General features: G+C 51.9%; 101 protein-coding genes, 3 tRNA genes, 3 rRNA genes and 2 pseudogenes (2 of these 109 cut by a window edge). 75 read left to right on the top strand and 34 right to left on the bottom strand.

Going from position 1 to position 115,343, the window contains the following annotated elements:
- On the bottom strand, window positions 1–176 hold the beginning of the coding sequence (gene thpR, locus M4I31_RS19435; RefSeq protein WP_038637344.1) for an RNA 2',3'-cyclic phosphodiesterase. It extends 355 nt beyond the left edge of the window; the window shows 176 of its 531 coding nt (coding positions 1–176); it begins with the start codon at window positions 174–176; its stop codon lies beyond the left edge, outside the window.
- 73 nt (window positions 177–249) lie between these two features.
- On the opposite strand from thpR, the gene hrpB reads away from it, so the two are divergent.
- From hrpB to fhuB, 10 genes are all read left to right on the top strand, one after another.
- The gene (gene hrpB / locus M4I31_RS19430; RefSeq protein ID WP_176281245.1) at window positions 250–2,679 is read left to right on the top strand and encodes an ATP-dependent helicase HrpB; all 2,430 of its coding nucleotides are present in this window, start codon (window positions 250–252) and stop codon (window positions 2,677–2,679) included.
- A 135-nt stretch (window positions 2,680–2,814) separates the two neighbouring features.
- Entirely contained in the window at window positions 2,815–5,355 is a 2,541-nt protein-coding gene (gene mrcB, locus M4I31_RS19425) for a bifunctional glycosyl transferase/transpeptidase (RefSeq protein WP_085048287.1), read from the top strand.
- A gap of 365 nt (window positions 5,356–5,720) precedes the next feature.
- Complete coding sequence (locus M4I31_RS19420; RefSeq protein ID WP_085048286.1) at window positions 5,721–6,263, top strand: fimbrial protein; 543 nt, start codon at window positions 5,721–5,723, stop codon at window positions 6,261–6,263.
- 43 nt (window positions 6,264–6,306) lie between these two features.
- Window positions 6,307–7,020, top strand: a complete 714-nt coding sequence (locus tag M4I31_RS19415) for a molecular chaperone (protein ID WP_223851235.1) — start codon at window positions 6,307–6,309, stop codon at window positions 7,018–7,020.
- A gap of 143 nt (window positions 7,021–7,163) precedes the next feature.
- Window positions 7,164–9,647: a fimbria/pilus outer membrane usher protein gene (locus tag M4I31_RS19410; RefSeq protein WP_085048484.1), complete on the top strand. Its 2,484-nt coding sequence runs from the start codon at window positions 7,164–7,166 to the stop codon at window positions 9,645–9,647.
- A gap of 29 nt (window positions 9,648–9,676) precedes the next feature.
- Complete coding sequence (locus M4I31_RS19405; RefSeq protein ID WP_139815564.1) at window positions 9,677–10,651, top strand: fimbrial protein; 975 nt, start codon at window positions 9,677–9,679, stop codon at window positions 10,649–10,651.
- A gap of 207 nt (window positions 10,652–10,858) precedes the next feature.
- A complete protein-coding gene (fhuA, locus tag M4I31_RS19400; protein ID WP_085048285.1) occupies window positions 10,859–13,108 on the top strand; it encodes a ferrichrome porin FhuA in 2,250 nt (749 codons plus the stop codon).
- 47 nt (window positions 13,109–13,155) lie between these two features.
- Window positions 13,156–13,953: a Fe3+-hydroxamate ABC transporter ATP-binding protein FhuC gene (gene fhuC, locus M4I31_RS19395; protein WP_038637358.1), complete on the top strand. Its 798-nt coding sequence runs from the start codon at window positions 13,156–13,158 to the stop codon at window positions 13,951–13,953.
- Window positions 13,953–14,843 (top strand): Fe(3+)-hydroxamate ABC transporter substrate-binding protein FhuD, encoded by an 891-nt coding sequence (fhuD, locus tag M4I31_RS19390; RefSeq protein WP_085048284.1) that lies wholly within the window; start codon window positions 13,953–13,955, stop codon window positions 14,841–14,843. The genes fhuC and fhuD overlap by 1 nt, the downstream gene beginning before the upstream one ends.
- A complete protein-coding gene (gene fhuB, locus M4I31_RS19385) occupies window positions 14,840–16,822 on the top strand; it encodes a Fe(3+)-hydroxamate ABC transporter permease FhuB (protein ID WP_085048283.1) in 1,983 nt (660 codons plus the stop codon). The genes fhuD and fhuB overlap by 4 nt, the downstream gene beginning before the upstream one ends.
- Before the next feature lie 114 nt (window positions 16,823–16,936).
- On the opposite strand, the gene hemL is transcribed toward fhuB, so the two are convergent.
- Window positions 16,937–18,217 (bottom strand): glutamate-1-semialdehyde 2,1-aminomutase, encoded by a 1,281-nt coding sequence (gene hemL, locus M4I31_RS19380; protein WP_085048282.1) that lies wholly within the window; start codon window positions 18,215–18,217, stop codon window positions 16,937–16,939.
- A gap of 168 nt (window positions 18,218–18,385) precedes the next feature.
- On the opposite strand from hemL, the gene clcA reads away from it, so the two are divergent.
- The 3 genes and pseudogenes from clcA to erpA all read left to right on the top strand — a co-directional run bounded on the left by clcA (window position 18,386) and on the right by erpA (window position 20,233).
- The gene (clcA, locus tag M4I31_RS19375; protein ID WP_038637374.1) at window positions 18,386–19,807 is read left to right on the top strand and encodes a H(+)/Cl(-) exchange transporter ClcA; all 1,422 of its coding nucleotides are present in this window, start codon (window positions 18,386–18,388) and stop codon (window positions 19,805–19,807) included.
- A gap of 23 nt (window positions 19,808–19,830) precedes the next feature.
- Window positions 19,831–19,896, top strand: a pseudogene (yadW, locus tag M4I31_RS19370) (small protein YadW).
- Window positions 19,889–20,233, top strand: a complete 345-nt coding sequence (gene erpA, locus M4I31_RS19365) for an iron-sulfur cluster insertion protein ErpA (RefSeq protein ID WP_006686771.1) — start codon at window positions 19,889–19,891, stop codon at window positions 20,231–20,233. Before yadW ends, erpA begins: the two are co-directional and overlap by 8 nt.
- Before the next feature lie 119 nt (window positions 20,234–20,352).
- Here the strand turns inward: erpA and M4I31_RS19360 are convergent, their stop codons facing one another.
- Genes M4I31_RS19360 through mtnN form a run of 3 tightly spaced genes read right to left on the bottom strand, consistent with a single transcriptional unit; the run spans window position 20,353 to window position 22,505 of the window.
- Complete coding sequence (locus tag M4I31_RS19360; RefSeq protein ID WP_085048281.1) at window positions 20,353–20,976, bottom strand: TRIC cation channel family protein; 624 nt, start codon at window positions 20,974–20,976, stop codon at window positions 20,353–20,355.
- 37 nt (window positions 20,977–21,013) lie between these two features.
- Window positions 21,014–21,814 (bottom strand): vitamin B12 ABC transporter substrate-binding protein BtuF, encoded by an 801-nt coding sequence (btuF, locus tag M4I31_RS19355; RefSeq protein ID WP_085048280.1) that lies wholly within the window; start codon window positions 21,812–21,814, stop codon window positions 21,014–21,016.
- Entirely contained in the window at window positions 21,807–22,505 is a 699-nt protein-coding gene (gene mtnN, locus M4I31_RS19350) for a 5'-methylthioadenosine/S-adenosylhomocysteine nucleosidase (protein ID WP_085048279.1), read from the bottom strand. The genes btuF and mtnN overlap by 8 nt, the downstream gene beginning before the upstream one ends.
- 83 nt (window positions 22,506–22,588) lie before the next feature.
- Here mtnN and dgt point away from each other — a divergent pair, with 83 nt between their 5' ends.
- From dgt to cdaR, 3 genes are all read left to right on the top strand, one after another.
- Window positions 22,589–24,106: a dGTPase gene (gene dgt, locus M4I31_RS19345; protein WP_069324023.1), complete on the top strand. Its 1,518-nt coding sequence runs from the start codon at window positions 22,589–22,591 to the stop codon at window positions 24,104–24,106.
- A 129-nt stretch (window positions 24,107–24,235) separates the two neighbouring features.
- On the top strand, window positions 24,236–25,669 hold the full coding sequence (degP, locus tag M4I31_RS19340; RefSeq protein ID WP_005132129.1) for a serine endoprotease DegP: 1,434 nt from the start codon (window positions 24,236–24,238) through the stop codon (window positions 25,667–25,669).
- A 147-nt stretch (window positions 25,670–25,816) separates the two neighbouring features.
- Window positions 25,817–26,974 carry a DNA-binding transcriptional regulator CdaR gene (gene cdaR / locus M4I31_RS19335; RefSeq protein ID WP_038637395.1) on the top strand — a complete coding sequence of 386 codons (1,158 nt, stop codon included), beginning with the start codon at window positions 25,817–25,819 and terminating at the stop codon, window positions 26,972–26,974.
- An 83-nt stretch (window positions 26,975–27,057) separates the two neighbouring features.
- Here the strand turns inward: cdaR and M4I31_RS19330 are convergent, their stop codons facing one another.
- The 4 genes from M4I31_RS19330 to map form a co-directional block, all read right to left on the bottom strand.
- Entirely contained in the window at window positions 27,058–27,444 is a 387-nt protein-coding gene (locus tag M4I31_RS19330) for a DUF3461 family protein (protein ID WP_003018562.1), read from the bottom strand.
- A gap of 109 nt (window positions 27,445–27,553) precedes the next feature.
- The gene (dapD, locus tag M4I31_RS19325) at window positions 27,554–28,378 is read right to left on the bottom strand and encodes a 2,3,4,5-tetrahydropyridine-2,6-dicarboxylate N-succinyltransferase (protein ID WP_085048278.1); all 825 of its coding nucleotides are present in this window, start codon (window positions 28,376–28,378) and stop codon (window positions 27,554–27,556) included.
- A 31-nt stretch (window positions 28,379–28,409) separates the two neighbouring features.
- Window positions 28,410–31,082 carry a bifunctional uridylyltransferase/uridylyl-removing protein GlnD gene (glnD, locus tag M4I31_RS19320; RefSeq protein WP_085048277.1) on the bottom strand — a complete coding sequence of 891 codons (2,673 nt, stop codon included), beginning with the start codon at window positions 31,080–31,082 and terminating at the stop codon, window positions 28,410–28,412.
- A gap of 113 nt (window positions 31,083–31,195) precedes the next feature.
- A complete protein-coding gene (gene map, locus M4I31_RS19315; protein ID WP_038637400.1) occupies window positions 31,196–31,990 on the bottom strand; it encodes a type I methionyl aminopeptidase in 795 nt (264 codons plus the stop codon).
- 451 nt (window positions 31,991–32,441) lie between these two features.
- On the opposite strand from map, the gene rpsB reads away from it, so the two are divergent.
- The 20 genes from rpsB (at window position 32,442) to tilS (ending at window position 55,896) form a co-directional block, all read left to right on the top strand.
- Entirely contained in the window at window positions 32,442–33,167 is a 726-nt protein-coding gene (gene rpsB, locus M4I31_RS19310) for a 30S ribosomal protein S2 (protein ID WP_003018553.1), read from the top strand.
- 134 nt (window positions 33,168–33,301) lie between these two features.
- The gene (gene tsf / locus M4I31_RS19305) at window positions 33,302–34,153 is read left to right on the top strand and encodes a translation elongation factor Ts (protein WP_003018551.1); all 852 of its coding nucleotides are present in this window, start codon (window positions 33,302–33,304) and stop codon (window positions 34,151–34,153) included.
- A gap of 145 nt (window positions 34,154–34,298) precedes the next feature.
- Window positions 34,299–35,024, top strand: coding sequence for a UMP kinase (pyrH, locus tag M4I31_RS19300; protein WP_003018549.1), 726 nt, complete (start codon window positions 34,299–34,301; stop codon window positions 35,022–35,024).
- Window positions 35,025–35,163: 139 nt separating this feature from the next.
- Window positions 35,164–35,721 (top strand): ribosome recycling factor, encoded by a 558-nt coding sequence (gene frr / locus M4I31_RS19295; protein WP_006686783.1) that lies wholly within the window; start codon window positions 35,164–35,166, stop codon window positions 35,719–35,721.
- Between the two features lie 98 nt (window positions 35,722–35,819).
- Complete coding sequence (gene ispC / locus M4I31_RS19290) at window positions 35,820–37,016, top strand: 1-deoxy-D-xylulose-5-phosphate reductoisomerase (RefSeq protein ID WP_085048276.1); 1,197 nt, start codon at window positions 35,820–35,822, stop codon at window positions 37,014–37,016.
- Between the two features lie 187 nt (window positions 37,017–37,203).
- Entirely contained in the window at window positions 37,204–37,962 is a 759-nt protein-coding gene (gene ispU, locus M4I31_RS19285; RefSeq protein ID WP_032940405.1) for a (2E,6E)-farnesyl-diphosphate-specific ditrans,polycis-undecaprenyl-diphosphate synthase, read from the top strand.
- Window positions 37,963–37,974: 12 nt separating this feature from the next.
- Window positions 37,975–38,832 carry a phosphatidate cytidylyltransferase gene (cdsA, locus tag M4I31_RS19280; protein WP_085048275.1) on the top strand — a complete coding sequence of 286 codons (858 nt, stop codon included), beginning with the start codon at window positions 37,975–37,977 and terminating at the stop codon, window positions 38,830–38,832.
- An 11-nt stretch (window positions 38,833–38,843) separates the two neighbouring features.
- Complete coding sequence (gene rseP / locus M4I31_RS19275) at window positions 38,844–40,196, top strand: sigma E protease regulator RseP (protein ID WP_038637407.1); 1,353 nt, start codon at window positions 38,844–38,846, stop codon at window positions 40,194–40,196.
- 29 nt (window positions 40,197–40,225) lie between these two features.
- Window positions 40,226–42,640 (top strand): outer membrane protein assembly factor BamA, encoded by a 2,415-nt coding sequence (gene bamA / locus M4I31_RS19270; RefSeq protein ID WP_038637411.1) that lies wholly within the window; start codon window positions 40,226–40,228, stop codon window positions 42,638–42,640.
- A gap of 122 nt (window positions 42,641–42,762) precedes the next feature.
- Window positions 42,763–43,248 carry a molecular chaperone Skp gene (gene skp / locus M4I31_RS19265; RefSeq protein WP_016151765.1) on the top strand — a complete coding sequence of 162 codons (486 nt, stop codon included), beginning with the start codon at window positions 42,763–42,765 and terminating at the stop codon, window positions 43,246–43,248.
- Window positions 43,249–43,251: 3 nt separating this feature from the next.
- A complete protein-coding gene (lpxD, locus tag M4I31_RS19260) occupies window positions 43,252–44,277 on the top strand; it encodes a UDP-3-O-(3-hydroxymyristoyl)glucosamine N-acyltransferase (RefSeq protein WP_038637414.1) in 1,026 nt (341 codons plus the stop codon).
- A gap of 103 nt (window positions 44,278–44,380) precedes the next feature.
- Window positions 44,381–44,836, top strand: coding sequence for a 3-hydroxyacyl-ACP dehydratase FabZ (fabZ, locus tag M4I31_RS19255; protein ID WP_003018528.1), 456 nt, complete (start codon window positions 44,381–44,383; stop codon window positions 44,834–44,836).
- Window positions 44,837–44,839: 3 nt separating this feature from the next.
- The gene (gene lpxA / locus M4I31_RS19250) at window positions 44,840–45,628 is read left to right on the top strand and encodes an acyl-ACP--UDP-N-acetylglucosamine O-acyltransferase (RefSeq protein ID WP_038637417.1); all 789 of its coding nucleotides are present in this window, start codon (window positions 44,840–44,842) and stop codon (window positions 45,626–45,628) included.
- On the top strand, window positions 45,628–46,776 hold the full coding sequence (lpxB, locus tag M4I31_RS19245; protein WP_038637418.1) for a lipid-A-disaccharide synthase: 1,149 nt from the start codon (window positions 45,628–45,630) through the stop codon (window positions 46,774–46,776). The genes lpxA and lpxB overlap by 1 nt, the downstream gene beginning before the upstream one ends.
- Window positions 46,773–47,369, top strand: coding sequence for a ribonuclease HII (gene rnhB, locus M4I31_RS19240; RefSeq protein WP_038637421.1), 597 nt, complete (start codon window positions 46,773–46,775; stop codon window positions 47,367–47,369). Before lpxB ends, rnhB begins: the two co-directional genes overlap by 4 nt.
- A 24-nt stretch (window positions 47,370–47,393) precedes the next feature.
- Window positions 47,394–50,876, top strand: coding sequence for a DNA polymerase III subunit alpha (dnaE, locus tag M4I31_RS19235; RefSeq protein ID WP_085048274.1), 3,483 nt, complete (start codon window positions 47,394–47,396; stop codon window positions 50,874–50,876).
- Between the two features lie 12 nt (window positions 50,877–50,888).
- Entirely contained in the window at window positions 50,889–51,848 is a 960-nt protein-coding gene (gene accA, locus M4I31_RS19230) for an acetyl-CoA carboxylase carboxyl transferase subunit alpha (protein WP_038637427.1), read from the top strand.
- Window positions 51,849–51,947: 99 nt separating this feature from the next.
- A complete protein-coding gene (gene ldcC, locus M4I31_RS19225; RefSeq protein ID WP_038637430.1) occupies window positions 51,948–54,086 on the top strand; it encodes a lysine decarboxylase LdcC in 2,139 nt (712 codons plus the stop codon).
- A gap of 66 nt (window positions 54,087–54,152) precedes the next feature.
- The gene (locus M4I31_RS19220; protein WP_069324020.1) at window positions 54,153–54,542 is read left to right on the top strand and encodes a VOC family protein; all 390 of its coding nucleotides are present in this window, start codon (window positions 54,153–54,155) and stop codon (window positions 54,540–54,542) included.
- A gap of 61 nt (window positions 54,543–54,603) precedes the next feature.
- Window positions 54,604–55,896 carry a tRNA lysidine(34) synthetase TilS gene (gene tilS / locus M4I31_RS19215; protein WP_085048273.1) on the top strand — a complete coding sequence of 431 codons (1,293 nt, stop codon included), beginning with the start codon at window positions 54,604–54,606 and terminating at the stop codon, window positions 55,894–55,896.
- 83 nt (window positions 55,897–55,979) lie between these two features.
- Here tilS and rof read toward each other — a convergent pair whose 3' ends face one another.
- Window positions 55,980–56,240 (bottom strand): Rho-binding antiterminator, encoded by a 261-nt coding sequence (gene rof, locus M4I31_RS19210; RefSeq protein WP_003018503.1) that lies wholly within the window; start codon window positions 56,238–56,240, stop codon window positions 55,980–55,982.
- The gene (locus M4I31_RS19205) at window positions 56,227–56,427 is read right to left on the bottom strand and encodes a YaeP family protein (RefSeq protein ID WP_024132476.1); all 201 of its coding nucleotides are present in this window, start codon (window positions 56,425–56,427) and stop codon (window positions 56,227–56,229) included. Before M4I31_RS19205 ends, rof begins: the two co-directional genes overlap by 14 nt.
- 189 nt (window positions 56,428–56,616) lie before the next feature.
- Here M4I31_RS19205 and M4I31_RS19200 point away from each other — a divergent pair, with 189 nt between their 5' ends.
- Genes M4I31_RS19200 through nlpE form a run of 3 tightly spaced genes read left to right on the top strand, consistent with a single transcriptional unit; the run spans window position 56,617 to window position 58,310 of the window.
- On the top strand, window positions 56,617–57,162 hold the full coding sequence (locus M4I31_RS19200) for a YaeQ family protein (RefSeq protein WP_085048272.1): 546 nt from the start codon (window positions 56,617–56,619) through the stop codon (window positions 57,160–57,162).
- The gene (arfB, locus tag M4I31_RS19195) at window positions 57,159–57,581 is read left to right on the top strand and encodes an alternative ribosome rescue aminoacyl-tRNA hydrolase ArfB (RefSeq protein WP_085048271.1); all 423 of its coding nucleotides are present in this window, start codon (window positions 57,159–57,161) and stop codon (window positions 57,579–57,581) included. Before M4I31_RS19200 ends, arfB begins: the two co-directional genes overlap by 4 nt.
- 30 nt (window positions 57,582–57,611) lie before the next feature.
- The gene (nlpE, locus tag M4I31_RS19190) at window positions 57,612–58,310 is read left to right on the top strand and encodes an envelope stress response activation lipoprotein NlpE (protein ID WP_087857695.1); all 699 of its coding nucleotides are present in this window, start codon (window positions 57,612–57,614) and stop codon (window positions 58,308–58,310) included.
- Between the two features lie 43 nt (window positions 58,311–58,353).
- Here nlpE and proS read toward each other — a convergent pair whose 3' ends face one another.
- The 6 genes from proS to metN all read right to left on the bottom strand — a co-directional run bounded on the left by proS (window position 58,354) and on the right by metN (window position 63,948).
- Entirely contained in the window at window positions 58,354–60,072 is a 1,719-nt protein-coding gene (gene proS, locus M4I31_RS19185; RefSeq protein ID WP_038637453.1) for a proline--tRNA ligase, read from the bottom strand.
- A gap of 113 nt (window positions 60,073–60,185) precedes the next feature.
- Window positions 60,186–60,893 carry a tRNA (N6-threonylcarbamoyladenosine(37)-N6)-methyltransferase TrmO gene (gene tsaA, locus M4I31_RS19180; protein ID WP_085048270.1) on the bottom strand — a complete coding sequence of 236 codons (708 nt, stop codon included), beginning with the start codon at window positions 60,891–60,893 and terminating at the stop codon, window positions 60,186–60,188.
- Window positions 60,890–61,294, bottom strand: coding sequence for an Rcs stress response system protein RcsF (gene rcsF / locus M4I31_RS19175; RefSeq protein ID WP_016151780.1), 405 nt, complete (start codon window positions 61,292–61,294; stop codon window positions 60,890–60,892). The genes tsaA and rcsF overlap by 4 nt, the downstream gene beginning before the upstream one ends.
- Window positions 61,295–61,410: 116 nt before the next feature.
- Complete coding sequence (gene metQ / locus M4I31_RS19170) at window positions 61,411–62,226, bottom strand: methionine ABC transporter substrate-binding lipoprotein MetQ (RefSeq protein ID WP_006686809.1); 816 nt, start codon at window positions 62,224–62,226, stop codon at window positions 61,411–61,413.
- 44 nt (window positions 62,227–62,270) lie between these two features.
- Window positions 62,271–62,924, bottom strand: a complete 654-nt coding sequence (locus M4I31_RS19165) for a methionine ABC transporter permease MetI (protein ID WP_006686810.1) — start codon at window positions 62,922–62,924, stop codon at window positions 62,271–62,273.
- A complete protein-coding gene (gene metN, locus M4I31_RS19160; RefSeq protein ID WP_038637459.1) occupies window positions 62,917–63,948 on the bottom strand; it encodes a methionine ABC transporter ATP-binding protein MetN in 1,032 nt (343 codons plus the stop codon). The genes M4I31_RS19165 and metN overlap by 8 nt, the downstream gene beginning before the upstream one ends.
- 189 nt (window positions 63,949–64,137) lie before the next feature.
- Between metN and gmhB the strand changes: the two genes are divergently transcribed.
- From gmhB to dkgB, 7 genes are all read left to right on the top strand, one after another.
- Entirely contained in the window at window positions 64,138–64,704 is a 567-nt protein-coding gene (gene gmhB / locus M4I31_RS19155; RefSeq protein WP_038637462.1) for a D-glycero-beta-D-manno-heptose 1,7-bisphosphate 7-phosphatase, read from the top strand.
- Between the two features lie 364 nt (window positions 64,705–65,068).
- Window positions 65,069–66,608: ribosomal RNA gene (locus M4I31_RS19150) — 16S ribosomal RNA — on the top strand.
- Between the two features lie 85 nt (window positions 66,609–66,693).
- Window positions 66,694–66,769, top strand: a tRNA-Glu gene (locus tag M4I31_RS19145).
- Window positions 66,770–66,978: 209 nt separating this feature from the next.
- Window positions 66,979–69,883, top strand: a 23S ribosomal RNA gene (locus tag M4I31_RS19140).
- Window positions 69,884–69,980: 97 nt separating this feature from the next.
- Window positions 69,981–70,096: ribosomal RNA gene (rrf, locus tag M4I31_RS19135) — 5S ribosomal RNA — on the top strand.
- The 16S, 23S and 5S rRNA genes sit together here with 2 tRNA genes alongside, the layout of an rRNA operon.
- A gap of 54 nt (window positions 70,097–70,150) precedes the next feature.
- A tRNA-Asp gene (locus M4I31_RS19130) sits at window positions 70,151–70,227 on the top strand.
- Between the two features lie 164 nt (window positions 70,228–70,391).
- On the top strand, window positions 70,392–71,195 hold the full coding sequence (gene dkgB / locus M4I31_RS19125) for a 2,5-didehydrogluconate reductase DkgB (protein ID WP_085047760.1): 804 nt from the start codon (window positions 70,392–70,394) through the stop codon (window positions 71,193–71,195).
- 30 nt (window positions 71,196–71,225) lie between these two features.
- Here dkgB and yafC read toward each other — a convergent pair whose 3' ends face one another.
- Window positions 71,226–72,140, bottom strand: coding sequence for a DNA-binding transcriptional regulator YafC (gene yafC, locus M4I31_RS19120; RefSeq protein ID WP_069323835.1), 915 nt, complete (start codon window positions 72,138–72,140; stop codon window positions 71,226–71,228).
- 104 nt (window positions 72,141–72,244) lie between these two features.
- Here yafC and M4I31_RS19115 point away from each other — a divergent pair, with 104 nt between their 5' ends.
- From M4I31_RS19115 to M4I31_RS19105, 3 genes are all read left to right on the top strand, one after another.
- Window positions 72,245–73,420: an MFS transporter gene (locus M4I31_RS19115; RefSeq protein ID WP_085047759.1), complete on the top strand. Its 1,176-nt coding sequence runs from the start codon at window positions 72,245–72,247 to the stop codon at window positions 73,418–73,420.
- Between the two features lie 131 nt (window positions 73,421–73,551).
- The gene (locus M4I31_RS19110) at window positions 73,552–74,352 is read left to right on the top strand and encodes an endonuclease/exonuclease/phosphatase family protein (RefSeq protein ID WP_038637479.1); all 801 of its coding nucleotides are present in this window, start codon (window positions 73,552–73,554) and stop codon (window positions 74,350–74,352) included.
- 78 nt (window positions 74,353–74,430) lie between these two features.
- Window positions 74,431–75,201 carry a class I SAM-dependent methyltransferase gene (locus M4I31_RS19105; RefSeq protein ID WP_085047758.1) on the top strand — a complete coding sequence of 257 codons (771 nt, stop codon included), beginning with the start codon at window positions 74,431–74,433 and terminating at the stop codon, window positions 75,199–75,201.
- Between the two features lie 49 nt (window positions 75,202–75,250).
- Here M4I31_RS19105 and mltD read toward each other — a convergent pair whose 3' ends face one another.
- Together mltD and gloB are read right to left on the bottom strand one after the other, a co-directional pair.
- Window positions 75,251–76,609 carry a murein transglycosylase D gene (mltD, locus tag M4I31_RS19100; protein ID WP_042310500.1) on the bottom strand — a complete coding sequence of 453 codons (1,359 nt, stop codon included), beginning with the start codon at window positions 76,607–76,609 and terminating at the stop codon, window positions 75,251–75,253.
- A gap of 71 nt (window positions 76,610–76,680) precedes the next feature.
- Window positions 76,681–77,436, bottom strand: coding sequence for a hydroxyacylglutathione hydrolase (gene gloB / locus M4I31_RS19095; protein ID WP_069323837.1), 756 nt, complete (start codon window positions 77,434–77,436; stop codon window positions 76,681–76,683).
- A 33-nt stretch (window positions 77,437–77,469) separates the two neighbouring features.
- On the opposite strand from gloB, the gene M4I31_RS19090 reads away from it, so the two are divergent.
- Window positions 77,470–78,192, top strand: coding sequence for a class I SAM-dependent methyltransferase (locus M4I31_RS19090; protein WP_038637488.1), 723 nt, complete (start codon window positions 77,470–77,472; stop codon window positions 78,190–78,192).
- Here M4I31_RS19090 and rnhA read toward each other — a convergent pair.
- Window positions 78,189–78,767, bottom strand: a pseudogene (rnhA, locus tag M4I31_RS19085) (ribonuclease HI). The gene M4I31_RS19090 and the pseudogene rnhA overlap by 4 nt on opposite strands.
- On the opposite strand from rnhA, the gene dnaQ reads away from it, so the two are divergent.
- Window positions 78,721–79,449, top strand: a complete 729-nt coding sequence (gene dnaQ / locus M4I31_RS19080) for a DNA polymerase III subunit epsilon (protein WP_038642996.1) — start codon at window positions 78,721–78,723, stop codon at window positions 79,447–79,449. The pseudogene rnhA and the gene dnaQ overlap by 47 nt on opposite strands.
- Window positions 79,450–79,582: 133 nt before the next feature.
- Window positions 79,583–79,659 (top strand) — tRNA-Asp (locus M4I31_RS19075).
- 155 nt (window positions 79,660–79,814) lie between these two features.
- On the opposite strand, the gene M4I31_RS19070 is transcribed toward M4I31_RS19075, so the two are convergent.
- Window positions 79,815–80,333: a hypothetical protein gene (locus M4I31_RS19070; protein WP_038637494.1), complete on the bottom strand. Its 519-nt coding sequence runs from the start codon at window positions 80,331–80,333 to the stop codon at window positions 79,815–79,817.
- A gap of 1 nt (window position 80,334) precedes the next feature.
- Complete coding sequence (locus M4I31_RS19065; protein ID WP_038637495.1) at window positions 80,335–81,123, bottom strand: winged helix-turn-helix domain-containing protein; 789 nt, start codon at window positions 81,121–81,123, stop codon at window positions 80,335–80,337.
- Window positions 81,124–81,767: 644 nt separating this feature from the next.
- On the opposite strand from M4I31_RS19065, the gene M4I31_RS19060 reads away from it, so the two are divergent.
- From M4I31_RS19060 to M4I31_RS19020, 9 genes are all read left to right on the top strand, one after another.
- On the top strand, window positions 81,768–82,316 hold the full coding sequence (locus M4I31_RS19060; protein ID WP_038637500.1) for a fimbrial protein: 549 nt from the start codon (window positions 81,768–81,770) through the stop codon (window positions 82,314–82,316).
- A 69-nt stretch (window positions 82,317–82,385) separates the two neighbouring features.
- The gene (locus M4I31_RS19055; protein WP_038637503.1) at window positions 82,386–82,934 is read left to right on the top strand and encodes a fimbrial protein; all 549 of its coding nucleotides are present in this window, start codon (window positions 82,386–82,388) and stop codon (window positions 82,932–82,934) included.
- Window positions 82,935–82,975: 41 nt separating this feature from the next.
- Window positions 82,976–85,447: a fimbria/pilus outer membrane usher protein gene (locus tag M4I31_RS19050; RefSeq protein WP_085047757.1), complete on the top strand. Its 2,472-nt coding sequence runs from the start codon at window positions 82,976–82,978 to the stop codon at window positions 85,445–85,447.
- 26 nt (window positions 85,448–85,473) lie between these two features.
- Window positions 85,474–86,250: a molecular chaperone gene (locus M4I31_RS19045; RefSeq protein ID WP_139815549.1), complete on the top strand. Its 777-nt coding sequence runs from the start codon at window positions 85,474–85,476 to the stop codon at window positions 86,248–86,250.
- Between the two features lie 11 nt (window positions 86,251–86,261).
- Window positions 86,262–86,867, top strand: a complete 606-nt coding sequence (locus M4I31_RS19040) for a fimbrial protein (RefSeq protein ID WP_085047755.1) — start codon at window positions 86,262–86,264, stop codon at window positions 86,865–86,867.
- On the top strand, window positions 86,864–87,928 hold the full coding sequence (locus tag M4I31_RS19035) for a fimbrial protein (RefSeq protein ID WP_085047754.1): 1,065 nt from the start codon (window positions 86,864–86,866) through the stop codon (window positions 87,926–87,928). The genes M4I31_RS19040 and M4I31_RS19035 overlap by 4 nt, the downstream gene beginning before the upstream one ends.
- 9 nt (window positions 87,929–87,937) lie before the next feature.
- Window positions 87,938–88,480, top strand: coding sequence for a fimbrial protein (locus M4I31_RS19030; protein WP_038637520.1), 543 nt, complete (start codon window positions 87,938–87,940; stop codon window positions 88,478–88,480).
- 1 nt (window position 88,481) lies between these two features.
- Window positions 88,482–90,149, top strand: a complete 1,668-nt coding sequence (locus M4I31_RS19025; protein WP_085047753.1) for an O-antigen ligase — start codon at window positions 88,482–88,484, stop codon at window positions 90,147–90,149.
- A 1-nt stretch (window position 90,150) separates the two neighbouring features.
- Window positions 90,151–90,870 (top strand): EAL domain-containing protein, encoded by a 720-nt coding sequence (locus M4I31_RS19020; protein WP_038637529.1) that lies wholly within the window; start codon window positions 90,151–90,153, stop codon window positions 90,868–90,870.
- A 15-nt stretch (window positions 90,871–90,885) separates the two neighbouring features.
- Here the strand turns inward: M4I31_RS19020 and M4I31_RS19015 are convergent, their stop codons facing one another.
- The 3 genes from M4I31_RS19015 to fadE all read right to left on the bottom strand — a co-directional run bounded on the left by M4I31_RS19015 (window position 90,886) and on the right by fadE (window position 94,799).
- Window positions 90,886–91,296, bottom strand: coding sequence for a Spy/CpxP family protein refolding chaperone (locus M4I31_RS19015; protein ID WP_038637532.1), 411 nt, complete (start codon window positions 91,294–91,296; stop codon window positions 90,886–90,888).
- A gap of 180 nt (window positions 91,297–91,476) precedes the next feature.
- Window positions 91,477–92,244: an amidohydrolase gene (locus M4I31_RS19010; protein WP_085047752.1), complete on the bottom strand. Its 768-nt coding sequence runs from the start codon at window positions 92,242–92,244 to the stop codon at window positions 91,477–91,479.
- A gap of 110 nt (window positions 92,245–92,354) precedes the next feature.
- On the bottom strand, window positions 92,355–94,799 hold the full coding sequence (fadE, locus tag M4I31_RS19005; RefSeq protein ID WP_038637538.1) for an acyl-CoA dehydrogenase FadE: 2,445 nt from the start codon (window positions 94,797–94,799) through the stop codon (window positions 92,355–92,357).
- Window positions 94,800–95,038: 239 nt separating this feature from the next.
- On the opposite strand from fadE, the gene lpcA reads away from it, so the two are divergent.
- A complete protein-coding gene (lpcA, locus tag M4I31_RS19000) occupies window positions 95,039–95,620 on the top strand; it encodes a D-sedoheptulose 7-phosphate isomerase (RefSeq protein ID WP_016149592.1) in 582 nt (193 codons plus the stop codon).
- Between the two features lie 111 nt (window positions 95,621–95,731).
- Window positions 95,732–96,499 (top strand): class II glutamine amidotransferase, encoded by a 768-nt coding sequence (locus tag M4I31_RS18995; RefSeq protein ID WP_069323846.1) that lies wholly within the window; start codon window positions 95,732–95,734, stop codon window positions 96,497–96,499.
- Here M4I31_RS18995 and dpaA read toward each other — a convergent pair.
- On the bottom strand, window positions 96,470–97,210 hold the full coding sequence (gene dpaA / locus M4I31_RS18990; protein WP_038637546.1) for a peptidoglycan meso-diaminopimelic acid protein amidase: 741 nt from the start codon (window positions 97,208–97,210) through the stop codon (window positions 96,470–96,472). The two genes, M4I31_RS18995 and dpaA, sit on opposite strands and share 30 nt — an antisense overlap.
- Before the next feature lie 349 nt (window positions 97,211–97,559).
- Here dpaA and M4I31_RS18985 point away from each other — a divergent pair, with 349 nt between their 5' ends.
- Window positions 97,560–98,321 (top strand): C40 family peptidase, encoded by a 762-nt coding sequence (locus M4I31_RS18985; protein WP_085047751.1) that lies wholly within the window; start codon window positions 97,560–97,562, stop codon window positions 98,319–98,321.
- A 36-nt stretch (window positions 98,322–98,357) separates the two neighbouring features.
- Here the strand turns inward: M4I31_RS18985 and flhA are convergent, their stop codons facing one another.
- From flhA to M4I31_RS18950, 7 genes are read right to left on the bottom strand one after another with little or no spacing between them, the layout of a single operon-like run.
- Window positions 98,358–100,451, bottom strand: a complete 2,094-nt coding sequence (flhA, locus tag M4I31_RS18980) for a flagellar biosynthesis protein FlhA (protein WP_038637552.1) — start codon at window positions 100,449–100,451, stop codon at window positions 98,358–98,360.
- Window positions 100,435–101,574 carry a flagellar biosynthesis protein FlhB gene (gene flhB, locus M4I31_RS18975; protein ID WP_085047750.1) on the bottom strand — a complete coding sequence of 380 codons (1,140 nt, stop codon included), beginning with the start codon at window positions 101,572–101,574 and terminating at the stop codon, window positions 100,435–100,437. Before flhB ends, flhA begins: the two co-directional genes overlap by 17 nt.
- Complete coding sequence (locus tag M4I31_RS18970) at window positions 101,564–102,346, bottom strand: flagellar biosynthetic protein FliR (protein ID WP_038637559.1); 783 nt, start codon at window positions 102,344–102,346, stop codon at window positions 101,564–101,566. The genes flhB and M4I31_RS18970 overlap by 11 nt, the downstream gene beginning before the upstream one ends.
- 1 nt (window position 102,347) lies before the next feature.
- Window positions 102,348–102,620, bottom strand: a complete 273-nt coding sequence (locus tag M4I31_RS18965) for a flagellar biosynthetic protein FliQ (protein ID WP_038637561.1) — start codon at window positions 102,618–102,620, stop codon at window positions 102,348–102,350.
- A 12-nt stretch (window positions 102,621–102,632) separates the two neighbouring features.
- Window positions 102,633–103,391, bottom strand: a complete 759-nt coding sequence (fliP, locus tag M4I31_RS18960; protein WP_038637565.1) for a flagellar type III secretion system pore protein FliP — start codon at window positions 103,389–103,391, stop codon at window positions 102,633–102,635.
- Window positions 103,388–103,759 carry a FliM/FliN family flagellar motor switch protein gene (locus tag M4I31_RS18955; RefSeq protein ID WP_003838856.1) on the bottom strand — a complete coding sequence of 124 codons (372 nt, stop codon included), beginning with the start codon at window positions 103,757–103,759 and terminating at the stop codon, window positions 103,388–103,390. The genes fliP and M4I31_RS18955 overlap by 4 nt, the downstream gene beginning before the upstream one ends.
- Window positions 103,752–104,615 carry a FliM/FliN family flagellar motor switch protein gene (locus M4I31_RS18950; RefSeq protein ID WP_038637570.1) on the bottom strand — a complete coding sequence of 288 codons (864 nt, stop codon included), beginning with the start codon at window positions 104,613–104,615 and terminating at the stop codon, window positions 103,752–103,754. Before M4I31_RS18950 ends, M4I31_RS18955 begins: the two co-directional genes overlap by 8 nt.
- A 593-nt stretch (window positions 104,616–105,208) precedes the next feature.
- Between M4I31_RS18950 and M4I31_RS18945 the strand changes: the two genes are divergently transcribed.
- From M4I31_RS18945 to M4I31_RS18895, 11 genes are all read left to right on the top strand, one after another.
- Complete coding sequence (locus tag M4I31_RS18945; protein ID WP_038637572.1) at window positions 105,209–106,195, top strand: sigma-54-dependent Fis family transcriptional regulator; 987 nt, start codon at window positions 105,209–105,211, stop codon at window positions 106,193–106,195.
- 47 nt (window positions 106,196–106,242) lie between these two features.
- Window positions 106,243–106,596 carry a flagellar hook-basal body complex protein FliE gene (locus tag M4I31_RS18940; RefSeq protein ID WP_038637576.1) on the top strand — a complete coding sequence of 118 codons (354 nt, stop codon included), beginning with the start codon at window positions 106,243–106,245 and terminating at the stop codon, window positions 106,594–106,596.
- Window positions 106,597–106,600: 4 nt separating this feature from the next.
- Window positions 106,601–108,280, top strand: coding sequence for a flagellar basal-body MS-ring/collar protein FliF (fliF, locus tag M4I31_RS18935; protein WP_085047749.1), 1,680 nt, complete (start codon window positions 106,601–106,603; stop codon window positions 108,278–108,280).
- The gene (locus M4I31_RS18930) at window positions 108,258–109,274 is read left to right on the top strand and encodes a flagellar motor switch protein FliG (protein ID WP_038637583.1); all 1,017 of its coding nucleotides are present in this window, start codon (window positions 108,258–108,260) and stop codon (window positions 109,272–109,274) included. Before fliF ends, M4I31_RS18930 begins: the two co-directional genes overlap by 23 nt.
- A 3-nt stretch (window positions 109,275–109,277) precedes the next feature.
- A complete protein-coding gene (gene fliH / locus M4I31_RS18925; RefSeq protein ID WP_038637585.1) occupies window positions 109,278–109,988 on the top strand; it encodes a flagellar assembly protein FliH in 711 nt (236 codons plus the stop codon).
- Entirely contained in the window at window positions 109,981–111,321 is a 1,341-nt protein-coding gene (gene fliI / locus M4I31_RS18920) for a flagellar protein export ATPase FliI (RefSeq protein ID WP_085047748.1), read from the top strand. Before fliH ends, fliI begins: the two co-directional genes overlap by 8 nt.
- 2 nt (window positions 111,322–111,323) lie before the next feature.
- A complete protein-coding gene (gene fliJ / locus M4I31_RS18915; RefSeq protein ID WP_085047747.1) occupies window positions 111,324–111,767 on the top strand; it encodes a flagellar export protein FliJ in 444 nt (147 codons plus the stop codon).
- 126 nt (window positions 111,768–111,893) lie between these two features.
- On the top strand, window positions 111,894–112,739 hold the full coding sequence (locus M4I31_RS18910; protein WP_233638876.1) for a class I SAM-dependent methyltransferase: 846 nt from the start codon (window positions 111,894–111,896) through the stop codon (window positions 112,737–112,739).
- 439 nt (window positions 112,740–113,178) lie between these two features.
- Window positions 113,179–114,342: a DegT/DnrJ/EryC1/StrS aminotransferase family protein gene (locus M4I31_RS18905; protein WP_085047746.1), complete on the top strand. Its 1,164-nt coding sequence runs from the start codon at window positions 113,179–113,181 to the stop codon at window positions 114,340–114,342.
- 75 nt (window positions 114,343–114,417) lie between these two features.
- Window positions 114,418–115,062, top strand: a complete 645-nt coding sequence (locus tag M4I31_RS18900; protein ID WP_085047745.1) for an acetyltransferase — start codon at window positions 114,418–114,420, stop codon at window positions 115,060–115,062.
- Between the two features lie 115 nt (window positions 115,063–115,177).
- Window positions 115,178–115,343, top strand: partial view of an acyl carrier protein gene (locus M4I31_RS18895; protein ID WP_137351157.1) — the 5' portion only. Its footprint extends 77 nt past the window's final position; 166 of the gene's 243 nt are visible here — the first part of the coding sequence; its start codon is at window positions 115,178–115,180; the stop codon falls past the right edge of the window.

The raw sequence follows: 115,343 nt of genomic DNA, 5'->3' as shown, positions 1-115,343 counted from the left end.
GCCTGTTGCTTCTCTGCGCTGACATCACCTAAAAAGGCCAACGTCAGATGCAGATTCTCGGCGGCGACGGGACGGCCTGCTTCAGGAGGGAACTGCGCGGCTCGCCAGTGGATTAACTGCTCCCGAACCTCGGCAGGCAATTCAATCGCAAAGAACAGCCTTTTTGGCTCAGACATGATGGATACTCGGTTATGAATTAACGCGATGCTACAATGCAGCGCGAAGAATGTTAACCCTCTGGAGCCATTTGTGACGTCGTTGCCCGTTGCCGCCGTAGTGCCTGCACTGCTTACCGCCCTTGATGCCTCGCCGCAGGTTCTGCTGACCGCGCCGACCGGTGCCGGGAAATCGACCTGGCTGCCGTTGCGACTGCTTGAGCATGGTGGCATCAAGGGGCGGATAATTTTGCTGGAGCCGCGCCGTCTGGCGGCACGCAATGTGGCGCAGCGGTTGGCGGAGTTGCTGAACGAAAAGCCCGGCGAGACCGTGGGGTATCGCATGCGCGCGCAAAGCTGCGTGGGGCCGCAGACCCGGCTGGAAGTGGTGACGGAAGGCGTCCTGACGCGCATGATCCAACGCGATCCCGAACTCACGGACGTCGGATTAGTGATCCTCGATGAATTTCACGAACGGAGTCTGCAGGCCGACCTGGCGCTGGCGCTGCTGCTGGATGTACAGCAAGGTCTGCGTGACGATCTGAAACTGTTGATCATGTCCGCAACGCTCGATAACGGGCGCTTGCAGCAGTTATTGCCCGATGCGCCCATGATTATCTCTGAAGGCCGCACATTTCCGGTCGAGCGACGGTATCAACCGCTGGCGGCACATCTGCGTTTTGACGAAGCGGTGGCGATAGCCACGGCGGAGCTACTGCGCTATGAAAGCGGGTCGCTGCTGCTGTTTTTACCGGGCGTTGGGGAAATCCAGCGCGTGCAGGAGCAACTGACAACGCGTGTGGGCAGCGATGTTGTGCTGTGCCCACTGTATGGCGCGCTGACGCTTGCCGAGCAGCGTCAGGCGATTTTGCCCGCGCCGCAAGGCCAGCGCAAAGTGGTGCTGGCCACCAACATTGCTGAAACCAGCTTAACGATTGAAGGTATTCGGCTGGTGGTAGACTGCGCTCAGGAGCGCGTGGCGCGCTATGACGCGCGCACTGGACTGACGCGACTGATTACCCAGCGCATTAGCCAAGCCTCGATGACGCAGCGAGCGGGACGCGCAGGGCGTCTGGAACCCGGAATTTGTCTGCATCTGCTGGCCAAAGAACAGGCGGAAAGAGCGGCCCCGCAAGGGGAGCCGGAGATATTACAGAGCGATCTGTCCGGGCTGCTAATTGAGTTGCTGCAATGGGGATGCACCGATCCCGCGCAACTAAACTGGCTGGATACGCCGCCCGCTATCAACCTGCAGGCGGCAAAACAACTGTTGCAGATGCTGGGTGCGCTTGCGGGTGACAGGCTCAGCGCTCGCGGGCAGAAAATGGCGATGTTGGGGAACGATCCTCGCCTGGCGGCGATGCTGGTCAGCGCCAGCAATGATACCGAAGCGGCAACGGCGGCAAAACTGGCAGCGATTCTGGAGGAGCCGCCGCGTGGTGGCTGTACCGATCTGGCTGCGGCGTTTTCACGCAATCACCCCGCCTGGCAGCAGCGCAGCCAGCAATTGCTGAAACGGCTCAATGTTCGCAGCGGACAGCCCGACAGTACGCTGCTTTCCCCGTTGCTGGCGCAGGCGTTTGCCGACCGGATCGCGCGTCGACGCGGGCAGGAAGGGCGTTATCAACTGGCTAATGGTATGGGCGCAATGTTGGATGCTGATGACGCTTCCGGACGCCATGAATGGCTGATAGCGCCGTTGTTGCTACAGGGCAGCGCTTCGCCGGATGCGCGTATTCTGCTGGCCCTGCCGCTGGAGATTGACGTGCTGATGCAGACGTGTCCTGAACTGCTCCAGCAGTCCGACACTATCGAGTGGGATGAAACCCAGGGCACATTAAAAGCCTTACGCCGCTCGCGCATTGGTCAGCTCACGGTAAAAGTCCAGCCGCTGGCTAAACCCTCGGAAGAGGAGTTGCACCAGGCGATGTTGAATGGCATTCGCGATAAAGGGCTAAGTATGCTCAACTGGACGCCGGAGGCCGAGCAGTTTCGGCTGCGTTTGCACTGTGCGGCGACCTGGTTGCCAGAATATGACTGGCCCGCGGTAGATGAAGATTCTCTGCTGGCGACGCTGGAGACCTGGCTGTTGCCGCACATGAGCGGTGTGCACTCTTTACGCGCGTTAAAAGCATTAAATGTGGGTCAGGCATTGCGCGGTTTGCTGGACTGGTCAATGCTGCAACGTCTGGATAGTGAACTGCCGGCGCATTACACTGTGCCGACGGGGAGTCGGATTGCCATTCGCTATCATGAAGATAATCCTCCTGCGCTGGCGGTGCGGATGCAGGAAATGTTTGGCGAAGCGAGGACTCCAACCATCGCTCAGGGCCGCGTTCCGTTGGTGCTGGAGCTGCTGTCTCCGGCCCAACGACCGCTACAGGTGACCAGCGATCTGAGCGCGTTCTGGCAGGGATCGTACCGCGAGGTGCAAAAAGAGATGAAAGGGCGTTATCCGAAACACGTCTGGCCGGACGATCCGGCGAATACCGCGCCAACGCGGCGCACCAAAAAGTATTCGTAATGTAACTGTAGGCCGGATAAGGCGTTATGCCGCATCCGGCGAAAGAGCGGTAATAATTGAGAGATTTCTTCTTCTGTCGCAGGACGGAAGAACAGAGAATCGGGCCTTTGCGCCTGAATGTTGCGGAGAAAAAGCATGGCGGGGAATGACCGCGAGCCAATTGGACGTAAAGGGAAACCATCGCGTCCGGTAAAACAAAAGGTGAGCCGTCGTCAACTCAGAGATGAAGAGTATGACGACGATTATGATGATGATGACTATGAGGATGAAGAACCGATGCCGCGTAAGGGTAAGGGCAAAGGGCGTAAGCCTCGTGGTAAGCGCGGCTGGTTCTGGCTGCTGGTAAAACTGTCGATTGTCTTTTTGGTGCTGATCGCCATTTACGGCGTGTATCTGGACCAAAAAATTCGTAGCCGTATTGATGGCAAAGTCTGGCAACTTCCGGCGGCGGTATATGGCCGCATGGTTAACCTTGAGCCAGAAATGCCCATTGGCAAGAACGAGATGGTGAAGCTGCTGGAGGCCACGCAGTATCGTCAGGTGACGAAGATGACGCGTCCGGGCGAATTCACCGTACAGGCGAAGAGCATTGAGATGATTCGTCGCCCGTTTGACTTCCCGGACAGCAAAGAAGGGCAGGTGCGCGCGCGTCTGACCTTTGACGGCGATCATCTGGACACCATCGAGAATATGGATAACAACCGCCAGTTCGGTTTCTTCCGTCTCGATCCGCGTCTGATCACCATGCTCTCTTCACCAAACGGCGAGCAGCGTCTGTTTGTCCCGCGTAGCGGCTTCCCTGATCTGCTGGTGGACACGCTATTGGCGACAGAAGACCGTCACTTCTATGAGCACGACGGGATCAGTCTCTATTCCATTGGCCGTGCGGTGCTGGCGAACCTGACGGCAGGTCGTACGGTACAGGGGGCCAGTACGCTGACCCAGCAGTTGGTGAAGAACCTGTTCCTCTCCAGCGAGCGCTCCTACTGGCGTAAAGCCAACGAAGCCTATATGGCGCTGATCATGGATGCGCGTTACAGCAAAGACCGCATTCTTGAGCTGTACATGAACGAAGTCTATCTCGGCCAGAGCGGTGACAACGAGATCCGTGGCTTCCCGCTGGCGAGCTTGTATTACTTCGGACGTCCGGTGGAAGAGTTAAGCCTCGACCAACAAGCACTGCTGGTTGGGATGGTGAAAGGGGCGTCGATTTATAACCCGTGGCGTAACCCGAAGCTGGCGCTGGAGCGTCGTAACCTGGTGCTGCGTCTGCTGCAACAGCAGCAGATTATCGACCAGGATCTGTATGACATGCTGAGCGCGCGTCCGTTAGGCGTGCAACCGCGCGGCGGGGTGATCTCCCCGCAGCCAGCGTTTATGCAGATGGTGCGTCAGGAGCTACAGGCGAAGCTCGGCGATAAAGTTAAAGATCTCTCCGGCGTGAAAATTTTCACCACCTTTGATTCCGTGGCGCAGGACGCTGCAGAAAAAGCGGCGGTGGAAGGCATTCCGGTGCTGAAGAAACAACGTAAGCTGAGCGATCTGGAAACGGCGATTGTGGTGGTTGATCGCTTTAGCGGTGAAGTTCGCGCCATGGTTGGCGGGGCAGAGCCGCAGTTTGCGGGCTATAACCGTGCGATGCAGGCGCGTCGTTCAATTGGTTCTCTGGCGAAGCCGGCGACCTATCTGACGGCACTTAGCCAGCCGAAGCTGTACCGCCTGAATACCTGGATTGCCGATGCGCCAATTGCGCTGCGTCAGCCGAACGGCCAGGTGTGGTCGCCGCAGAACGATGACCGTCGCTATAGCGAAAGCGGTAAAGTGATGCTGGTGGACGCGTTAACGCGCTCAATGAACGTACCCACGGTGAATCTGGGGATGGCGCTGGGCCTGCCTGCCGTGACCGATACCTGGCTGAAGCTGGGCGCGCCGAAAGATCAGCTTAACCCGGTTCCGGCTATGCTGCTGGGGGCGCTGAACCTGACGCCAATCGAAGTGGCGCAGGCGTTCCAGACTATTGCCAGCGGTGGGAACCGCGCGCCGCTGTCGGCGCTGCGTTCGGTGATTGCCGAAGATGGCACGGTGTTGTACCAGAGCTTCCCGCAGGCTGAGCGTGCCGTTCCGGCGCAGGCGGCGTATATGACGCTGTGGACCATGCAGCAGGTGGTTCAGCGTGGTACAGGCCGCCAGCTTGGCGCGAAGTATCCTGGGCTGCATCTGGCGGGTAAAACCGGGACCACCAACAACAACGTCGATACCTGGTTCGCCGGGATTGACGGCAGCCAGGTGACCATCACCTGGGTGGGCCGTGATAACAACCAGCCAACCAAGCTGTACGGTGCCAGCGGCGCGATGTCGATTTATCAGCGTTATCTGGCTAACCAGACTCCAACCCCGCTGGTGCTGACGCCACCGGAGGATGTGGTGGATATGGGCGTGGACTATGACGGCAACTTCGTGTGTAGTGGTGGGATGCGCACGCTGCCAGTATGGACCACCGATCCTGACTCACTGTGTCAGCAGGGGGAAATGCTGCAGCAGTCGGGTAATCCGTTCGATCAATCTTCTCAACAGCCGCAGCAACAGCAGCCTCAACAGCAGCAACCGGCGCAGCAAGAGAAGAAAGACAGCGACGGCGTAGCGGGCTGGATTAAGGATATGTTCGGCGGAAACTAATCAATGCGTCATCTGGTTCCCTTACTCAGTAGGGAGCCAGATTGGCGTTTACCCTCCTGTCTTTATTATTTATTTCAGTAATGTGTTGTTGGTAATTATTTTTTTAATTTATTTTAGATTTCCTTAACTATTTGTTTATTATATTTCATAATTGATTATTTTCTTTAAAAACAATTGATTATGCATATCTCGGATATGAATTGTGTTCCTGATGATAATATTATGATATTAAATGTAATATAATATTTATGAATTAACGTTGTCCCTAAAAAATGTCTGCTTTTTGATTGTTGTTATTGTAGACATGGACATTGTCTTTTCTCTGTTAGTTATAAATAATATTTAGCATATGTAAGGAATACATTATGTATAAGAAGCATATTTCCACTTTGTTTGCAGGACTATTGCTTGCAACTGTGGCGACTCATGCCTTAGCGGTTGATACAGGAACTGTCACGTTTACAGGCAAAATTATTCCCGACACCTGCACCGTGGATGTCAATGGCGCAACTACCAGCGGTACGGTGACATTTAACCCTTTGAGCCAGACTGCGTTTGGCGCTGATAAGAAAGTGGGTGATTCTCAGAGTTTTGCGATTACAGTTGGTGCTTGTGATTCTGCAATTAGTAATCTGAATATTAAATTTAATGGCACACGTATTACGGGCTATGACGATGAAGTCCTGCAAGCGAGTGGTAGTGCGAAGAATCTCGGTGTTCGTTTATTACCGGAGAATAGCAGCAACTACATAAAATTTGATGGTTCAGATCCGGAATCGGCAACCAATAAATCTAACAGTGGCAGTATTGTCTTTAACTATACCGCAGAAGTCATTCAGGTGGGCTCAACATTACCAACTACCGGCGATTATAGCGCACAGGCAACATATACTCTGATGTATCGTTAATATTGATTGGCCTGAAAGGGCCAGTCTTTCAATGGAATGAAAAATGAAAAGACAGTTAGGTATCTTCTCTTTTTTATCGCTTTTTCTTATGAACATTGCACAAGCTGGTGTGGTCATTAGCGGCACACGTATTATTTATCCGGCCAGCCAGGCTGAAGTACAAGTTACATTAAAAAATAAAGATAATGATAAACGTTACCTGGTTCAAAGCTGGGTGAGTAACGTTGATGACAGTAAAGCACCATTTGTTATTACCCCACCGATTTACAAGCTGGAAGAAAATCGCCAGACGCTGCTGCATGTCGTGTATACCGGTGATAAAAGCGCCTTACCTCAGGATCGTGAATCCCTGTTTATGGCAAATGTGAAATCGGTATCTGCCATTCCGGAAGCGTTGAGAGATAACAACACCTTGCAGCTTGCGATTAAAACGAAAGTTAAATTATTTTATCGCCCAAAGGCTTTAAGCGATCACGCGGCTAAGAATGCCTGGCAGTCGCTACAGTTTAGTCATAATAACAATCAGCTTGTGATTAAAAACCCTACGCCATTTTATGTGACTTTTGGCCAGCTCACTGTCGGCGGGAAAGAAATTCAACAGGCTAAAAATCAGGATGTACCTTCTGCATTAAGCATGATGATTGCACCTTTTGGCGAGCAGCGTTATCCCCTGCCTTCTGGTGCCAAAGGACAGGTTAGCTGGACCGCTATTAATGATTATGGCTCTGAGACTGAACAACGTAAGCAGTCACTGTAGAGCTCAGCCAATATAAACCCCGCTGCTCATAATATGATTATTACATCGTTCATTGAATACTGATGTCTTTAATAAATTAAAAGGTGAAGATCTTAAAGGATCCATGTCTTCGTAAAAAATAAACTAGCCATCGGATGGGCAATATGTTTTCAATTCGCGTCTTGCGCACATTTACTTTTAATTCGTTGACCTTGGCAATACTGGCAGCAAGTGCTCCAGGGTATGCCGACGATTATTTTAACCTTAGTGCACTCGAAACCGATACTCCATTAGAAAATACGGGCGCGCTGGCCGCTTATTTACATAACAGTGGCCTGTTACCTGGTAACTATCTCACTTCTGTGGTTTGGGATCAGGAATTTATTGATAAAAGAAATATCAATTTTCTCCTTTCGAAGGACGGCAAAAAGCTGGTGCCGCAGTTCACTAAAGCAGAATTGCGCGAGTTGGGCGTTAAAGTTGACACCGTTCCGGCACTGAATCTGCTTGATGATAATTCACCTGTGGGGGACATCAGCGAATATATACCTGAGGCCCGTTATGACTTTAGTGCTGATACCCAGGTGTTGCAATTGCGTATACCGCAAATGTACCGAAATACTCAGATCTCAGGCGATACTAATCCAAAATACTGGGACGACGGTATTCCTGCGCTATGGACGAGTTACTACATCTCCGGTTCTCATCAACGATTTAATGGGGATGAAAGTTCTTCAAATTGGGTGAGTTTGAATTCAGGGATAAACCTTGGACCGTGGCGACTGCATAATATGGGAACCTGGGGCCAGGATGACGGCTGGCAATCGATCAATACCTCGCTGCAACGCGACATTAAACCGTTGCGCAGCCAGTTTGAAGCTGGGCAGACCTCGACCAATGGCGAACTGTTTGACAGCGTACAGATGACAGGGATCAAACTCGAAACCGACACCAGTATGTTGCCGAGCAGCCTACAGGGTTTTGCGCCAGTGGTTCGCGGGATTGCAAACAGTGATGCCAAAGTAACCGTCAAACAAAATGGTTATGTCATCTATCAGACGAATGTTTCTCCCGGGCCATTTGAAATTCGCGACCTGAGTCAGGTGACGGCAGGGGCCGATCTTGAGGTGACGGTTCAGGAAGCCGATGGTACGGAGCGCAGCTTTATTCAGGCCAGTTCTTCAGTACCGATTATGCTGCGAGAAGGGGCGATGAAATACAGCTTGGCGGCGGGGAAGTATCGTGATGTCGATAATGGTGAAGAACCGGGATTCGGCCAGGCGACACTCATCTATGGTTTACCCTACGGCATGACCGCTTATGGCGGTATGCTAGGTGCATCGATGTACCATTCAGCCTTAGTAGGAATGGGGGTCGATCTTCAGCAGTTTGGTTCACTTTCGACGGACGTTACTGCCGCCAAAACCGCGTTTAATGACGATCGCGACGACGCTCGTGGTCAATCATGGCGGGCTCAGTATGCCAAAGATTTCCCGCTGACCGATACGACCGTGACGCTGGCTAGCTATCGCTACTCCACATCGGGTTTTTACACCTTCCAGGAAGCGCTGGATCAGCGCAACAATAACTATGATAGCGACGATATTTACAGTTATCGCAGCACCAATAATCGTCGTAGTCGTCAGCAGTTTAGCCTTTCTCAGTCGCTGCATTCATGGGGCTCGGTTTATGCCAATGCATATCAGCAGGATTACTGGGGGATGGACGGGTATGAACGCAGTATTAGCCTTGGCTACAGTAGCAGTTGGCAGGGAATCAACTGGTCGGTGAACTACAACCTGACGAAGACGCCTTCGACGACTGACGATCAGCAGATTGCCTTTTCCATTAATGTACCTTTGGCGCGTTGGCTGTCGAATTCATGGGCTACTTATAATATGAACAGCACCAGACATGGCAATACATCGCATCAAGTGGGGATTAGCGGCACGCTGCTGGAAGATAACAATTTAAGCTATAACCTTCAGCAAACCTACACCAATAGTGATGCTGGCAATGGCGCATATCTCTCATCGCGCTATCGCGCTTCGGTGGGCGAGTTCAGTTCCAGCTACAGTTATCAGAAAGATAACAAGCAGTGGAGCTATAGCGCACAGGGTAGCGTGGTCGCGCATTCGCATGGAGTCACGTTGGGCCCGTCTATACAGGATGCTTTTGCGATCGTGCATATTGCTGATGGCAATAATGTCAAAGTCCAAAATTCGTGGGGAGTTTATACCGATTATTGGGGCAATGCGGTTGTGCCTTCATTAACAAATTATCGGCGTAATACGATAACGGTTAATACGTATGGACGGGATGACATTGATATTCAGGATTCCTCATTAGACGTAACACCTACCAAAGGCGCGGTCGTTGCGGCGGATTTTACTGCTCGCACGGGTAAGCGTGCGTTGATAACGCTGAAGCGCAATCATGGCGTCGTGCCTTTTGGCGCGATGCTTAGTCTGTCGGAGAGCACCGCCATTGTGGGCGATGACGGTGAAGTTTATCTCACCGGACTTAAGGGAACCCAGACCTTTACCGTGCAATGGGGCGATGGACGAGAAGCAAGATGCGCTGGAAGCGTGACAATACCTGAAGAAGTACCGGCAGGTATTTATAAAGCAAACGTGCAGTGCCAGTGAAGACTGACTCTAAAAGAAAGGAATCTATAATGAATATTAAACCAGGCTATTTAGGGGCGCTGTTATTACTGATTAGCGGTAGCAGCTGGGCGAGTTGTTCTTTTACTCAGGGCGGTGTTGGGCCTGGACCTTTTACCATACCAGCGTTGGTGGTAAGCCAGGATGCGACGCCTGGTACGATACTTTATAGTCAAGAACTGGTTGGATCTGCGATTAAATTGAAATGTACGGGAGTTGCTCCTATTTATAAAGGATACAGGTATCTGAGCACCCGTTGGGAAAATAGTGTTGGACTGTCAGCTGTTTATAAAACTAACGTTCCCGGCATCGGTATTCAGGCAAAATGGAACAACACCGGGAGATCGCTTGCTACAGACGGTAACTATATCCTCTCTTATTTTGAAGCTGAGGATATGACAGAAGATTATGAATATACTATTTCACCCCGAATAGGTATTAGGATTGTTGTCATCGGGCCCATTGAAAGCGGCACTATTGATGCCAGCCGTTTGTTGGCCGAATGGGTATATGACAACCAGACGGTTGCCCAACTCACCTTTAACCCCGTGAGCGTAAACGTGCAGGCTAACACCTGTAACCTTGTTGAGAAAAATATTTCCGTACCGCTTAAACAGATCACAACGGGTGAATTTAACAACGGTTATTCAGACGTTGTCTCAGATGATGCCTTCAAAATTCAGCTTGATGCCTGTAAAGCCGATATACAGGTTGATTATCGGTTTACGACCTCAGGGTCGACGGGGGTAACCAGCGGTAACATTCTTAGTATTGCTAGCGGAACGGACGCTGCCGAAGGCGTGGGGATTCAAATTCTTGATAACAATAACAACGTTCTCCAGTTTGATACGGATTATACCGCTGTCTCGAAAACGACAGAGAATCAGGCCATCACTATTCCTCTTCAGGCGCGTTATGTCAAAACGGGGACGGTCAAAGCCGGGCAGGTAGATGCCGTCGCGACGTTTGAAGTTTATTATCGCTAAACGTGAATGACCTGCCAAATTTGGCAGGTCATTACCCAATTCCATCATCTTTCTATATCCCTTCTCCCAATCTGGTTATTTCTTAACCCCTTAGTTTTAGTAGGGGCGCGTATTGCTTGCGCTCGCAACAGCGTTTCGAATATCATACTCTCGTTATAAGAATAATTCTCGTTTACGTTATCATTCACTTTCATCAGAGAAATACCAATGGCGCGTATTAAAACTGCTCAGCCAAATTCCTCGCTGCGTAAAATTGCAGTTGTGGTAGCCACAGCGGTTAGCGGCATGTCTGTCTATGCACAGGCGGCGGTTCAACCGAAAGAAGAAACCATCACCGTAACCGCAGCGCCTGCTCCGCAGGAAAGTGCATGGGGGCCAGCGGCAACCATCGCCGCACGACAGTCTGCTACGGCGACCAAAACCGATACTCCGATTCAAAAAGTTCCTCAGTCTATTTCAGTGGTCACCGCTGAAGAGATGGCGTTACATCAGCCGAAATCGGTTAAAGAGGCGCTCAGCTACACTCCTGGTGTCGCCGTGGGTACGCGTGGCGCATCCAATACCTATGACTATCTGATTATTCGCGGATTCGCGGCAGACGGCCAAAGTCAGAACAACTATCTGAATGGCCTGAAGATGCAGGGTAACTTCTACAACGATGCGGTAATCGATCCTTATATGCTGGAGCGCGCTGAAGTGATGCGCGGTCCGGTTTCCGTTCTTTACGGAAAGAGCAACCCTGGCGGGTTGTTGAACATGGTCAGCAAGCGCCCCACGACAGAACCGCTGAAAGAAGTTCAGTTCAAAATGGGCACTGACAGCCTGTTCCAGACCGGGTTTGATTTCAGCGACGCGCTGGATGACGATGGCGTGTACTCATACCGCCTGACCGGCCTGGCGCGTTCCGCTAATGCGCAGCAGCAGGGCGCAGAAGAGCAACGCTACGCTATCGCGCCATCGTTCTCATGGCGTCCGGATGATAAGACAAACTTCACCTTCCTCTCCTACTTCCAGAACGAGCCTGAAACCGGTTATTACGGTTGGTTGCCGAAAGAGGGTACCGTATCTAAGCTGCCAAACGGTTCACGTCTGCCCACCGATTTCAACGAAGGTGCAAACAACAATACCTACTCTCGTAATGAGAAGATGGTGGGCTACAGCTTTGACCACGAATTTAACGACACCTTTACCGTGCGTCAGAATCTGCGTTATGCGCAAAACAAAGTTTCGCAAAACAGCGTGTATGGCTATGGCATGTGCTCAGATCCGCTCTATACAAAAGATCCGGCTAACAGTCCTTGTGCCAGCGTTCCTCAGTCAGATTGGGATCATACATTGACTCGTCAGTACGTTGACGATAATGAGAAATTGCAGAACTTTGCTGTTGATACGCAGGTGCAGAGCAAATTTGCTACCGGTTCCCTGGATCACACATTGCTGACCGGCGTTGACTATATGCGTATGCGTAACGACATCAACTCCTGGTTTGGTTGGGCTGGTTCTGTAGCGCCGTCAGATATCTATAACCTTGACCGCAGCGACTTTGATTTTGGCGCGCATCCTGGACCAGGTGCTCCGTATCGTGTTCTGAATAAACAGGAACAAACAGGTCTGTACGCTCAGGATCAGATGCAGTGGGATAAGGTGCTGGTTACTCTGGGTGGTCGTTACGACTGGGCTAAACAGGATTCTCTGAACCGCGTATCTGGCGTGCAGGACTCCCGTGATGACAGACAGTTCACCTGGCGTGGCGGTGTTAACTATCTGTTTGACAATGGTGTAACTCCGTATTTCAGCTATAGCGAATCTTTTGAACCGGCTTCCCAGACCGGGGCTAGCGGCAATATCTTTGCGCCATCCAAAGGTAAGCAGTACGAAGCTGGCGTGAAATACGTGCCGAGCGATCGTCCGATCGTGTTGACCGGTGCGGTATACCAGCTCACCAAAACCAATAATTTGATGGCCGACCCGAATGGATCGCTTTTCTCGGTTGAAGGCGGTGAAATTCGTTCACGTGGTGTGGAAATTGAAGCAAAAGCGGCGCTGTCTGCCAGCGTTAACGTTGTCGGTTCTTATACCTACACCGATGCGGAATACACCACCGACACCAACTACAAAGGCAATACGCCTGCTCAGGTGCCAAAGCATATGGCATCCTTGTGGGGTGATTACACCATCTATGACGGCGCGCTCTCTGGCCTGACGCTGGGAACCGGCGCTCGTTTAACCGGTTCAAGCTACGGCGATCCGGCAAACTCCTTCAAAGTGGGAAGCTACACGGTGGTGGATGCGTTAGTGCGATACGATCTGGCGCGCGTCGGCATGGCGGGCTCCAACGTGGCGCTGCATGTGAACAACCTGCTTGATCGTGAATATGTCGCCAGTTGCTTCAACACCTATGGCTGCTTCTGGGGCGCAGAACGTCAGGTCGTTGCAACCGCAACCTTCCGTTTCTAATTTCTCTTTGGGCACGCTTTGCGTGCCCGTTTTACAAGTTGGCTGCTATGCAGGAAAACAGATCCCATCCCGATACCACTTTTGCGTTGCGTAATGTCTCCTTTCGTGTGCCTGGGCGCACGCTTTTGCATCCTCTCTCGTTAACGTTTCCCGTAGGAAAAGTGACCGGTCTTATCGGCCACAACGGTTCCGGAAAATCGACGTTATTGAAAATGCTGGGACGTCATCAGCCGCCGTCAGAAGGCGAGATCCTGCTCGACGAACAGCCGCTGGAGAACTGGAGCAGTAAAGCGTTTGCCCGCAAGGTCGCCTATTTGCCGCAGCAGTTGCCGCAGGCAGAAGGGATGACCGTTCGCGAACTGGTAGCGATTGGCCGCTATCCGTGGCACGGCGCGCTGGGACGTTTTGGCGTGGCCGACAGAGAGAAAGTAGAAGAAGCCATTTCGTTGGTGGGCTTAAAACCCCTGGCGCATCGTCTGGTCGATAGCCTGTCCGGCGGCGAGCGTCAGCGTGCGTGGATCGCCATGCTGGTGGCGCAGGACAGCCGCTGCCTGCTGCTTGACGAACCGACCTCTGCGCTGGATATCGCTCATCAGGTCGACGTACTGGCGCTGGTGCATCGCTTAAGTCAGGAGCGCGGCTTGACGGTGGTTGCCGTACTGCACGATATCAATATGGCGGCCCGCTACTGCGATTATTTAGTTGCGCTGCGCGGCGGCGAAATGATTGCTCAGGGAACGCCTGCGGAACTGATGCGCAGCGAAACGCTGGAACAGATTTACGGTATCCCGATGGGCATTTTGCCGCATCCGGCTGGTGCCGCACCCGTGAGTTTTGTCTATTAATGATCGGATTACCTCATATTACCCGTCGGCGGCTGCTGACGGCGATGGCGCTGTCGCCGCTGCTGTGGCGGATGAATACGGCTAACGCGGCGGCGATTGATCCGCAACGTATTGTGGCGCTGGAATGGCTGCCGGTAGAGCTATTGCTGGCGTTGGGGATCGTGCCGTATGGCATTGCCGATATCCCTAACTACAAGCTGTGGGTTAATGAGCCTCCGCTGCCGGAGTCGGTGATTGACGTCGGGCTACGTACGGAACCCAATCTCGAACTACTGACCGAAATGAAACCCTCGTTTTTGGTATGGTCGGCTGGTTATGGCCCCGCCCCCGAAAAACTGGCGCGGATTGCGCCTGGTCGGGGATTTAACTTCAGCGATGGCAAAAAGCCGCTGGCAGTTGCACGTCAGTCGCTGCAGGAAATGGCGCAGTTGCTGAATCTGCCAGCTTCTGCTGAACGCCATCTGACTGAATACGATCGTTTTATCGCCAGCCTGAAACCGCGCTTTATCCAACGAGGCGCGCGCCCCGTGCTCCTGACGTCCCTGCTTGATTCGCGGCATATGCTGGTGTTTGGCCCGAACAGCCTGTTCCAGGAGGTGCTGGACGAATATGGGATCCCCAACGCCTGGCAGGGAGAAACCAACTTCTGGGGGAGCACTGCCGTGAGTATTGACCGGCTTGCAGCCTATAAGGATGTTGATGTGCTGTGTTTTGATCACGGCAACAACAGAGAAATGGATGCGCTGATGTCTACGCCGTTATGGCAGGCGATGCCATTTGTCCGTAGCGGACGTTTTCAGCGCGTGCCTGCCGTCTGGTTTTATGGTGCAACGCTGTCCGCGATGCATTTTGCCCGCATCCTGGATAATGCACTGGGAGGCAAAGCGTGAGTAAACGAATTGCGCTGTTCCCAACGCTTCTTCTGGCGGTTCTGTTTGTCGCTGCCTGCTGGCTCACCTGGGTTAACTTCTCTGTGGCGCTACCGCGCAGCCAGTGGCAACAGGCCATCTGGTCACCGGATATCGATGCCATTGAGCAGATGGTTTTCCACTACAGCCTGCTGCCGAGGCTGGCGATTTCGCTATTAGTTGGCGCCGGGCTGGGGTTGGTCGGCGTGTTGTTCCAGCAGGTGCTGCGTAACCCGCTGGCGGAGCCAACCACGCTGGGGGTCGCAACCGGGGCGCAGTTAGGTATTACGGTCACGACGCTGTGGGTGATTCCGGGGGCGCTGACCGCGCAATTTGCGGCGCTGGCAGGGGCCTGTATCGTTGGCGCGCTGGTGTTTGGCGTTGCCTGGGGCAAACGTCTTTCCCCCGTGACGCTAATCCTTGCCGGTCTGGTGGTCAGCCTGTACTGCGGGGCGATTAACCAGTTACTGGTACTTTTCCATCACGATCAGCTGCAAAGCATGTTTTTGTGGAGCAGTGGCTCGCTGACGCAAACCGACTGGAGCGGCGTTCAGCGTTTGTGGCCGCAACTGCTGGGCGGCGTGATGTTGACGCTGCTGTTATTACGCCCAATGACGCTGATGGGACTGGATGACGGCGTGGCGCGCAACCTTGGGCTGGCGCTATCGCTGGCGCGTCTGGCGGCACTGACGCTGGCGATTGTCATCAGCGCCTTGCTGGTTAACGCTGTCGGAATTATCGGTTTTATCGGCCTGTTTGCCCCGCTGCTGGCAAAAATGCTCGGCGCCCGGCGCTTACTGGCGCGTCTGATGTTGGCCCCGCTGATCGGCGCGCTGATCCTCTGGCTCTCCGATCAAATCATTCTGTGGCTAACCCGCGTCTGGATGGAAGTCTCCACCGGTTCGGTGACGGCGCTGGTTGGCGCGCCGCTGCTGCTGTGGCTGCTGCCGCGCCTTAAGAGCATGAGCGCACCGGATATGAATGCCAGCAACCGCATCGCCGCTGAGCGTCAAAATGTCCTGATGTTTGCGCTGGCGGGCGGCGCCATTTTACTGCTGACGGTCGTCGTGGCACTGTCGTTCGGACGTGATGCGCACGGCTGGACATGGGCCAGCGGATCGATGCTGGATGAACTGATGCCTTGGCGCTGGCCGCGTATTCTGGCGGCGCTGATTGCCGGGGTGATGCTGGCGGTGGCGGGTTGCATTATTCAGCGTCTGACCGGAAATCCAATGGCCAGCCCGGAAGTCCTCGGTATTAGTTCCGGCGCGGCATTTGGCGTGGTGTTAATGCTGTTTCTGGTGCCCGGCAATGCCTTTGGCTGGCTGCTCCCCGCCGGGAGCCTCGGAGCGGCGGTCACTCTGCTTATCATCATGGTTGCCGCCGGGCGCGGCGGTTTTTCGCCGCACCGCATGCTGCTGGCAGGGATGGCGCTCAGTACGGCGTTTACAATGCTACTAATGATGCTGCAGGCCAGCGGCGATCCGCGCATGGCGGGCGTGTTGACCTGGATCTCCGGTTCAACCTATAACGCGACTGGCGAGCAGGTATTGCATACCGGGATAGTGATGGTTTTCTTGCTGGCGTTGACGCCGCTGTGTCGTCGTTGGTTGACGATTTTACCGCTGGGAGGCGATACGGCGCGGGCGGTCGGTCTGGCGTTGACGCCGTCACGCGTGGGGTTACTGCTGTTGGCGGCGGGATTAACGGCGACAGCAACCATGACGATTGGGCCGTTGAGCTTTGTCGGGCTGATGGCGCCGCATATTGCTCGCATGATGGGTTTTCGCCGGGCGATGCCCCATATGCTGATTTCGGCGCTGGCGGGAGGCGTGCTGTTGGTCTTTGCCGATTGGTGCGGCAGAATGGTGCTGTTTCCGTATCAGATCCCGGCGGGATTACTGTCGACGTTTATCGGCGCGCCGTACTTTATCTATCTGCTGAGAAAGCAGAGCCGCTGAGGCTGATTCTTTTCATGTAGGCCGGATAAGACGCTTTGCGTCGCCATCCGGCAATAAAAAAGCCGGGTGGCGGCTTCGCCTTACCCGGCCTACTTTGTTTCTGTACGTTCTCTTTTACAGTTTCGCAAACACCCGACGCGCGGCATCGATGGTGTTATTGATATCTTCTTCGCTGTGCGCCACAGACATAAAGCCCGCTTCGAAGGCAGACGGTGCCAGGTAAATCCCTTCATCCAGCATCATGTGGAAGAACTGCTTAAAGCGTTCAACGTCGCATGCCATCACATCCTGATAGCAGGTCACGGTTTCTGCATCGGTGAAGAAAATCCCGAACATCCCGCCCACATGGTTAACCACCAGAGGAATGTTCGCTTCTTCGGCGGCTTCCAGCAGACCTTCCGCCAGACGCGTTGTCAGTTCATTCAGCGTTTCATGAATACCCGGTTGGGCCACTTCGTTCAGACAAGCAAAACCTGCCGCCATTGCAATCGGGTTACCAGACAGCGTACCCGCCTGGTAAACCGGACCGGTCGGCGCCAGCGCGTCCATCACATCACGACGGCCACCGAATGCGCCAACGGGCATCCCGCCTCCGATGATTTTACCCAGGCAGGTCAGGTCCGGAACGACGCCGTAATAATCCTGCGCACCGGCCAGCGCCACGCGGAAACCGGTCATCACTTCATCGATGATCAACAGCGCGCCAAACTCATCGCACAGCGCACGCAGGCCTGGCAGGAATTCCGGCAGCGGCGGAATGCAGTTCATGTTGCCGGCGACCGGCTCAACGATGATACAGGCGATCTCCTGCGGATATTGCTCAAACGCCGCACGTACTGAAGAGAGATCGTTATAGGTGCAGGTCAGGGTGTGTTTCGCGAAATCAGCGGGTACGCCAGGGGAGTTCGGCTGGCCCAGCGTTAACGCGCCGGAACCGGCTTTGACCAGCAGGCAGTCAGCATGGCCGTGGTAGCAGCCTTCAAATTTGATGATCTTATCGCGACCGGTAAAACCGCGCGCCAGACGGATGGCGCTCATCGTCGCTTCCGTACCGGAGTTCACCATGCGCACCATGTCCATGGTCGGTACGAGTTCAGTGACCAGCTCCGCCATTTTCACTTCCATCTCGGTTGGCGCGCCGAAGCTTAAACCGCGCTCTGCCGCTTCAATCACTGCATTACGGATTGCCGGATGGTTATGGCCCAGCACCATCGGTCCCCAGGAACCGACGTAGTCGACATAGGCTTTACCATCGACATCATACAGATACGCGCCGTCCGCTTTTTCGATAAACAGCGGAGTACCACCCACGCCAGTAAAGGCGCGAACGGGGGAGTTAACGCCGCCAGGGATAAGTTCGCGTGCTGCGCTGTAGAGATTTTCAGACTTACTCATGGATGGGGTCCTGGTTCGTAGAAAAAGTAAATGCCCGCTATTCTAGTTATTCAGAGAAGGTTATGAAAGTTTTACGCAATTGAAACAATGCGATTTGCAGGGGATTTTCGTGAAATGTGCGAGTAGAATGCCGATTCCGTATTTGTATTACCAATTAATGATCATCTGATGAAGACTGACACTCCCTCTTTTGAAGCACAACAAATTGTGCGTTTACGCCGCAGGGATCAAATCCGTCGACTCCTGGAACGAGATAAAACGCCGTTGGCGATCCTCTTAATGGCCGCGGTAGTGGGTACCGTGACGGGACTGGTGGGCGTGGCGTTTGAAAAAGCGGTGACCTGGGTGCAGAATCAGCGCATCGGCGCGCTGGCTCAGGTTGCGGACCATGCCATTTTGCTGTGGCCGCTGGCGTTTATCCTCTCCGCATTGCTGGCGATGGTCGGCTATTTTCTGGTGCGTAAATTTGCGCCGGAAGCGGGCGGTTCGGGGATCCCAGAGATTGAAGGCGCTTTGGAGGAATTGCGACCTGTGCGCTGGTGGCGCGTTCTGCCGGTGAAATTTATCGGCGGTATGGGTACGCTGGGCGCTGGGATGGTGCTCGGGCGAGAAGGGCCGACCGTGCAGATTGGCGGCAACATTGGGCGTATGGTGCTGGATATTTTTCGTATGCGCAGCGCCGAAGCGCGGCATACTCTGCTGGCTACCGGTGCCGCTGCGGGCCTGTCGGCGGCGTTCAATGCCCCTCTGGCGGGGATCCTGTTCATTATTGAAGAGATGCGTCCGCAGTTTCGCTATAACCTCGTGTCGATCAAAGCCGTGTTTACCGGCGTCATCATGTCGAGCATTGTGTTTCGCGTTTTCAATGGTGAAGCTCCGATTATTGAAGTTGGCAAGCTCTCCAATGCGCCGGTGAATACGCTGTGGCTGTATCTGGTGCTGGGGATTGTTTTTGGCTGCGTCGGACCGTTGTTTAATACCATGGTGTTGCGTACCCAGGATATGTTCCAGCGTTTCCACGGTGGTGAGATTAAAAAATGGGTGCTCATGGGCGGCGCGATTGGCGGCTTGTGCGGGATCCTCGGATTAATTAAACCTGAAGCAGCGGGTGGTGGGTTTAACCTGATCCCGATTGCTGCGGCGGGCAATTTTAGCGTCGGTCTGCTGCTGTTTATTTTTATTGCCCGGGTGATTACCACGCTGCTGTGCTTCTCGTCCGGCGCGCCTGGCGGGATTTTTGCCCCGATGCTGGCGTTGGGTACGCTGCTTGGTACCGCGTTCGGTATGGCCGCAGCGGCCTCTTTTCCGCAGTATCATCTGGAGGCCGGAACTTTTGCCATTGCCGGAATGGGGGCTTTGTTGGCGGCTTCGGTAAGGGCGCCGCTCACCGGTATTGTGCTGGTGCTGGAGATGACCGATAACTATCAGCTCATTTTGCCAATGATTATTACCTGTCTTGGCGCAACACTATTAGCCCAATTTATGGGCGGAAAGCCGCTATACTCGACTATCCTTGCCCGCACGCTGGCAAAACAGGAAGCGGAGCAGGCGGCAAAAAGTCAGGGGACTACCGCTGGCGAGAATACTTGAACGAAATACCAGGGTATTAGATAATGGCTTTAACCATTGGGTTATAATTTGCCCAATTGCCAATGTCGTTTGGAGCAAAATATGAGTGATGACGTAGCGCTGCCACTGCAATTTACTGAAGCAGCAGCCAATAAAGTAAAAAGCCTGATCGCTGATGAAGATAACCCGAATCTGAAATTACGCGTGTATATCACCGGCGGTGGTTGCAGCGGTTTCCAGTATGGTTTCACCTTTGATGATCAGGTGAACGATGGTGATATGACCATTGAGAAACAAGGTGTTGGTCTGGTGGTTGATCCGATGAGCCTGCAATATCTGGTGGGCGGTTCGGTTGACTATACCGAAGGTCTGGAAGGTTCCCGCTTCGTTGTGACTAACCCGAATGCTAAAAGCACCTGCGGGTGTGGTTCTTCTTTCAGCATCTGATTGCTGTCTGTAATACTGATGGTCTGATGTTGTAGGCCCGGTAAGCGCAGCGCCACCGGGCAATGTGCCGGATGGCGGCGTAAACGCCTTATCCGGCCTACATGTTCTGTATCGTCATATCAACGCCCGTTATCATCCAGCGCAAACGTCGGCAATTTCAAATGCCAGCGAATGGCGGCCAGCCGAATCAGCAGGGTGACAATCATCCCCATCATACTGGCGTTTTCCAGTGAAACATTAAAGGTATAAAACGCGGTCGCATGTACGATCCCGCCGATAATACAGGCTGTAGCGTAGATTTCGGTGCGCAAAATCATCGGCACTTCACGGGCTAATACGTCACGAATGATCCCACCGCCAACGCCGGTAATCACGCCCATACAAATTGCCACCAGAGGCCCTGTTCCGGCAATAAAAGCTTTGTTGACGCCAATACCCACGAATACCGCCAGACCAACGGCATCCAGCACCGGCAGGATCCACTTCGGCAACCGTCGGGGCTGACGCACCAGCAGGATCGTCAGCATGCTGGTGATCATCGCCACCACCAGATCGGTAGGATCCTTAACCCAAAAAACCGGTCCGTTATCCAGCGCCATATCGCGGATCGTGCCGCCACCGACGGCTGTTACCACGCCTAAGACCAGAACGCCGAAGGGATCCATACGCAGTTTTCCGGCAAGCAATACGCCAGAGATAGCAAATACCGCGGTACCGACAATATCCAGCCAATAGACGAGCATGTTTAAATCCTCACAACAAACCTGGTGGGGGCAGGCGCTAATTTACCTGTGAAAGCGCATTGCAGAGTTGTTTTGCGGCGAGGATAATACGCGGGCTCGCACGTTCGAACCAATCACTATTAAGGGTAATAACCGGGATTTTAAGCTGATTTCCCCAGTATTGCTCAATTTTCAGCGTTTCGCCCGAACCACCGGTGGCAACGATAGCCTGCGGCGCTCTTGCCAGGACCTGTTCACGGCTAACCTGCGGCCATGGAACCCGACTGCCGGCAAAAATGTTTTCTCCGCCGCATACCGCAAGAACCTCATGCTGAATGGAGCCTTTTCCACTGGTAAACAGAGGATTCGCCCCAAACTGCAGAAACACGCGTTTTTTCGGTTTGTTGGCATACTGAGATTTTAGTAAAGCGTATTCATCAAGCAATGTTTTTGCCGCCTGTTTGGCCTGCTCTGGCCTGGGGCTCCATGGCGCCAATTGGCGTAGCGCATCGGCGACCTGCTCAATGGTAACGGCATCCACCCACATGACTTTAATGCCCAGCGCGGTTAGCTGATTAACCTGCCGCTCAGCATTTCCTCCGCGCCAGGCGACGACCAAATCCGGTTTCAGCGCCACAATGCGTTCCAGATTCATGCCTTGCCAGGTTGAGACCTCTTCAATTTTTTGGGCCTCGGGCGGGTAATTGGAGTAGCTGCTGACGCCAACGGGCGTAATGCCTGCGGCAAAGGCGAGTTCAGTATTGGCAGGAGAAAGCGTAACAACACGCGGTGCGGCGTAAAGGAACGCCGGAAGAGTGAAAAGCAGGGCGACCAGCGCCCTGGAGAGTAATTTAGCCATGCGCCAGTTTCTGTACCAGCGTTTCAACCATCAGGCTTGACTGCTTCGCGGCGACCACCAGGAACTCGTCAAAGCTGAGATGGGACTGCTGATCGGCGACGTCAGAGATGGCGCGAACCACGACGAACGGCACGTTAAAATTGTGGCAAACATGCGCAATCGCGGTTGCTTCCATCTCAACGGCAATCGCCTGCGGGAAGTTATGCTTAATTTTAGCCAAGCCGACAGAGCCATTAATGAAGGCATCTCCGCTGACGATAAGCCCACGGACGGCATTCAGATTCAGTTCAGCAATGCAGGCTTCTGCTGCAGCAATCAGTGCAGGATCGGCTTTGAAACCCGCCGGGCAACCCGGTAGCTGACCAAATTCATAGCCAAATGCCGTGACGTCGGCATCGTGATAGCGCGCTTCATCAGAAACCACGATATCGCCGACTTTCAGCGTAGAGGCCAGGCCGCCCGCTGAACCGGTATTAATGATGGCGTCCGGCTTGCAGCGTTCAAGCAGCAACGTAGCGCCCAGTGCCGCAGCGACTTTACCGATGCCTGATTTCAGTAGCGCAACCTCAGTACCATTCAGTTGGCCGGTGTAAATTTCACAACCGCCGAGAGCGATGGTCTGACGGTTTTCGATTTTGTTACGCAGTAGCGTAACTTCTTCTTCCATTGCACCAATGATGCCGATTTTCATAGATTTACTCGCGATAAGCCAGATTTGAGGGCATAGTCTATCATGCGCTTACGGGGTAGCGCATTTCTCAGGCGGGAGAGGACATGGCACAGATCGATTTCCGAAAAAAAATAAACTGGCATCGTCGTTACCGTTCGCCGCAGGGCGTGAAGACTGAGCACGAGATCCTGCGTATTTTCGAAAGCGATCGTGGACGCATTATCAATTCTCCGGCAATTCGCCGACTGCAACAAAAGACCCAGGTCTTTCCGTTGGAACGTAATGCGGCGGTACGCACGCGTTTGACGCACTCAATGGAAGTTCAGCAGGTTGGTCGCTATATCGCGAAAGAGATCCTCAGCCGACTCAAAGAGCAAAAGTTGCTGGAGCAGTATGGTCTGGATGAACTGACGGGACCGTTTGAGAGTATTGTTGAAATGTCCTGCCTGATGCATGACATTGGCAATCCGCCGTTTGGTCACTTTGGTGAAGCGGCGATTAATGACTGGTTCCGCCAGCGACTGTACCCCGCAGATGCGGAAAGTCAGCCACTCAGCGATGACCGTTGCCTGGTGGCGGCATTACGTTTGCGCGAGGGCGAAGAGTCGCTGAATGATATTCGCCGTAAAGTGCGACAGGACCTGTGCCATTTTGAGGGTAATGCGCAAGGGATTCGTCTGGTACATACCCTGATGCGTATGAATCTTACCTGGGCGCAGGTTGGCGGTATTTTGAAATATACCCGCCCGGCGTGGTGGCGCGGCAATGCGCCCGCAACACACAACTATTTAATGAAGAAACCGGGCTATTATCTTTCCGAAGAATCGTATATTGAGAGATTACGTAAAGAATTATCATTAGCGCCTTACAGTCGCTTTCCATTAACCTGGATTATGGAAGCTGCTGATGATATCTCTTATTGCGTGGCCGATCTGGAAGATGCCGTTGAGAAAAGAATCTTTAGCGTCGAACAACTTTATCAGCATCTGTATGCGGCGTGGGGACACCACGAAAAAGGTTCTCTGTTCAGTCTGGTGGTAGAGAACGCCTGGGAGAAATCACGTTCAAATACATTAAGCCGGAGTACCGAAGATCAGTTCTTTATGTATTTACGCGTTAATACATTGAATAAACTGGTGCCGTACGCTGCCCAGCGATTTATCGATAACTTGCCGCAGATTTTCGAGGGATGTTTTAATCACGCGCTGTTAGAAGATGCCAGTAGCTTCAGCCAGTTGCTGGGCGTCTATAAAAATGTGGCGATAAAACATGTCTTTAGCCACCCAGACGTAGAGCAACTGGAGTTACAGGGCTATCGGGTGATAAGCGGGCTGCTGGAAATCTATCAACCGTTATTAAAAATGACTCAGTCAGATTTTACGGAACTGGTCGAAAATGAAAGAGTAAAACGTTTTCCTATCGAGTCCCGGTTATTTCAGAAGTTGTCTACTCGCCATCGCCTTGCTTATGTTGAGGCGGTCAGTAAAATATCGGCTAGTTGCGCTGAGTTTCCTGTTCTGGAATATTATTATCGCTGCCGTTTGATTCAGGATTATATCAGCGGGATGACAGATTTATATGCCTGGGATGAATATCGTCGGTTGATGGCGGTAGAACAATAAATAATCATTTGTAAAGATCGACAATAAAATTTTACTTTTTCCTTAAACTTAAATCTGGAACTTAGCGCTATAAAACGACTCTGACGTATACAGCAATTTTGCGTTACCTGTTAATCGAGAACGAAACACATGAAAAAAACCACATTAGCAATGAGTGCACTGGCTCTGAGTTTAGGTTTGGCGTTGTCCCCCTTGTCTGCAACAGCGGCTGAAACGGCGTCTTCAGCAACGACCGCCCAACAGATGCCAAGCCTGGCCCCGATGCTTGAAAAAGTGATGCCATCGGTGGTGAGTATTAACGTCGAGGGGAGCACGACGGTGAATACGCCGCGCATGCCGCGTAATTTCCAGCAGTTCTTCGGTGATAATTCCCCGTTCTGCCAGGACGGTTCTCCGTTCCAGAGTTCACCGTTCTGCCAGGGCGGCGCACCGGGCGCTGACAACGGCGGCGGCCAGCAGCAAAAATTTATGGCGCTGGGCTCTGGCGTAATTATTGATGCTGCGAAAGGGTATGTTGTGACCAACAACCACGTGGTGGATAACGCCACGGTAATTAAGGTTCAACTAAGCGATGGTCGTAAATTTGACGCGAAGATCGTGGGTAAAGATCCGCGCTCCGATATCGCGTTGATCCAGATCCAGGATCCGAAAAACCTGACGGCAATTAAGCTGGCGGATTCCGACGCGCTGCGCGTGGGTGATTACACCGTGGCAATTGGCAACCCGTTTGGCCTCGGTGAGACCGTGACCTCCGGTATCGTTTCTGCGCTGGGTCGTAGCGGCCTGAATGCGGAAAACTACGAGAACTTTATCCAGACGGATGCTGCGATCAACCGGGGCAACTCCGGTGGCGCACTGGTCAACCTGAACGGTGAGCTGATCGGGATTAACACCGCGATCCTCGCGCCGGACGGCGGTAATATCGGGATCGGTTTTGCAATCCCAAGCAACATGGTGAAAAACCTGACCTCGCAGATGGTTGAGTTCGGCCAGGTTAAACGTGGCGAGCTGGGCATCATGGGTACCGAGCTGAGCTCTGAGCTGGCGAAAGCGATGAAAGTTGACGCCCAGCGTGGCGCATTCGTCAGCCAGGTCATGCCGAACTCTTCCGCAGCGAAAGCGGGTATTAAAGCCGGGGATGTGATTACCTCCCTGAACGGTAAACCTATCAGCAGCTTTGCCGCACTGCGTGCGCAGGTGGGAACTATGCCGGTAGGCAGCAAAATTAACCTTGGCCTGCTGCGCGACGGTAAGCCTGTTACTGTGAATCTGGAACTGCAGCAGAGCAGCCAGACCCAGGTTGATTCCAGCTCTATCTTCAAAGGCATTGAAGGTGCCGATATGAGCAACAAGGGCCAGGACAAAGGGGTCGTGGTAAGCGACGTGAAACCGAATTCTCCGGCTGCACAGATTGGCCTGAAGAAAGGGGATGTGATTATCGGTGCTAACCAGCAACCGGTGAAAAATATCGCCGAACTGCGCAAAATTCTCGACAGCAAACCCGCTGTACTGGCGCTGAACATTCAGCGTGGCGACAGCTCCATCTATCTGTTGATGCAGTAATCTCCCTCAACCCCTTCCTGCACAGGAAGGGGTTTCTTTTTGTGATACCTCCCACAACTCCATACTTCTCTCTTCCGCTTTGTGCATTTGCACAATGTTGTCGCTTGTTATCTTCCTTATGCTTGAGCTCTGCTCACAGGAGGGTTTATGGCTGGCTGGCATCTTGATACCAAAATGGCGCAGGATATCGTGGCGCGTACCATGCGCATCATTGATACCAATATCAACGTAATGGATGCCCGTGGGCGGATAATCGGCAGCGGCGATCGCGAACGAATTGGTGAATTGCACGAAGGCGCGCTGCTGGTGCTTTCTCAGGGGCGGGTGGTCGATATTGACGATGCGGTTGCACGGCATTTACACGGTGTGCGACAGGGGATCAATCTGCCGCTGCGTCTTGACGGCGAAATCGTTGGCGTTATCGGTCTTACCGGCGAACCGGAACATCTGCGCAAATACGGCGAATTGGTATGCATGACCGCCGAAATGATGCTGGAACAGTCGCGTCTGATGCATCTTTTAGCCCAGGACAGCCGTCTGCGCGAAGAATTGGTGATGAACCTGATTCAGGCGGAAGAAAATACCCCAGCGCTAATGGAATGGGCGCAGCGTTTAGGCATCGATTTGAACCAGCCGCGCGTGGTAGCGGTAGTCGAAGTCGACAGCGGTCAGCTTGGTGTTGACAGCGCGATGGCTGAACTACAGCAATTACAGAATGCGTTGACCACGCCAGAGCGTAATAATCTGATTGCGATTGTTTCCCTGACTGAGATGGTGGTGCTGAAACCCGCGCTCAATCAGTTTGGCCGCTGGGATGCCGAAGATCATCGCAAGCGCGTTGAACAGCTCATTGCCCGGATGAAAGAGAACGGACAGCTGCGTTTTCGCGTCTCGCTCGGCAACTATTTTACCGGACCTGGCAGCATTGCCCGTTCGTATCGTACGGCGCGTACCACCATGATGGTCGGTAAGCAGCGGATGCCGGAAAGCCGAAGCTATTTCTATCAGGATCTGATGCTGCCGGTACTGCTGGACAGCCTGCGCGGCGGCTGGCAGGCCAATGAGCTGGCGCGTCCGTTGGTACGGTTAAAAGCAATGGATAACAACGGATTGCTGCGTCGGACATTAGCGGCATGGTTTCGGCATAACGTTCAGCCGCTGGCGACCTCAAAAGCCTTGTTTATTCATCGCAATACGCTGGAGTATCGCCTGAATCGTATTTCAGAACTGACCGGGCTGGATTTGGGGAATTTTGACGACAGGCTGCTGCTGTATGTGGCATTGCAGTTAGATGAGCAGCATTGATTGCCTGATGGTGCGACGCTTATCAGGCAAAATGCCGGGTGGCGGCTTCGCCTTACCCGGCCTACGAATACATCCACTCGCGGTTATTTACGCGTCAGTTTTTCCAGATCGGCTTCAATTTCGCTGATCTTGTTGGTCACGACGCTTTCCAGATGACGTAAATCATCGAGGATCTTACGTTTAAGATCGACTTCGCTGCGATCGCGCTGGCAGATCTGATCCAGTTCATCGATCACATAGCGCAGGTTGGGGCTGATCTCCTGCACTTCTTTATAACCCTGGCCGACGCCATCGGCGACAACCGTTTTACGCTGGCGGGGATATTTGAACTTCACGCTCTTGGCAAAAAACTCGCCTTTATCCTTCTGGAAATAGATTTTCAGGATATCGTTGTTGGCTTCTTGCCGCAGGCTGTAACGATCGATCTCTTCAGGATTAGTAATGCCCAGACTTTTCAGATTGTCATACATAGCGGTACCCTTAAGCTCACTATAACCATTGAATAATTAACGAAAAGCCTTGTTTACGCCACTCGCAGATGTAAAAAAAGCGGGCTAAGCCCGCTTTTTCAAATTGCTGTTAGTCGATGGTGCGTAACAGTTCGTTGATTCCCACTTTGCCACGCGTTTTGGCATCAACCTTCTTCACTATCACCGCGCAGTACAGGCTGTATTTGCCATCTTTCGACGGCAGGTTGCCGGAGACGACAACGGAGCCCGCCGGAACGCGGCCATAATGTACTTCGCCCGTTTCGCGATCGTAAATACGGGTGCTCTGGCCGATGTACACGCCCATGGAGATAACGGAGCCTTCTTCGACGATCACACCTTCTACGACTTCAGAACGCGCGCCGATGAAGCAGTTGTCTTCAATGATGGTCGGGTTAGCCTGTAACGGCTCCAGTACGCCGCCAATGCCAACGCCGCCGGACAAGTGTACGTTTTTACCGATTTGCGCACAGGACCCGACTGTCGCCCAGGTATCAACCATCGTACCTTCATCAACATAAGCGCCGATGTTCACGTAAGACGGCATCAGTACGGTGTTACGGGCGATAAACGCGCCCTGACGTACTGCCGCAGGCGGCACCACGCGGAAACCTTCTTTCTGAAAACGCGCTTCGTCATAGTCGGCGAATTTCATCGGTACTTTATCGAAGTAACGGCTTTCCGCACCATCGATAACCTGATTATCGTTAATACGAAAAGAGAGCAGGACCGCTTTTTTCAGCCACTGATGCGTGATCCACTGACCCTCAATCTTTTCTGCGACGCGCAGAGCACCGGAATCCAGTAAAGAAATAACCTGATTCACCGCTTCGCGGGTTACGGTATCCACATTTGCCGGAGTAATGTCGGCACGGCGCTCGAAAGCGGATTCAATAACGTTCTGTAACTGCTGCATTGTTAAACTCTTTCCATAATAAATAAAAACATCACCCTTTATCGTTTGGATTGAGGGCCTCTGTCAACCGTTGATGCACTTCCTGCTGCAGCTCATTATTAAGGGCGCGCCGGTCGGCGGTGGCGATTATGAATAAATCTTCTACTCGCTCGCCAATTGTTGTAATTCGGGCGCCATGCAGCGAAATTCCCAGATCGGCAAAAATCTGCCCGACCCGCGCCAGCAGTCCTGGCTGGTCGAGAGCGATAAGCTCGAGGAATGATTTTCGATCGGTATGGGTCGGCAGAAAAGTCACTTCGGTATCGACGGTAAAATGGCGTAATTTTGCCGGCTGGCGACGCGGTTGCGGCGGTTGCCAGCTACGCTGAGTGATCGCCTGTTCCAGCCCAAAACGGATCGCTTCGTGTCGGTCTGACGACAGCGGGCTACCGTCCGGCTCCAGCACAATGAATGTATCCATCGCCATTCCATCGCGGGTGGTGAAAATCTGCGCATCGTGGACGCTCAGATTACGCCGATCCAGCTCGGCGCAAACGGCGGCAAACAGATACGGGCGATCCGGACTCCAGATAAAGATTTCCGTTCCTCCACGCGTTGCCTGTGGGCTAAGCAGAATGAGCGGCTCTTTGAGGTCATGTTGTAAGAGATGACGCGCATGCCAGGCCAGTTGATTTGGACTGTGGCGCACGAAATAGTTTGCCCGACAGCGTGACCAGATATGGTGTAGCGCTTCTTCATCAATGTTATCCATCCGCAATAACGCCAGCGCCTGAAGCTGATGGTGACGCACGCGCTCGCGCATATCCGGCGTGTTTTGCATCCCACGACGTAGCTGTTTTTCCGTGGCAAAGTACAGCTCGCGCAGCAGGCTTTGCTTCCAGCTATTCCACAGCGTTTCGTTGGTGGCGCAAATATCCGCGACGGTCAGGCACACCAAAAAGCGCAGGCGGTGTTCCGTTTGCACTTCTTCGGCGAATTGCTTAATCACTTCGGGATCCTGAATATCGCGACGTTGAGCGGTTACTGACATCAGTAAATGCTGGCGCACCAGCCACACGATCAGCTGTGTTTCGCGGGAGTTCAGGCCGTGCAGTTCGGCGAATTTGAGTACGTCCTGAGCACCGAGAACCGAATGATCGCCACCGCGGCCTTTGGCGATATCATGGAACAAAGCGGCAATCAGAATCAGCTCCGGCTGCCGCAGGCGCGGCCACAGATCCACACACAGCGGATGGCGCTGGCGGGTCTCTTCGTTGGCAAAACTTTCCAGCTTGAGCATCACGCGGATGGTGTGTTCATCTACCGTATAGGCATGAAACAGGTCAAACTGCATTTGGCCGACAATATGCGACCATTGCGGCATATAGGCCCACAATACGCTGTGGCGATGCATCGGCAGCAGGCCGCGGCTCACCGCGCCCGGATGGCGTAACATGCTGAGAAACAGCGAGCGCGCTTCCGGGATGTAGCATAACGGCTGCGTTAAATGACGGCGGGCATGGCGCAGATGGCGCAGCGTGGTGGAGTAAATCCCGCTGATTGCGCTGTTACGCACCATGATGTAAAACATCCGCAATATCGCTTCGGGTTTACGGATAAACAGGTCATCGCTGCGCAGATCAATCAAGGAGCCACGCAGTTGAAAGTCGTCATCAATCGGACGCGGCTTTTCGTCGGCGGGCATAGCGAGGATCGCCTCGTCGAACAGCTGCAACAGCATGTGGTTCAGTTCGCTGACCCGTCGCGTAACGCGGAAATAGTCTTTCATCATCCGCTCGATTGGCTCGTTGCCCTCACCGCCGTAGTTTAGCCGTTGGGCTACGCTGAGCTGACGATCAAACAGCAGGCGGTTATCGTAACGACTCACGATCAGGTGCAGAGCAAAGCGTATGCGCCACAGGATATGCAAGCATTCATTCAGCTCGGCACGCTCCGCCAGCGTCAAAAAACCAAAACCAACCATTTCATCCAGCGACGTGGCGCCAAAATGGCGGCGGGCGACCCATTGTAGAGTGTGGATGTCGCGCAGGCCGCCGGGGCTGCTTTTGATATCGGGTTCCAGATTGTAGCTGGTGCCATGATAACGCTGGTGACGTTGATTTTGCTCTTCCACTTTGGCGGCGTAAAACTTATCGGACGGCCAGAAACCTTCGCTAAAAATATGCTTTTGTAGCTCAAGAAACAGCGCCACGTCGCCAATCAGCAGGCGTGTTTCTATCAGATTGGTGGCGACGGTTAAATCTGATAAACCTTCCAGCAGACACTCTTCCAGCGTACGCACGCTGTGGCCCACTTCCAGCCTCACGTCCCACAACAGCGTTAACAGCTCACCGACTTTTTCGGCCTGCGCGTCAGGGAGCTTTTTACGGCTGAGGATTAACAGGTCGATATCGGAAAGCGGGTGCAGTTCGCCGCGCCCGTAACCCCCAACGGCAACCAGCGCCAGGTCGGCAATTTGGCCAAAACCGGCTTCAATCCACAGGCGCTGTAGCAACTGGTCAATAAATTCGGTACGGGCCTCAATGAGCTGTTCAGCGGAAATTCCGCTGTCGAACGCTTCGCCTAACCAGCGCTGGAACGTGTCGATATGCGCTTTAATGCCGGCGCAGTTGAGATCGTGCTGTGGCCAGGTTCCGGGGTTTTGCGGTTGGCCAGGCAGGGTGGGGAGGGCTGTATTTGCGTGCTGTTCAGGAAGAGTATTCATTATGCGCCACCCATTAAAAAGCCGGATGATGGCGTGAACGCCTTATCCGGCCTACGAAGTAGTACAATTTGTAGGCCTGATAAGATGCGAATGCATCGCCATCAGGCAAAACATTATTCGTCGTGAGTGATGATCGCCGGGATGGTGTCATCCTTGCGTAACGTCAGGATCTCACAGCCGTTTTCCGTCACCACAATAGTATGCTCGTACTGAGCAGACAAGCTGCGGTCTTTGGTTTTCACCGTCCAGCCGTCTTTCATGGTGCGGATGCGGTAATCACCGGCATTCAGCATCGGTTCTACGGTGAAAGTCATGCCCGGCTGTAGTACCACGCCGCCGTCGTCCGCATCGTAGTGCAGAACCTGAGGCTCCTCGTGGAAGCCGCGACCGATACCGTGACCGCAGTATTCACGTACTACAGAGAAGCCTTCGCCTTCCGCGTATTTCTGAATCGCAGCGCCCAACGTGCGCAGGCGAATGCCCGGTTTAACCATCCGCAGCGCCAGATACAGGCTTTCCTGCGTTACACGGCACAGACGTTCGCCCAGAATGGTGGGTTTGCCGACGATAAACATTTTGGAGGTATCGCCGTGGAATTCGTCTTTAATCACGGTCACGTCGATGTTAACGATATCACCATCTTTCAGGTGCTTAGCGTCGTCCGGGATCCCGTGGCACACCACTTCGTTAATCGAGATACACACGGATTTAGGGTAACCGTGGTAGCCCAGGCACGCGGAAATGGCCTGCTGCTCATTAACGATATAGTCGTTACAGATGCGATCCAGTTCGCCGGTGCTGACGCCCGGTTTGATAAACGGTTCGATCATCTCCAGTACTTCCGCCGCCAGACGGCCAGCGACGCGCATTTTTTCGATTTCTTCAGGGGTCTTGATTGAGATAGCCATGAATTCTGTCCATCAGTGCCGATTATTTTCGGCAATAATTGTGTAAGTGCTGACAATGGTATCAGTCAGGGGTGTACCCTGCCAAATTGAGAATCATTCTGAACTTCGCCTTTCGTGCCACAGGTGCGTTGGCTACATTTTTTCACCCCAGTCACTTACTGGCCGTAAGCTCCCGGGGATTCAAAAATTTGCCGCCTGCCTGTAACACGAAATTCATCGTTCAATTCAGCACTGAGTGCCAACAATTATTGGTGTCGGTGGCGTATTTGTGGTATAAAGCGCGCCGGACTTCCGATCCATTCGAAGACTACACACGATGGACGGGAGCGACAAATCTCACTTTGTGTAACAACACACACGTATCGGCACATATTCCGGGGTGCCCTTTGGGGTCGGTAATATGGGATGCGTGGAGGCTTAACCCCAACTTTTATATATAGAGGTTTTTATCATGGCAACTGTTTCCATGCGCGACATGCTCAAGGCTGGTGTTCACTTTGGTCACCAGACCCGTTACTGGAACCCGAAAATGAAGCCGTTCATCTTCGGTGCGCGTAACAAAGTTCACATCATCAACCTTGAGAAAACTGTACCGATGTTCAACGAAGCTCTGGCTGAACTGAACAAGATCTCTGCTCGTAAAGGTAAAATCCTTTTCGTTGGTACTAAACGCGCTGCAAGCGAAGCGGTGAAAGAAGCTGCTAACAGCTGCGACCAGTTCTTCGTGAACCATCGCTGGCTGGGCGGTATGCTGACTAACTGGAAAACCGTTCGTCAGTCCATCAAACGTCTGAAAGATCTGGAAACTCAGTCTCAGGACGGTACTTTCGAAAAGCTGACCAAGAAAGAAGCGCTGATGCGTACTCGTGAGCTTGAGAAACTGGAAAACAGCCTGGGCGGTATCAAAGACATGGGCGGTCTGCCGGACGCTCTGTTCGTAATTGATGCTGACCACGAGCACATTGCTATCAAAGAAGCAAACAACCTGGGTATCCCGGTATTTGCTATCGTTGATACCAACTCTGATCCGGACGGTGTTGACTTCGTTATCCCGGGTAACGACGACGCAATCCGTGCTGTGACCCTGTACCTGGGCGCTGTAGCTACTACCGTTCGTGAAGGCCGTTCTCAGGATCTGGCTTCCCAGGCGGAAGAAAGCTTCGTAGAAGCTGAATAATAAGGCACGCTCGTTCGAGCCCCCTTATAAACCAGGTAGTATCACGTTTGGTTAGGGGCCCTTTAGGCCCCTTTTTCACTTTTAAATCTGTGCGGTTTCATGCCGGGCAGATCAAATCTTCCGAGGATTTTAGAATGGCTGAAATTACCGCATCCCTGGTAAAAGAGCTGCGTGAGCGTACTGGCGCAGGCATGATGGATTGCAAAAAAGCACTGACTGAAGCTAATGGCGACATCGAGCTGGCAATCGAAAACATGCGTAAGTCCGGCGCAATCAAAGCGGCGAAAAAAGCAGGCAACGTTGCTGCTGACGGCGTAATCAAAACCAAAATCGACGGCAACATCGCTTTCATTCTGGAAGTTAACTGCCAGACTGACTTCGTTGCTAAAGATGCTGGTTTCCAGGCATTTGCTGACAAAGTACTGGACGCTGCCGTTGCTGGCAAAATCACTGACGTTGAAGTTCTGAAAGCACAGTTCGAAGAAGAACGTGTTGCGCTGGTTGCTAAAATCGGTGAGAACATCAACATTCGTCGCGTGGCTTCCCTGGAAGGCGAAGTTCTGGGTAACTACCAGCACGGTGCGCGTATCGGTGTTCTGGTTGCTGCTACTGGCGCTGACGAAGAACTGGTTAAACAGCTGGCAATGCACGTTGCTGCAAGCAAACCAGAATTCGTTAAGCCGGAAGACGTTTCTGCTGAAGTGGTAGAGAAAGAATACCAGGTTCAGCTGGACATCGCCATGCAGTCTGGCAAGCCGAAAGAAATCGCAGAGAAAATGGTTGAAGGCCGTATGAAGAAATTCACCGGCGAAGTTTCTCTGACTGGCCAGCCTTTCGTTATGGAACCGAGCAAATCTGTTGGTCAGTTGCTGAAAGAGCACAACGCTGACGTAACTGGTTTCATCCGCTTCGAAGTGGGTGAAGGCATCGAGAAAGTTGAGACTGACTTTGCAGCAGAAGTTGCTGCGATGTCCAAGCAGTCTTAATTTTTAAAGGAGCCGCCTGAGGGCGGCTTCTTTTTGTGTCTGGCTTGTAAATTCAGCGAACCGCTATAGTGGTCATGCTGAAAAGCGACATACAATGTCGCCGGAATTAACTCATCTCATTCGTTGACAGTCTCAGGAAAGAAACATGGCTACCAATGCAAAACCCGTCTACAAACGTATTCTGCTTAAGTTAAGTGGCGAAGCTCTGCAAGGTTCAGAAGGCTTCGGTATTGATGCAAGCATACTTGACCGTATGGCTCAGGAAATCAAAGAGCTGGTTGAGCTGGGTATTCAGGTTGGCGTAGTGATTGGTGGCGGTAACCTGTTCCGTGGTGCTGGTCTGGCGAAAGCAGGGATGAACCGCGTTGTGGGCGACCACATGGGCATGTTAGCCACCGTAATGAACGGTCTGGCGATGCGCGATGCGCTTCACCGCGCCTATGTGAACGCTCGCTTGATGTCCGCCATTCCTCTGAACGGCGTGTGTGATAACTACAGCTGGGCGGAAGCTATCAGCCTGCTGCGTAACAACCGCGTTGTTATTTTGTCTGCGGGTACCGGCAATCCGTTCTTCACTACTGATTCAGCAGCCTGTCTGCGCGGTATTGAAATTGAAGCGGATGTGGTACTGAAAGCTACCAAAGTGGACGGCGTATTTACTGCCGACCCGGCTAAAGATCCTACGGCGACCATGTACGAACAGTTGACCTACACTGAAGTACTGGATAAAGAGCTGAAAGTGATGGATCTGGCGGCGTTCACGCTGGCTCGTGACCACAAATTACCGATTCGTGTCTTTAACATGAACAAACCGGGTGCGTTGCGCCGTGTTGTTATGGGTGAAAAAGAAGGCACGTTAATCACGGAATAATTCCCGTTGCGGCTAAATGCAGGTAATATTCCGCTTTAATGTCGCGGGATACGTCCCTCAAAATTAATCAAGACTATACTTGTCACAGCTTGCGTGGTGGGTGTGGTCTGACTGAAACGAGCTTTCAAGGATTCGTAACGTGATCAACGATATCAGAAAAGATGCTGAAGTACGCATGGACAAATGCGTCGAAGCGTTCAAAAATCAAATCAGCAAAATTCGTACGGGCCGTGCTTCTCCTAGCCTGCTGGATGGTATTGTCGTGGAATATTACGGCACGCCGACTCCGCTGCGCCAGCTGGCAAGCGTAACGGTTGAAGATTCCCGTACCCTGAAAATCAACGTGTTTGACCGTTCCATGGGACCAGCCGTTGAAAAAGCAATTATGGCTTCCGACCTTGGTCTGAATCCAAGTTCAGCGGGTTCCGACATCCGCGTTCCGCTGCCGCCGCTGACCGAAGAGCGTCGTAAAGATCTGACCAAGATCGTGCGTGGCGAAGCTGAAGGCGCGCGTGTTGCCGTACGTAACGTACGCCGCGATGCAAACGACAAAGTGAAAGCGCTGTTGAAAGATAAAGAGATCAGCGAAGACGACGATCGCCGCTCTCAGGACGAAGTACAGAAACTGACTGACGCAGCGATCAAGAAAGTTGATGCGGCGCTGGCAGAGAAAGAAACGGAACTGATGCAGTTCTGATTCATCTGTACGCTAAAAACGCCGCTTAGAAGGCCTGCAAAGGCTGGATGGCGGCGTTTTGCTTTTTTCTGTCTATACCCTATTTTTCTGGATGTCTCATGAAGCAATTAACCATCCTGGGATCAACCGGTTCCATTGGTTGCAGTACGCTGGATGTAGTACGCCATAACCCGGAAAAATTTCGTGTTGCTGCGTTGGTTGCGGGAAAGAATGTTGCCCGTATGGTGGAGCAATGCCTGGAATTTTCTCCTCGCTACGCGGTAATGGACGATGAAAAAAGCGCGGCATTGCTAAAATCGGCTCTGCTGGAGCAGGGTAGCCGCACTGAAGTTATGAGCGGACAGCAGGCTGCCTGTGATATGGCCGCGCTGGATGATGTTGATCAGGTCATGGCGGCGATTGTCGGCGCAGCGGGCCTGCTGCCGACGCTTTCGGCAATCCGCGCGGGCAAAAGCATTTTGCTGGCGAACAAAGAGTCTCTGGTAACCTGCGGACGTCTGTTTATGGACGACGTGAAACGCCACAAAGCGCAGCTTTTGCCGGTAGATAGCGAGCATAACGCGATTTTTCAGAGTTTACCGCAACCGATCCAACTCAATCTGGGATACGCTGACCTTGAGCAAAACGGCGTCGTGTCCGTACTGCTTACCGGGTCTGGTGGCCCTTTCCGTGAAACGCCATTGCGCGATCTGGTTGCTATGACCCCCGATCAGGCATGTCGTCATCCGAATTGGTCGATGGGACGAAAAATCTCTGTCGATTCAGCCACCATGATGAATAAAGGTCTGGAATACATTGAAGCGCGTTGGTTATTCAATGCCAGCGCAAGCCAGATGGAAGTGCTGATTCATCCGCAGTCGGTTATTCATTCGATGGTACGTTATCAGGATGGCAGCGTTCTGGCGCAGTTGGGGGAACCTGACATGCGTACACCTATTGCCCATACGATGGCATGGCCGGAACGTGTGAAGTCTGGCGTTAAGCCTGTCGACTTTTGCCAACTCAGTGCGTTGACGTTTTCCGCACCTGATTATCAGCGCTATCCGTGCCTGAAACTGGCGATGGACGCGTTTGAGCAAGGGCAGGCGGCAACGACCGCACTGAACGCCGCGAATGAAATTACCGTTGCCGCATTTCTGGCGCAGCAGATTCGATTTACCGATATTGCCGATCTTAATTTATCCGTACTGGATAAGATGGATTTGCAGGAGCCGCAGAGCGTTGATGACGTGCTGAAGGTTGATACCATCGCGCGGGAAGTCGCCAGAAAAGAAGTGATGCGACTCTCAAGCTGATGATAATCCCTCTACGGAAGATCGTGCTATTTGTTAGCGTTGGGCTTCAGTGATATAGTCTGCGCCACTCGATCGCGGGTAGTTGCTTTTTTTCGGTCGGGTAAGCCGTGGTTTGACACGGCTTTTTTGTGGATGGGCTTCAGTATTCCTGAGTACCGTAAATCCTTTCAGGGACTAAAAACGCGTTATGTTGTCTGCAACTAAACCATTAAGCGAAAATTTGCCAGCACATGGTTGCCGCCATGTTGCAATCATCATGGATGGCAATGGCCGCTGGGCGAAAAAGCAAGGGAAGATTCGCGCCTTTGGGCATAAGGCCGGAGCAAAATCCGTCCGCCGGGCTGTCTCTTTTGCTGCCAATAACGGTATTGATGCGTTAACGCTGTATGCCTTTAGCAGTGAGAACTGGAACCGACCTGCGCAGGAAGTGAGCGCGTTAATGGAACTGTTTGTGTGGGCGCTTGATAGCGAAGTGAAAAACCTGCACCGCCATAACGTACGTCTGCGTATTATCGGGGATATCAGTCGATTTAACTCACGTTTGCAAGAACGGATTCGCAAATCAGAAGCGCTTACCGCCCAGAATACCGGGTTGACGCTGAATATTGCAGCGAATTACGGTGGACGGTGGGATATTGTCCAGGGAGTGAGGCAACTGGCACAACAGGTGCAGGAAGGTCTGCTGCGCCCAGAGCAAATCGATGAAGAGATGCTTGGGCAGCAAATTTGTATGCATGAACTGGCCCCTGTGGATTTAGTGATAAGGACTGGGGGAGAACATCGAATTAGTAATTTTTTGTTGTGGCAAATTGCCTATGCCGAACTTTACTTTACGGATGTTCTCTGGCCCGATTTCGATGAACAAGACTTTGAAGGTGCGCTGCATGCCTTTGCTAATCGTGAGCGTCGTTTCGGCGGCACCGAGCCCGGTGATGAAAAAGCCTGATGGGGGTCGCTTTTGCTGAAGTATCGCCTGATTTCTGCTTTTGTTTTAATACCCGTTGTCATCGCGGCGTTGTTTTTGCTGCCGCCGGTGGGGTTCGCCATTGTTACGCTGGTTGTCTGTATGTTGGCCGCCTGGGAATGGGGACAGTTAAGCGGTTTTACCACGCGTACACAGCGAGTCTGGCTGGCGGTTTTGTGCGGGCTATTGCTGGCGCTAATGCTATTTTTACTGCCAGAATACCATCGCAATATTCATCAGCCGCTGGTTGAAGTATCGCTATGGGCGTCGCTGGGTTGGTGGATCGTCGCGCTGTTACTGGTACTGTTTTACCCAGGTTCTGCGTCGGTCTGGCGTAATTCCAAAACATTACGCATAATTTTCGGCGTGCTAACCATTGTTCCTTTCTTTTGGGGAATGCTGGCGCTACGGGCATGGCACTATGATGAAAATCATTATAGTGGCGCGCTATGGCTGCTGTATGTCATGATCCTCGTCTGGGGAGCGGACTCTGGCGCGTATATGTTTGGTAAGCTGTTTGGCAAACACAAACTGGCACCGAAGGTTTCTCCTGGTAAAACCTGGCAGGGTTTTATTGGCGGACTCGCCACTGCGGCCGTAATCTCATGGGGTTATGGCATGTGGGCGGATCTTGAAGTTGCGCCTGTCACCTTGCTCATTTGCTCCATCGTTGCAGCCCTGGCCTCCGTGCTGGGTGACCTGACTGAGAGTATGTTTAAGCGTGAAGCAGGTATTAAGGACAGTGGTCACTTAATTCCAGGACACGGCGGTATTCTGGATCGTATTGATAGCCTGACGGCTGCGGTACCGGTCTTTGCCTGCCTGTTGTTACTGGTATTCAGGACGCTCTAACGGATGGTCTTATGCTGAGTATTCTCTGGAATCTGGCTGCATTCATCGTCGCACTCGGTGTGCTTATCACCGTGCATGAATTTGGTCATTTCTGGGTTGCACGGCGCTGCGGAGTCCGCGTTGAGCGCTTTTCCATTGGCTTTGGAAAAGCGCTTTGGCGTCGTACCGATAAACTGGGTACAGAATACGTCATCGCTCTAATCCCCCTCGGCGGTTACGTCAAAATGCTGGATGAGCGCGCTGAACCGGTGGTACCGGAGCTGCGCCATTACGCTTTCAACAATAAAACGGTTGGGCAGCGCGCGGCTATTATCGCCGCAGGTCCGATCGCAAACTTCCTTTTTGCTATTTTCGCTTATTGGCTGGTGTTTATCATTGGCGTTCCTGGCGTTCGTCCGGTTGTTGGTGAAATAACACCCAACTCGATTGCTGCGCAGGCGCAAATTCAGCCTGGTACGGAACTAAAAGCGGTTGATGGTATCGAAACCCCTGATTGGGATGCCGTGAGACTGCAGTTGGTTTCCAAAATTGGCGATGAGCATACAACGCTCAGCGTGGCGCAGTTTGGCAGTAACCAGCGGCAGGACAAAACGCTGGATTTGCGCCATTGGGCATTTGAGCCAGACAAACAGGATCCCGTCGCCAGTTTAGGGATTCGCCCACGCGGTCCGCAGATTGAATCGGTGCTGTCAGAAGTGCAGGCTAACTCGGCTGCAAGTAAGGCGGGTTTGCAAGCTGGCGACAGGATCGTTAAAGTCAATGGTCAGCCGCTGACGCAATGGATGATGTTCGTGACGCTGGTGCGCGATAATCCGGATAAGCCGTTAGCGCTAGATATTGAAAGACAAGGCAGTTCCTTGTCTTTAACGTTAACCCCGGATTCAAAACAGGTTAACGGGAAGGCGGAAGGTTTTGCGGGCGTGGTGCCTAAAATTATTCCTCTGCCTGATGAGTATAAGACTGTACGCCAGTATGGACCCTTCAGCGCCATCGTCGAAGCCTCGGATAAAACGTGGCAGTTGATGAAGCTGACGGTCAGTATGCTGGGAAAATTGATTACCGGTGATGTAAAACTGAACAACCTCAGTGGGCCGATTTCTATCGCCCAGGGGGCTGGGATGTCAGCGGAGTTCGGGGTGATTTATTACCTGATGTTCCTTGCGCTTATCAGCGTGAACTTAGGGATAATTAACCTGTTTCCGTTGCCCGTTCTTGACGGGGGGCATCTGCTGTTCCTGGCGATTGAAAAGCTGAAGGGCGGTCCGGTATCCGAGCGGGTTCAAGACTTTAGTTATCGCATTGGCTCTATCTTGCTGGTGTTGTTAATGGGGCTTGCACTTTTCAATGATTTCTCTCGGTTGTAAGAGAGTGTTAGGAAGAACGCATAATAACGATGGCGATGAAAAAGTTGCTCATAGCGTCGCTGCTGTTTAGCAGCGCCACCGTATACGGTGCTGAAGGGTTCGTAGTGAAGGACATTCATTTCGAAGGCCTACAGCGAGTCGCCGTTGGTGCGGCTCTCCTCAGTATGCCGGTGCGCACAGGCGACACGGTTAATGATGAAGACATCAGTAATACCATTCGTGCTCTGTTCGCCACCGGTAACTTTGAGGATGTCCGCGTCCTGCGCGATGGTGATACCCTTCTGGTTCAGGTAAAAGAACGTCCGACGATTGCCAGCATTACTTTCTCCGGTAACAAATCGGTGAAAGACGACATGCTGAAGCAAAACCTCGAGGCGTCTGGCGTACGTGTTGGCGAGTCTCTGGATCGCACCACGCTTGCCGATATCGAAAAAGGCCTGGAAGATTTCTACTATAGCGTCGGTAAGTACAGCGCCAGTGTGAAAGCGGTGGTAACGCCGTTGCCGCGTAACCGCGTTGACCTCAAACTGGTCTTCCAGGAAGGTGTTTCGGCGAAGATCCAACAGATCAATATCGTCGGCAACCATGCCTTCTCGACTGACGAACTTATCTCTCACTTCCAACTGCGTGATGAAGTGCCGTGGTGGAACGTAGTGGGCGATCGTAAATACCAGAAACAGAAACTCGCGGGCGATCTCGAAACCCTGCGCAGCTACTATCTGGATCGCGGTTATGCTCGCTTTAATATCGATTCTACCCAGGTGAGCCTGACGCCGGATAAAAAAGGTATCTACATCACCGTTAACATCACTGAAGGCGATCAGTACAAGCTTTCTGGGGTAGAGGTGAGCGGTAACCTGGCCGGACACTCCGCCGAAATTGAGAGCCTGACCAAAATCGAGCCAGGCGAACTCTATAACGGCACCAAAGTGACCAAAATGGAAGATGATATCAAGAAGCTTCTGGGGCGCTATGGCTATGCCTATCCGCGCGTACAGTCGCAGCCTGAAATCAACGATGCCGACAAAACCGTTAAATTACGCGTAAATGTGGATGCGGGTAACCGTTTCTATGTGCGTAAGATTCGCTTTGAAGGTAACGACACGTCTAAAGACTCCGTTCTGCGTCGCGAAATGCGTCAGATGGAAGGTGCATGGTTGGGCAGCGATCTGGTCGACCAGGGTAAAGAACGTCTGAACCGTTTGGGTTACTTTGAAACCGTCGATACCGATACTCAGCGTGTTCCGGGCCGTCCGGATCAGGTTGATGTGGTCTATAAGGTGAAAGAGCGTAACACCGGTAGCTTTAACTTCGGCGTCGGTTACGGTACCGAGAGCGGCGTGAGCTTCCAGGCGGGCGTTCAGCAGGATAACTGGTTAGGTACCGGTTATTCCGTCGGGATTAACGGCACTAAAAACGACTACCAGACCTATACTGAGCTATCTGTCACCAACCCGTACTTCACCGTTGACGGTGTGAGCCTTGGCGGTCGCGTCTTCTATAACGACTTTGAAGCGGATGATGCAGACCTGTCCGACTATACCAACAAAAGTTATGGTACTGACGTAACGCTCGGCTTCCCGGTTAACGAATACAATACGCTGCGTGCTGGCCTGGGTTATGTACATAACAAACTGTCCAACATGCAGCCGCAGATCGCGATGGATCGTTATCTTGAGTCGATGGGACAACCCGCTGATACCAGCAGTTTTGCCGCTGATGACTTCACCTTCAACTACGGTTGGACGTACAACAAGTTAGACCGTGGTTATTTCCCGACAGACGGTTCGCGTGTCAACCTGAATGGTAAAGTGACCATTCCGGGTTCTGATAACGAATACTACAAATTGTCGATGGATACCGCGACCTACGTGCCGATTGATGACGATCACAAATGGGTTGTCCTGGGCCGTACCAAGTGGGGTTATGGTGATGGTATCGGTAGCAAAGAGATGCCGTTCTACGAGAACTTCTATGCTGGTGGTTCCAGTACCGTGCGTGGTTTCCAGTCGAATACTATCGGCCCGAAAGCTGTTTATAAAAATGGCGCCCACACGAGCTGGGACGATAATAATGATTACGAAGACTGTACTCAGGAAGCTGGCTGTAAATCTGATGATGCGGTAGGTGGTAACGCCATGGCTGTCGCCAGCCTGGAGTTTATTACCCCGACGCCGTTCATCAGCGACAAGTATGCCAACTCGGTCCGTACCTCGTTCTTCTGGGATATGGGTACCGTTTGGGATACGAACTGGGATCCGTCATCTGCGCCGTCGGATGTACCGGACTATAGCGATCCGAGCAATATCCGTATGTCAGCAGGTATCGCTTTACAATGGATGTCCCCATTGGGGCCGTTGGTTTTCTCCTACGCCCAACCGTTCAAGAAGTACGATGGAGACAAAGCGGAACAGTTCCAGTTTAACATTGGTAAAACCTGGTAATTGTTCTTCGCAAAGGAATGTAGTGGTAGTGTAGCGCTGACTTTAGGCGATCTTGCATGGGATCGCCTGGCCACGCAAAGAACTGTACCTTCGGGTGCAAATGGGATGGTAAGGAGTTAATTGTGAAAAAGTGGTTATTAGCTGCAGGTCTCGGTTTAGCGATGGCAACGTCCGCACAGGCCGCTGACAAAATTGCAATCGTCAACATGGGTAGCCTGTTCCAACAGGTTGCACAGAAGACAGGTGTTTCCGCTACGCTGGAAAACGAGTTCAAAGGCCGTGCCAGCGAACTGCAGCGTATGGAATCCGATCTGCAATCTAAAATGCAGCGTCTGCAATCAATGAAAGCGGGTAGCGATCGTACCAAGCTGGAAAAAGACGTTATGGCTCAGCGTCAGACTTTCTCACAGAAAGCTCAGGCTTTTGAGCAGGATCGTGCGCGTCGTTCCAACGAAGAACGTGGCAAACTGGTTACTCGTATCCAGACAGCTGTGAAATCTGTTGCTAACAGCCAGAGCATCGATCTGGTCGTTGACGCAAACACCGTTGCATACAATAGCAGCGATGTAAAAGACATCACCGCTGACGTACTGAAACAGGTTAAATAAGTAATGCCTTCAATTCGACTGGCTGATTTAGCAGAGCAGTTGGATGCAGAATTACACGGTGATGGCGATATCGTCATCACCGGCGTAGCGTCCATGCAATCTGCGCAAACTGGCAATATCACGTTTATGGTGAATCCTAAGTACCGTGAACACTTAGGCGTATGCCAGGCTTCTGCCGTTGTCATGACGCAGGACGATCTTCCTTTTGCTAAGAGTGCAGCGCTGGTAGTGAAGAATCCCTACCTGACCTATGCTCGTATGGCGCAAATTTTAGATACCACGCCGCAGCCCGCACAAAACGTTGCACCGAGTGCAGCGATCGATGCGACGGCGAAGCTGGGTAAAAATGTCTCTGTGGGCGCAAATGCGGTCATTGAGTCTGGCGTAGAACTGGGCGATAACGTGGTTATTGGCGCAGGCTGCTTCGTCGGGAAAAATACAAAAATCGGCGCAGGTTCTCGCTTGTGGGCGAATGTGACGATTTACCACGACATTCAGATCGGTGAGAATTGCCTGATCCAATCCAGCACTGTCGTCGGTTCGGATGGATTTGGTTACGCGAACGATCGCGGTAACTGGGTGAAGATCCCGCAGCTTGGTCGCGTGATTATCGGCGATCGCGTCGAGATCGGCGCTTGTACTACCATTGACCGTGGTGCCCTGGACGATACTGTGATCGGTAATGGTGTTATCATTGATAATCAGTGCCAGATTGCACATAACGTTGTGATTGGCGACAATACGGCGGTAGCCGGTGGCGTCATTATGGCGGGTAGCCTGAAGATTGGCCGTTACTGCATGATTGGCGGCGCCAGCGTGATCAATGGGCATATGGAAATATGCGACAAAGTCACGGTAACTGGCATGGGTATGGTGATGCGTCCTATCACGGAACCTGGCGTCTACTCCTCAGGCATTCCGCTACAACCCAATAAGGTATGGCGTAAAACAGCTGCACTGGTGATGAATATTGATGATATGAGCAAGCGCCTCAAAGCGATTGAGCGCAAGGTTAATCAACAAGACTAAAGCACCTTTTTTGCATGTCTGACTTTTCGGCCTGTCCCATTCATACGATTGCGACAGGCCGTGTTATTATTGCCTTTTAGTATATTTTGACAGGAAGAGTATTTTGACTACTAACACTCATACTCTGCATATTGAAGAGATTTTAGAACTTCTGCCGCACCGTTTTCCGTTTCTGCTGGTTGACCGCGTGCTGGATTTTGAAGAAGGTCGTTTTCTGCGCGCAGTGAAAAATGTATCCGTTAATGAGCCTTTCTTCCAGGGCCACTTCCCGGGCAAACCTATTTTCCCTGGCGTACTGATTCTGGAAGCGATGGCGCAGGCCACCGGTATCCTCGCATTTAAAAGCGTAGGAAAACTGGAACCAGGCGAACTGTACTATTTCGCGGGTATTGACGAAGCACGCTTTAAGCGTCCTGTCGTGCCGGGCGATCAGATGATCATGGAAGTGACTTTCGAGAAAACGCGCCGTGGCCTGACCCGTTTTAAAGGGGTTGCGCTGGTCGACGGTAAAGTTGTGTGCGAAGCAACGATGATGTGTGCCCGTAGCCGGGAGGCCTGATACGTGATTGATAAATCCGCCTTTATTCACCCTACCGCCATTGTGGAAGAGGGCGCCAGTATTGGCGCTAACGCTCACATTGGCCCATTTTGTATTGTTGGACCCCATGTTGAAATTGGTGAGGGTACCGTACTGAAGTCTCACGTTGTCGTGAATGGCCATACAAAAATTGGTCGCGATAACGAGATCTATCAGTTTGCCTCCATCGGCGAAGTTAACCAGGATCTTAAATATGCTGGCGAACCGACCCGCGTGGAAATTGGCGATCGCAACCGCATCCGCGAAAGCGTCACCATTCATCGTGGCACAGTGCAGGGCGGTGGAGTGACGAAGGTGGGCAGCGATAACTTACTGATGATTAATGCGCACGTCGCGCATGATTGTACGGTAGGCAACCGCTGTATTCTGGCGAATAACGCCACGCTTGCCGGACATGTTTCGCTGGATGATTTTGTTATCATCGGCGGTATGACTGCGGTGCATCAATTCTGCATCATCGGCGCGCATGTGATGGTTGGCGGCTGTTCTGGCGTTGCTCAGGACGTGCCACCGTACGTTATCGCCCAGGGCAACCACGCGACGCCGTTTGGCGTCAATATCGAAGGTCTGAAGCGTCGTGGGTTCACCCGCGAAGCGATTACCGCGATTCGTAATGCCTACAAAGCGTTGTACCGTAGCGGTAAAACGTTGGAAGAAGCGAAACCGGAAATCGCCGAACTGGCGAAACAGCACCCTGAAGTCCAGGCTTTCAGCGACTTCTTTGAGCGCTCAACGCGTGGTCTGATTCGTTAATGACTGAGCAGCGTCCTTTAACGATTGCCCTCGTCGCCGGAGAAACCTCCGGCGATATTCTTGGTGCAGGGCTAATCCGCGCACTCAAAGCTCGTGTTCCCAATGCGCGTTTTGTTGGCGTGGCGGGGCCGCTAATGCAGGCCGAAGGCTGTGAAGCCTGGTACGAAATGGAAGAACTGGCGGTGATGGGCATTGTTGAAGTGCTCGGACGTCTGCGCCGTTTACTGCATATTCGTGCCGATCTCACTCGTCGATTCACCGAGCTCAAGCCGGATGTTTTCGTTGGCATTGATGCGCCTGATTTCAATATTACCCTTGAAGGGAACTTGAAAAAGCAGGGCATAAAAACCATTCATTATGTCAGTCCGTCCGTCTGGGCGTGGCGACAGAAACGCGTTTTCAAAATAGGCAGATCCACTAATATGGTGCTGGCTTTTCTGCCTTTCGAAAAAGCGTTTTATGACAAATTTAACGTCCCGTGCCGCTTTATCGGCCACACCATGGCGGATGCCATGCCGTTGGATCCGGATAAACACGCGGCCCGTGATATTTTGGGTATTCCCCACGACGCGCATTGCCTGGCGCTGCTGCCAGGAAGCCGTGGCGCGGAAGTGGAGATGCTCAGCGCCGATTTTCTGAAAACGGCGCAACTGTTACGTCAGCATTATCCGGATCTCGAAGTCGTGGTGCCGTTGGTGAATGCCAAACGCCGGGAGCAGTTTGAGCGTATCAAGGCAGAGGTTGCGCCGGAGCTTTCCGTGCATCTGCTTAATGGCATGGGACGTGAAGCGATGGTGGCCAGCGACGCCGCGCTGTTGGCTTCAGGCACCGCCGCGCTGGAATGTATGCTGGCAAAGTGTCCGATGGTGGTCGGCTACCGCATGAAACCTTTTACCTTCTGGCTGGCGAAGCGTCTGGTGAAAACGGATTACGTTTCGCTACCTAACCTGTTAGCGGGAAGAGAACTGGTTAAAGAGCTGTTGCAGGAAGAGTGTGAGCCGCATGCGCTGGCGCAAGCGCTGTTGCCGTTACTGGCGAATGGTAAAACCAGCCATGCGATGCATGACACTTTCCGTGAACTGCATCAGCAGATCCGTTGCAATGCTGATGAGCAGGCAGCGGATGCAGTCCTGGAGTTAGCGCAATGATTGAATTTGTTTATCCGCATACGCATTTAGTGGCGGGTGTGGATGAAGTCGGGCGCGGTCCTTTGGTCGGCGCGGTTGTTACTGCTGCCGTTATTCTGGATCCGGCTCGCCCGATTATCGGTCTTAACGACTCAAAAAAATTGTCGGAAAAACGTCGCCTGGCGCTGTTTGATGAAATAAAAGAAAAAGCGTTAAGCTGGAGCGTGGGCCGTGCGGAACCGCATGAAATCGACGATCTGAATATTTTGCATGCCACCATGCTGGCGATGCAGCGTGCGGTCGCGGGGCTGCATATTGCGCCGGAATACGTACTGATTGACGGCAATCGTTGTCCGGCATTACCGGTACCGTCGATGGCGGTAGTCAAAGGTGATAGCCGCGTAGCGGAGATTAGCGCAGCGTCAATACTGGCAAAAGTGACCCGCGATGCTGAAATGGCAGCGCTGGATACGGTGTTTCCGCAGTATGGCTTTGCGCAGCACAAAGGCTATCCAACCGCTTTTCATCTGGAAAAATTGGCACTGTATGGCGCGACAGAGCACCATCGCCGCAGTTTTGGCCCCGTCAAACGCGCACTGGGACTCACGTCCTGATTCTTGTGTCGAAGGAATCTGAAGATGTCTGAACCACGTTTCGTCCACCTCCGGGTGCACAGCGACTACTCCATGATCGATGGGCTGGCGAAAACCGGGCCGCTGGTGAAGAAGGCGGCCGCGTTAGGCATGCCTGCGCTGGCGATCACCGATTTTACCAACCTGTGTGGTCTGGTGAAGTTTTACGGAGCGGGTCACGGCGCCGGTATTAAGCCTATTGTAGGCGCAGATTTTCATGTCCGCAGTGAACTATTGGGTGATGAACTCACGCAACTCACCGTACTGGCCGCTAACAATACCGGCTATCAGAACCTGACGTTATTGATATCAAAAGCCTATCAGCGCGGTTATGGCGCAGAAGGGCCGGTTATCGACCGCGACTGGCTGGTCGAGCTAAAAGAAGGTTTGATTTTGCTCTCCGGCGGCCGCATGGGCGACGTCGGACGTAGCTTGTTGCGCGGTAATAGCGCCCTGGTTGACGAATGCGTGGCGTTTTACGAAGCGCATTTTCCCAATAGCTACTTCCTTGAGCTGATCCGTACCGGCAGACAAGATGAAGAAAATTATCTGCATGCCGCGGTAGAACTGGCTGAAAGGCGTGGTTTGCCGGTGGTGGCGACCAACGATGTTCGCTTCCTGGAAACCGGCGATTTCGACGCGCATGAAATCCGTGTGGCGATCCACGACGGGTTCACCCTTGACGACCCTAAACGCCCGCGTAACTACTCCGCGCAGCAGTATATGCGTAGCGAAGACGAGATGTGCGAGCTGTTCTCCGATATCCCGGAGGCGCTGCAAAACACCGTCGAAATTGCCAAACGCTGTAACGTCACGGTGCGTTTGGGTGAGTATTTCTTGCCACAGTTCCCGACCGGCGATATGACCACCGAGGATTTCCTCGTGGCGAAGTCGAAAGAGGGGCTGGAACAGCGACTGGAGTTCCTGTTCCCGGATCCGGAAGAGCGCGCCAGGCGCCGTCCGGAATATGATGAACGTCTGGATGTTGAGCTACAGGTTATCAACCAGATGGGGTTCCCGGGCTACTTCCTGATCGTTATGGAATTTATCCAGTGGTCGAAGGATAACGGCGTACCAGTAGGTCCGGGACGTGGTTCCGGCGCAGGCTCGCTGGTGGCCTATGCGCTAAAAATTACCGACCTGGATCCGCTGGAATTTGACCTGCTGTTCGAACGTTTCCTGAACCCGGAACGTGTCTCAATGCCCGACTTCGACGTTGACTTCTGTATGGAGAAACGCGACCAGGTTATTGAACACGTGGCGGATATGTACGGTCGTGATGCGGTTTCGCAGATTATTACTTTCGGTACGATGGCGGCAAAAGCGGTTATCCGAGACGTGGGCCGCGTGCTGGGGCACCCGTACGGCTTCGTGGATCGTATTTCGAAACTGGTGCCGCCCGATCCGGGCATGACGCTGGCGAAAGCCTTCGAAGCTGAACCGCAACTGCCGGAAATCTATGAGGCAGATGAAGAGGTTAAAGCGCTGATCGATATGGCGCGTAAGCTGGAAGGCGTCACGCGTAACGCCGGCAAGCACGCCGGTGGCGTGGTTATCGCTCCGACCAAAATTACCGATTTTGCGCCGCTATACTGCGATGAACAGGGGCTGCACCCGGTTACTCAGTTTGATAAGAACGACGTGGAATACGCCGGCCTGGTGAAGTTCGACTTCCTGGGGCTGCGTACGCTGACCATCATCAACTGGGCGCTGGAGATGATCAACGCCCGCCGTGAAAAGAACGGCGAGCCGCCGCTCGATATCGCGGCCATTCCGCTTGACGATAAGAAAAGCTTCGACATGCTGCAACGCTCGGAAACCACCGCGGTATTCCAGCTTGAATCCCGCGGCATGAAGGATCTGATCAAACGTCTGCAGCCTGACTGCTTCGAAGATATGATCGCACTGGTGGCCTTGTTCCGCCCGGGCCCGCTACAGTCGGGGATGGTAGATAACTTTATCGACCGTAAGCATGGTCGTGAAGAGATTTCCTATCCGGACGTACAATGGCAGCATGAGTGTCTGAAGCCGGTACTGGAGCCAACCTACGGCATTATCCTGTATCAGGAACAGGTTATGCAGATTGCCCAGGAGCTGTCTGGTTACACGCTTGGCGGCGCGGATATGCTGCGTCGTGCGATGGGTAAGAAAAAGCCGGAAGAAATGGCCAAACAGCGCGGCACCTTTGAAGAAGGGGCGAAAAAGCGCGGCGTCGACGGCGAACTGGCGATGAAAATCTTTGACCTGGTGGAGAAATTCGCCGGTTACGGATTTAACAAATCACACTCCGCTGCCTATGCGCTGGTCTCTTACCAGACGCTATGGTTGAAGGCGCATTACCCGGCCGAGTTTATGGCGGCGGTAATGACGGCCGATATGGATAACACCGAGAAAGTGGTCGGGCTGGTGGATGAATGCTGGCGCATGGGGTTAAAAATCCTGCCGCCAGACATTAACTCCGGGCTTTACCATTTCCACGTTAACGATGATGGCGAGATTGTTTATGGCATCGGCGCGATAAAAGGCGTGGGTGAAGGGCCAATTGAAGCTATTATTGAGGCGCGCAACGAAGGCGGTTACTTCCGCGAGCTGTTTGATCTCTGTGCGCGTACGGATATCAAAAAACTCAATCGCCGGGTGCTGGAAAAACTGATTATGTCCGGGGCGTTTGACCGCCTTGGCCCACACCGCGCGGCGTTGATGAATTCGTTGAATGATGCGCTAAAAGCCGCCGATCAGCATGCGAAAGCCGAGGCTATTGGCCAGGCTGATATGTTTGGCGTGCTGGCGGAAGAACCCGAACAAATTGAACAGTCTTATGCCAACTGTACACCGTGGCCTGAGCAGGTAGTATTAGACGGTGAGCGTGAAACGTTAGGGCTTTACCTGACGGGACACCCTATCAACCAGTATTTAAAAGAAATTGAGCGCTATGTTGGAGGCCACAGGCTGAAAGACATGCATCCGACAGAACGTGGTAAAGTCACCACGGCTGCGGGGCTCGTCATTGCCGCGCGGGTAATGGTCACCAAGCGCGGCAATCGTATCGGCATCTGTACACTGGATGACCGTTCCGGGCGTCTGGAAGTTATGTTGTTTACCGATGCCCTGGATAAATACCAGCAATTGCTGGAAAAAGACCGCATACTTATCGTCAGCGGACAGGTCAGCTTTGATGACTTCAGCGGCGGGCTTAAAATGATGGCCCGTGAAGTCATGGATATTGACGAAGCCCGGGAAAAATATGCTCGCGGGCTTGCTATCTCGCTGACGGACAGGCAAATTGATGACCAGCTTTTAAACCGACTCCGTCAGTCTCTGGAACCCCACCGCTCGGGGACAATTCCAGTACATCTCTACTATCAGAGGGCGGATGCACGTGCGCGGTTGCGTTTTGGCGCGACGTGGCGTGTCTCTCCGAGCGATCGTTTGCTAAACGATCTCCGCGGCCTTATTGGTTCGGAGCAGGTGGAACTGGAGTTTGACTAATACAGGAATACTATGAGTCTGAATTTCCTTGATTTTGAACAGCCGATTGCAGAGCTGGAAGCAAAAATCGATTCTCTGACTGCGGTTAGCCGTCAGGATGAGAAACTGGATATTAACATCGATGAAGAAGTGCATCGCCTGCGTGAAAAAAGCGTAGAACTGACGCGTAAAATCTTCGCCGATCTTGGCGCATGGCAGGTAGCCCAACTGGCGCGCCATCCACAGCGTCCGTACACCCTGGATTATGTCCGCCTGGCGTTTGATGAATTTGATGAGCTGGCGGGCGATCGTGCCTATGCGGATGACAAAGCTATCGTCGGCGGTATTGCGCGTCTGGATGGTCGTCCGGTGATGATCATTGGTCATCAGAAAGGCCGTGAGACCAAAGAAAAAATTCGTCGTAATTTCGGCATGCCAGCGCCGGAAGGCTATCGCAAAGCGCTGCGTCTGATGGAAATGGCAGAACGTTTTAACATGCCGATCATTACCTTCATCGACACCCCAGGGGCTTACCCGGGCGTGGGCGCGGAAGAACGTGGTCAGTCTGAAGCGATCGCGCGCAACCTGCGTGAAATGTCGCGTCTGAGCGTACCGGTCATCTGCACCGTTATCGGTGAAGGTGGTTCCGGCGGCGCGCTGGCGATCGGCGTAGGCGATAAAGTGAATATGCTGCAATACAGCACCTATTCCGTTATCTCCCCGGAAGGTTGTGCCTCCATTCTGTGGAAAAGCGCTGATAAAGCGCCGCTGGCCGCTGAAGCGATGGGCATTATCGCGCCGCGTCTGAAAGAGCTGAAGCTTATCGACTCTATCATTCCTGAACCGCTGGGTGGCGCGCACCGTAACCCGGAAGCCATGGCGGCGTCACTGAAAGCGCAACTGCTGGCCGATCTCGCCGATCTTGATGTGTTAGGTAAAGAAGATCTGAAAAACCGTCGCTACCAGCGTCTGATGAGCTACGGCTACGCATAAGCTACATTAATTCTGAAAAGGGCCACAATGCTGTGGCCCTTTTTTTTACCTGCAGTTTGACCAGGCTATGCTTAACTGAGGTTTTTCCAGGAGGAACGCATGAATATCATTGCCATCATGGGACCGCATGGCGTCTTTTATAAAGATGAGCCCATCAAGGAACTTGAGCGTGCGCTACAACAGCAGGGGTTTCAGATTATCTGGCCGCAGAATAGCGTTGACCTGCTGAAGTTTATCGAACATAACCCGCGAATTTGCGGCGTCATTTTTGACTGGGATGAATACAGTCTGGATCTGTGCAGTGACATCAACCAGCTCAACGAATATCTTCCGCTTTACGCCTTTATTAATACCCATTCAACGATGGATGTCAGCGCTCACGACCTGCGCATGGCGCTGTGGTTTTTTGAGTATGCGCTGGGCCAGTCTGAAGACATTGCCACCCGTATCCGCCAGTACACCAGTGAATATCTGGATAACATTACGCCCCCTTTCACCAAAGCGCTGTTTACCTATGTGAAGGAAGGAAAGTATACCTTTTGCACGCCCGGTCATATGGCGGGAACGGCGTACCAGAAAAGCCCGGTCGGCTGCCTGTTCTATGATTTCTTTGGCGGTAATACGCTGAAAGCCGATGTCTCCATTTCAGTGACCGAGCTGGGCTCGCTGCTGGATCATACCGGCCCGCACCTGGAAGCGGAGGAGTATATCGCGCGCACTTTTGGCGCCGAGCAGAGCTATATGGTGACCAACGGCACGTCAACCTCCAATAAAATTGTTGGTATGTACGCCGCACCCACGGGCAGTACGCTGTTGATTGACCGCAACTGCCATAAGTCGTTGGCGCATTTGCTGATGATGAGCGATGTGGTGCCAATCTGGTTGAAGCCGACGCGTAATGCGTTGGGTATTCTGGGCGGTATCCCCCGTCGGGAATTTAGCCGGGCAAGCATCGAAAGCAAGGTAGAGGAGACCCCTCAGGCGCAATGGCCGGTGCATGCGGTGATCACCAACTCTACCTATGACGGCCTGCTGTATAACACCAACTGGATCAAACAAACGCTGGATGTGCCCTCTATCCATTTTGATTCAGCCTGGGTGCCATATACCCATTTTCATCCGATCTATCAGGGGAAAAGCGGGATGAGCGGTGAGCGCGTGCCGGGGAAGGTGATTTTTGAAACCCAGTCCACCCACAAGATGCTGGCGGCGTTGTCACAGGCTTCTTTGATCCACATTAAGGGCGATTACGACGAAGACACCTTTAACGAAGCCTTTATGATGCACACATCCACTTCGCCGAGTTACCCGATTGTTGCCTCAATAGAAACCGCAGCGGCCATGCTGCGTGGTAATTCCGGTAAGCGGTTAATCAATCGTTCGGTGGAGCGGGCGCTGCATTTTCGTAAAGAAGTGCAGCGGTTGCGTGAAGAGTCGGATGGCTGGTTTTTTGATATCTGGCAACCAGAAAGGGTGGATGAAGCAGAATGCTGGCCGGTAGCGCCCGGTGAAGACTGGCACGGATTTATCGATGCTGACGCCGACCACATGTTTCTTGACCCGGTGAAAGTCACTATTCTGACGCCGGGGATGGATGAACAGGGAAATATGAGTGAAGAGGGGATTCCTGCCGCGCTGGTGGCGAAATTCCTTGATGAACGCGGCGTGGTTGTCGAGAAAACGGGACCGTATAATCTGTTGTTCCTGTTCAGCATCGGCATTGATAAAACCCGGGCGATGGGCCTGCTGCGCGGGCTGACGGAATTTAAGCGTTCGTACGATCTGAATTTACGCGTGAAAAACATGCTGCCGGATCTGTATGCTGAAGATCCTGATTTTTATCGTAATATGCGCATTCAGGATCTGGCGCAGGGGATCCATAGGCTTATTCGCCAGCACGATCTTTCCGGGCTGATGCTGCGGGCATTTGATACCTTACCGGAAATGAAAATGACGCCGCATCAGGCCTGGCAGCGGCAGATCAAAGGTGAGGTTGAAACGGTAGCGCTCGATCAACTGGTGGGGCGCGTTTCTGCCAATATGATCCTGCCTTACCCTCCCGGCGTACCGCTCTTGATGCCTGGTGAAATGATCACGGAAAAAAGCCGGGCTGTACTCGATTTCCTGCTGATGCTGTGCTCCGTGGGCCATCATTATCCTGGATTTGAAACCGATATCCATGGCGCTAAACTGGGTGAGGATGGCGTGTATCGTGTGAGAGTCTTAAAAATGGCATAACGACTTGCCTGAACCCATTGAGCGCGAGTAACGTGCTGAAAGAACAAACGAAAGAGGCAAAACGCTATGCTGGGATTAAAACAGGTTCACCATATTGCCATTATTGCGACGGACTACGCGGCGAGTAAGGCATTTTACTGCGATGTGTTGGGCTTCACCCTGATGAGCGAAGCCTACCGGGAAGAGCGAGACTCCTGGAAAGGCGATCTGGCATTGAACGGTCAGTATGTGATTGAGCTCTTTTCTTTCCCATTTCCACCTTGCCGCCCCAGCCGACCGGAAGCCTGTGGTTTACGTCATCTGGCGTTCAGTGTGGATGACGTAGAGAAAGCGATCGCGCATCTGGAAGCGCGCGATGTGAAGTGCGAGCCGATACGCATTGATCCGTTCACCGGCAAACGCTTCACGTTTTTTAACGATCCCGACGGATTACCGCTCGAACTGTATGAGCTATAAGGCTTGTCATTATGGCGTTAGCCCGGTAACGTGCCGGGCAATGCCATTGTAAGTAACCATCATGACAACACTCACGCTGAACACTTCACTGCTGAATTCTCAATCGATTCTGGTCGCCTTTAGCGGCGGGCTGGACTCCACCGTGCTGCTGCATCAGTTAGTGCTATGGCGAGCACAGCACCCTGAGGTTACGTTGCGCGCAATCCATATTCATCATGGATTAAGTCCCCACGCGGACAACTGGGTGCAGCACTGTGAATCGATATGCGCGCAGTGGCAGGTGCCGCTGGTGGTTGAACGGGTCCGTCTGGAGGATGATGGTCTGGGGATAGAAGCTCAGGCGCGGCGGGCGCGCTATCACGCATTTGCACAGACGTTGCTGCCGGGCGAGGTACTGATGACCGCCCAGCATCTGGACGACCAGTGCGAAACTTTTCTGCTGGCCCTTAAGCGTGGCAGTGGCCCTGCCGGGCTTTCCGCCATGGGAGAAAGCTCGCCGTTCGCCGGGACCCGGCTGATCCGACCGCTGCTGGCGCAAACGCGAGAGGCGCTGGAAGGGTGGGCGCGACAGCACCAATTATGTTGGATTGAGGATGAAAGTAATCAGGATGATACCTACGATCGCAATTTCCTCAGATTACGCGTTACCCCGTTGCTGCAACAGCGTTGGCCGCACTTCGCGCAAGCCACGGCCCGCAGCGCCGCGCTGTGCGCCGAGCAGGAGAGCTTACTGGATGAACTGCTTGCCAGCGATTTAGCCGACTGTGTCACGGCCCAGGGCACACTTTTACTGGCGCCGCTTATGACGATGAGCAGTGTGCGGCGTGCCGCCCTGCTTCGCCGCTGGCTGGCAGGATTAACTGCGCCAATGCCTTCCCGTGACGCTCTGGAACGTATCTGGCAGGAAGTCGCGCTGGCGCGGGAAGATGCTTCCCCCTGTTTTCGCCTTGGAGAGTTCGACATTCGTCGTTATCAGTCACAGCTGTGGTGGGTGAAATCGGTCGATGGGCAAAGCGAAACCGTCATCCCGTGGACATGCCGGGAAACGCCGTTGACGCTGCCTGCCGGGTTAGGCTCGGTGCAGCTCATCCCTGCTGGCGAATTGCGTATGCCGCAGGCAGATGAAGCCGTCAACATTCGGTTTAAAGCGCCAGGCGTATTACATATTGTCGGGCGTAACGGGGGACGTAAATTAAAGAAAATCTGGCAGGAGCAGGGGATCCCGCCCTGGCGACGAGATACCACGCCGCTGTTGTTTTACGGCGAAACGCTGATTGCGGCTGCGGGTGTTTTTGTGACGCGTGAGGGAGCAGCAGAAGATAAAGAAGGGGTGAGTCTGGTTTGGCATGCCTGATGGCGGTGCGCTTATCCGACCTACATATCGCATGGAAAGTAGGCCGGATAAGGTGCTTGCACCGCCATCCGGCAACAAAAGAATCAGGATTCGCTGACGACCACGGTACCGATTTGCGGGTGACTGAAGCTGGCAATTTTATCGAGGCGAAGCTCCCGGGTTTCACCTGCGACATCTGCGACCAGATATTCCACGTTTTTGCGTGAAACCAGATCGTTTGCTTTCGCTTGTAAAACTTCGCCATCTTTTAACGCCAACGTCAGTAACAAATGGTGCTGGCAGGCGAGTTCAAGATTGTCGTAATCATCACAGTTGATGGGTTGATACGTTTCATTCATTGACATAATCGCTCACCAGTAAGTTCGCGGCAGCATAGGCCGCTTTTTCCCTGACCGACTCTGAAAGGGCGCTGTCTGCCGCCATTTCATTAAGCACCTTCAATACGCAACCCAGCGCATCCGGGACATACCCTAAGTCTCCGCTGGCGATTTCCGCGTACCGCTTGCGTATTAACTCACAATATTTTTCCACATGCCCTCCTGTCAGCACTCTGACTTAACCGTGGATGCAAGTCTAAGCCTACGAAGATAAACTCTGTTTAGCAAGGTGACTATACCATACTCATTCAGGCAATATCAGCGGCCTTGATAGAGGTGCTGTTAGCAGCCTTTTGCCGCAGTTTTCGCTACAATGAGCGCCTGATTCGAAAGGAGTTCTCAAATGGCGCTTAAAGCGACAATCTATAAAGCTGTAGTCAATGTGGCGGATCTCGACCGCAACCAGTTCCTTGACGCAGCCTTGACGCTGGCGCGTCACCCTTCAGAAACCCAGGAGCGCATGATGCTGCGCCTGCTGGCGTGGATTAAATATGCTGATGAACGCCTGCAGTTCACGCGTGGCCTGAGCGCGGAAGATGAACCGGAAGCCTGGCTGCGAAACGATCATCTGGGCATTGATTTATGGATTGAACTCGGCCTGCCGGATGAGCGTCGTATTAAGAAAGCCTGCACTCAGTCTGCTGAGGTAGCCCTGTTTACCTACAACAGCCGTGCGGCCCAGATCTGGTGGCAACAAAACCAGAGTAAATGCACGCAGTTTAAAAATCTTACCGTGTGGTATCTGGATGACGAACAGTTGGCGCAACTGAGTGAATTTGCTGGTCGCACCATGGCGCTGCAGGCGACGATTCAGGATGGCGCTATCTGGTTGTCCGATTCTCAGAACAATCTGGAAATTCATCTGACCGCGTGGCAGCAGGGTTCATGATAGTCATCTCCCGAAACGTCTCTATCCTTGATAATGAGCTGGAAATCACGGCGATTCGGGCGCAGGGCGCGGGTGGTCAGCACGTTAACAAGACCTCGACAGCCATCCATTTGCGCTTTGACATTCGGGCCTCTGGCCTGCCAGAGTATTATAAGGAACGCCTGCTGGCCGCCAGCCATCATCTGATTAGCGGTGATGGCGTTATTATCATTAAGGCGCAGGAATACCGTAGCCAGGAGCTAAACCGGGAAGCGGCAATCTCCCGGCTGGTGGCGGTGATCAAAGAATTAACCGCAGTGCAAAAAAGCCGACAGGCAACGCGTCCTACGCGCGCTTCGAAAGAGCGTAGGTTGTCATCGAAGGCGCAAAAATCCACAGTGAAGTCACTGCGCGGGAGAGTTCGTCGAACGCAAGACTGACGAGCAGGAATAAAAATTTATAAGGAATTGATAGTGAAAACAGCAATATTGTCCGTCGTCGCTGCATGCACGCTTTTTTCCTTGATCGGCTGTAACAACCGTACTGAAGTCGAAGTACTACAGCCGACACGGGCGGCAGAATTAAAACCGATGCAGCAAAGCTGGCGAGGCATCCTGCCTTGCGCGGACTGCGAAGGGATTGAAACTTCTCTGTTCCTCGAAAAAGACGGAACATGGGTGATGAACGAACGTTATCAGGGGGTGAGGGATGAACCGTCGTCCTTTGCCTCTTATGGAACATGGGCGCGCACTGCGGATAAGCTGGTGCTGACCGACAGTAAAGGTGAAAAGTCGTACTATCGTGCTAAAGGCGAAGCGCTGGAAATGCTCGATCGTGAAGGTAATCCGATTGAGTCGCAGTTCAACTACACCCTTCAGCCCGTTTCCGCTAGCTTACCGGTGACGCCTATGCCGATGCGGGGCATGTACTTCTATATGGCTGACGCAGCTATCTTTACCGACTGCGCAACGGGTAAACGGATGCCGGTGGCGAATAACGCCCAGCTTGAGCGTGACTATTTAGCCGCGCGCGCGGAAAACGGGCAATCCGTATTGCTGACGCTGGAAGCGCATTTTACACTGGAGGCGAACCCGGACACTGGCGAGAAAGTGAAAACGCTGATGGCGGATAAAGATGCGAAATTTATCCCCGGTAAAGGATGTAATTAATTGATGAAAAAAAGGCCCTGATTATCAGGGCCTTTTGCTGATATTAGCCTTTAATGGCTTTTACCAGGTAGTCGACGATGTCGCCCGTTTTAATCAACTGCTTCTCGCCGTTACGACGGTATTTGTATTCGATATCGTCGTTGTCGAGGTTACGGTCGCCCAGCACGATAGTGTGCGGAATACCGATCAGTTCCATATCGGCAAACATCACGCCCGGACGCTCTTTACGGTCGTCCATCAGCACTTCAATGCCCTGCGCGCGCAGCTCTGCGTACAGCTTTTCAGCCAGTTCCTGCACGCGGTAGGACTTATGCATGTTCATCGGCAGAATCGCGACCTGGAACGGGGCAATGGCGTCTGGCCATACGATACCGCGATCGTCATAGTTCTGTTCGATAGCAGCAGCAACCACGCGAGTGACCCCGATACCGTAGCAACCCATGGTCAGGATCTGGTTACGGCCATCTTCGCCCTGAACGGCGGCTTTCATCGCTTCAGAGTACTTGGTGCCCAACTGGAAGATGTGACCCACTTCGATGCCGCGTTTAATCAGCAGCGTACCCTGGCCATCCGGACTCGGGTCGCCAGCGACTACGTTACGGATGTCCGCAACTTCCGGGGTGGCAACATCACGATCCCAGTTGATACCGAAATAGTGCTTACCGTCGATGTTGGCGCCGGCGGCGAAGTCGCTCATCACGGCAACGGTACGGTCGATAACGACCGGAATTGGCATGTTCACCGGACCCAGAGAACCCGGACCCGCTTTCACCAGTGCGCGAATCTCTTCTTCGGTGGCGAAGGTCAGCGGGCTGGCAACCTGCGGCAGTTTTTCCGCTTTGACTTCGTTCAGCTCGTGATCGCCGCGAACCAGCAGTGCAATCAGCGGAGACTTGCTGCCTTCAACCGCTTTCACCAGCAGGGTTTTTACGGTTTTCTCGATCGGCAGGTTGAACTGCTCAACCAGCTCGGCGATGGTTTTGGCGTTTGGCGTATCGACCAGCGTCATCTCCTGCGTTGCTGCCGCACGCGGCTCTTTTGGCGCAACGGCTTCGGCAAACTCGATATTCGCTGCATAATCGGAGGTGTCGGAGAAGATCACATCGTCTTCGCCGCTCTGCGCCAGCACCTGGAATTCGTGAGAGGCGCTACCGCCGATAGAACCGGTATCCGCTTGTACCGCACGGAAATCGAGACCCATACGGCTGAAGATCTTGCTGTACGCTGCGTACATCGCGTCGTAGGTCTCCTGCAGGGATTCCTGAGAGGTATGGAAAGAGTAGGCATCTTTCATCAGGAATTCGCGGGAACGCATCACGCCGAAGCGCGGACGAACTTCGTCACGGAATTTGGTCTGGATTTGGTAGAAGTTCAGCGGCAGCTGTTTGTAAGAGCTCAGCTCGTTACGAATCAGGTCGGTGATCACTTCTTCATGCGTTGGGCCAAGGACGAACGGGCGATCGCCACGGTCAGCAATACGCAGCAGTTCCGGGCCGTATTGTTCCCAACGGCCACTCTCTTGCCACAGCTCAGAGGGCTGAACGACCGGCATCAACACCTCGATCGCACCGGCGTTGTTCATCTCTTCACGCACGATGTTTTCGACTTTTTTCAGGACGCGCACGCCGGTCGGCAGCCAGGTGTATAACCCGGAGGCCAGCTTGCGGATCATCCCGGCGCGCAGCATCAGCTGATGGCTGATGACTTCGGCGTCGGCAGGTGTCTCCTTCAGAGTGGAGAGCAGATATTGGCTAGTACGCATGTTGTTACGGTTCCAGTTGAACGATCGAACAGGCTCAAGACGAGCCTGGCACAAAACAAAAGTGGTTTAGTTTACCAGCGAGAAAGGGATGTCAAAAGAGTACGCGACGCAAATTAGCGGGCTTCCAGAGCAAAGACCTCAAATCCTGACGGCGTAACGCGCCAGCGGACGTTAAAGTCCAGCAGCCAAACGGCGTAGGTTTTGCCTTCTTCCTCGTTTTTACGGTAGGCAGGACGGGGATCCTGCGCCAGCACTTCGGCAATAAACTGGCGAAGATGCGGATAACGTTTTTCCAGCCCAGCCAGTTGCCCGGCGATCTCTTCACTGAACGACACATCTACGCTGGCCTGCGGTGCATCCTGAGCATAGCTGGCGCGAGCATCGGGCAGCGATTCGGCAAATGGCAGATACGGTTTAATATCCACAACCGGCGTACCATCGACAAGATCCAGCCCGCCGAGCTCAAGGATGACGTGCTCTTTGTGGCAGCGGATACCTCGAAGCTCAACCAAAGACATGCCAACAGGGTTAGGACGAAACGTTGAACGCGTGGCGAAGACACCCATTCTGGCGTTGCCGCCAAGACGGGGAGGGCGCACGGTTGGACGCCATCCTCCTTCCATTGTCTGATGAAAAACAAAAATCACCCACAAATGGCTGAAGGCTTCCAGGCCGCGAACAGCTTCGGCCTGGTTATAGGGAGCGAGCAAATGCAGTTCGCCTCTGGCACTTTTCACCAGACCTGGCTGGCGTGGAACGGCGAACTTTTCTTTATAAGGTGAGCGGATAACGCCTATTTGCTCGAACTGAAAATGACTCATTTCGCCGAAATGTTCAGTGCAGAACCAATGCAAACCGCCTGACGATAGCAACCTGGCGTCCCGCTGGTGACTTCGCAACTGTGCAGCAATACCGCATTCGCTTTCATTTTAGAGGCGTTAATCTGCATGCGTTTACGTGCGGTTGGGATGCTCGGAGGGGAATCCTGGTTAGATGCCTGGCAGGATTCGCCGCTGACTTCGCCGAGATCGCGGAACGGTTTACCCACTAAATCTTCGGCGTTAGTAATGATTCTTACCGGCGCCGCGCGCGGTGCTTTTGGTTTTTCCGGCTCCGCTTTTGGCGGGGTAGCGGTGCTTTGAACGGGTTCAACAGGGGATCTGCTTAACATAGAACAGCCGCTCAGCATGAGTGCTACTAAACAGATCGGTAAAGCACGCATAATATTTCCTCAATGAATGATCTAAACGTCAGATATTGAATCAGGTGCTTGCATAAATGACAAGACGGGCAAGCGCCCGTCCTGATGATATTACAGATTCTGGAAACAGCCTAAAATTACCAGCCCTTAACAGCACCGCCGTTGAAGACTTTGTTCGCTGCTTCGTACACTTCGTCAGACTGGTAGGCCTGCACGAATTTCTTCACGTTCTCAGCATCTTTGTTGTCTTCACGGGTCACGATCAGGTTTACGTACGGAGAATCTTTATCTTCAACAAAGATACCGTCTTTTGCCGGGGTCAGGCCAATCTGGCTGGCGTAGGTGGTGTTGATGACCGCCAGGGCGATTTGCGCATCGTCCAGTGAGCGCGGCAGCTGCGGCGCTTCCAGTTCAACCAGCTTCAGGTTTTTCGGGTTTTCAATCACGTCCAGCGCGGTCGGCAGCAGGCCAACACCGTCTTTCAGTTTGATTAAGCCCACTTTTTGCAGCAGCAGCAGCGAGCGGCCGAGGTTAGTCGGGTCGTTTGGAATCGCGACCTGAGAACCTTCCTGCAGCTCATCCAGTGATTTGATTTTTTTGGAATAGCCCGCAATCGGGTAAACAAAAGTATTGCCCGCGGCAACCAGCTTGTAACCACGATCTTTAATCTGCTGATCCAGGTACGGTTTGTGCTGGAAGGCGTTAGCATCAATGTCGCCTTTGCTCAGCGCTTCGTTAGGCAGGACGTAATCGTTAAACGTGACCAGCTCAACGTCCAGACCGTATTTTTCTTTTGCCACTTTCTGCGCGACTTCTGCAACCTGTTGCTCTGCGCCAACAATAACGCCCACTTTGATGTGGTTAGGATCTTTTTCATCCTGACCGCAACCCACAAGTGCCAGAGAACCGATCAGGGCTCCAACTGCCGCAAAGGTTTTGAATTTGAACGCCATGCTTATTTCCTTTTCTTAATGAGTTTTTAGTGTTGTGTGCAACGTTATTTGTGCGTGACAACCCGGACGATGCGATCGCCGGATAACTGAATTAAATAAACCAGAACGACGAGCAATACCAGTACTGTATTCATCACGGTAGCGTTGTAGCCGATATAACCGTACTGGTAGCCAATCTGTCCCAGACCACCTGCGCCGACGGCACCGCCCATCGCGGAATAGCCAACCAACGTGATGAGCGTGATGGTGGCGGCATTGACCAGACCCGGCAGCGCTTCTGGCAGTAATACCTTACGTACAATCTGCAACGGCGTGGCGCCCATCGCACGGGAGGCTTCAATCAGCCCGGTCGGGATTTCCAGCAGCGCGTTTTCCACCATACGGGCGATAAACGGCGCGGCGCCGACTGTCAGCGGGACGATAGCGGCCTGCAGCCCAATAGAGGTACCCACAATCATGCGGGTGAAAGGAATCATCCACACCAGCAAAATAATGAATGGGATGGAACGGAAAATATTTACCAGCGCAGAGAGCGTACGGTAAAGCTTAGCGTTCTCAATGATTTGCCCAGGACGCGTAACGTACAGCAATACGCCAACCGGCAGGCCAATGACAAAACCAAAAAAACCGGACACAAAGGTCATTGCCAGCGTTTCCCATACGCCGCGAACCAGCAGCCACATCATCGGCTCAGACATAACCCAGTACCTCTACTTTTACATGGTGTTCCTGCAGCCAGTTAATGGCTGCTTGTGTATCTTCCTGTGTGCCGTGCATTTCAGTCAGCATAATGCCGAACTTCACGCCGCCGGCATAATCCATCTGCGCGCTAATAATGTTGTTATTCACATTAAAGCGACGGGCCGTCTCAGAGAGTAATGGCGCATCGACCGAATGACCGGTGAACTCCATGCGCAGCATTGGCACGCTGTCGGCTTGCGGCTCTGCTTTTAAACGTTCCAGATAATCTTCCGGGATATCCAGATGTAGAGTGGACTGGATAAACTTCTGTGCCAGCGGCGTTTTCGGGTGAGAGAAGACTTCGCTGACGGTGTCCTGTTCAATCAGTTCACCATTGCTGATGACCGCCACGCAGTCACAAATGCGTTTTACAACGTCCATCTCATGGGTAATCAGCAGAATGGTGAGACCCAGACGACGGTTAATGTCTTTCAGCAGTTCCAGAATCGAACGCGTGGTTGCCGGGTCGAGTGCGCTGGTGGCTTCATCGCAGAGCAACACTTTGGGATTACTTGCCAGCGCACGGGCGATCGCCACTCGCTGTTTTTGTCCACCGGAAAGGTTGGCCGGATAGCTATCGTGCTTGTCGCCAAGGCCAACTAAATCCAGCAGTTCTGTTACACGGCGTTTGATCTCTTCCTTTGGCGTGTTATCCAGTTCCAGCGGCAGCGCGACGTTGCCAAACACGGTACGGGAAGAGAGCAGGTTAAAGTGTTGGAAAATCATGCCGATTTGACGGCGAGCTTTGGTCAACTCGGACTCTGAAAGCGTTGTCAGCTCCTGACCGCCGACCTGAACGCTGCCTTCGGTTGGGCGTTCAAGTAAGTTAACGCAGCGGATAAGCGTACTTTTACCGGCACCGGAGGCGCCAATGACGCCGTAAATCTGCCCGGCGGGAACATGCAGGCTGACATTATTTAGCGCCTGAATGGTGCGAGTCCCCTGCTGGAACACTTTGGTGATATTCGAAAGTTTAATCATTGGTTATTTATTATCGTAATTAAGTTAGCCGTGGCATTTTCGTCTGTCTGGGACGGTCAAGGCCGTCAACAAGATGGATGTTAAGGCATCCAGACGTCTAAATCAATCTAGCTTTGCACGATGAGCACTTTCTTGCCCGCCGAAACATGCGATACTAGAGCCACATGCCTTATTCAGGAGCTATAAAAGGTGGCAAAGTCTGTACCCGCAATTTTTCTCGACCGTGACGGCACCATTAATGTGGACCACGGTTACGTACATGAGATTGATGAGTTCGAGTTTATCGACGGCGTTATTGATGCCATGCGTGAACTTAAAAATATGGGTTACGCGCTAATTGTGGTGACGAACCAGTCTGGTATCGCGCGCGGTAAATTTACCGAGGCACAGTTTGAAACGTTGACCGAATGGATGGACTGGTCGCTGGCCGATCGCGACGTTGATCTGGATGGTATCTACTATTGCCCGCACCATCCGCAGGGTACCGTAGAAGAGTATCGTCAGGTCTGCGATTGCCGTAAGCCGCATCCCGGGATGTTGATCTCCGCTCGCGACTTCCTGCACATCGATATGGCTGCTTCTTATATGGTAGGCGACAAAATAGAAGATATGCAGGCGGCAGCAGCGGCGAATGTTGGAACCAAGGTACTGGTGCGCACGGGCAAACCCGTCACGCCGGAAGCAGAAAATGCGGCAGATTTGGTTATAAATAGTCTGGCAGACCTGCCAAAGGCGATAAAAAAGCAGCAAAAGTAAGCGTTGTGGATAAAAGGTGAGCGGTTGGAACAAAAATGCATTTTTCCGCTTGTCTTCCTGAGTCGACTCCCTATAATGCGCCTCCATCGACACGGCGGATGTGAATCACTTCACACAAACAGCCCGGTCGGTTGAAGAGAAAAACCTGAAAATGAGGGTTGACTCTGAAAGAGGAAAGCGTAATATACGCCACCTCGCGACAGAGCGCTAAAGCGCGTCGCAACTGCTCTTTAACAATTTATCAGACAATCTGTGTGGGCACTCGAGGATACGGATTCTTAACGTCGCAAGACGAAAAATGAATACCAAGTCTCTGAGTGAACACGTAATTCATTACGAAGTTTAATTCACGAGCATCAAACTTAAATTGAAGAGTTTGATCATGGCTCAGATTGAACGCTGGCGGCAGGCCTAACACATGCAAGTCGAACGGTAGCACAGAGAGCTTGCTCTCGGGTGACGAGTGGCGGACGGGTGAGTAATGTCTGGGAAACTGCCCGATGGAGGGGGATAACTACTGGAAACGGTAGCTAATACCGCATAATGTCGCAAGACCAAAGAGGGGGACCTTCGGGCCTCTTGCCATCGGATGTGCCCAGATGGGATTAGCTAGTAGGTGGGGTAACGGCTCACCTAGGCGACGATCCCTAGCTGGTCTGAGAGGATGACCAGCCACACTGGAACTGAGACACGGTCCAGACTCCTACGGGAGGCAGCAGTGGGGAATATTGCACAATGGGCGCAAGCCTGATGCAGCCATGCCGCGTGTATGAAGAAGGCCTTCGGGTTGTAAAGTACTTTCAGCGAGGAGGAAGGCGTTGTGGTTAATAACCACAGCGATTGACGTTACTCGCAGAAGAAGCACCGGCTAACTCCGTGCCAGCAGCCGCGGTAATACGGAGGGTGCAAGCGTTAATCGGAATTACTGGGCGTAAAGCGCACGCAGGCGGTCTGTCAAGTCGGATGTGAAATCCCCGGGCTCAACCTGGGAACTGCATCCGAAACTGGCAGGCTAGAGTCTTGTAGAGGGGGGTAGAATTCCAGGTGTAGCGGTGAAATGCGTAGAGATCTGGAGGAATACCGGTGGCGAAGGCGGCCCCCTGGACAAAGACTGACGCTCAGGTGCGAAAGCGTGGGGAGCAAACAGGATTAGATACCCTGGTAGTCCACGCCGTAAACGATGTCGACTTGGAGGTTGTGCCCTTGAGGCGTGGCTTCCGGAGCTAACGCGTTAAGTCGACCGCCTGGGGAGTACGGCCGCAAGGTTAAAACTCAAATGAATTGACGGGGGCCCGCACAAGCGGTGGAGCATGTGGTTTAATTCGATGCAACGCGAAGAACCTTACCTACTCTTGACATCCAGAGAACTTAGCAGAGATGCTTTGGTGCCTTCGGGAACTCTGAGACAGGTGCTGCATGGCTGTCGTCAGCTCGTGTTGTGAAATGTTGGGTTAAGTCCCGCAACGAGCGCAACCCTTATCCTTTGTTGCCAGCGATTCGGTCGGGAACTCAAAGGAGACTGCCAGTGATAAACTGGAGGAAGGTGGGGATGACGTCAAGTCATCATGGCCCTTACGAGTAGGGCTACACACGTGCTACAATGGCATATACAAAGAGAAGCGACCTCGCGAGAGCAAGCGGACCTCATAAAGTATGTCGTAGTCCGGATTGGAGTCTGCAACTCGACTCCATGAAGTCGGAATCGCTAGTAATCGTGGATCAGAATGCCACGGTGAATACGTTCCCGGGCCTTGTACACACCGCCCGTCACACCATGGGAGTGGGTTGCAAAAGAAGTAGGTAGCTTAACCTTCGGGAGGGCGCTTACCACTTTGTGATTCATGACTGGGGTGAAGTCGTAACAAGGTAACCGTAGGGGAACCTGCGGTTGGATCACCTCCTTACCTTAAAGAACCGACCTTTGCAGTGCTCACACAGATTGTCTGATGAAAAGTGAATAGCAAGGCGTCTTGCGATTGAGACTTCAGTGTCCCCTTCGTCTAGAGGCCCAGGACACCGCCCTTTCACGGCGGTAACAGGGGTTCGAATCCCCTAGGGGACGCCACTTGCTGGTTCGTGAGTGAAAGACGCGCACCCTGATATCTCAAAACTCATCTTCGGGTGATGTTTGAGATATTTGCTCTTTAAAAATCTGGATCAAGCTGAAAATTGAAACGACACACTGTGTCTGTTCTCCGTAATAAGAACAGATAAAAGGTGTGTTCGAGTCTCTCAAATTTTCGCAATCAGAAGTGAAACATCTTCGGGTTGTGAGGTTAAGCGACTAAGCGTACACGGTGGATGCCCTGGCAGTCAGAGGCGATGAAGGACGTGCTAATCTGCGATAAGCGCCGGTAAGGTGATATGAACCGTTATAACCGGCGATTTCCGAATGGGGAAACCCAGTGTGATTCGACACACTATCGTTAACTGAATACATAGGTTAACGAAGCGAACCGGGGGAACTGAAACATCTAAGTACCCCGAGGAAAAGAAATCAACCGAGATTCCCCCAGTAGCGGCGAGCGAACGGGGAGCAGCCCAGAGTCTGAATCAGCATGTGTGTTAGTGGAACGGTCTGGAAAGTCCGACGGTACAGGGTGATAGTCCCGTACACAAAAATGCACAGGTTGTGAACTCGAAGAGTAGGGCGGGACACGTGGTATCCTGTCTGAATATGGGGGGACCATCCTCCAAGGCTAAATACTCCTGACTGACCGATAGTGAACCAGTACCGTGAGGGAAAGGCGAAAAGAACCCCGGCGAGGGGAGTGAAAAAGAACCTGAAACCGTGTACGTACAAGCAGTGGGAGCACCTTCGGGTGTGACTGCGTACCTTTTGTATAATGGGTCAGCGACTTATATTCTGTAGCAAGGTTAACCGTATAGGGGAGCCGAAGGGAAACCGAGTCTTAACTGGGCGTTAAGTTGCAGGGTATAGACCCGAAACCCGGTGATCTAGCCATGGGCAGGTTGAAGGTTGGGTAACACTAACTGGAGGACCGAACCGACTAATGTTGAAAAATTAGCGGATGACTTGTGGCTGGGGGTGAAAGGCCAATCAAACCGGGAGATAGCTGGTTCTCCCCGAAAGCTATTTAGGTAGCGCCTCGTGAACTCATCTTCGGGGGTAGAGCACTGTTTCGGCTAGGGGGTCATCCCGACTTACCAACCCGATGCAAACTGCGAATACCGAAGAATGTTATCACGGGAGACACACGGCGGGTGCTAACGTCCGTCGTGAAGAGGGAAACAACCCAGACCGCCAGCTAAGGTCCCAAAGTCATGGTTAAGTGGGAAACGATGTGGGAAGGCACAGACAGCCAGGATGTTGGCTTAGAAGCAGCCATCATTTAAAGAAAGCGTAATAGCTCACTGGTCGAGTCGGCCTGCGCGGAAGATGTAACGGGGCTAAACCATGCACCGAAGCTGCGGCAGCGACACTATGTGTTGTTGGGTAGGGGAGCGTTCTGTAAGCCGTTGAAGGTGGCCTGTGAGGGTTGCTGGAGGTATCAGAAGTGCGAATGCTGACATAAGTAACGATAATGCGGGTGAAAAACCCGCACGCCGGAAGACCAAGGGTTCCTGTCCAACGTTAATCGGGGCAGGGTGAGTCGACCCCTAAGGCGAGGCCGAAAGGCGTAGTCGATGGGAAACAGGTTAATATTCCTGTACTTGGTGTTACTGCGAAGGGGGGACGGAGAAGGCTATGTTGGCCGGGCGACGGTTGTCCCGGTTTAAGCATGTAGGCGGAGGTTCCAGGTAAATCCGGTACCTTTTAACGCTGAGGTGTGATGACGAGGCACTACGGTGCTGAAGTGACAAATGCCCTGCTTCCAGGAAAAGCCTCTAAGCATCAGGTAACACGAAATCGTACCCCAAACCGACACAGGTGGTCAGGTAGAGAATACCAAGGCGCTTGAGAGAACTCGGGTGAAGGAACTAGGCAAAATGGTGCCGTAACTTCGGGAGAAGGCACGCTGATATGTAGGTGAAGTGATTTACTCATGGAGCTGAAATCAGTCGAAGATACCAGCTGGCTGCAACTGTTTATTAAAAACACAGCACTGTGCAAACACGAAAGTGGACGTATACGGTGTGACGCCTGCCCGGTGCCGGAAGGTTAATTGATGGGGTTATCCGTAAGGAGAAGCTCTTGATCGAAGCCCCGGTAAACGGCGGCCGTAACTATAACGGTCCTAAGGTAGCGAAATTCCTTGTCGGGTAAGTTCCGACCTGCACGAATGGCGTAATGATGGCCAGGCTGTCTCCACCCGAGACTCAGTGAAATTGAACTCGCTGTGAAGATGCAGTGTACCCGCGGCAAGACGGAAAGACCCCGTGAACCTTTACTATAGCTTGACACTGAACACTGGTCCTTGATGTGTAGGATAGGTGGGAGGCTTTGAAGTGTGGACGCCAGTCTGCATGGAGCCGTCCTTGAAATACCACCCTTTAATGGCTGGTGTTCTAACGTGGGCCCGTAATCCGGGTTGCGGACAGTGTCTGGTGGGTAGTTTGACTGGGGCGGTCTCCTCCCAAAGAGTAACGGAGGAGCACGAAGGTTAGCTAATCCTGGTCGGACATCAGGAGGTTAGTGCAAAGGCATAAGCTAGCTTGACTGCGAGAGTGACGGCTCGAGCAGGTGCGAAAGCAGGTCTTAGTGATCCGGTGGTTCTGAATGGAAGGGCCATCGCTCAACGGATAAAAGGTACTCCGGGGATAACAGGCTGATACCGCCCAAGAGTTCATATCGACGGCGGTGTTTGGCACCTCGATGTCGGCTCATCACATCCTGGGGCTGAAGTAGGTCCCAAGGGTATGGCTGTTCGCCATTTAAAGTGGTACGCGAGCTGGGTTTAGAACGTCGTGAGACAGTTCGGTCCCTATCTGCCGTGGGCGCTGGAGAATTGAGGGGGGCTGCTCCTAGTACGAGAGGACCGGAGTGGACGCATCACTGGTGTTCGGGTTGTCATGCCAATGGCACTGCCCGGTAGCTAAATGCGGAAGAGATAAGTGCTGAAAGCATCTAAGCACGAAACTTGCCCCGAGATGAGTTCTCCCTGAGACTTAGAGTCTCCTGAAGGAACGTTGAAGACGACGACGTTGATAGGTCGGGTGTGTAAGTGTAGCGATACATTGAGCTAACCGATACTAATGAACCGTGAGGCTTAACCTTACAACGCCGAAGATGTTTTGGCGAAAGACAGACATCAGTTTCAGCTTGATTACAGATGACATTAACCGGCGAAAAGCGGGTTAATAAACAGAATTTGCCTGGCGGCTGTAGCGCGGTGGTCCCACCTGACCCCATGCCGAACTCAGAAGTGAAACGCCGTAGCGCCGATGGTAGTGTGGGGTCTCCCCATGCGAGAGTAGGGAACTGCCAGGTATCAAATTGCAGTAAGCCGGGATGAAAATCCGGGTGGTGACAAAGAAATTCGGTGGAGCGGTAGTTCAGTTGGTTAGAATACCTGCCTGTCACGCAGGGGGTCGCGGGTTCGAGTCCCGTCCGTTCCGCCACTTATTAAGAGCCCTGAGCTAACGCTCAGGGCTTTTTCTTTGCCTGCGATTTAATTATTGCTAAATTCGCAAAAATCCTCTGCATTTTTCATTCTTTTTCTATAAAGCGCTGAAGTTCATAATCCTCTCCGTAAACGAACATTGTGATTAAAAAGAGGAATTTCATGACTATCCCTGCATTCGGTTTAGGTACTTTTCGCCTGAAAGACGACGTGGTTATCGCTTCTGTTAAAACGGCGCTAGAGCTGGGCTACCGTGCTGTCGACACTGCGCAAATCTATGATAATGAAGCGGCTGTTGGCCAGGCGATTGCTGAGAGCGGCGTACCACGTAGCGAGCTGTATATCACCACCAAGATCTGGATTGAAAACCTTAGCAAAGACAAGCTGATCCCAAGCCTGAAAGAGAGCCTGAAAAAACTTCGTACGGATTATGTCGATCTGACGCTAATCCACTGGCCATCTCCGGGTGACGCCGTATCTGTCGAAGAATGTATGCAGGCATTGCTTGAAGCTAAAGAACAAGGGCTGACTCGCGAAATTGGCATTTCAAACTTCACCATTCCGCTGATGGAAAAAGCCATTGCTACAGTGGGCGTGGAGAACATCGCCACTAACCAGATTGAACTGTCTCCGTATCTGCAGAGCCGTCGGGTGGTTGACTGGGCGAAAGCGCACGGTATCCACATCACCTCTTACATGACGCTGGCTTACGGTAAAGCGCTGAAAGATGAGGTGATTGCGCGCATCGCCGCAAAACATAATGCGACTTCGGCACAGGTTATCCTGGCATGGGCAATGGGAGAAGGTTACTCAGTAATCCCTTCTTCCACCAAGCGTGAAAACCTGGCAAGTAACCTACTGGCACTGGAACTGCATCTGGATGCCGAAGATAGAGCAGCGATCGCGGCACTGGATTGCAACGATCGCCTGGTTAGCCCGGAAGGTCTGGCCCCTGAGTGGGATTAATTGCTTGACCCTTTGTACCCTTTGTACCCTTTAACCCTCTTTCACAGCTCCTTCGGGAGCTGTTTTTATATGTTCACTTAAGAAGTCGATAAATGCCCGGATACGTGTACTGACGGCACGATCGCTGTAGTAAACTGCGCTGAAAGGCATTTCTACCGGCAGACGCTTATCGGCCAGCAGTTCCACCAGTTCTCCCTGCTCGATCTCTTTGTCAATCATATAATCTGAAAGACATGCAATGCCGTTACCGCTCAGGCAAAGCTGTTTTAACGTTTCCCCGCTGTTGGAAGAAATCCCACATTCGACCTCATGGAGCTGCCCATCGCTACAGGCTATTGGCCAGGTGTTGAGCGAGATGGGTTCAGAAAACCCCAGACACAGGTGCCGTTTTAACTCTTCAACGCTCTCTGGCTTGCCAAAACGGGCAATATAGTCAGGTGAAGCGATAATCTTGCGGTAGCTGGTAAATAACGGACGTGCGCGCAGACTTGAATCAGTCAACGTGCCTGCGCGTATCGCAACATCCACTTTTCGTTCAATAAGATTGATGAACGTTTCTGAGGAGACAAGAGACAACGTCATCTCGGGATACCGCTCACGGAACGGTTTAATCAGCGGCATCAGGAAATGCAGCATTACCGGAGTTGCCGCATCGATACGCAGTAAGCCGCGTGGGGTATTACGTGATTCCATGATTTCCGTTTCTGCTGCAGCCATTTCTTGCAGTATCTGCTGCACGCGCCTGAAGTATCGCTCACCTTCTTCAGTCAGGCTCAGCTGTCGGGTCGTACGATTAAGCAGACTGACGCCGAGCTTCATCTCCAGCTTTTTAACTGCCCGGCTGACAGCGGAATTGGCCTGTCCAAGCTGCTCTGCCGCCCGGCTGAAGCTGCCGCTTTCCACGACAGCGACAAAAATTGCAAGTTCTTCGGAGGTTGCTTTCATTTTTGCACCTGAAGCAAAATTAAATTGATATTTTGAATATTTTTGTCATTAAAACATCCAGGCATACTGCGTGTCATCTGATTACTGATGTTATGGAGTTATTTATGCCTCTCGCTTTATTTGCACTGACGATAAGTGCCTTCGCTATTGGCACGACTGAGTTTGTGATTGTCGGCCTGGTGCCGACCATTGCTCAACAACTGGCGATCTCGTTACCTTCCGCCGGAATGTTGGTTTCAATCTATGCGCTGGGCGTGGCTATTGGCGCGCCGGTGCTGACTGCTCTGACCGGACGCTTACCGCGTAAACAGTTACTGGTCGCGCTGATGGTCTTGTTTACGGCCGGGAATTTGCTGGCATGGCAGGCACCGGACTATATGACATTAATCGTCGCCCGTCTGCTGACGGGGCTGGCGCACGGTGTGTTCTTCTCAATTGGCTCTACCATCGCGACAAGTCTGGTGCCGAAAGAGAAAGCGGCTTCCGCGATCGCCATTATGTTTGGCGGCTTAACGGTGGCGCTGGTTACGGGCGTGCCGCTGGGGACATTCATCGGTCAGCATTTTGGCTGGCGCGAAACTTTTCTTGCGGTATCAATGTTAGGCGTGATCGCGCTGATTAGTAGCCAACTGCTGATACCGGCCAACATTCCCGGTCGGGCGGCCGCCAGCATTCGTGACCAGGTGAAAGTGCTGACCCATCCTCGTCTGTTGCTGATTTACGCCGTTACGGCGCTGGGCTATGGCGGTGTATTCACGGCATTCACCTTCCTGGCGCCGATGATGCAGGATCTGGCTGGATTCTCCCCGGCAGCAGTAAGCTGGATCTTGCTGGGTTATGGCGTATCTGTGGCTATCGGCAATATCTGGGGCGGCAAACTGGCAGATAAGCATGGTGCCGTTCCTGCGCTGAAATTTATTTTCGCCGCACTGTTTGTTCTGCTGATGGTCTTCCAGGTGACCGCATCCACTCAGTACGCCGCACTGGCCACTATTCTGGTGATGGGGATCTTTGCCTTTGGCAACGTACCGGGTTTGCAGGTCTACGTTGTTCAGAAAGCCGAACAATTCACGCCTAATGCGGTAGATGTGGCATCAGGACTCAACATTGCAGCGTTTAACATTGGTATTGCATTGGGTTCAGTGATTGGCGGGCAAACGGTGGAGCATTACGGTTTGGCGCAGACCCCGTGGATTGGTGCCCTCATTGTTCTGGTGGCTTTCTTACTGATGGGCGTCAGCGGTCGCCTTGATAAACCTGTACGCATTGCTCTGGGGTAAATCATTGATGTAAGCGCCCACTTACAAAACAAACTGCAATTGTTCGTTGAAAGTGAGTGCTAAAATCCCTATAACAGAAGAACCAGTCCGGCTGCGGACTGGTTGACGTTACAGAGGTTTGAAAGTCTAAAGTGCGAAAAAACACCTATGCCATGCGTTATGTTGCCGGACAGCCCGTTGAGCGGATTTTACCGCCAGGGTCGTTTGCGCATATTGGCCAGGCATTACCCGCAGGCGCTCCGTTAAGCAGTGAAGATCGCATTCGCGTGCTGGTATGGAATATTTTTAAGCAGCAGCGTGCAGAATGGCAGTCGGTGCTGAAAAATTTTGGCAAAGATGCGCATCTGGTGTTATTGCAGGAAGCGCAAACCACGCCTGAACTGGTGCAGTTTGCGACCGCTAACTATCTCGCTGCCGACCAGGTACCCGCCTTTGTGCTGCCTCAGCACCCCTCTGGCGTCATGACACTTTCTGCCGCCCATCCTGTTTACTGCTGTCCATTGCGCGAGCGTGAGCCTATTTTACGGCTGGCGAAATCGGCATTGGTGACGGTTTACCCGTTGCCTGATACGCGTTTATTGATGGTGGTGAATATCCACGCGGTAAATTTCAGCCTCGGCGTTGATGTCTATAGTAAGCAGTTACTTCCTATTGGCGATCAGATTGCCCATCACAGCGGTCCGGTGATCATGGCGGGTGATTTTAATGCCTGGAGCCGTCGACGGATGAATGCGCTGTACCGCTTTGCGCGCGAAATGTCGCTGCGCCAGGTGCGCTTTACCGACGATCAACGCCGACGCGCGTTTGGTCGCCCTCTCGATTTTGTGTTCTATCGTGGTTTGAACGTGAGTGAAGCCTCTGTGCTGGTCACCCGCGCATCCGATCACAATCCGCTACTCGTTGAATTCAGTCCCGGCAAACCTGAACAATAACGGTGTGTCAGGTCTGCCGTAGGGCAGACCTGTAGTGGTGCTGCCCTTCTTATTAAACAACAACCGAAGGACAACACAATGACAACACGCTCCCATCATGACAACGTCGAAAAACAGTTTGGCTCTCAGGCTAATGCCTATTTGACCAGTGCGGTACATGCCTCTGGCCGCGATTTGCAACGCCTGTCCGCAAGATTGTCAGCATTTCCGCAAGCCCGGTTACTGGATATGGGATGCGGAGCAGGGCATGCCAGTTTTGTGGCTGCGCAACACGTCAGGCAGGTCGTAGCTTATGATTTATCTTCACAAATGCTTGAAGTGGTGGCGGAGGCGGCAAAAGACAGGGGGCTGGAAAACCTCTCCACGCGTCAGGGTTATGCCGAAAGCCTGCCATTTGAAGATAACGCGTTTGATGTGGTGATTAGCCGCTATTCCGCGCATCACTGGCATGATGTCGGGCGCGCGCTGCGGGAGGTGAACCGCGTCCTGAAGCCTGGCGGCGTACTGATCGTGATGGATGTGATGTCGCCGGGTCACCCTGTACGTGATATCTGGTTACAAACCGTGGAAGCGTTGCGTGATACCTCGCACGTACGCAATTATTCCAGCGGGGAGTGGCTGTCTTTAATCAATGACGCGAATCTCATTGCTGACACCTTGTTAACTGACCGCTTGCCGCTGGAGTTCAGTTCGTGGGTTGCGCGGATGCGTACGCCTGCGGCGTTGACCGAAGCGATTCGTTTATACCAACAGAGTGCATCTGCTGACGTGAAGGCCTACTTTGCATTACAGGAAGAGGGATCGTTTACCAGCGACACGATAATGGTAGAGGCGCATAAAGCAGGATAAATAAAAAAGGCACAGGGGGGAAACCAGTGCCTTCATTTCTACAATGTTATCAGGAGTCCGGCATACCGTTGTTTTTCACAAACAACGTTAGCTGATCGCCAGGCTGCAGGTTGTCCGTGTCGCTATTCCAGCGCATCACATCTTTGATGTTAACCCCGTGACGTTTGGCAATGCTCGACAGCGAGTCGCCCTTACGCACACGATAGGTGATGCTATCGCTGTTATTAGCCAGGCGCTGCGCGCTGGTTCCAGCGCCTACCGTCAGGCTTTGGCCTACTTTCAGGGAAGAACCACGCAGATTGTTCCACTGTTTCAGGTCTTTTGTGCTCACGCCAAGACGTGAAGCAACGCCAGAAAGCGTATCGCCAGAGCGAACTTTGTAGCTACGGCTGTTCAGCGGCGTGTTATCCGCGAGCAGCGTTGACTGCACGGCTGCAATTTCGCCTGAAGCCAGAGACTCACGCAGCTTTTCTGCATGCTTCTTTGGCACCATCACATATTGCGGACCGCTGGCACCCAACGTGGAGCCTTTCACGCCTGCATTGAAGGTCTTCAGCTTGCTGACGGATATACCCGCCATATCGGCAACCTGAGCCATCTCAACCGGGCTATTCAAGCGAACACGTGCCAATGCGCGGCTTTCGTCTGTTGTAGGCAGACGCACGCCATAGCGCTTGCTGTTTTTGAGAATATCGCTCAAAGCCAGCATTTTGGGCACATACAGCTTCGTTTCCTGAGGCAACGGTAACGACCAGAAGTCGGTGGATTTACCACGCGCTTTGTTCGTTTTGATCGCCTTCATCACGCGACCTTCACCGCTATTATAAGCAGCAATGGTCAGCAGCCAGTCGCCATCAAACATCTTGTTCAGACGCTGCATCATGTCGAGCGCGGCAGTGGTGGAAGCCACAATGTCGCGACGTGCATCATAATTGCGGGTCTGCTTTAAACCATAATTGCGCCCCGTGCTCGGAATGATCTGCCAAATACCTGCGGCATTGGCGCCAGACGTTGCGTGAGGATCAAAAGCGCTCTCCACTATGGGTAGTAATACCAGTTCCATTGGCATGTTACGTTTCTTAACCTGCCCGGCTATCCAGTACATATACGGCTCTGCCCGTAAAGTTACATCGTGGAGATAGCTCTTATTGCGTAAATACTTCTGTTTCTGTTCGCGAATCCGGCTGTTTTCCGGAATTCCCATCTTTAGCTCGTCACCAATGAAAGCCCACAAATCTTGATCAGCAGCGATAGATGTTCCATCGTCCATCCATCGCGCCTGACTTGTAAACTTTCCTGCTTCCCCTTGACCAGCTGCAGAAAGGCTCTGTGCGTGCTGTTGGACGTTACCAGTATTCTGGCACCCAACAAGCAGGACAGAGGCGAGTAATATCGCTTTTGCCTTCATGTGTGTGTCAATAGTTGCTTAAAAGACGACCGATCATAACGGCGAAGTTTTCAAAAGGCAACCCGGAATTGTCAGAACGTATCTTTCTTTGACCTTAACCAGGCAAAACGCTCTTCAGGTTGTTGCAATATTGTTTCTTTGTTTATTTCATTAATTAAATCAATATCTTCAGTTCGCAAAAAAATATTATTTCGCCGCTCATTTTTCAGAATTACGGGTAGTGTCATTTGTTTTTTTACGCGTAACTCATTAACTTTACGATAATATTCATTTATGAACGAATCGTGCGGGAGGATGCTTAAAGCAAACTTCATATTTGCTAATGTGTACTCATGCGCGCAACAAATCAAAGTATCATCGGGAAGTGCGCTGATCTTTTTAAGTGATTGATACATCTGTGTTGCAGTACCTTCGAAAAGCCGACCGCAGCCACCAGAAAAGAGCGTGTCGCCACAAAACAGGTAAGGGTGACTAAAGTAACAGATATGTCCTAAAGTGTGACCCGGCGTAGCAATTACCTTAAATTCATGCCCCAATACGAGAGCAATATCGCCATCTTCGACTATGTGCGTCGTTCCCTTATCTTGCGTTTCAGCCGGTCCGTATACCACTATTTGTGGGAAGTGTTGCAGGAGTTCTTTCACGCCGCCAACGTGATCCTGATGATGGTGGGTCAGCAGAATGGCCTCTGGCACCCAGTTATGTTCTGCAATGGCTTGCAGAACTGGGGCGGCTTCTCCCGGGTCAACAATCAGACAATGTTGGTCATTATTTGACAGGACCCAGATGTAATTGTCCTGAAATGCAGGAATACTGTTAAGATTCATATCTTACCTCTCAATGCGAAACGGAAGGTTATGATGAAACCGGCAAGGATCCCTCAAACTGTCGTAGCGCCCGTGAGCTGGGATGATTTACCCTGGGGCGAATACTATCGTGAGGCGCTGGAGCATCAGCTTAACCCGTGGTTCGCAAAAATGTACGGTTTTCATCTGCTTAAAATTGGTAATTTAAGCGCAGAAATCGATTCTGAAGCGTGCGCGGTTTCTCATCAGGTAAATGTTTCTTTGCTGGGTTCTCCCATGCAGGTAACGGCCGATCCTTTACATCTGCCCTTTGCCGACAAGTCGGTGGATGTCTGTTTGTTGGCCCATACGTTACCGTGGTGCGACGATCCGCATCGGTTACTGCGCGAAGCCGATCGTGTACTGATTGATGACGGCTGGTTGATTCTGAGCGGGTTTAATCCGGTAAGCCTGATGGGACTGCGTAAACTGGTGCCGGTATTGCGCAAGACCCCGCCTTATAACAGCCGGATGTTTACCCTTATGCGTCAACTGGACTGGCTCTCTTTGCTAAATTTTGAAGTGCTGCACTACAGCCGCTTTCATGTTCTGCCCTGGAACAAGAAAGGCGGGAAAATGTTAAGCGCCCATATTCCTGCCCTGGGATGTTTGCAACTGGTGGTCGCGCGTAAGCGAACCATCCCACTTACGCTCAACCCAATGAAACAAAATAAAAGCAAAACGCCTATCCGCCAGGCCGTTGGCGCTACCCGGCAATACCGCAAGCCGGACGCTTAAGACTCGGCCTGATACCCGATATCATCCTGAGTGGGGCTCATTGCCGCGGCGCGCGCAAGCTCATCACAGCGTTCGTTTTCCGGATGGCCCGCATGGCCTTTAACCCATTCCCATTTGATTTGATGCGGACCCAGCGCGGCATCCAGACGTTTCCACAGATCGACGTTCTTTACCGGTTTTTTATCTGCCGTTTTCCAGCCGCGCTTCTTCCAGTTGTGGATCCATTGTGTAATGCCCTGGCGCACATACTGGCTGTCGGTGCTGAGTATCACTTCACACTGTTCTTTCAGGGCTTCCAGCGCAACGATTGCCGCCATCAGCTCCATGCGATTATTGGTTGTGAGGTTGTACCCTTCACTAAAGGTTTTTTCGCGCCCGCGATAGCGTAAAATTGCCCCGTAACCACCTGGCCCTGGATTTCCCAGGCAAGAACCATCGGTGAAAATTTCTACCTGTTTAAGCATCTCTGGTAGACTTCCTGTTTTAGCAAATCGAAATCAAACGATAAGTCTGACATAAATGACCGTTATGAGCACTGGAATTACACGACAGGTAGTCCTTGATACCGAAACCACCGGTATGAACCAGATTGGCGCCCACTACGAAGGCCACAAGATCATTGAGATCGGTGCGGTCGAAGTGGTGAACCGCCGCCTGACCGGTAATAACTTCCACGTTTACCTGAAGCCGGATCGGCTGGTGGATCCGGAAGCGTTTGGCGTACACGGAATCGCAGACGAATTCCTGCTCGATAAGCCTACGTTTGCCGAGGTGGCCGATGAGTTTCTCGACTACATTCGCGGCGCGGAGCTGGTCATCCATAACGCATCGTTTGATATCGGCTTTATGGATTACGAGTTTTCTAAGCTCAATCGTGATATTCCGAAAACCAACGAATTTTGCAAAATAACCGATAGCCTGGCGCTGGCAAGGAAAATGTTTCCTGGCAAGCGAAACAGCCTCGATGCGTTATGCTCGCGCTATGAAATAGACAACAGTAAACGAACCCTGCACGGCGCATTGCTCGATGCCCAGATTCTGGCCGACGTTTATCTGATGATGACCGGTGGGCAGACCACGATGGCGTTCTCGATGGAAGGTGACAGCCAGCAGCAAAATGACACGGGGATCCAGCGCATTGTTCGGCAGTCCAGTAAACTACGCGTTGTTTTCGCCACTGATGAGGAGTTAGCGGCCCATGAATCGCGCCTTGACCTGGTGCAGAAGAAGGGTGGAAGTTGTCTCTGGCGGGCGTAAATGACCCAATTACAGTGCAGAAATGACTATTCGGGTGATTTTTGCAGCAAACGATTAAAAACGTGAGAAAAAGCGTTGACGAGGCGCGAGGCAATCCGTAATATTCGCTTCGTTCCCGAGCGGAACACAACGCGGAGTGGTAGTTCAGTTGGTTAGAATACCTGCCTGTCACGCAGGGGGTCGCGGGTTCGAGTCCCGTCCATTCCGCCACTATTCAGAAAGCCTGAATCAGAAATGATTCAGGCTTTCGTCGTTTTAGCCCACCCCAAATAACAATCCCATCATTACACTGCATTGCAACCTCCGCGCTGCCGGGCGGGAAACACATCAGGTCATCCTTAACCCGACGCATATCGTAGAGGCGATTAACCCGCGAAGTGATTCATCACGCAGGCGAAGCGGGGTGAAAAGTTATCGCCAATAAGAACCGTTTCCTCATTCAGGCGCTTCAGCATATACAGCTTGTCGGCACGTTCGTAAGCGTCGAAGAAGAGGTAATCGACAGCATCCGTTGCGTCATCATCGGGGGATTTTTCACGTCCATCGGGAGTGAGCATGAAAACGCCTGCGGTATGGCCGAGCGGACGGGCGTAGCGAAAGAACAGTTTTCGGCTAACAGTGAACTCACCATCATCACTTTTGAATTTCCCCTGTACTGACAATGAAAGGTGTCCGGAATTGTAGCTAGTGATCAGCATAATTCCGTTGAGTTCCTTTTTGCTATTTTGGATGTCGAGTATCGACGTAAATTCCGATGAGCATGAAAAGCTGATTTCTTGTTTCTTCGCATTCCCGACGATAATGAAAAAAGCAATGGCCGCCAGCCCAAAAATGGCAATTACCACTGACCACAGTAAAGGAGAGTGATCGCTTTCCTGCTTCATATCATTCCTCATAATGACGATACTGGCTGACGCAATGGTAATAGCCGAGGTTTAGTCCGCATTCAGCGGCAAACGACCACTCAACCAGGTTATGGTTGCTCGCCCACGTATTAAGATATAGATCTTTTGGATGCGAACAGTTTGGGTTAATCCCCACTGACTTGAATATATCCAGCGCTTTCTTTTCAGTTATGGTATCGGTAAGAGCATTCCCTAATATATGTACCCGGCATTGCTCGTAGTCGATTGTCCGCAGAATAGCTGCGTCCGTCATGGCGATTTCATTGGGTATCCATGTTAACCATGCTGTAGCCAGCACTGCGATACCGGTGATTAACGTTGTTATCGCGACTGGCCATCGGTTTCGGTTCTTTTTGTTGAGCTTCTTTGCAACATGGGCAATTCGCGCTGGAGTTTGCGCCTCTTCCAGTTGCTGAATATTGATATTGACGTCGCCCATCCGAAATCCCATTCTCGGAATGGTGACGATGAGCTCGGCAGGGTGACCCGTTGACGTTATTGCTTTACGCAGAAATGAAATGTGCTGGTTGAGATTGGCATCCGTCGCCCGGGCGCCATTATGCTGGAAAACATTCAGCAGAATTTCATCGCGCGAGGAAATCTCTTTACCATTTTGCAACAAATAGAGCAGTAATTGCGTTGCCACATTATTCAATGTCGCCATTTCACCCGATGTCAGGTCTTTTAGGGTATTTTTATTTGGTCTGAAAACTAAGCCATCACCAATAATTACGGATTTAATTTTGTTTATTGGTATATGAGAAATCACTGATGTCTCCTTTAAAGCAGGATATCTCGCATTCGAGTGGGGGAAGCAATAGCATAACATAATTCATTTATAAAAAATGGTTGCGCCATAGATCGCTTCATTAATATTTATATAACAATATTTTAATATTTCTTATAAGATGTCTCATTCTCCTTTCTCTCTGTCACTATCTTATTGTCATTACTCGCTTTTGATATCCACTTTCATTTTTACAAAACTTTCATAAATACATTTTGCCTGGTATCCGGACTAAATAAAAAAATAGTTGATAGATAAAAACTCTATAAAAACGCAAAATAATAGATATTAACGCTGGTACGTGCCTGAATTTTGGCGGTTTTTTAGGTAAACGATCGTTATGCAGGCGGTGATACAACACGATTCCCTGAGTTTGATTAATACCGTATTTTTGCATTGTGTCATTTTTCTGCCGACTTAATATAAGCCCAGAAACAGCCTGAACAGCTGTGGACGGTATTTCGTATGGAATGCCAGTGATGTTCAAAATAAGGGGCGGGTTGAGATGGATTGTTTGCAGGGATATGCGCTACCGCCACCTGCAGATCAGCATTTCCCTGACGTTAAGTGTCTGCGGAAATAGATCGTCGGAATAACTAAAAACGGATATAAGGTTAAGTAGTAATATGAAAATGAAAAACGTGGCTGTGGCCTGCGCGCTGATGGCGGGAATGACTTTGACTGCCTCTTCTGCTTTCGCTGCAAAAAATGTCGAGCCGACTAACGGTAAAATTCAATTCACCGGTTCTCTGGTTAATTCCGCATGCGGTCTGGCACCTGAATCCAGCCCGGTGCAGGTTAATTTTGGTGAGATCCCAACCTCTCAGTTAAAAGACAACCAACGCGCTGGCGTTAAGCATGCCAAAATCGTTCTTCAGGGCTGCGACACCACCGTTGCGAAAACGGCCACTGTGACCTATACCCCGGCAACGATTGATACCGACAACAACGCCCTGGCCGCATTCACCTCTGGTACTGCAAAGGGCGCGGGTATTGGTATGGTTGACAGCGGCAACCAGGACGTGGAATGGGGTAAAGCTGCCTCTCAGGTCAACATCACTGACGGCGAAACCGACATTGATTTCGTTGCTTATCTGCAGGCAAACAACGCTTCTGCAGCGGTAACGCCGGGTGATTTCGAATCTACCGTTAATTTCCAGATCGACTATCAGTAATTACCCGCAGCGGGCGCATTAATGCGCCTGCTTAACCCTTCCTGCGAATAACTGAAAGGAAATACGGTTATGCCTGGATGGCGAATTTTACTGCTTTTTGTCTTTATCTCACCTGCATGGGTTATGGCTGGCGCCAATCGTCTAAACAGTACGCCCGGCAAAATGCGCATGCGAGGAAATATTATTGAGGCAGCCTGTTATGTTGACCCGCGCGACCGGTCGCTACTGGTTGAATTCGATGATCTCTCTGCCAGAGATATTTCCGGAAGACCAGAAAAAGTGTCCGCGCATGATTTCAGTATTCATTTGCTGGGATGTTCATTAGGGGATTCTCAACATTCCGGGAATGTGTTTCAACGCGCCAATATTACCTTTTCTGGTGCGCCTGACAGGGACAATCCTGATTATCTGAGCGTGCAGTCGGAAACTGAAAATTTAGCAATAGAAATATACGACAGCAAAGGACAGCAAATTCGTCTGGGCGAACCATCACCAGATTATGTGCTTAACCCAGGGAAGAACACACTCAACTTTACGGCTTATTTGATCTCCCGTGACGGAAGAATGACATCCGGCGAATTTACTGCGGTCACGCATTTTGTTGTGAATTATCTCTGAGCTGCACTGCAATTCGGGTATCTGAAGGTTTGCGAACGAAAATGATCACGCTGAAAACAGATAAAAAACGCCTGGCGCTATTTATTACTCTGGTTTGCGCCTCTGCATGGGCTGAAGCGGATGAGGCCATTGAATTTAATACTGACGTACTGGACGCCAGTGACCGGCAGAATGTCGATTTGCAGCGTTTTTCCGAAGGCAACTTTGTGACTCCCGGAGAATATTTGCTGGATGTTCGAATTAACAGCCAGGAAATTCCTCAGCAGTCGATCCGCTATATTGTCGATCCTGCCAACCCGCATAAATCCATGGCGTGTCTGACGCAGCAACAACTCGAATTACTGGCGCTCAAAGAAGAGGCGCTGACCTATATTCATCCGATTAGCGCGACCTGCTATGACATTTCCCGTCTGCCGGGCGTAGCGTTGAATAATAGCGCAGGCGTACTGGACATTACCGTGCCGCAGGCATGGATGAAATATACCGATCCCGACTGGACGCCGCCGGAGCGCTGGGATAATGGCGTCGCCGGGCTGATTTTTGACTACAGCATCTCGGGTCAGGCCACACATTACGAGCAGGGGGGCGATCATTACCGCTCTCTTTCTGGCTACGGGCAAACAGGCTTTAACCTCGGCGCGTGGCGCTTTCGCGGGCAGTATCAGGCCAATTACGCTTCCGATGATAATCGTGGGCGTATCGACTGGGATCAGATCTATGCTTATCGCCCATTACCGATGCAGGCGGCAAAACTGACGCTTGGCGAAATCTATCTGAATTCTCAGGTTTTTGATTCGGTACGTTTCACCGGGGTTAACCTCGCCAGCGATGAGCGTATGTTGCCACCGAATTTGCAGGGTTACGCGCCTGAAGTTCATGGCATCGCGCGGAGTAACGCGAAGGTCACCGTCAGTCAGCAGGGGCGTGTTATCTATCAAACCACCGTTCCTGCGGGGCCGTTTAATATTCAGGATCTGCACGGCTCGGTACGCGGAACATTGGATGTACGCGTTGAGGAGCAGGATGGCAGCGTACAAACCTTTCAGGTTAATACCGCCGATATTCCCTACCTGACGCGCCCAGGCTACGTTCGCTACAACGCCGCGGTCGGTAAGCCATCGCTTTACAACCATGACATTCAGGGCCCTGCGTTTTATACCGGCGATTTCTCATGGGGGGTCAGCAATGCGTGGTCGCTGTACGGCGGCGCGCTGCTCACTGGCGATCGTTATAACGCCTGGTCGATGGGGATCGGCCGGGATTTGAGCTGGTTGGGAGCGTTATCGGCAGATGCGACGCAATCCGTGAGTCGGGTGAAGCATCAGGCTGAACAAAAAGGCATGTCCTTTAAGCTCAGCTATGCCAAAACCTTCGATGAATACAACAGCGCCATCACCTTTGCCGGGTACCGCTTTTCACAGCGTAACTTCCGCACTTTTTCGCAGTTCCTCGACGAACAGTATGCCAATAACAACAGCGCCGGCAACGAAAAAGAGATGTACACCATCACCGGTAACAAAACCTTTTTTGCCGACGATCCGCAGTTAGCCACCACGCTGTATCTGACCTACACCCACCAGAACTACTGGGATCGTCGTTCGCAGGATCGTTACGGCTTGTCGATGGGACACAGCTTTTCGTTGGCGGGCATCCAGGGGATTAGCGCCAACCTTGCGGCTTACCGCTCTGAGTATCAGGGCAAACGGGACGACAGTCTTTCGCTTTCAATTTCGATTCCCTGGAGCGATGGCCGATCCATGGATTATGAATTGCAGAACAGCGGCAACCAGACCAGCCAGATGGTTTCGTATTCCGATAACCGCGACCGTAACAATCCATGGCGTTTGCGCGCAGGGGTTTCCGGTGAAGGGCACACGGCATTTGATGGCTATTACAAGCACCGCAGCATGATGGCGGAGCTGGAATCTAACGTCAGTTGGCAGCAATCACGTTATTTCTCCGTAGGCGGCACGATGCGCGGCGGTTTTACCGCGACGCGTCACGGTGCGGCGTTGCACAACAGCCAGGCGTCAATGAATACCGCCAGAGTGATGGTGGATACCGACGGTGTGGCGAATGTACCGCTGAACGGCGAACAGGCGCACTCAAACCGCTTCGGTATTGCCGTGGTACCGGACGTCGTCAGCTATCACAGCTTTGATACCCGTATCGATGTGGACGCAATGGACGAGGATATTTCCGCGACCAAAGCCATTGTCACCAACACCCTGACGGAAGGAGCGATTGGCTACCAGCGCTTTGCCGTGGCGCAGGGGCAAAAAATGATGGCGCTGCTGCGCCTGAAGGATGGTTCGGTTCCGCCGTTTGGCGCCGAAGTGTTTAACGCCAACGGCGTCAGCGTCGCCATGGTGATGGAAAACGGCATGGCCTGGATTGCGGGTGTGAATCCAGCCGAGCGTCTTTCCGTGGCGTGGGGCGGTCGAGCGCAGTGTCACTTACAGGTGCCACAACAACTCAACCCGGAAGGTAACGTGCTGTTGCCTTGTGAATAATTTCAATAACCAGAATGAATTTTGTCATGAAAAATCAAGCTTTTTACTCCGTGCAGCGTTGGCTCAAACCCGTGGCTTGTGGCCTGCTTTTTATTGCAGAGATCAACGCTTCCTGGGCGGGTATTGCGCTCGACCGTACCCGGATGATCATCGCCGGTGATGCGCGCTCTGTCAGTGCGAACTTAACCAATACCAGCCCGAGCATTCCGTTTTTGGCCCAGTCATGGGTGGAAGATGCCAACGGAACAAAAGTTACCTCGCCGCTGATGGTCTTACCGCCGCTGCAGCGAATTAACGGTGGGCAAAAAGGCATTGCCCGCGTGACGAAAACCAGCGGGATTAATGCGCTGCCTCAGGATCGAGAAAGCCTGTTCTACCTGAATGTGCGTGAGATTCCACCTAAGCCTGATAAGCCTAACGTGCTGCAACTGGCGATGCAGTCGCGCATCAAATTGTTCTACCGGCCGACCGCCATCGTGCCGGAAACGCCGGGCGCGGTGTGGCAAAACCAACTGGTCTTTCACAAGCAGGGTCTACGCTGGACCGTGGATAACCCAACGCCATACTTCGTCACCTTGATCGGTTTAAGCCGTAAGCCGGAAGCGCAGGGCGGCGGCAGGCTGACTGACTTCCCCGGGGTTATGGTTTCACCAAAATCCTCGCTTGATTTCAGCGTTACCGACGGCAGCGTCAGCCAGTTCAGCATGATGTATGTGAACGATTTTGGCGGTCACCCTGAATTGAAATTCAGCTGCACAGGCAATGTGTGTAAAGCATTGCCGATGGAGCAACAGCCCCGGTAAAGGACTCGTAAATGAAAAAGATGCTTTGCGCTCTGCTGATGGCTGGTATGGCCTGCCCGGTTCAGGCCACTAGCGGCCGCCAGGATATGAGCAACGTTTCCGGCGAGTATGGCAACGTCCGCTTTCACGGTCGGGTATTCGTTTCGCCGTGCGTGCTGGATATGGCTTCACGCGATCAGACCATCGTTCTGGGTGATATTTCCGCCAGCCGCTTTCGCCAGAGCGGCGATCGCAGCGATTCGGTATTAGTGACGCTGAACCTGAATGGCTGCTTAAAAGGCTCTGGCCATACCTTAAGGGATTTTCCCGGACAGACCAGCGAAATGCCGGAGCTGGCGCATAGCACGGTGGAACGTGGCGTTTCGATGACGCTGATGGCCGAGGGGGCGCCGGAAAACAGCGATCTGGGGCGTATTCGCGGCGATGTGCGTGGTGCGGGCATTCGGCTACTGACCGAACGCAACCAGTTGATTCACCTGAATCAACCGCAACGCATGTGGATCCTCAAACCGGGCGATAACGCGATTCACTTTCTTGCCGCGCTGGAATCTTTTGCCCCGGAGGTGACCGCTGGCGAATTTAACGGTCTGGTCAGACTTAAGCTGGAGTATCTATGAGCGTATTGCACAAAGCGCTGCTGTGGGTCGCCCTGGCTGGCTGTCCGCTGGCCGGGCAGGCATTTACTCAGGGTGAAGGTGAGCCGGAGGGCGGGTCGCCGCATCAGTACGATATTGAACTGAGCTCGCTGGATGTCAGCAAAAACCATGTAGGCGGCAGAACGGAGCCTTTTACCTGGAATCTGGGCAGTTGGTATGTGGTGAATTTTTATTGCGAACAGGCCGATATCTCTCGGGAGCCAATTTATTACACCACCACGACCACCATGCCGCCTTCAAATCAGGGGGCGAACCGTTTTCGGTTAAACGAGTATCTGGATGTGGAAGTTCAGGTGTGGGTTGCCGGACGTTATAACAAATACGTCCAGGCACCGTTTACCAACGTTTCAAATCGCAACAGTAACAACAGCTGTAAAAAGCGTAAGGGCTACACGCGCGCCACGAACGTTGAAAGTGGTTCAAAAGGGAAAGTGACGTTTATTGTCACTAAACCCATTATCAATGGCATCAATATCACTTCTCAGTCGCTGGTGGAGGTTGCCGGGCGCATGGGCGGTGCGGGACCTACGCCAACCACGGCGATTTCACGCGTGGTCATTAAATCCGGGCTCATTACCGTGCCGGATAAATGCACCTTCAATCGGGGAGACAAAATCAGCATTGAGTTTGGCGATCTGCCTGGATCCGCTGCAAAGCTCAACGGCACCAATTACAGCAAGTCGATCCCGATACATGTGGTCTGTGAAGGCGGCAGCTTCGATCAGGGCGCGCTGAACATCAATTTAGGTGTACAAACCACCACGGCGTCAGGTACGGCTGGGTTTAACGATCATCTTCTCGGCACGTTGAGTGGCGGACAGAAACGCGACGATCTCGGCATTATGATCAAAGACGAGAGCGGCGGCACCGTAGTGCCCAATCAGTTCTACAACGTGAAGGGTTTTTACCAGAATCAGGGCGACTGGAATCTCACTGCCGCACCGGTGGCAAAGCCGGGCGTGGGGAGCGTTAAGGAAGGCGAGTTTGAAGCCTCTGCCACCGTTGTCGCGCAGTTTCAGTAGGGTAATACCATGACTTTCAGAACGTTAATCGCGGTGAGTACGCTGCTGTTTGGCGCAACGGTTCAGGCTGACACCAAACTGGTCGGCGGCGATATGTATTTTCACGGTACCATCAGAGCGCTGGCCTGCAGCCTGGCGCCCGGCGGCGACAAAATCGAGGTCGATTTCGGGCAAATCGCGACGCAGGATCTCTATCTCTCGGGGCGTAGTAAACCGGAAAAATTCAGCATCCAGCTACGCGACTGCAACCCGGAGGTCTTCCGTGGGATCTCGGTCACCTTCAGCGGCAAGGAAGATGCGGAGCTTACCGATCATCTGGCGCTGGATAGCAGCGAGCAGGGCGGGGCGTCGGGGATCGGGATTGGGATGAGCGAAGACGATGGCACGGCAATCCGGCTTGATGAAAGTACATCAGTTACAGAGATTACTGAAGGATCGATGACGCTGAATTTTTTGGCGTGGGTCGCGGCAGAGCCGTCGGCGATAAAAAACCAGTCCCTTGAATACGGTCCGTTCAGCGCCAGCGGGACCTGGACGTTGAATTACCAGTAGCATGATGAACGCACTGAATCGTATTGCGCCGCTGCCTGGCCAGAAATTATTGCTGATTGTCAGTCTGTTTTTCTGGTGCGGGATCATGCACCTCTACTGGTTGAATAACGGCGGCAGCGGTCTGTCGTTGCCGCTTAATATTACCAGTTGGATCTACGCTGCGGTATTGGCTGCAAGCGTAACGATGCTACTGCCTCGCCGACGCTGGCGCATCACTGTACCTGCCATGGGATTTACGTTGGGTGCGCTCATCCTGACGCTGCTTTGTCTGCTGACGCCGGGCGTCTGGCGGTCCGAGGCGTTGCTGGTGATGGGGGCGCTATTGGGTGGGGTGCTTGTCTATCTGGTGACATTGCAAATTCCACTTACGGTAAACGTTCGCACGGCATTGCTGGCCCTGTTATGGGGGGCATGCGTCATCGAATGCGTGGCGTTTGTCTATCAGTACTGGCATTGGCCGGGCGTTGATTACTGGGAGTTTGCCTGGCGGCGTGGCACGCGGCCCTACGGTATTTTTCAGCAGGTCAATCTGCTGGCCAGTTTCACGGCGTGCGGCGTGTTGCTGTCAGCGCTGCTCTTTTTACGCCTGGGCGGCAGATACCGAATTGTTATCGGGATTGCTTTGGTGATGATGGGATTTGTGCTGCATGAATCCCAGTCGCAAACCGGTTTTTTGTCTCTGGCGGTCGGCGAAGTGTTGCTGCTGGCGGTGTTCCCTGCACAACGCCGCACGTTGTTGCTACTTCTGTTGCCTCTGGCGTTAGGTATGGCGGCAGGCGCGGCCGCTCGCCATTTTTTGTCCGTTGCCACGGTAGATCATTTAACGACTTCTCATGTGCGCTGGACGGTGCTGAAAACGTCACTGGCATTATTTGCTGAACGGCCGTGGATGGGATGGGGCGTGGGCAGTTTCGCTGCTGTTTTTCTCGAACGAGCGGGGCCATTGGGGCTGAGCAGCATCTCGCATCCACATAATGAACTGGTGCTGTGGCTGGTGGAGGGCGGTCTGGTTGGGCTGGCGGGCGCGCTGTGTTTTATTGCGGGTGGGTTATGGCTCTGGCTGCACGGAAATCGCTGGCGTCGTGCCTGCCTGGTGGCGGCGTTGCCGGTGGTTATCCATATGTTGACGGAATACCCGGTCAGGCAGTCAACGCCACACTGGTTATTGCTGATCCTGCTGCTTCGTTGCGCAGATGGCGCGCTAAAAGGGACAAGTCTGACGCGCCCGGCGACGTCGTTGATTCGTGGGCTGGCATTTATCTCGTTTCTGACAGCCACTCCCTTGTTGCTTCTCACGCTACAGACGCAACAGCAACTGACGCTGGCGGAACGGCAGTCAACACAGTGGCAACTTGCCGAATCGCTCCCGGTGGGCGGCTGGTTGCTTGCCACACGCTACCGGTTTGATCTCCAGATGGGATACCTGCAACGGTATCAACGTACCCGGGATGCTCGCTGGCTGGAGTTGGTTCGCCGCTGGGCGCCTGACTATGTGCGTGTTCACCCGGACCCGAATATCTCCTTCACGCAAATCTTGCTGGCGTTACAGCAGCGCGACCTGAACCAGGCGCACCGTCTGGCGACGCGCTTTTACCTGATCTACCCGAACGATCGCCGTATCTCCTGGTTACAGGATGCACGACGTCCTTTTAATCAAAAAATGGAATGATATGAACAGACTCAGCGAACAGGCTCAATATGTACCAGAGCTTCCCCGTAATGCCGAACTGCTGCGGATCTCCGGGATCCGTTTGCAGCGCATTCATTTTTTTGATGATGCCTCACTGGATGTCCGTGAGGTGTTAAGCCAGGTACGCACGCCGCTCCCGCTGGATCTTTTTTTCAAGCATCTTTCTGTCAGCGCGAAACAGCAGCTGTTTATGTGGCAAATGCAGCGGGTGCTCGTACTTCCAGGAAGCTATTCGCTGAATTTATCCGTCAGGATGCTGACCTGTCTGTCGTGGATCTCGCGACTCACCAGGCAGGCGCATCAGGGGCGGATTGTTATTGAAATTCAGGATCCCGCGACCATGATGCGTCTGGAAAAGGCAGAGCAGCAGGCGGTATGCATCGCCATAAAAACCCTGGTGCGTCATGGGTTTCGCGTGTGGCTGGATGACGTTTCGCCTGAGCTGTTTTTTGTCTGGCGACTGTCTGGCATCCGTTTTGATGCCATTAAAATTGAAAGCGGGATGTTTCATCAGTTCAGATCATCGGAGTGGCAGTTGCGGGTACTGGTCAATCAATTTCGCGGGCTGGGAGAGCGGGTGGTGATCGAGGGAGTAGAAAGCGCGCAGGATTACGCCATCTGCCGTATGAGCGGCGCAGATGCTGTACAGGGCTTCTTTTTTGAGCAGGAGATTGTGCCGAAAAGCCTGAATCATTGCTGATTCAGGCCCTGGGGATTACTCGCTCAGCGTCTGTGCGATATCTTTCTGTACCTGCTGGCGCTGTTCCGGAGTCAGCACTTTGTTCAGGTCAAAGTAGTATTTCACGCGATAATAACGCGCTTGTTGTTCGATATTGCTGAACGCGGAAAGCTGCTTCTTGACGGCGGTTTCATCCCATTTCCCGGACTTGATAACGTCAATCAATGCGCCGTCTTTAACATCTTTCACTGAAATCTGGCTGACGTTGGTTTCAAGCTGCTGGTGCAGTTTTTTGATCTGCGCAACCTGGTCGGTGGTCAGCTTAAGGTGCTGGACTACCGGGTCCTGAGCTGGGGCGGGAACGTTGGATACATTTGCTGCAAACGTGCTAAAAGAAGCGCCAGCTACGGTTGCAGCCAGCAAAGTCATGCGAACGAAGTTCTTCATTATTGAAATCCTGATAAAGGAATTATTAACATTGTCAGACACTCGCCGGTTACGAGTGATTATCCCTTGCAGAATACGTTGCCTGAAGCATGTCGCCACGCGAATTTGTTTTGCGGTTGGTTACGGAGTGCAACAATCCCGCTATGCAAAAATGTTGCGCAGCGGGAGGAGAGGCGATATCTACAGCGCGAACGGGTCGGCGTCCTGCCAGGCGGGAAACTTTTCGCGATACTCACGCAGCGCCGAGAGCGACAGGTCAGCGTCAATGCGCGTGGCCTGATGCGGCTCGGCGGTGGCAATAATCTCACCCTGTGGATTTATCACCCGGCTGTCACCGCGATAATGATGACCGTTACCGTCAGTTCCTACACGGTTACATCCTGCTACATACGCCTGATTCTCAATCGCCCGTGCAGTGAGCAGAACCTGCCAGTGCAGCGAACGCGGCGCGGGCCAGTTAGCCACATACAAAGCGAGGTCGTAATCGTTACGGTTGCGCGACCACACCGGAAAACGCAGGTCATAACAGATTAACGGCAGAATGCGCCAGCCGCGCCATGCAAAAATAACGCGCGCGTCTCCCGCCTGGTAATGCTGATGTTCATCCGCCATGCGGAACAGATGACGTTTGTCATAGAAATGCACATTACCTTCAGGCTCGACCAGAAAAAAGCGGTTAACCGCACCGCGTTCGGAGTGAATCGCGGCACTGCCCGCGATCAGGGCGTTCGTTTGTTGCGCTTTGGCGCGCATCCAGCTTACGACCTCTTCCTGCGGCAGCGATTTGTTTGCTGCTTCCATCGCAAATCCGCTGGTAAACATCTCGGGCAACACAATCACATCACGTCCGGTGACGGTTTCCAGTTGTCGGTCGAAATGGCGCAGGTTGGCCGGGCCATCCATCCAAATCAACGGTTGTTGCAGCAGAGTAATTTTCAAACCAGGCACGATCGAGCCTCCTCGTTGAACAACATTTTGACACTGTAGCATGAGCTTTAACGAAAATGTGGCAATAAAAAGCCCCGCATTAAGCGGGGCTAAATGTTATGCGTGTGTCGTTATGCCGCTTCGACTTTACGCACTTTCTCTGGCAGCTTTACCGGCTGCGTCGCCAGCTCCTCGGGTTCGAAGTCATCCACGTTAATGCTGCGCAGACGGCTCGCTTCGGCTTTCACCAGAATCGCGGCTTCGTCTTTATCAATCAACCCTTTGGCCAGCGCGTTATGCGCCAGTTCGTCCAGGCGGGTAAACGGCAGATTTTTACCCAACTCTTTGCAGATCCGCTGGTGGATAGGGTCGGCTGCAATCACGTCCAGCAGAGCCTCTTCCAGCAAACCGACCGGGTTATGCTCGCTTGGCGTCAGGTATTGACCGCGACCAAGGCGAGAACGGGTGGCGCTCGGAACCTGCAAAATCTTCGCGACCTTATGATCCAGCTTGTCGGACGGTGCATGATAGTGGCGACCGGTCGGGAAGATAACCACACTCAGCAACCCGGCAACCAAACGGTTCGGGAAGTTTTTCAGCAGATCGTCCATCGCCTGTTCGGCTTTGTACAACGCATCCTGGACGCCCCAGTGAACCAACGGCAGGTCGGCTTCATTACGGCCTTCATCGTCATAACGCTTCAGCACAGCGGAGGCCAGGTACAGCTGACTTAACACATCCCCCAGTCGCGCCGAGATACGCTCACGACGCTTCAGGCTACCACCCAGAACGGCCATGGACACATCCGAAAGCAGTGCCAGGTTGGCGCTCAGACGGTTCAGGTGCTGATAGTAACGTTTGGTCGCATCGGCGGTTGGCGTGCTGCTGGTTAAGCCACGCGTCAGGCCCAGCCAGAAACTGCGTACTTTATTGCTGCCAACGTGACCGATATGTTTGAACAGCAACTTATCGAACGCATTCACATCGTTATTCTGCGCTGCAGCCATCTCTTCCAGCACATACGGATGGCAGCGAATCGCACCCTGACCGAAGATCATCATGCTACGGGTCAGAATGTTAGCGCCTTCAACGGTAATGGCGATAGGCGCCCCCTGATAAGCACGGGCGAGGAAGTTGCTTTCGCCAAGCATGATGCCTTTACCGCCAGTAATATCCATGGCATCGATGATTGATTGCTGCCCGCGGTGGGTACAGTGATACTTCACGATAGCCGACAGTACCGCCGGTTTTTCACCCAGCATAATGCCGTAGGTTATCAGCGAAGCCGCAGCATCCATCACGTAGGCGTTACCGGCAATACGCGCCAACGGCTCTTCAATACCTTCCATCTTGCCGATAGAGATTTTGAACTGGCGACGAATATGCGCATACGCGCCGGTTGCCATTGCGACCGATTTCACGCCGCCCGTGGAGTTAGACGGCAGGGTAATACCGCGCCCCACAGACAAACATTCCACCAGCATACGCCAGCCCTGACCGGCCATTTTTGGGCCACCGATAATGTAATCAATCGGCACGAAGACATCTTTGCCCAGCGTCGGACCGTTCTGGAACGGCACGTTAAGCGGGAAGTGGCGACGGCCAATCTGTACGCCCGGCGTTGAGGTTGGGATCAGCGCACAGGTAATACCGAGATCTTCTTCCCCACCCAGCAGTTTTTCCGGGTCGGAGAGTTTAAATGCCAGACCCAGTACGGTAGCGATAGGCGCCAGCGTGATATAACGTTTGTTCCAGGTCAGGCGCATCCCCAGCACCTGCTGGCCCTGCCAGTCGCCCATACAAACCACGCCGGTATCAGGGATCGCGCCTGCGTCGGAGCCTGCTTCCGGGCTGGTCAGAGCGAAACATGGGATCTCCTGACCGCGTGCCAGACGCGGCAGGTAATGATTCTTCTGCTCTTCGGTGCCGTAATGCTGCAGCAGTTCGCCTGGGCCTAATGAGTTAGGTACGCCGACGGTGATCGCGAGGATCCCGGAGACGCCGGAGAGTTTCTGCAATACGCGAGCCTGAGCATACGCGGAGAATTCCAGCCCGCCGTACTCTTTCTTAATGATCATCGCAAAGAAGCGGTGTTCTTTCAGATACGCCCACAGTTCCGGCGGCAGATCCGCGAGTTCGTGGGTGATCTGGAAGTCATTCGCCATGCGGCATGCTTCTTCCACCGGACCATCAATAAACGCTTGTTCTTCAGCTGTCAGATGCGGCTGAGGATAGTTATGCAGTTTTTTCCAGTCTGGTTTCCCCTGGAACAGGTCGCCTTCCCACCAGGTTGTACCGGCATCAATCGCCTCTTTCTCTGTACGCGACATGGGCGGCATGACTTTACGGAAACCGCGGAACACCGGCGCAGAGATCATAGATTTGCGCATCGGCGTCAAGTTAAACGGTACGAGAATAATGGCCAGAGGAACCAGCAGCCAGACTGACCACAGACCAGCCACGCCAAGCGCAGCCGTCCAGGCGAGCAAAATTAAGCTGCTGAGGAATAAGCTCACGCGGTGATAGAACAATACGCCGAGCAGAACAACCGTAGCGATAATACTCAAAATCATCATAACGAAAAGCTCCCTTGCTTGTAGGAGGTCTGACCACTTGTGATGATATGGTTGTAGTGGATGTAAATTCTTTTAGCAATGTGTTTACAAAATAATTACAACAAAGCTCACATTGTTGGTGTTTTAACCGGCACAAAAAATCAAAAGCCGCGGCCATTCCTGTGGCTTGTACTTCTCGCTGGTAGCGCTATCCGGTACACTGCATCCTGTCATTTACATTCATGCTGAAGGATATCCTCATGTACCAGGATCTTATTCGTAACGAACTGAGCGAAGCGGCGGAAACGCTGGCTAATTTTCTTAAAGATGACGCCAATATTCACGCCATTCAGCGCGCGGCGGTCCTGTTGGCAGACAGCTTTAAAGCCGGTGGTAAGGTACTTTCTTGCGGTAACGGCGGTTCCCATTGCGATGCGATGCACTTCGCCGAAGAGCTGACCGGGCGCTATCGTGAAAACCGCCCAGGTTATCCGGCTATCGCTATCTCTGACGTTAGCCACATCTCCTGCGTCAGCAACGATTTCGGTTACGATTATGTGTTCTCCCGTTACGTTGAAGCCGTGGGACGCGAGGGCGATGTCCTGTTAGGCATCTCTACTTCGGGTAACTCTGGTAACGTGATTAAAGCGATTGCCGCAGCGCGTGAGAAGGGGATGAAAGTCATCACCCTGACCGGTAAAGATGGCGGCAAGATGGCGGGCAGCGCGGATATCGAAATTCGTGTGCCGCACTTTGGCTACGCTGATCGTATTCAGGAAATTCATATCAAAGTGATCCATATCCTGATTCAACTGATCGAAAAAGAGATGGTTAAATCATAAGAAGGCGATTGCCGGATGGCGGCTGAAGCCTTATCCGGCCTACATGAGCTCCACGTAGGCCTGATAAGCGCAGCGCCATCAGGCAGTTCACGGTTTTAAGGTAGGTGATGTATGTGCGAACTGCTCGGGATGAGCGCCAATGTGCCAACCGATATCTGCTTTAGCTTCACTGGGCTGGTTCAGCGCGGCGGAGGGACCGGGCCGCACAAAGACGGCTGGGGTATTACGTTTTATGAGGGTAAGGGTTGCCGTACGTTTAAAGATCCGCAACCCAGCTTTAATTCGCCTATCGCCAAACTGGTACAAGACTATCCCATCAAATCCTGTTCCGTGATTGCCCACATTCGTCAGGCGAATCGTGGGGAAGTGGCGCTGGAAAATACCCATCCATTTACCCGTGAACTATGGGGACGTAACTGGACGTATGCCCATAACGGGCAGCTCAGCGGTTATAAATCGCTGGAGACCGGTAATTTCCGCCCGGTCGGTGAAACTGACAGCGAAAAAGCCTTCTGCTGGCTGCTGCACAAGCTGACAGAGCGTTATCCGCGCACGCCAGGTAATATGACAGCGGTGTTTAAATATATCGCGGCGCTGGCAGGAGAACTGCGGGAGAAGGGCGTCTTCAACATGCTGTTGTCTGACGGTCGTTATGTGATGGCTTTCTGCTCGACCAACCTGTTTTGGATCACACGTCGAGCGCCATTTGGCGTAGCGACGCTGCTGGATCAGGATGTGGAAATTGATTTTAGCTCAGAGACCACACCCAATGATGTGGTCACCGTGATTGCCACTCAGCCGTTAACCGGCAATGAAACCTGGCAAAAGATTATGCCAGGCGAATGGGCATTATTTTGTCTCGGGGAGCGAGTAGTTTGATGCCAGCTGCGGTTGAACGACTTCGTGACTCAACGGCTTGCTGATAACGTAACGGCCATCGACGACGGAAACGGTCGGTGGCTTCCGCGTTTGTTCAAAGTAATCGTATCCTGGCTTTAACTGGGCCCAGAAATCTTTGTAATACGAAAACTTATGGCGCTGCATATTGGCATCGGTCATGCGGAACGGGTAAATGCTAACCTGTACGCTGGATTGCCCGAACACCAGAGCGCCGGTGACAAACTGGAAAATCTCATCAATACCGTTGTCGGTCATCGCATAGCAGCCGACGGAAACGCAGGCGCCGTGGATCATCAGGTATTTACCTTCATAACCGTGTGCACGGTCGTAGGCGTTAGGGAAACCGATGTTAATCGCTTTATAGAAGCGGCTATCCGGTTTGAGCTGTCCGCGTTGTACGCTGTAAAAACCTTCCGGGCTTTTGAAATCACCCTGACGCTGTTTCGGCCCTAAGCCGCCGGAATAATTGCAGATCTTATAACTGTCGAGCAATTGATACTGTTCGCCCATCTTGACGTACAGATCGAGCGTTCGCTCTTCTTTGAAGATCTGGATATAGACAGGGGAGCCCATCAACTGCTGCTTATATTCTTTGCTGACAGGCGTGGTCGGGCTGCTGCTGCTCAGCAAACCAGCAAATGAAACGCACGGCAATAAAAGCATCGCAAGAAAAAATGCGATTTTACGCATACTGCTTATTCCTTGATAAAACGATTACACACGCCAGGACGGCAAAAAGAGTCCCCAAATCGGATAAATCTGGATCTGGAGCGCTCACATTAGCACCAAGAGAGTTTTTCGCAAGTCTCTCGTGCGGCGTTTACACTTTAGTTTTTCTTTATACGAAAAATTGCGCTTAAAGGCTGTCAGACACGGGCCTATTTTGCTGACCACCCCTCTGCATTTCGTCTTATTAATAAAGAATGCCTAATGTGTTGAATTTAAAATATTAATTATTTAATAATCGAATATTAACCTGGAATGACGGGCAATAGCGCTAGACTGCGGCGAACGTGTTTGACCAGGTATTCTTCTTTTCATGCTTTTTGTCTCTGCACCCCGTTGCTTCTTGCCGGGCCTGCTGTCTTTGTGTGTTGTGCTGTCTTTACCGTCTGTCGCCAAAGTTCAGCCCCACTTATCTGACGCCCAGTTAAGCTATGCGGCGCAATTGCGTATGCGTAACCGCGCCCGGCTGCTGAAGCAGTATCACGCCCAGGTAAAAAAACAGGCAAGCTACGTGGTGGAAGGCAACGCAGAAAGTAAACGCGCGCTGCGCCAGCAGAATCGGACGCTGATTAAACAGCACCCTGAGTGGTTCCCGGGGCCGCTAAAAGCCAGTGACCATCGCTGGCAGGAGCTGGCTGAGAATGACCATTTTCTCAGTAGCGATCATCTGCACAATATCACCGAAGTGGCTATCCACCGACTTGAGCAGCAGTTAGGCAAACCTTATTTGTGGGGCGGTACCAGTCCGGATGAAGGGTTTGACTGTAGCGGACTGATTTTTTATGCCTACAACAAAATCCTGGCGGCAAAATTGCCCCGTACGGCGAATGAAATGTATCACTACCGACGGGCAACGATTGTCTCTAACCGCGATCTTCGCCGTGGTGATTTAGTGTTCTTTCATATTCACAGCCGGGATATTGCCGATCATATGGGCGTCTATTTGGGGCAGGGGCAATTTATTGAATCACCGCGGACGGGAGAAACCATTCGGGTGAGCAATTTATCCGATGACTTCTGGCAGGATCATTATCTTGGCGCCCGTCGTATTCTTACGGAAAATACGATTCTGTAATCAAAAGGCGGTGCAATCACACCGCCGCGCCAGGCGTTAACTCAACGCCCCCATGATCTTTAATTCCAGCTCATCCGGAACTTCGTTATAAGACAACACCTGTAGGCCCGGGGCAAACAGGCGCGCATAGCGCGCGAGCAGAGGACGTAACTGCGGCGCGACCAATAGCACTGGCTCTTTCCCCGCCGCTTTCATCTGCTCTTTTATCTGCGGCATATTGGTCTGAAACTGATTCAGCATATTGGGATCGACCGGCACGCTATCCAGCACCACTTTTCCACTTTGCTGAGCCTGGTTCACCACATTCGCCAGCAGATTCTCCAGGTCACTATTCAGCGTATATACCGCCAGCTCATCTTTACGCACAAACGGATGGGTAATGCTGCGACGTAGCGCCAGACGCACATCCGCCGTTAACAGAATATGATCTTTGGTCACAGCGCTACTGGCGACCAGTACGGTGGCTATGGTGACGATATCGCGCAATGACACGCCTTCGATAAGCAGCGCCCGGTAGACTTTCAACAGTTGGCTGTAATTCAACGCTGCGCTCAAATCTTCCGCCAGACGCGGCGCCATAGAAGAAAGACGGTTATGCAACTGCGTAATGTCATCGTAATTAAACAGCTCTGGAATATAGTTGCGAATGATCTTATTCACATGCGTCGCAATAACGCTGGCGCTATCGATAACCTGATACCCCATATTTAACGCTTTAGCTTTTTGCGCCGGAACAATCCAGGTGACCGGCATACCGTAGGCCGGATCGTGGCCTAAAACACCGTCGATCTCGCCATAGGTTTCACTGGAGGGCAGCGCCATCAGCTTATCTGCGGGAATGTCGGCCTCATCGGCCTTGATCCCATTGATAAAAATCGCGTACTGGGTCGGTTTGAGGCGGAAGTTTTCGCGAATGCGAATTTCCGGTAACAACACGCCGTTGCTGTCTGAGATCACCTGCCGCACACCGCGAATACGCTGAGTGAGCGGATTCCCTTTGGATTTATCGACCAACGACACCAGCTTGTATCCCAGACTCAGGCTGATAGGTTCAATTAAAGGGATGGTTTCCCAACTGACCTGCTGCTCGGTGGTTTCTGCGATGGTTTTGGTCAGCGTTTCGAGATTTTTCTCTTCGGTCTCTGCAACCTTGGGGCGCTTGCTCATGCGCCAGGCGGTGAATCCCAGCAGGGCGCTGAAAATCAGGAAGGGGAAATGCGGCATCCCCGGTACCACTGCCAGCACAAACATAATGCTGGTGGCGGTATACAGCACCGAGGGGCTGGCCAGTAGTTGGCTACGCACGTCTGTGGCAATATCGCCGCTGTCGCTTACGCGGGTGACGATGATCGCTGCCGCTGTCGACAACAGCAGAGAAGGGATCTGGGCGACCAGACCGTCACCGATGGTCATCAGTACGTATTGCTGGAATGCGGCTTCGGCGCTTAAATCGTATTTAAAGATCCCGATACAGACGCCGCCGATCAGGTTGATAGCCAGGATCATCATCCCGGCGATGGCATCGCCGCGCACAAACTTTGACGCACCATCCATCGCGCCATAGAAATCCGCTTCGCCCGCCACGTCTTTACGTCGCGCTTGCGCCTGCGCCTGATTAATCAGTCCTGCATTCAGATCGGCGTCGATCGCCATCTGCTTACCGGGCATGGCGTCAAGCGTAAAACGAGCAGAAACTTCGGAGATACGCTCCGCGCCTTTGGTAACCACGATAAAGTTAATGATCATCAGAATGATGAACACCACGAAACCAACGACAAAGTTACCGCCGATCACCACCTGACCGAAGGACTCAATCACCTTACCGGCAGCGCCTGCGCCCATGTGACCGTGCAGTAATACCACGCGCGTTGACGCCACGTTCAGCGTCAATCGCATCAGGGTGGTGATCAGCAGAATGGTCGGGAACAAGCTGAATTCGAGCGGGCGTTTTGCAGAAACGGCCACTAACAGCACCATCACCGCCAGCACGATGTTAAAGGTGAACAGAATATCCAGCAGGGCCGGTGGTAACGGCAGGATCACCATGGCCAGGATACACAGTATAACCAGCGGAATGCCGATGTTACCGTTACGCAGCAGCGCCAGGAATTGTTTAGTTGTTTTCGGCATCCAGTTTAAGAACCTCTTTTGGAATGGAAATATGTCTGTTCAGCGAAGGACGTGCTTGTGAACCGTCACGCCAGTGCTTCATTTGCAGTACATAGGTCAGGACGTGTGCAATCGCCCGATACAGTTGAAATGGGATCTGTTGATTCACCTGGGTGGTGTAATAAACGGAGCGTGCCAGCTTAGGAAACTCAACGACTTCAATATTGCTTTCTGCCGCTACCTGCCGGATATACAGCGCGATTTCATCGGTGCCTTTGGCAACCACGAAAGGTGCGGCGGCGCGTGACTGGTCGTATTGTAGCGCCACGGCATAGTGGGTTGGGTTGGTGATTACCACATCGGCTTTTGGCACAACTTTACGAATTTGCCCCATCGCCATTTGCCGTTGCAAGCGACGTATTCTGGCCTTAACCTCGGGTTTACCTTCCTGATTTTTATACTCTTCCTTCACTTCCTGTTTCGTCATTTTCAGCCCTTTGGTGAACATTTTTTTCGCCAGAGGGACGTCGATTAACGCAAAGAAAACAAACAGGATGACAAAGTTGCGCATGATGCTGCTGTACAGCGCCAGACCATCGCTGACGGCCTGTTTGAAATGAAGCTCTTGTAAGCCGAGAAATGCGGCAACGTTATTGCGTACGCTGATCCATAGCATCACCAGCAGCACTATCGCTTTGAGCGTCATCTTGCCGGTATCCACCAGATGGTCGGTGGAAAACAGGCGACCAATCCCTTTGATCGGGCTTAATTTGCTAAAGTCCGGCAATATTTTTTTCGGCAGGAATAGCCAGCCTCCCGGAACCAGTGAGGCAAACAGCGCGGCAACCGGCATGGGTAACAGCGTCAGGATGAATTTCCCCAGAATCAGCAGATGGTGTTCAAGGAACTGACCGATGATGTCCGGGTCATTAATGTTCTGCGCGTACTGATGCACGCTGGTAAAGCTTTCGCGCACGAAATCTTCGTACCAGGGAAAGCTGCTGGAGATCACCATAAATGCGGCAAACAGACTGGCGGCAAGCCCCATATCTTTTGAACGCGGTATTTGTCCCTCTTGTCTGGCCTTGCGAAGTTTTTGCGCCGAGGGTTTTTCTGTTTTTTCTTCGCTACTGCTATCCGCCATAGTGTCCCTTCAACGCGTCAAGCTGCTGTAAGACGAAATTCGCCAGGTGCAAATAGTGGTCGGGCAGGTTGTAAAGCAGGGTTGCAAAGCAGAACAGACCCGCCAGCATGTTGATGGGAAAACCTAATGAGTACAGGTTGAGCGGTGGTGCAATACGGTTTAGCAGACCAAAGCAGCCCTGAACAATCAGCATGATAAAGGTCGTCGGCAGCGCCAGCAGCGTGGCGGCGGCGAATACCCAGCCCAGCGCCAGAGAAATCGTGCGCAGAGATTGCGGATGCAACGCATTGCCAATCGGCCAGTAAGTAAAGCCTTTAAATAAAATACTCACCAGCAGCAGATGCCCGTCCATGGCAAAAAACAGTATCACCGCGTAGATGTTGATCATTTCCGCCAGCACCGTCGTTGACGCGCCGCTGCTGGGGTCGTTCATCACCGCCATGCTCATCCCCATATTAAAAGAGAGGATTTGGCCCGCCAGTTGTAGCGCTAAAAATAAAAACTGCAGCATCAGGCCGAAAAGCATTCCCCACAGAAACTGCTCTGCGGTCAAAATAATGCTGTTGATCGACAGCAGGCTGGTGGGTACCGGGTGGGGGATAAGCGGCGTAATGATAAAGGCCAACGCCAGGGACAAAATAATGCGTATACGTATGGTCAGCGCGGCATTATCCAGTACCGGCGCGTAGTGAATAAACGCCATAATGCGCACGAAGGGAAACCACATGCCCAGTATCAGATTACTTAACTGTGTAATATCTGTTTCGCGCATGTCAGTGCACCAGAATGGCGGCCTGAGAGAACAGATGCACGCAGAGATCGCTCAACTGGACGATCATCCATTTTCCGCAAATACCTAATACCGCGAGGGTGACGATCAGCCTGGGTAAAAAACTAAGCGTTTGTTCGTTAATCTGCGTAACAGCCTGAAAAATGCTGACCAACATACCGACCAGCAGGCTGGGAACGACTAACACGCAGACTAAAATGATCACGACTTTTATACCGCTGGCGACGATGTCTGCGGCTACATCAATGGTTAGCATGTCAGCTCTCCGTTAGCCCAGTCCCAGACCGCGAATGCTGGAGGTCAGCGTACCAACGGTCAGCGCCCAGCCATCAATAAGCACAAACAGCATCAGCTTAAAGGGCAGCGAAACGATCAGCGGTGACAGCATCATCATCCCCATCGCCATCAGTACGCTGGCGACGATCAGATCGATCACGAGGAACGGAATGTAAATCATAAAACCTATCTGGAAGGCGGTTTTGAGTTCGCTTAGCACATAGGCGGGAACGATAATAGAAAGATCCTGATCGACTGCATTCCCTTTCGCGTTGGCGATCGTCATTATCTGCGCAATTGCTTTTTTATTGGTTTGCGCCAACATAAAACGTTTCAATGGCGAAGCGGCTGTACTCAGGGCGTCGGGGAGCGTGATTTGATCGTTTTCAAAAGGGACTACGGCATGATCGTAAATGTTGATCCAGATTGGGCGCATCACCAGCATGGTTAACGACAGGGCAATGCCAATCAGTATGCGGTTCGGCGGCGTTTGCTGCAGCCCTAATGCCTGACGCAGCAGGGAAAGAACAATAATAAAACGGGTAAAACAGGTCATCATCAGCACCAGGGTAGGCAGAATGCCCACCAGGGTCATCAGGATTAGGACCTGGATTTTTACGCTGTATTCCTGGCTATTTCCGTGTGAAACCACATTCAGCAACGGGATATCTCCCCCTTGCGCGCAGGCAAAGGGAGAAAGGATGAGTAACGAGATACCCAGTAAGAGCGTGAGTGTTGGCGCGCGTTTCATGGTGCCAGGTCGTTAATTTCATGCGTGTTGAATTCAAGGACGCGCAGGCCATATTTTTCGTTGACCACAACCACTTCAGCCTTACCTAGCAGGATATTATTGACCTTAATATCCAGCGGTTCACCGGCGAGTTTATCCATCTCGATGACGGTGTCGTCATCAATGTTTAGCAGATCGGCCAGCATCACCTCCACGGAGGAGACTTCCAGCGTGAGCGTGACTGGAATACGTTTGAGTAATGACATCGACTCGGAAAAACGGTCTTCTAAACGCGCTACCAGCTTTTCAGTGACAGACGGCGCGGGTGGCGTAGTTGCTTCGGGGGCTAACTCGAAGCCTTGCTCTAAAATATCTTCTGGCTTACTCATAGGATTTCTCCGTCTTGCTCGTTAATTCGGACAAAAACAGTTTGTCTTTATCCTCTACGATCAGGGCATTAAATAATTCGGATTTCCCGATATAAACAGGGAAAGTATCAGGCATCGCAATCGGTAAAATATCGCCGGGTTTAATCGTCGTCAGGTCGGCAACATTCAGAGGAATTTCTGCAATCTTCACGTTCATGGTTAGCGGCAGCGTATGAATGATTTCTTTGATCAGCGTTTTTTTACGCGTTTCAGCGCTGGCTTTATCAATCTGCTTTTTTTTCTCTCCATGCTCGCTACGGCGAATCAAATTCAGAATATAATCGGTATGCGAATCGTCCAGTAAGATGCGGAAACTGCAATTCTCATCATCACCTAATACAAATGTAAGCTGATAAGCCCAGTGGGTTTGTATGGTGCTGCTGTCGGGTTTGAGCGTCAGTGGAATACCAGATATATTTTTATTAAAAATGATATTGCAAATATCTAGCGCCAGTCTGCTTCGCAAGCGGATTTCCGTTTTGGTTGGTAAATCATCCTGCGACTTCTCGTCGGCGAGAGATGATGCCAGACCATAAAAGTTACCTAATAACATTAACAATAATGCGCGGTCGATATCAAAGGCCAGATGCCCAACCTGAGAAACTAATAACTCCGCACTTTTATTGATAACATCCATCTCACACTGTATTTTTTTTAGTGTTATATTTGTGCGGTGTTTTTTCAGGAAATAGTTTCCAAGATGTGATTCAATTGTATCAAAACTTCCCGTAAACATAGTCGGCAGACGATGATATGGACGTCCAAGCCGGTTTCCTTCAAGTTTAAAGATTCCGGGCGTTTGACTATATTTCAGCATGGTACGCTTTCTCAGCTGTAATTTCTGGGGCGGATGAGTTGATATCAAATCCCGCGGTTATCAAAGGAAATACAAATCCATTTAATTTATTACTCATCCTTGACGCTATTCTCATAGTGTTGAAGTCCATTAGATATGAAATGCAGTACCTGGGCTCTTCACTGATCCAGGGCTGGATATTAGATATTTTACCCCTCCCTTCTGCAAGTTATTAATGGTGATGAACTATAATTAAAAAATAATTAATTACATATCCGTGATGTTGCCCGCCTACAGTCTGTTGCTGCGTAGGGTTATCTTGTTGTCTGTTTTTCATGCGGATTTTCTTGTAGTTGACTGTTTTTCAAGGAATAATATTTTTATTATCTTTTAATTTAAGATTGTTAATGATATAGGTGATAGTATTTTTTTAGGAAAAACCCTATTTGAAAATAGTCTCCGATAGGGCTGCCCTGTGAAAGGGCGGTAAAACATGAGCAAGGATGGGATTAAGACATGGCACGGGTGATATCTATTATTCGATGATTGTGCTTTGGAATGATTTGTATATTTCTCGTAACGGATGTTAACTTTACTTCTAAGTGTAAATAATCATGTTTGAACTTATTGCCGAAGCAGCCTCCAGCATTAACGTTTTTTCAATGGCAAGACGTATTGCTGCTTTTAATGTTCCAGTACTTATCCATGGCGAAACCGGTACGGGTAAAGAATGTATCGCCAAATTTATCCACTCGATTGCATTTGCGCAGGAGGCGTCGGCACCTTATATCGGTGTGAATTGCGCTGCTATTCCTGAAAATATGCTGGAAGCCACGCTCTTTGGTTATGATAAAGGGGCGTTTACCGGGGCAGTGGCCACCGTACCGGGAAAGATGGAATTAGCTAATAACGGTACATTGTTATTGGATGAAATCGGTGATATGCCGTTGGCGCTACAGGCCAAGATACTGCGCGTATTACAGGAACAACAGGTTGAGCGTTTAGGCAGTAACCGTCTCATCAAATTAAATTTTCGTTTAATTGCCTGCACCAATAAAAACCTTGAAGAAGAGGTTGCGGCAGGACGCTTCAGAGAAGATCTCTATTATCGCATGTCAGTGATTCCGTTGACGATGCCGCCCTTGCGCGAGCGTATGGAAGATATTATCCCATTGGCGGAATCCTTTATTAAAAAATACTCCACGGTGCTGGTAAAAAATATCAAGCTTTCTGAATCGTCACGCCGGGCATTACTCAGCTATGCGTGGCCGGGTAACGTACGCCAACTGGAGAACGCGATTCAACGAGGAATGATCCTTAATCGTGATGGCGTTATTTATCCAGATACGTTAGGTCTGCCATCTATTGAGTCCGATTCCTGGAGCGAGCCGCAATGGCAACCTAAACCCAGCGCGCAAATCACCACCAGCGCCAATCTGGGCCAGCATGGTCGTAGCGCGCAGTATCAATATATCGCTGACCTGATGCGCAAATATCAGGGTAATAAAACCAAAATCGCTGATTTATTAGGAATCACCCCACGTGCGCTTCGTTATCGTCTGGCATCAATGCGAAAACAGGGAATAGAGATCTTTTCCTGAATCAGTCTGTGGTACCGAGAACGCTTTTCTAATTTTAAGAGTAGGTCATGAGCATAAATACGATAGCCCCAGCCAGTACGATGCAGACGCAAATGATGCAGGACATGCAGCAGATGAAAGCGGTCGCGCAAGCGCCCGTCCTTTCACCGATGCAGGTTAACGCCCAGCAGGCATCATCTCCGGTTTCGTTCGACCGCGTTATGCAAGGGGCGCTGAATCATGTTGATCGGTTCCAGCAGGTTGCGGAACAAAAACAAACGGCCATTGAGATGGGGAAAAGCGACGACCTGGCGGGGGCGATGATCGCCAGCCAGCAGGCATCGTTATCGTTTTCCGCGCTGGTGCAGGTACGCAATAAAGTCGCTTCCGGATTCAATGACCTGATGAGCATGTCAGTCTAACGCTATGAATGAACTAATAAAAAAAGTTACTCAGTTTTTACCATCCTTCTCTTTCAGGCTGGATGGTAATAAACGTCTGGCGTTACTGGCAGCAGCGGCTGTTGCGGCTACCGCCATTATTGTCAGCGTGCTATGGAATGGCAACCACGGCTATGTTTCGCTGTACGGTAGCCAGGAGAATATCCCGGTTTCGCAGATCGTCACCGTGCTGGATGGTGAAAAGCTGGAATACCGGATCGATCCGCAAAGCGGACAAATTCTGGTTCCGGAAGAGGACTTGTCCAAAACGCGAATGACGCTGGCGGCGAAAGGCGTTCAGGCCATGCTGCCCAGCGGCTATGAACTGATGGATAAAGATGAAGTGCTGGGCGCCAGTCAGTTTGTGCAAAACGTTCGCTACAAGCGGAGTCTGGAAGGCGAACTGGCGCAGAGCATCATGACGCTGGACGCCGTCGAGAGCGCCCGAGTGCATCTGGCGCTGAATGAAGAGAGTTCCTTTGTCGTCAGCGACGAACCGCAAAACAGCGCCTCGGTGGTGGTGCGTCTGCATTATGGCAGCAAGCTGGATCTGGACCAGGTGAATGCTATCGTGCACCTGGTGTCCGGCAGCGTGCCTGATTTGAAAGCTTCGCAGGTCAGCGTTGTCGACCAGGCGGGGAATTTATTGTCCGACGGTATTGGCGCGGGTGAAGCGGTTTCTGCGGCGACGCGTAAGCGCGACCAGATCCTCAAAGATATTCAGGATAAGACCCGCGCCAGCCTCGCAAATGTTCTCGACTCGCTGGTCGGCACTGGCAACTACCGGGTGAGCGTGATGCCGGATCTCGATCTGAGCAATATCGACGAAACCCAGGAGCATTACGGCGACACGCCAAAAGTTAACCGTGAAGAGACGGTACTCGATAGCGATACCAGCCAAATCGCCATGGGGATCCCCGGCTCGCTGAGTAACCGTCCTCCAGTGGCGGCAAATCAAGTGACGAATGGCGCCAATGGAACCGCGCCAGAGGAATCTAACCAGCCCGCTGCGTTGTCAAAGCATAGCGAGAACAAACGCGACTACTCCTGGGACCGTAGCGTTGAACATATCCAGCATCCCGGTTTCGACATTAAACGTTTAAATGTGGCTGTGGTACTTAACCAGAGCGCGCCTGCGTTGAAGAACTGGAAACCGGAGCAAACCACGCAATTGACGGCGCTGTTGAATAACGCCGCCGGGATTGATGCCAGGCGTGGCGACAATCTGTCTTTATCGCTGCTTAATTTTGTGCCGCAGTCGATCCCCGTCGAGCCGGTGGTCCCCTTTTGGAAGGATGACGACATTCTGGCCTGGGTGCGTCTGATTGGCTGCGGTCTGCTGGCACTGCTGTTACTGGTGTTTGTTGTTCGCCCGGTCATGAAACGGTTGACCGCCGAACGTCGCCGGACGTCGGCGCCAGAGCTGGCGCTGGACGCCGCACCGATCGCGATTCCTGCGGACAAACCCCATTTTGCGGCCGCTGAAGATGAACGTAAAAATATCGAACTGCCTTCTTTCCCTGGTGACGATAGCCTGCCTTCGCAGAGCTCCGGTCTGGAAGTGAAGCTGGAGTTCCTGCAAAAACTGGCGATGAGCGACACCGATCGCGTAGCTGAAGTTCTCAGACAATGGATTACCAGCAATGAGCGAATTGACAATAAATAACGGCAGCAACAATAGCTATCTGGAACAGGCCGCAATTTTATTGCTGTGTCTGGGCGAGGAGGCGGCAGCCACGGTGATGCAAAAACTCAGCCGCGAAGAGGTGGTTCGCCTGAGTGAAAACATGGCGCGTCTGTCTGGGGTAAAAACCAGCATAGCTAAAAAAGTGATCAATAACTTTTTTGATGAATTCCGCGAACAAAGCGGTATCAACGGCGCATCGCGTTCCATGCTGCAAGGGATCCTCAATAAAGCGCTGGGCACAGAAATCGCCAGCAGCGTGATCAACGGTATTTATGGCGATGAGATCCGTTCGCGGATGGCGCGTTTACAGTGGGTGGAGCCGCGCCAGTTGGCGATACTGATCTCAGAAGAGCATTTGCAGCTACAGGCCGTATTTCTTGCCTTCCTGACGCCAGAGATCTCGGCCACGGTACTGTCTTACATGAATGAGTCAGTGCAAAACGAGATCCTCTATCGCGTAGCGAAACTGAACGATGTGAACAGGGACGTGGTGGATGAGCTGGATCGTTTGATCGAGCGTGGGCTGTCGGTGCTTTCTGAACATGGCTCGAAAGTGAAAGGGATCAAGCAGGCTGCGGATATCGTGAACCGCTTCCAGGGAAATCAACAGGTGATTCTCGATCAGCTGCGCGAACGCGATGAAAATGTGCTCGAACAGTTGCAGGATGAAATGTACGACTTCTTTATTCTGAGCCGCCAAACTGACGAAGTGCGTCGTCGTCTGCTGGACGAAGTACCGATGGAAGATTGGGCGGTGGCGCTGAAAGGTACTGAAGCGCTGTTACGCCGTTCGATTTATGCCGTGATGCCTAAGCGTCAGGTACAACAACTGGAGGCGATAACCTCACGTCTTGGTCCGGTTCCGGTGAGCCGTATTGAGCAGATACGCCGTGAAATCATGGGAATTGCCCGCGAACTTGAGGAAGCGGGTGAAATACAGCTACAGCTGTTTGCTGAACAGACGGCGGAGTAACCTATGGCGATTGAAACCATTCGTGGTCGTTACCGGCTGCATCGTTTTCCTCCTCGCCAGCGCCATCTACAGGCTGAACAGCTCACGCCGGGGATTACTCCGGCGGATTATCAGCGCCAACTGATGGACGGCTTCCAGGAAGGGCTGCAAAAAGGTTTTGAGCAGGGGATGACCGAAGGCCAGGAGCAGGGTTTTCAGGAAGGTCATCAGAAGGGGCACGATGAAGGTCGTCGTCAGGGATACACTGAAGGCAGCCTGGCCGGACAGCAGGAAGGGCGCAAGCAGTTTGAACGCGCCGCCCAGCCGCTGGAGGCTATCTCCGGCAAAGTGAATGACTATCTGGCGCACGTCCAGCGTAAACAGCGGGAAGACCTGTTGCAGCTGGTTGAAAAGGTGACCCGCCAGGTGATTCGCTGTGAGCTGGCGCTGCAACCGACGCAGCTATTATCGTTGGTCGAAGAGGCAATTTCGGCCTTTCCGGCGATGCCTGAGTCGCTACAGGTGCTGCTGAGTAACGAAGAATTTAACCGCATCAAAGATGTCGCGCCTGAGAAGGTCACTGCCTGGGGACTGACTCCCTCTCCCGATCTACAGGCGGGCGAGTGTCGGGTGATTACCGATAAATCCGAGCTGGATATTGGCTGCGAGCATCGCCTCGAGCAATGTATGTCGGCACTTAAAGAGTCGCTGCTGCCGGAGCCGACGGGTGAGTGATCTTTCCAGCTTCGACAACGCGCTGCGTTCTATTGAGTCGATTCCTTTAGCCCGGGTTGCCGGGCGACTGGTTCGCGTGAACGGTATTTTGCTGGAGAGCGTGGGCTGCCCGTTGGTAACCGGCCAGTTGTGCCGTGTTGAAAGTGCAAACCATACGCTGATCGACGCGCAGGCGGTGGGATTTAATCGTGATATCACCTACCTGATGCCCTTCAAACACCCCGTCGGACTGATGGCGGGGGCGCGCGTATTCCCCGAAGAAAAAGCCCAGGAGATCCTGATCAGCGAAAGCTGGCTGGGGCGGGTGGTCAATGGCCTGGGCGAACCGCTGGATGCCAAAGGCCGTCTGACCGGCAATGATGTGCTGCCACCTCAGGCGCCGTCTATCAACCCCCTTACGCGTCGGTCGGTGAACCAACCGCTGGATGTTGGTGTAAAAGCAATCAACGGGTTATTAACTATCGGCAAAGGCCAGCGCGTGGGGTTGATGGCTGGCAGCGGCGTGGGAAAAAGTGTGCTGCTGGGGATGATTACCCGCCAGACCAAGGCCGACATCGTGGTGGTGGGGTTAATTGGCGAGCGTGGCCGCGAGGTGAAAGAGTTTATCGATCACTCGCTGGGCGTGGAAGGGTTGGCAAAATCCATTATCGTGGCGGCTCCGGCGGATGAGTCGCCGTTGATGCGTTTGAAAGCCACCGAGCTGTGCCACTCTATCGCCGCTTGGTTTCGCGATCGTGGGCATCACGTTTTATTGCTGGTGGATTCGTTAACCCGTTATGCCATGGCGCAGCGCGAGATCGCGTTGTCATTGGGAGAACCTCCGGCGACGAAAGGCTATCCGCCCTCGGCGTTCGGTATGATCCCTAAGCTTGTGGAAAGCGCCGGCAACAGTGAAAGTGAAGGATCAATGACCGCCATTTACACGGTGCTGGCGGAAGGGGACGACCAACAGGATCCAATCGTTGACTGCGCGCGCGCGGTGTTGGATGGGCATATCGTACTGACCCGTAAGCTGGCGGAAGCCGGGCATTATCCAGCCATTGATATTGGGCAGTCGATCAGTCGATGCATGACCCAGGTTACGCCCTACGAGCATCAGCAATCGGCCCGTCTGCTGAAACAAAACTATGCCGCCTATATGGAAATTAAGCCGCTGATCCCGTTGGGGGGCTATGTTGCCGGAGCCGATCCCAGCGTTGATAAAGCCGTCAAAGTGTTCCCCGCCATTGAGCGTTTCCTGCGTCAGGAGGTAAGTGAACCCGCGTCACTTGAACTGGTGCAAAGTCGTTTACAGGCCCTTTTCCCCCAGGCAAAGAAAACGGAAGGTAAATAATCATGCGGCAAATTATTGATACCCTGGCGCAGTTGCAGCGTCTGCGGGATAAATCAGTCAAAGACATGACGGTCCAGTTGGCTAAACAGCAGCAGGTCTGTACCGGCTTTGACAATAACATCAAAGCGCTGGGTTACCTTATTCAAAAAACCAGCACCGGCGTTGAGGCGCCTTCGGTTGAATCACTCAAAAACGTGACCGGATACAAAGGCACGCTACGCACGGTGATTGCCTGGCAGGAACAGGAAAAAACGCTGGCTAAAATCAAAGAGCAGCGTATTCAAAAAAATCTGGTCGCCGCGGCTTGTGAAGAGAAAATTGTCGCCATGACGTTGGCAGATAAGCGCCATGAGTTAAATCATGAGGCGATTGTTAAAGAACAAAAAGTGGTAGATGAAATTGCCACGCAGTGCTGGTTAAGACAGAAGACGCTGGGCTTGGTATGAAAACGATCATTACTTTCGGCACATTTGATGTTTTTCATTCGATAAATATGCATTCTGGTGTAATTAAAATAAGCTATATCGAGTTCTCTTATCCACGATGATTCAATTAATTTATTATGGGATGGTGTGATGCAAGAAAAGTGTATTATTTGTGGTTCTGATATGAGGTTTTATTTTAAAAAGGATGGTTTTTACAATCCGGAAATGTCTGAGCCAATAGTGAAAAAACTAACTCGTAATTTGTTGCCGATTACTTATTTGGAATGCTCTTGCTGTGGTTTTTCACTTTCAGAAACACATCGGAATCTTTCCCCCCAGGAATGGGAGGAACTAAATAATAACTATCATCACTATAATGAAAGTGCAGCGGGCAGAAACTTAGGGAATCAACCACCCTATTTAGAACAAGCTATGATGGTTGAGTTGCTTATAAGAAATAATATTGTAGATGGTAGTGATATTTTAGATTACGCGGCTGGGTATGGAACATTGCGTAATATTTTTCAGAAGTATTATGATAGAAACATAAAATGTTATGATAAGTATGTGAAAAATGAATTGTTGCAATATGAATGTAATATCTATAATAAGACTTGGCCGATTGTGATAAATTCGGCAATGTTTGAACATGTATTGACAAGAAAAGATCTTGATGAAGTGAATAATTTGGTTTCAGAAGATGGAGCGTTATTAGTTCATACCGTTGTAGTAGAACGAGTACCTCATGATCCTAATTGGTTCTATATTGATATTCCGGTTCATACTGCAGTGCATACCAATAAAAGTATGAGCATGCTTATGGAACAATGGGGATACCAATCTTCTATTTATAGCCCACATAGTAAAACATGGGCATTGCTACGTAAACCTTACAAAGAAATAAAACCATTGGTCGATAAAATAAACAAAGAGTTACAAGTTTTTTGGTTGTACGGTAAAGATGGGTTTATGGACTATTGGAAAACGAGATGAGTCCATCATCTAGATGTTGAATTGACACGGACATGATTTTTCACCACCGATGTGAGTACATGATTCCAATCATTAATTATGTATGTTTGGAAGAATAATATTAATTTGATGTTGTTCGTAACCTGTTGTTTTTAATGGTTAATTAAATTTTAATGTTTTAATATTATTTTTATTTTGCAAGGGGTGATAATGTTTCAACCACCTTAGTGGTTATTGTTGATGAGCGTTGATATTATAACTATAATCCACTTTATAAAATCCATAAAGTGGATTGTGTCATTATCTTTATAGATGTATTACATCGGATATTTTAATGCTCTGGCTCGGCACGGCTTGGTTCTTGTCTACTTATTAAAGAGATTTGAATTACCAAAAATTAACTGACACTGGATTAGTGTCTTGGATAGAATGGTAAGATTAATAGGGGGTTAAGTATAATATGAAGGATATTTTTGTCACTAGTCCGCTATTACCTCCTTTGGATGAATTTGTTCCATTTCTTGAGAGAATATGGAGTAATAAGATACTCACTAATGGTGGAGAGTTTCACCAGGAGTTGGAACGGGCATTGGCAGAATATCTTGGCGTAAAATACGTTTGTTTATTTGCCAATGGTACACTTGCATTGTTGACTGCGATGCAGACGCTGAGAATCAGTGGTGAAGTCATTACCACGCCATATTCATTTGTTGCGACGTCTCATAGTTTGTTATGGAATGGACTAACGCCTGTTTTTGCTGATATCGATCCAGTTACATTTAATATTAATCCAAAAAGTATCGAAGCACTTATTACCCCACAAACGACCGCTATACTACCCGTACATTGCTACGGTGTTCCCTGTGATGTAGATAGTATTGAACGTATCGCCGATATATATGGACTAAAGGTTATTTATGATGCTGCCCACGCGTTTGGGGTGAAGTTACGAAAAAACAGTATATTGAACTTTGGAGACCTCTCTATACTCAGTTTTCATGCGACAAAAGTTTTCAACACGTTTGAAGGTGGAGCAATTATTTGTCATGACGTCCGCACCAAAGAGCGGATTGATTATCTTAAAAACTTCGGCTTTGCGGGGGAAACTCGTATTGTTGCACCTGGTATTAATGCAAAAATGCATGAAGTTGAGGCTGCATTTGGTCTTCTGCAGTTAAAATATATCGACACTGCTCTTGCTGAACGTGCTGCTATTTATCAACGTTACAGCAAAATGCTTGCTACGATACCGGGTGTCGCTTTTATTCAACCCCCAGAAGATACTATCTGGAATTATGCATATTGCCCTGTTTTAATTACAAAAAAATGTTCGTGCACACGTGATGAAATATATGAAGGGCTTAAAGACGAAGGTATTTTTACTCGTCGTTACTTCTATCCGCTGATTACCTCTTTTGCTATGTATCGGGGATTACCCAGTGCTTCACCAGATAAATTACCTAATGCGAACACTATTGCAGATACAGTGCTTTGTCTGCCTATTTATCCTGGGCTTACGATTACAGATCAGGAACGAATTGTCAGTATTATCTATAAAATGACAACGACTGGAAAAGAGAGTAGGTGGGTAAAAGAAGACCGCCTGGTGGGTGTGGGTGAATAAACATTTTCCCATTAAGGCTATATTTTATGATGGGACTTAATATTTTGACCTTGTAGCAAGAAAATTGAGATAAAAATGAAACTAGCTATCTATGGTGCGGGTGGTCTCGGTAGGGAAACGCTTCAGCTCGCACAACAAATACATGCTTCAAATTACTGTTGGGAAGAGATTTGTTTTATTGATGACATAAATAGCAATCGACAGGTTAAGAAATATCCTGTTCTAAAACTGGACTCAATTACACCTGATGAATTCGAGATTGTTATTGCGGTTGGAGAACCATCGCTGCGTGACTCATTATTGCAAAAAGTTTTAGAGCGAAATTTCACGCTTGCTACATTGGTACATCCTCAAGCGAAAATTAGTGATGATGTTTTTGTGGGCGTAGGAAGCATTATTTTTCATGGTGTGTTTATTTCCTGTGATAGCGTCATTGGTCAGAATGTCCTCCTGCAACCAAATGCTAGCATAGGGCATGACTGTTTCATCGGGAAAAATAGTGTTGTTTCATCTTTCGCCAACTTTGCCGGCAATGTTAAGGTTGGTGAGCGTGTCTTTATTGGGATGAATGCTGTCATTCGGGAGCATACTGATATTGGTGATGATTCAGTGATTAGTATGGGAGCAGCAGTTTTCTCGGACATAACCTCTGCAGTTATTGTCGTTGGAAATCCAGCGAGAATTGTTCGCCATAATGAGTCAAAAAGGGTATTCAAATAATTTATATTGGATATTGTTGATGGTTTTTTGTTATTAAATGGTTTGTCCTGATATATGTTATTGTCATGGGTGGCCGCAAACAATGATAATTTTACACATGCTTAGGAGCGAGATGATGTCTAATATAGAAACTTATAATCGTATTTTTATTGAAACTTTTGAAATCTCAGAGGATATGCTTTCAGGCTATAAATATCAGGATACCCCAGCTTGGGATTCCGTTGGCCATATGACAATGATTGCTGCACTTGAAGATGCCTTCGATATTATGATGGATACTG

The organism is Citrobacter sp. XT1-2-2 (assembly GCF_023516235.1).
Classification (GTDB): Bacteria; Pseudomonadota; Gammaproteobacteria; order Enterobacterales; family Enterobacteriaceae; genus Citrobacter; species Citrobacter werkmanii.
The sequence above is the reverse complement of the archived record's forward strand: the minus strand, read 5'-3'. Positions and strand labels throughout refer to the sequence as shown.

What these genes read in the sequence shown, in the direction of transcription:
- mrcB (WP_085048287.1), top strand. Translation starts at nt 2,815, where the DNA reads ATGGCGGGGAATGACCGCGAGCCAATTGGACGTAAAGGGAAACCATCG.
- M4I31_RS19420 (WP_085048286.1), top strand. Translation starts at nt 5,721, where the DNA reads ATGTATAAGAAGCATATTTCCACTTTGTTTGCAGGACTATTGCTTGCA.
- M4I31_RS19415 (WP_223851235.1), top strand. Translation starts at nt 6,307, where the DNA reads ATGAAAAGACAGTTAGGTATCTTCTCTTTTTTATCGCTTTTTCTTATG.
- M4I31_RS19410 (WP_085048484.1), top strand. Translation starts at nt 7,164, where the DNA reads ATGTTTTCAATTCGCGTCTTGCGCACATTTACTTTTAATTCGTTGACC.
- M4I31_RS19405 (WP_139815564.1), top strand. Translation starts at nt 9,677, where the DNA reads ATGAATATTAAACCAGGCTATTTAGGGGCGCTGTTATTACTGATTAGC.
- fhuA (WP_085048285.1), top strand. Translation starts at nt 10,859, where the DNA reads ATGGCGCGTATTAAAACTGCTCAGCCAAATTCCTCGCTGCGTAAAATT.
- fhuC (WP_038637358.1), top strand. Translation starts at nt 13,156, where the DNA reads ATGCAGGAAAACAGATCCCATCCCGATACCACTTTTGCGTTGCGTAAT.
- fhuD (WP_085048284.1), top strand. Translation starts at nt 13,953, where the DNA reads ATGATCGGATTACCTCATATTACCCGTCGGCGGCTGCTGACGGCGATG.
- hemL (WP_085048282.1), bottom strand. Translation starts at nt 18,217, where the DNA reads ATGAGTAAGTCTGAAAATCTCTACAGCGCAGCACGCGAACTTATCCCT.
- clcA (WP_038637374.1), top strand. Translation starts at nt 18,386, where the DNA reads ATGAAGACTGACACTCCCTCTTTTGAAGCACAACAAATTGTGCGTTTA.
- erpA (WP_006686771.1), top strand. Translation starts at nt 19,889, where the DNA reads ATGAGTGATGACGTAGCGCTGCCACTGCAATTTACTGAAGCAGCAGCC.
- M4I31_RS19360 (WP_085048281.1), bottom strand. Translation starts at nt 20,976, where the DNA reads ATGCTCGTCTATTGGCTGGATATTGTCGGTACCGCGGTATTTGCTATC.
- btuF (WP_085048280.1), bottom strand. Translation starts at nt 21,814, where the DNA reads ATGGCTAAATTACTCTCCAGGGCGCTGGTCGCCCTGCTTTTCACTCTT.
- mtnN (WP_085048279.1), bottom strand. Translation starts at nt 22,505, where the DNA reads ATGAAAATCGGCATCATTGGTGCAATGGAAGAAGAAGTTACGCTACTG.
- dgt (WP_069324023.1), top strand. Translation starts at nt 22,589, where the DNA reads ATGGCACAGATCGATTTCCGAAAAAAAATAAACTGGCATCGTCGTTAC.
- degP (WP_005132129.1), top strand. Translation starts at nt 24,236, where the DNA reads ATGAAAAAAACCACATTAGCAATGAGTGCACTGGCTCTGAGTTTAGGT.
- cdaR (WP_038637395.1), top strand. Translation starts at nt 25,817, where the DNA reads ATGGCTGGCTGGCATCTTGATACCAAAATGGCGCAGGATATCGTGGCG.
- M4I31_RS19330 (WP_003018562.1), bottom strand. Translation starts at nt 27,444, where the DNA reads ATGTATGACAATCTGAAAAGTCTGGGCATTACTAATCCTGAAGAGATC.
- dapD (WP_085048278.1), bottom strand. Translation starts at nt 28,378, where the DNA reads ATGCAGCAGTTACAGAACGTTATTGAATCCGCTTTCGAGCGCCGTGCC.
- glnD (WP_085048277.1), bottom strand. Translation starts at nt 31,082, where the DNA reads ATGAATACTCTTCCTGAACAGCACGCAAATACAGCCCTCCCCACCCTG.
- map (WP_038637400.1), bottom strand. Translation starts at nt 31,990, where the DNA reads ATGGCTATCTCAATCAAGACCCCTGAAGAAATCGAAAAAATGCGCGTC.
- rpsB (WP_003018553.1), top strand. Translation starts at nt 32,442, where the DNA reads ATGGCAACTGTTTCCATGCGCGACATGCTCAAGGCTGGTGTTCACTTT.
- tsf (WP_003018551.1), top strand. Translation starts at nt 33,302, where the DNA reads ATGGCTGAAATTACCGCATCCCTGGTAAAAGAGCTGCGTGAGCGTACT.
- pyrH (WP_003018549.1), top strand. Translation starts at nt 34,299, where the DNA reads ATGGCTACCAATGCAAAACCCGTCTACAAACGTATTCTGCTTAAGTTA.
- ispC (WP_085048276.1), top strand. Translation starts at nt 35,820, where the DNA reads ATGAAGCAATTAACCATCCTGGGATCAACCGGTTCCATTGGTTGCAGT.
- ispU (WP_032940405.1), top strand. Translation starts at nt 37,204, where the DNA reads ATGTTGTCTGCAACTAAACCATTAAGCGAAAATTTGCCAGCACATGGT.
- rseP (WP_038637407.1), top strand. Translation starts at nt 38,844, where the DNA reads ATGCTGAGTATTCTCTGGAATCTGGCTGCATTCATCGTCGCACTCGGT.
- bamA (WP_038637411.1), top strand. Translation starts at nt 40,226, where the DNA reads ATGGCGATGAAAAAGTTGCTCATAGCGTCGCTGCTGTTTAGCAGCGCC.
- lpxD (WP_038637414.1), top strand. Translation starts at nt 43,252, where the DNA reads ATGCCTTCAATTCGACTGGCTGATTTAGCAGAGCAGTTGGATGCAGAA.
- lpxB (WP_038637418.1), top strand. Translation starts at nt 45,628, where the DNA reads ATGACTGAGCAGCGTCCTTTAACGATTGCCCTCGTCGCCGGAGAAACC.
- rnhB (WP_038637421.1), top strand. Translation starts at nt 46,773, where the DNA reads ATGATTGAATTTGTTTATCCGCATACGCATTTAGTGGCGGGTGTGGAT.
- dnaE (WP_085048274.1), top strand. Translation starts at nt 47,394, where the DNA reads ATGTCTGAACCACGTTTCGTCCACCTCCGGGTGCACAGCGACTACTCC.
- accA (WP_038637427.1), top strand. Translation starts at nt 50,889, where the DNA reads ATGAGTCTGAATTTCCTTGATTTTGAACAGCCGATTGCAGAGCTGGAA.
- ldcC (WP_038637430.1), top strand. Translation starts at nt 51,948, where the DNA reads ATGAATATCATTGCCATCATGGGACCGCATGGCGTCTTTTATAAAGAT.
- M4I31_RS19220 (WP_069324020.1), top strand. Translation starts at nt 54,153, where the DNA reads ATGCTGGGATTAAAACAGGTTCACCATATTGCCATTATTGCGACGGAC.
- tilS (WP_085048273.1), top strand. Translation starts at nt 54,604, where the DNA reads ATGACAACACTCACGCTGAACACTTCACTGCTGAATTCTCAATCGATT.
- rof (WP_003018503.1), bottom strand. Translation starts at nt 56,240, where the DNA reads ATGTCAATGAATGAAACGTATCAACCCATCAACTGTGATGATTACGAC.
- M4I31_RS19200 (WP_085048272.1), top strand. Translation starts at nt 56,617, where the DNA reads ATGGCGCTTAAAGCGACAATCTATAAAGCTGTAGTCAATGTGGCGGAT.
- arfB (WP_085048271.1), top strand. Translation starts at nt 57,159, where the DNA reads ATGATAGTCATCTCCCGAAACGTCTCTATCCTTGATAATGAGCTGGAA.
- proS (WP_038637453.1), bottom strand. Translation starts at nt 60,072, where the DNA reads ATGCGTACTAGCCAATATCTGCTCTCCACTCTGAAGGAGACACCTGCC.
- tsaA (WP_085048270.1), bottom strand. Translation starts at nt 60,893, where the DNA reads ATGAGTCATTTTCAGTTCGAGCAAATAGGCGTTATCCGCTCACCTTAT.
- rcsF (WP_016151780.1), bottom strand. Translation starts at nt 61,294, where the DNA reads ATGCGTGCTTTACCGATCTGTTTAGTAGCACTCATGCTGAGCGGCTGT.
- metQ (WP_006686809.1), bottom strand. Translation starts at nt 62,226, where the DNA reads ATGGCGTTCAAATTCAAAACCTTTGCGGCAGTTGGAGCCCTGATCGGT.
- M4I31_RS19165 (WP_006686810.1), bottom strand. Translation starts at nt 62,924, where the DNA reads ATGTCTGAGCCGATGATGTGGCTGCTGGTTCGCGGCGTATGGGAAACG.
- metN (WP_038637459.1), bottom strand. Translation starts at nt 63,948, where the DNA reads ATGATTAAACTTTCGAATATCACCAAAGTGTTCCAGCAGGGGACTCGC.
- dkgB (WP_085047760.1), top strand. Translation starts at nt 70,392, where the DNA reads ATGACTATCCCTGCATTCGGTTTAGGTACTTTTCGCCTGAAAGACGAC.
- yafC (WP_069323835.1), bottom strand. Translation starts at nt 72,140, where the DNA reads ATGAAAGCAACCTCCGAAGAACTTGCAATTTTTGTCGCTGTCGTGGAA.
- M4I31_RS19115 (WP_085047759.1), top strand. Translation starts at nt 72,245, where the DNA reads ATGCCTCTCGCTTTATTTGCACTGACGATAAGTGCCTTCGCTATTGGC.
- M4I31_RS19105 (WP_085047758.1), top strand. Translation starts at nt 74,431, where the DNA reads ATGACAACACGCTCCCATCATGACAACGTCGAAAAACAGTTTGGCTCT.
- mltD (WP_042310500.1), bottom strand. Translation starts at nt 76,609, where the DNA reads ATGAAGGCAAAAGCGATATTACTCGCCTCTGTCCTGCTTGTTGGGTGC.
- gloB (WP_069323837.1), bottom strand. Translation starts at nt 77,436, where the DNA reads ATGAATCTTAACAGTATTCCTGCATTTCAGGACAATTACATCTGGGTC.
- M4I31_RS19090 (WP_038637488.1), top strand. Translation starts at nt 77,470, where the DNA reads ATGAAACCGGCAAGGATCCCTCAAACTGTCGTAGCGCCCGTGAGCTGG.
- dnaQ (WP_038642996.1), top strand. Translation starts at nt 78,721, where the DNA reads ATGAGCACTGGAATTACACGACAGGTAGTCCTTGATACCGAAACCACC.
- M4I31_RS19070 (WP_038637494.1), bottom strand. Translation starts at nt 80,333, where the DNA reads ATGAAGCAGGAAAGCGATCACTCTCCTTTACTGTGGTCAGTGGTAATT.
- M4I31_RS19060 (WP_038637500.1), top strand. Translation starts at nt 81,768, where the DNA reads ATGAAAATGAAAAACGTGGCTGTGGCCTGCGCGCTGATGGCGGGAATG.
- M4I31_RS19055 (WP_038637503.1), top strand. Translation starts at nt 82,386, where the DNA reads ATGCCTGGATGGCGAATTTTACTGCTTTTTGTCTTTATCTCACCTGCA.
- M4I31_RS19050 (WP_085047757.1), top strand. Translation starts at nt 82,976, where the DNA reads ATGATCACGCTGAAAACAGATAAAAAACGCCTGGCGCTATTTATTACT.
- M4I31_RS19045 (WP_139815549.1), top strand. Translation starts at nt 85,474, where the DNA reads ATGAAAAATCAAGCTTTTTACTCCGTGCAGCGTTGGCTCAAACCCGTG.
- M4I31_RS19040 (WP_085047755.1), top strand. Translation starts at nt 86,262, where the DNA reads ATGAAAAAGATGCTTTGCGCTCTGCTGATGGCTGGTATGGCCTGCCCG.
- M4I31_RS19035 (WP_085047754.1), top strand. Translation starts at nt 86,864, where the DNA reads ATGAGCGTATTGCACAAAGCGCTGCTGTGGGTCGCCCTGGCTGGCTGT.
- M4I31_RS19030 (WP_038637520.1), top strand. Translation starts at nt 87,938, where the DNA reads ATGACTTTCAGAACGTTAATCGCGGTGAGTACGCTGCTGTTTGGCGCA.
- M4I31_RS19025 (WP_085047753.1), top strand. Translation starts at nt 88,482, where the DNA reads ATGATGAACGCACTGAATCGTATTGCGCCGCTGCCTGGCCAGAAATTA.
- M4I31_RS19020 (WP_038637529.1), top strand. Translation starts at nt 90,151, where the DNA reads ATGAACAGACTCAGCGAACAGGCTCAATATGTACCAGAGCTTCCCCGT.
- M4I31_RS19015 (WP_038637532.1), bottom strand. Translation starts at nt 91,296, where the DNA reads ATGAAGAACTTCGTTCGCATGACTTTGCTGGCTGCAACCGTAGCTGGC.
- fadE (WP_038637538.1), bottom strand. Translation starts at nt 94,799, where the DNA reads ATGATGATTTTGAGTATTATCGCTACGGTTGTTCTGCTCGGCGTATTG.
- lpcA (WP_016149592.1), top strand. Translation starts at nt 95,039, where the DNA reads ATGTACCAGGATCTTATTCGTAACGAACTGAGCGAAGCGGCGGAAACG.
- M4I31_RS18995 (WP_069323846.1), top strand. Translation starts at nt 95,732, where the DNA reads ATGTGCGAACTGCTCGGGATGAGCGCCAATGTGCCAACCGATATCTGC.
- dpaA (WP_038637546.1), bottom strand. Translation starts at nt 97,210, where the DNA reads ATGCGTAAAATCGCATTTTTTCTTGCGATGCTTTTATTGCCGTGCGTT.
- M4I31_RS18985 (WP_085047751.1), top strand. Translation starts at nt 97,560, where the DNA reads ATGCTTTTTGTCTCTGCACCCCGTTGCTTCTTGCCGGGCCTGCTGTCT.
- flhA (WP_038637552.1), bottom strand. Translation starts at nt 100,451, where the DNA reads ATGCCGAAAACAACTAAACAATTCCTGGCGCTGCTGCGTAACGGTAAC.
- flhB (WP_085047750.1), bottom strand. Translation starts at nt 101,574, where the DNA reads ATGGCGGATAGCAGTAGCGAAGAAAAAACAGAAAAACCCTCGGCGCAA.
- M4I31_RS18970 (WP_038637559.1), bottom strand. Translation starts at nt 102,346, where the DNA reads ATGCGCGAAACAGATATTACACAGTTAAGTAATCTGATACTGGGCATG.
- M4I31_RS18965 (WP_038637561.1), bottom strand. Translation starts at nt 102,620, where the DNA reads ATGCTAACCATTGATGTAGCCGCAGACATCGTCGCCAGCGGTATAAAA.
- fliP (WP_038637565.1), bottom strand. Translation starts at nt 103,391, where the DNA reads ATGAAACGCGCGCCAACACTCACGCTCTTACTGGGTATCTCGTTACTC.
- M4I31_RS18955 (WP_003838856.1), bottom strand. Translation starts at nt 103,759, where the DNA reads ATGAGTAAGCCAGAAGATATTTTAGAGCAAGGCTTCGAGTTAGCCCCC.
- M4I31_RS18950 (WP_038637570.1), bottom strand. Translation starts at nt 104,615, where the DNA reads ATGCTGAAATATAGTCAAACGCCCGGAATCTTTAAACTTGAAGGAAAC.
- M4I31_RS18945 (WP_038637572.1), top strand. Translation starts at nt 105,209, where the DNA reads ATGTTTGAACTTATTGCCGAAGCAGCCTCCAGCATTAACGTTTTTTCA.
- M4I31_RS18940 (WP_038637576.1), top strand. Translation starts at nt 106,243, where the DNA reads ATGAGCATAAATACGATAGCCCCAGCCAGTACGATGCAGACGCAAATG.
- fliF (WP_085047749.1), top strand. Translation starts at nt 106,601, where the DNA reads ATGAATGAACTAATAAAAAAAGTTACTCAGTTTTTACCATCCTTCTCT.
- M4I31_RS18930 (WP_038637583.1), top strand. Translation starts at nt 108,258, where the DNA reads ATGAGCGAATTGACAATAAATAACGGCAGCAACAATAGCTATCTGGAA.
- fliH (WP_038637585.1), top strand. Translation starts at nt 109,278, where the DNA reads ATGGCGATTGAAACCATTCGTGGTCGTTACCGGCTGCATCGTTTTCCT.
- fliJ (WP_085047747.1), top strand. Translation starts at nt 111,324, where the DNA reads ATGCGGCAAATTATTGATACCCTGGCGCAGTTGCAGCGTCTGCGGGAT.
- M4I31_RS18905 (WP_085047746.1), top strand. Translation starts at nt 113,179, where the DNA reads ATGAAGGATATTTTTGTCACTAGTCCGCTATTACCTCCTTTGGATGAA.
- M4I31_RS18900 (WP_085047745.1), top strand. Translation starts at nt 114,418, where the DNA reads ATGAAACTAGCTATCTATGGTGCGGGTGGTCTCGGTAGGGAAACGCTT.